The organism is Kribbella sp. NPDC004138, assembly GCF_053603655.1.
Genome location: NZ_JBSGFZ010000018.1, coordinates 1 through 115343 on the forward strand (window position 1 = coordinate 1; position 115343 = coordinate 115343).

Sequence of the window (115343 nt, forward strand, 5' to 3'; positions counted from 1 at the left end):
GCCGAAGACCCGTCGCTGGTCCGGCGGTACACGTGGAAGTCCAACGTCGTCGCGGTCGTCACCGACGGCACTGCCGTCCTCGGCCGCCGTCGTCACGCCGAAGCTGGCACCGCAACTGTCCGGCCAGCTGCTGCCCCGGTTCGCCGCGGGCAACCCGCCCGACGTGGTGCTCAGCACCGGCGACGACGAGCTGGAGCTCGGCCGGCTGGTCAAGGAAGGCCAGCTGACCGACCTGCAGCAGCTGCTGGACGCGCCGTCCTGGGACAACCCGAACGCGGCGGTCAAGGACCAACTGCTGCCCGACATGCTGAACTTCGGCCGGTACGACGGGACCCAGCGCACCGTCAACTACATCGCGAGCGTCTACGGCATCTGGTATTCGGCCAGCCTGTTCCAGCGCAACGGCTGGGAGGTGCCTCGCACCTGGACGGATCTGCTCGCCCTCGGCGCCGACATGAAGGCCGCCAAGCTCGGGCCGTTCATCTACGCCGGCACACATCCGTACTACCTGCTGGAGCTGGTGCTGACGCTGGCCGCCAAGACCGGCGGGCCGGACGTCGTGAAGCGGATCGACAACCTCGAGGACGGCGCCTGGAAGGACGAGAGCGTCACCAAGGCGATCCTCGCGGTCGGTGAGCTGGCCAAGCGCGGGCTGCTCGCGACCGGGACCGCGGCGTACGACCACATCGGTTCGCAGAAACGCTTCCTCGCCGGCAAGGCCGGGATGCTGCCGTGCGGCAACTGGCTCGAGAACGAGATGAAGGGCCTGGTCCCGCAGGATTTCGCGCTGACCATGTTCGCCGTACCGCCGCTGGACTCGTCGCCGGCGCTGGCCAGCGGTGTACACGTCGCGGCGACCGCGCCGTTCCTCGTACCGGACAAGGCACGGAACAAGGCCGGCGGGCTCGAGTACCTGCGGGCCCTGCTGTCGGCTGACGTCGCGGCGCAGGTCACCTCGGAGGCGAGCCAGCTCACCATCGTCCGGGGCGCGGCCGACGGGCTCGAGATGGGGTCGGCGCTCCGCTCGGCCCGGGACCTGCTCTCCGCGGCCGGCGACCAGCTGATCATCTGGTACTTCGACGACTGGTACCCGCAGTTCGCGGACGCGGCCGCGACGGCCACCGGGCAGTTCATGGCCGGCGGCCTGCAGCAGTCCGAGTGGACCGCGCGGATCCAGGCGGCGGCCGACAAGCTCAAACAGGACTCCGCGGTCACGAAGTACCACCGCGAGTGAGATCCAGGTCAGGGCAACCTGACCGCTTCTGATCATCGGGCTGTGAACCCGGCTACGAACGGATAAAACCCCATCGCCGTCAGGCGCTCCCCGCCGTACGCTCGGAGGAGGGGAGGGAGTGCGATGGAGTGGCTGGCGGTTGTGGTTCTGTTCTTGACGCTGTGCGTCCTGCTGAACCTGCTGCTGCCGCATCCGCCGCCGTCGCGGTGGCGGCGCGGTGTGGAGCGGCGGACGGCGCGCCTGACCGCGCGGCTGCACCGGCATCGGGAGCCCGAGCCGGACCCGTTCGACACGCTCCGCCTGCAGACCCGCCTGGGGCATCTGTCCACCAAGATCCGCAGCATCGAGTCCACGCCGCACGTGTACGCCCGCGCGCACAAGCTGATGGCGCTGGAGGCGGCGTACGACGACCTCCTCGACGAGGCCTGCCGACTGGCGGGCTGCCCGGGGGAGGCCGAGATGAAACGCTCCGAGGAGAAACGCTGGCAGGAGGAGCAGGAACTGGCCGCCCGCGGCTGGTCCTGGTGACCCATAGTCGTTGAGATATGACTGATAACCCGCCCGGGTGCAGGGTGAGTTGAGAACGCTGGCAGAATCGGTCCCATGTCCCATGCTGCGTCTGACCCCTCCGCAGCCGGTTCCCAGCGACGCCCGCGCGTGCTCTCCGGGATCCAGCCGACGGCGGACTCCTTCCACTTCGGCAACTACCTCGGCGCGTTGCGGCAGTGGGTGGCCCTGCAGGACGACCACGAGGCGTTCTACTGCGTCGTCGACCTGCACGCGATCACGGTGGAGTACGAGCCGAAGGCGCTCCGCGAGCGCACCCGCCGGTCCGCGGCGCAGCTGCTCGCCGCCGGGATCGACCCGGAGCGGTCCACCCTGTTCGTCCAGTCGCACGTGCCCGAGCACGCCCAGCTGTCCTGGGTGCTCGGCTGCCTGACCGGGTTCGGCGAGGCCAGCCGGATGACGCAGTTCAAGGACAAGTCGGCCAAGGGCGGCGCCGACCGCGCCACCGTCGGCCTGTTCACGTACCCGATCCTGCAGGCCGCGGACATCCTGATCTACCAGGCCGACCGGGTCCCGGTCGGCGAGGACCAGCGCCAGCACCTGGAGCTGACCCGCGACCTCGCGCAGCGCTTCAACCACCGGTTCGGCAAGACCTTCCGGCTGCCCGAGCCGTACATCGTCAAGGAGACCGCGAAGATCTCCGACCTGCAGGACCCGTCGGCGAAGATGAGCAAGTCGTCGTCCTCGCCGGCCGGCATCATCGACCTGCTCGACGACCCGAAGGTGAGCGCGAAGAAGATCCGGTCCGCGGTCACCGACTCCGGGCGGGACGTGATCTTCGACCCGGTCGAGAAGGCCGGGGTGGCCAACCTGCTGACGATCTACTCGGCGCTGACCGGCAAGAAGATCAGCGAGCTCGAGGACGAGTACGCCGGGCGCGGGTACGGCGACTTCAAGAAGGACCTCGCCGACGTCGTGGTCGAGTTCGTCACGCCGTTCCGGGAGCAGACGCTGACCTACCTCGACGACAAGGCGCAGCTGGACGCGATCCTGGCGGCCGGCGCCGAGCGGGCCCGGGCGGTCACCGAGCCGACGCTGGCCCGGGTCTACGACCGTCTCGGTTTCGTCGCCGGCCCGCCGCAGTCATGACTGTGCGCCCCATGACCACTATCGGTGTCGCGATCCCGATCGCGGAGCCGTACGGCTCGGAGCTGCAGAAGCACCGGGCCGACTTCGGCGATCCGATGGCCGCGTCGATCCCGACCCACATCACGCTGCTGCCGCCGACCGAGATCGGGGCCGGTGACCTGGAGCGGATCGACGAGCATCTGCTCGCGGTCGCGGCCCGGTTCCCGCGGTTCCGGATCCGGCTGCGCGGCACGGCGACCTTCCGGCCGATCTCGCCGGTGGTGTTCGTCCCGCTGGCGGAGGGCATCTCGTCGTGCGAGGTGCTGCAGTCGCAGGTCCGCTCCGGCCCGCTGAGCGTCGACCTGAAGTTCCCGTACCACCCGCACGTCACGGTCGCGCACGACCTGGACAAGGAAGCGCTCGACCGGGCGTACGACGCCCTGTCGGAGTACGACTGCACCTTCGACGTCGAGCATTTCAGCCGCTACGAACACGGCGCCGACGGCGTGTGGCGCCCACAGCGCGAGTTCCCGCTGGCAGGCTGAGACTCGTTCATCGGGGTACAGGAGTCACATGGGCAGCATCAAGCGTGTCTGGGCGCGGTTCACGAGGTCGCAGCTGTGGCGGGCCTGGAACCGGTACGGCGCCCGGCGCGGCAACCGGTTGGCCGGCGCGACGAGCTTCTTCGGGTTCCTGTCGATGTTCCCGCTGATCGTGCTGGCCGCGGCGATCATCGGCCCGCTGCTCGGCGACGAGGCGATCGACACGCTGAAGAAGTCCCTGGAGAAGAACCTGCCCGGGATCGGCGACAAGATCGACATCGACGCGCTGATCGCGCACGCCGGGACCATCGGCCTGATCTCCGCGATCGGGCTGTTGTTCACCGGCCTCGGCTGGATCGACTCGCTGCGCGCCTCGATCCGCTCGATGCACGAGCTGGACGACGAGCCTGGGAACATCGTCAAGCTGAAGGCAGTCGATCTCGGTGCCCTGATCGGTCTCGGCCTGATCGGGCTGATCGCCACCGGCGCGTCGTCGATCCTGACCGCGCTGTCGAAACGCATCGTCGACTGGGTCGACCTGGACGGCACCTGGCTGGCGGACTGGGGGCTCGGCCTGATCAGCCTGGTGATCGGGATCGGCGCCGGCGCCGTGCTGTTCCTGTACATGCAGACGGTCCTGCCGCGGATCGTGCTGCCCCCCAAGGTGGCGCTGATCGCGGCGCTCGCCGGCGGCGTCGTGTTCTACCTCGCCCAGCGGCTCGGCAACCTCTACGTGAACCACGTGATCGGCGCGAACGCGGCGTACGGCGCGGTGGCGGTGCCGCTGGCGCTGCTGGTGTGGATCTACCTGATGACCCGCGCGATCATGCTGATCGCGGCCTGGGCGAAGGAAGCCACCCTCGACGCCCGTGCCGCGGAAGAGAAGTCGGAGGGGAAGTCGGAGGCGGAGTCGGAGCAGGAGCCGCAGGCCGTCGAGCCCGAACCCCTGCTTCCCGGTCCGCCCGGCAAGCGTTACAAGGTCGTGCCGGTCCCGCAACGCAAGGCAGACTCGGTCGCTGTCGCCGCAGGGACGGTCCTCGGCGTCACGATCACCACCCTGGCACTCCAAGGCCTCCGAGCGGTCCGCTCCATCCGCCGCTCCTGAAAGGTGCTGGCACCTCGTCCGCGAGGACTTCGTCGACGAGTGGCACCTGTTGATCAGCCCGGTCGCCCACGGCGTCGGCGGCGGAGCGTCCGCGGGCGGCGGAGGAAGAGGCCCAGCAGGAGGACCGGCGGCGCGGCGTACGCCCAGTCGGGGACGCGGAAGGCGAGCGACTTGACCGCCTGGCCCGGGTTCAGCGCGGTGCGGGCCTGCGGTGCGCCCGTCGTACTCTTTGTGCCCGCCTCAGGCTTCTGCTGCGGCTGGGTCTTCGGCGGCGCGGCGGCCGGCTTGACCAGGTTGCCGACGGGCTTGAGCTTGCCGTAGTTCGTGAACGTCCAGGTCAGCAGGTTGCTGGCGTCCTCGGTGATGCCGTGCGGCGCGTTCATCAGCGTCACCACCAGCGTGTGCCCGTTGCGCCGGGCGGCGCCGACGAACGTGTTCCGGGCCAGCGTGGTGTACCCGGTCTTCACGCCGAGCGCGCCGTCGTAGTTGAACAGCAGCTTGTTCTGGTTCGCGACCTGGTAGGTGCCCTTGTTCCCGGCGTTCGGGAAGTTCGTGTACTTCGTCGACGCGTACTTCGCGAAGTCCGTGCGCTCGAGCCCCGCCTGGGCGAACAGGGCCAGGTCGTACGCGCTGGAGTACTGCCCGTCGGCGTCGAGGCCGGTCGGGTCGGTGACATGGGTGTCGAGCGCGCCGAGATCCTTGGCCTTCGCGTTCATCCGCTGGATGGTCGCCGGTACGCCGCCCTGGTCGTGGGCGCACAGCGCGTGCACGGCGTCGTTCCCGGAGGCCAGGAACATGCCCTGGAAGAGCAGGTCGACGGTGTACTGCAGGCCCGGGTACACCCCGACCTTGCTGCCGATGATGCCGGCGTCGGCGTCCGACCCGACGACCGGATCGGTCTTCTTCAGCCGGGGCAGCAGGACCAGAGCGGTGAGCGTCTTGAGAGTGCTGGCCGGGCGGAGCTGCGCATGCGGCGCCTTGGCCGCGAGCACCTGCCCGGTGTCGACGTCCGCCACGACGTATGCCGATGCCTGCACTACCGGCGGCGACGCCCCGTCGGCGACCACCGTCGGCTTCGCGGTCAGCAGCTCGCCGCCGACCGGGCTTTGTGGGCCCGAGCCGGCGGCAGTCGCTGTCAGAGGTCCGGCGGCCACCAGTGCGGTGGTCGCGCAGGCCGTCAGAAGCAAACGCATCGGCGGCACTCTAGTTGGCCGACGGTGCAGATGTCACAGTCGGGTCTCATGCCCGGTAGGCGGTCCACATGTCGCTGATCCGGGTCGACTGCCCCGGGGTGAACTGGTTGTAGCAGGAGTCGTAGGAGTAGTCCATGTAGTTGTGGATCGGGTCCAGACCGGGCAGCGAGCAGGAGTCCCGGCCCTCCGGGCAGCCGCTGGACGAGCTGCTCTGCGCGGGCGTGTCGGCCACCGAGTCGTTCGTGCTCGTGCAGCCGCCCTGGAACGTGTGGTACAGCCCGAACCAGTGACCGGCCTCGTGGGTCGCGGTCTTGCCGTCGTTGTAGTTGGTCGCCGAGCCGCCGGGCAGGGAGCTGTACTGCACCCGGATGCCGTCGATCGACGGGTTGCTCGCGTAGTCCCACGGGAAGGTCGCGATCCCGAGGTACGAGAAGTCGACCAGCCAGATGTTCAGGGCGTTCTTACCGCCCTGACGGGTCTGCGAGCGGTACGAGGTGCTCTGCCGGTCCTTGTGCCACTGGTCGTTGTAGTACCGGTTGACGCCGGCCAGCGTGAACGTGAAGCCGGTGTTCGCGGCCTGGGAAGACTCCTGACCTGCGAAGTCCTGGTTCAGCTCGGCGATCTGCTGGTTGATCTGGGTCGAGGTGACGTCACCGGCGCCGGACTTGCTCAGCATCACGTGGATGTACACCGGGACACTGGCCGACGCCAACGTGCCGACACGCGCCTTCTTGGCCTTCAAGATCTCCGCGGTCCGGACGTCGATGGCCTTCTGCTCGGCCGCCGACAACTCCCGGTGGTCGGCCCCGAAGCCACCACGCGCGGCAGGACCTTCCTCGGGCGTGAAACACGCCGCTCCGGCGGTCTGGTCGACAGGCGCCTTCGCGGTCGCCTGTCCACCGAGCGGACTGAACGCGAGCGCCGTACCGGCCAGAAGCACGGCCAGGGCGCGGGGACGGGTAACGAAAGATCGCATAGCGGTCCTCCACGAATCGGGCCGCTTTGGGCGGTGCGGCCGAATCCGGCGATTTTCCCCACCATCCCGCGGGGTGCCAACCCATTCCGTGTCTGACTGGTGCCACGGCACCACCGCGCCGGTCACCTGCAACTAGCTGCAACGTACTTGCGCAAGCCGCCTTCTGAACGATAAAACGTCTGCCTGTCTATACCGGTGCCGCGGGGGCCGCACTGGTTCTCACCCCCTCTCTTGCTGGAGTTCTGGATGCGCCGCGCCCGCATGCCGCTGACGTCTGCCCAGGTACTACGACTCGTACTCCCCGCCGCCCTGGTCGCCACCACCCTGGTGGCGGTCACCGGCTCCTCGGGAAGCGCCGCCGAGCCCCTCCCCTTCAAGGCGAAGCCCACCATCGGCAAACCCGCCGGACCGTCCTACGAAGCCAACTCGGTCCTCGTGAAGTTCAAATCAAAGGCCACCACCTCGGCCCGCAAGGCCGCCATGGCCAAGATCCACGGCAAGCCCGACGTGTCCGTGACCTCCTCCGAGGTGGTCACGGTGACGGGTGACGTGCCGGCGCCCGACGCGTTGAAGCGCTTGAAGACCGACCCGTCGGTCGAGCTCGCCTCGCTCAACTACATCCGGCACAAGCTCGCCACTCCGGCCGACCCGTTCTACGCCAACTACCAGAAGTACCTGCCGACCGTTCGGCTCAACCAGGCGTGGGACCTGACCAAGTCGGCCGGGTCGCAGACGATCGCCGTACTCGACACCGGTGTCGACGCCGGTCACCCGGATCTGGCCGGCCATCTCCTGCCGGGATACAACCTCTTCAACACCGCGACGCTGCCGAACGACGGCGACGGCCACGGCACCGCGGTGGCAGGCATCATCGCGGCTGGCACCGGCAACGGCATCGGGATCGCCGGCGTAGCCTGGGACGCCAAGATCCGTCCGGTCAAGGTGCTGGACGACAACGGCAACGGCTCCGACGGCAAACTGGTCATGGGTATCAACTGGGCCGTCAAGAACGGCGCCCGGATCATCAACATGTCGCTGGGCGGCGGGTACGCCAACGAGATCGTCCACGACGCGATCAAGAATGCGGTCGCGAACGGTGTGCTGGTGGTCGCGGCAGTCGGCGACAGCGGTACGGCGGAGTTCCAGACGTGGCCAGCCTCCTATCCGGAAGTACTAGGCGTCGGCGCGACGGACCGGAACGGCGTACTGACCAGCTTCAGCAGCCCCCGCGACGTCGATGTGGTCGCCCCCGGCTTCGGCATCGCCAGTACGGCACCCCGTGCTCTGACGCCCTCAGGTAGCGCGCCGTACTACACCGGTCTGTCGGGTACATCCTTCTCCACAGCGATCGTTTCCGGCGTCGCTGCGCTGGTCCGCAACAAATGGCCGTCGTTGACGCCGGACCAGGTGATCGCACGCCTGAAGGCGACCGCCCGCGACTCCGGTCCGCGAGGCCTCGACCCGTACTACGGGTCCGGCGTCGTCGACGCATATCACGCCCTCGGCGGCCCGTGGGCTCCGGATTTCGCTCCCGGTATCCCGGACGCCGACGACCAGCCAGTTCGCGCGACATCGATCGAGCTGCAGCAGAGGGCCAGTGGAAACATCGGGACCGAGGGCGATGTCGATTGGTACAAGATGACTTCTACCTACTGGGACATCTGCATCTCCGTCACCATGCCGGAGTACGACTCAGCGGCGTACGCACAGAATCTCGCTCCCGTGGTGTCGGTGTACGACGCCTCGCTCAAGCCGAAGGCGTTCGGCGAGGTGCGCCTGCCCGCATTCGGCCAGCCGGATCGCCCCGGGGTCATCGGTCTGGAAGTTGCAGTCAAACTGCCCGAGAACGGTCCGACCTATTTCTCGATCCGCAACCACAACGGGGCGCGCGACACGCGCGCATACACGGTCGACAGCTTCATCTGCCAGACCACGCCTACATCGGGCGGAGACGCATATCCGGCCCTCGACGCCTCGCCGGGCGATCAGACGTTCGGAGCGCCGCTCGACGTCAAGCCTTTCGTGACCTTCGCGCGTCCGGCCATGGCGGACAGCGTGAATACGACGACGGTCCGGTTGATCAATGCGAAGACCGATTCAACCGTTGCAGCGACGGTCGAGTACGACGCGGCTACCAACAGGGCGATCCTCAGCCCGACGACGCCGCTGCTCGACAACACGCCTTACCGAATCCTCGCGGTTGACGTGAAGGACACGACCTACAACTGGATGGGTGCCTTCAGCAGCCTCTTCACGACGGTCGACCTGACTCCAGGGAAACCGGACTTTGCCGCCGCGGGCGCCTATCTCGCGGCGAACCTCAGCTGGAAGATCGCGCCGATGTCGGACCTCGACCAGGTGATCGTGCGACGCAACCCGAGCAGTGTCGTACCTACGCTGACCACCGGATCGCTCGCGTACGCGGGGACCGGGACCGCGGTGAAGAACACCGGCCTCGCGCAAGGTACGACGTACACCTACGCGGCCTGGGTGAAGGACCGCAGCGGCAAGGTCAGCCCTGTCGCAACCAGACAACTGCTCGGGATGAAGTCCGGGATCAGCATGACATCGACCCTGATCGACTACGGCGGTTCGATCACCCTGCGGGGGAGCACCCTGCGGATCGACAACGTGGCCTATGCCGGGTTGCCGGTGAACGTGTACGTGCGGCCGAAGAACTCGTCGAAGTTCACCTTGCTGGCGGCGTTGAAGACGTCGTCGACGGGGACGTTGTCGGTGGTGCACAAGCCGCTGGTGTCGTCGGTGTACATGCTGACGTTCCCGGGCAACGAGAGCCTGATGGGTACCCGTACCGCGGACATCACGGTGCAGGTCCGCCCGACGATCTCGGCTGTGCTGTCGCCGTCGTCCATCCGTCTCGGTGGCGCCGCGGCGTTCAGTGGCTACGTCGCTCCGGCGCACGCCGGACAGACCGTGTATCTGCAGCAGTACGGCAGCAAGGTCTGGAAGTCGATCGCGTCGATGAAGCTCAGCACGTCCGGCAAGTACGCGTTCGGTATCAAGCCGGCCGTGCGCGGGCAGATCGCCTACCGGGTGTGGTTCCCGGGCGACGCTGATCACGCCCCGGCCTACACGGTCAACAAGATCCTCACCATCAGCTGAACCTCCGCTCCGTGCCCCGGCCGATTCATCGGCCGGGGCATTTCTATTCGAGGAAGGCGCGGAGGAGGGCCTCGGTGCCGGCCAGGTGTTCTTGCATGGCTGTGCGGGCGGTTGTGGGGTCTTGGGTGAGGATCGCGGTGACGATGGCCTGGTGCTGGGTGTTGGAGTGGTGGAGGTTGGGTTCCAGGAGGGGGATGGCGTCCAGGAGCTCGTTGAGGCGCATTCGGACGTCGGCCATGGCTGATGTGAGGGAGGGGGAGCCGGTTACCTCGGCTATGGCCAGGTGGAGGCGGGAGTCCAAGCGGCGGTAGTCGGTGAGGGTGGCGGCGGTCGTGTCGGCCAGGCAGCGTTCCAGGTGGTCGCGTTCGGCGGTGGTGAGGTCGCGGGTGGCGGCGGCTTCGGCGGCGCCGGTTTCCAGGACCTGGCGGAGGGTCAGGGCGTCGTCCAGGCCGGCTGCCAGGTCGCGGGCGAGGCGTTTGGCCGTCGTACGGCGGGGTTTGGGGAGGTGCTCGTTGACGAACGTGCCGCCGTACCGGCCGCGGCGGGACTCCACGTAGCCGGCTTCGGTGAGGGCGTGGATGGCCTCGCGGAGGGTGACGCGGCTGACGTTCAGGCGGGCGGCGAGCTCGCGCTCGGGCGGGAGGCGGTCGCCGGGGACGACGACGCCGAGCTTGATTGCCTGCAGCAACCGCTCGACCGTCTCCTCGAACGGGTTCCCGGCCCGCACGGGCCGGAACACCGCATCATCTGCCTGAACGACCATGCCCCCAGCCTAAGACTGCATCCGTCGAACGATCCGGAGCCCTGCGCCCGGCGGCCCCGCCCGCAGCAACTTCAGGGGATGGATATCCACCCGTGTTGGAGGTGCTCTGCTGGTCTACGAGTGGAGAACCCCAAGACGAGCGGACAACCCGGGGCTACATCGGGGTTACGTAGGCGCCGGAGATGCCGCCGTCTACCAGGAAGGTGTTGGCGGTGATGAAGGAGGAGTCGTCGCTGGCCAGGAAGGCTACGGCGGCGGCGATCTCCTCTGGCTCGCCGAAGCGGCCCATGGGGACGTGGACGAGGCGGCGTTGGGCTCGTTCGGGGTCTTTGGCGAAGAGTTCGGTGAGGAGGGGAGTGTTGACGGGGCCGGGGCAGAGGGCGTTGACGCGGATGCCCTGGCGGGCGAATTCGACGCCTAGTTCGCGGCTCATGGCGAGGACGCCGCCCTTGGAGGCCGAGTAGGAGATCTGGGAGGTTGCGGCGCCCATGATCGCGACGAAGGACGCTGTGTTGATGATCGAGCCCCGGCCCTGGCGTTGCATGTAGGGGATGGCGGCCTTGCAGCAGAGGTAAACCGAGGTCAGGTTGACCTCCTGGACCTTGCGCCACGCGTCCAGGCCGGTGTCCAGGATGGATGCGTCGTCGGGCGGCGAGATGCCCGCGTTGTTGAATGCGATGTCGACCGCGCCGTACGTGTCGAAGGCCTGCTTGAACAGGTTGTCGACCGCGGCCGGGTCGGTGACGTCGGTCGGTACGAACAGCCCGCCGACCTCGTCCGCCGCGTCCTTCCCCGCGGCCGGGTCGAGGTCGCCGATCACGACGTGCGCGCCCTCGGCCGCGAGCCGTCGGACCGTGGCCAGGCCGATCCCGCTCGCGCCACCCGTGACGACAGCGACTCTGCCTTCGAGCCGGTGTGCCTTGACGTCCATATCAATCCTCCGTGCTGATGAAGATGTTCTTGGTCTCGGTGAACGTGGCGAGCGCGTCCGGGCCGAGTTCCCGGCCGAGGCCGGATTGCTTGTATCCGCCGAACGGGGTCGAGTAGCGCACCGACGAGTTCGAGTTGATCGACAGGTTGCCGGCCTCGACACCGCGGCCCACCCGCAGCGCGCGGCCGACGTCGCGGGTCCAGATCGAGCCGGACAGCCCGTACTCGCTGTCGTTCGCGATCCGCAGCGCGTCGGCCTCGTCCTCGAACGGAACGACCGCTACCACCGGCCCGAAGATCTCCTCCCGCAGAGCTCGGTCAGGCGCCGGCGCGAGCACGGTCGGCGGGAACCAGAATCCTGGCCCGCTCGGCGCAGTACCTTGAAAAGCCGGGTTCTCGACGTACGACGCGACCTGCTCGAGCTGTGCGGCGGAGATCAGCGGGCCCATCTCGGTCGCCGGATCGCTCGGGTCGCCGACCTTGAAGTTCTTGACGGCTGGTTCGAGCAGTTCCAGGAAACGGTCGTACGCCGAGCGCTCGACGAGGATCCGGGAGCGTGCGCAGCAGTCTTGGCCGGCGTTGTCGAAAACACCGTACGGCGCCTGGGCTGCCGCCTTCTCGAGATCGGCGTCGGCGAAGACGATGTTCGCCGACTTGCCGCCCAGCTCGAGTGTCAGGCGCTTCACCTGGTCTGCGCAGCCGGCCATGATCTGCTTGCCGACCGTGGTGGAGCCGGTGAAGACGATTTTCCGGACGGCGGAATGCGTGACGAAACGGTTTCCGACAACGGTTCCCTTACCGGGCACGACTTCGAGGACGCCGGGCGGCAGGCCGGCCTCCAGTGCGAGTTCGCCGAGGCGCAGGGCGGTCAGTGGGGTGAGCTCGGCGGGTTTCAGCACAACGGTGTTTCCGGCCGCCAGCGCCGGCGCGAAGCCCCAGCCCGCGATCGGCATCGGAAAGTTCCACGGAACGATGACCCCGACCACGCCGAGCGGCTCCTGGAACGTCACGTCGACGCCGCCGGCCACCGGAATCTGCTTTCCGAAAAGGCGTTCCGGGGCCGCGGAGTAGTAGGTGAGGACTTCACGGACGTTTCCGGCTTCCCAGCGGGCGTTTCCGATCGTGTGCCCGGCGTTCTCGACCTCCAGCGCGGCCAGGTTCTCCAGATCAGCGTCGACCGCGTCCGCGAAGCGCCGCAGCAGTCGTCCGCGATCGGCGGGTGTCACATCGCGCCAGGTCTCGAAGGCGCGAGCGGCCCGGTCGATCGCCGCGTCGGCTTCGGCCTCGGAAGCCAGAGAGATCGTCCGGATCACCTTCTCGGTGGCCGGATTGATCACGTCGTACGTCATGTCGTGCTCCTGATCAGTGCGGTGAAGAGCCGCAGGTCTTCCGGGTTCTCCTCGGGATGCCACTGGACGCCGAGGGCGAAGTCGTGGCCTTCCACTTCGGCGGCCTCGACGGTGCCGTCACCCGCGCGGGCGGTGACCTTCAGGCCGGGTGCGACGACGTCGAGCGCCTGGTGGTGGTAGCAGCTGCCAACAGCGCTCTCGCCGAGGATGCGTGCGGTCAGCGTGCCGGGCTCGATCTTCGCCTCGACGGCGCCGAAGACCGCGGGCGACGGCCGGTGCTCGTCGTGGGCCACGACGTCGGGCAGGTGCTGGTGCAGCGTGCCGCCGAGGGTCACGTTGAGCATCTGCAGGCCGCGGCAGATTGCCAGCAGCGGCAGGTCACGGTCCAAGGCGGCCCGGACCAGGACTGCTTCGTGGTGGTCCCGGTCCACGCGGGTGTCCACGGTTTCCGGATGTGGCACGGCGGCGTACGAAGCCGGGTCGACATCGCAGCCACCGGCGATGACCAGGCCGTCCAGAACGTCGAGAACCGAAGGATCGGTCCCCACAGGCGGCAGCAGCAGCGGCACCCCTCCGGCCGCTACCACCGCGTCGAGATACACCTGTGGGACCAGCGCGGCCGGCCGCTGCCAGATGCCCCAGGTGGCCGGCTCCAGGTACGTCGTGATGCCGATACGCGGTTTAGAGGCGTTCGAAGCCACGGATTCGCTCCCAGTCGGTGACGGTGGCGTCGTAGGCGGCCAGTTCGACGCGGGCGGCGTTGGTGTAGTGGTCGACCATCTCGTCGCCGAAGGCGGTGCGGGCGAGTTTCGAGCCGGTGAAGAGGGCGGCGGCTTCGCGGAGGGTGGCCGGGACGTGTTCCTTGTCGGCGGACTCGTAGGCGTTGCCCTCCAGGAGTGGCTCGAGTTCCAGTTCCTGCTCGATGCCGTGGAGGCCGGAGGCGATGATCGCGGCGACGGCGAGGTACGGGTTCACGTCGCCGCCGGGCAGGCGGTTCTCGACCCGCAAGGAATCGCCGTGACCGACCACGCGCAGCGAGCAGGTGCGGTTGTCGAGGCCCCACGCGACGGCTGTCGGAGCGAAGCTGCCGTGGACGAAACGCTTGTAGGAGTTGATGTTCGGCGCGAGCAGATACGTGAACTCGGTCAGACAGGCGAGCTGGCCGGCGATGAAATGTTCCATCAGCCGCGAGAAGCCATGAGAGCCGTCACCAGCCAGCACCGGCGAGCCGTCGTCACCGCGGAAGCTCAGGTGGATGTGGCATGAGTTGCCCTCGCGTTCGTCGTACTTCGCCATGAACGTGAGGCTCTTGCCGTGCTTGGCCGCGATCTCCTTCGCGCCGGTCTTGTAGATCGAGTGGTTGTCGCACGTCACCAGCGCTTCGTCGTACCGGAAAGCGATTTCGTGCTGGCCGAGGTTGCACTCGCCCTTCGCGGACTCGACGTACAGACCGGCGCCGGTCATCCCGTTGCGGATGTCGCGCAGCAGCGGCTCGATCCGGGACGTGCCGACGAGCGAGTAGTCGACGTTGTACTGGTTGGACGGTGTCAGGTCGCGATACCGCTTGTTCCACGCGGTTTCGTAGGTGTCGTCGAAGACGATGAACTCGAGCTCGGTCCCGACGTACGCCTTCAGCCCGCGCTCGGACAGCCGGTCGAGTTGCGCGCGCAGCACCTGCCGCGGCGAGGCGATCACCGGCGTACCGTCCAGCCACTGCACGTCGCACAGCACCAGCGCGGTGCCCTCCAGCCACGGCACCAGGCGCAGCGTGTCGAGATCTGGCGCCATCACCATGTCGCCGTACCCGCGCTCCCACGACGACATCGCGTATCCGTCCACAGTGTTCATGTCGACGTCGACGGCGAGCAGGTAGTTGCAGCCCTCGGTGCCGTGTTTCAGCACCTCCTCCAGGAAATACCGTGCACCGCAACGCTTTCCTTGAAGGCGCCCCTGCATGTCCGTGATCGCCACGAGCACCGTGTCGACCTCACCGGCATCGACCAGCCTCCGCAATTCCTCGACACTCAGCACGGCCCACTCCCGGAGTCTATTGGTCTGTCCCTGAACCATTGACGCAAGTCCCGGCCGTGATGTCAATGCGCGCCGTTTCCCTTGACACGTCCGGAACCCGGTGCCTCAATGAGCTAAAGGTCTGGGGGGAGACCATTGAGCCGCAGTGCTGAGGAGGCCCAGTGAGCAACGACCGCACCGACTCCGCCCCGATGACCGACGACGAGAAACGCCTGCATCAGTTGGGATACGCGCAGGAACTGTCCCGGACGATGTCCGGCTTCTCGAACTTCGCGGTGTCCTTCACGATCATCTCGATCCTGTCCGGCTGCCTGACCCTGTACGGGTTCGGGATGAACACCGGCGGCCCGGTGATGATCGTCTGGGGCTGGCCGATCGTCGGCCTGATGACGCTGTTCGTGGGCCTCGCGATGGCGGAGGTCTGCTCGAGCTACCCGACCGCCGGCGGCCTGTACTACTGGGCGGCGAAACTCGCCCCGTCGAACGGCGCCGCCTGGTCCTGGTTCACCGGGTGGTTCAACTTCCTCGGCCAGGTCGCGGTGACGGCCGGCATCGACTTCGGCGCGGCGTTCTTCCTGAACGCGTTCCTCGACCTGCAGTTCGGCTTCAGCGCGACACCCGGTCACACCATCGTGCTGTTCGGGATCATCCTGCTGGTGCACGGGCTGCTGAACTCGTTCGGCGTGAAGCTGGTCGCCAGGCTCAACGACATCAGCGTCTGGTGGCACATCGTCGGCGTGCTGTTCATTGTCGGCGCGCTCGTGTTCGTCCCGGACAAGCACCAGTCGGCGTCGTTCGTGTTCGGTCACTTCGTCAACAACACCGGCTGGGGATCCACCTTCTACGTCGCACTGCTCGGCCTGCTGCTCGCGCAGTACACGTTCACCGGGTACGACGCCTCGGCGCACATGACCGAGGAGACGCACGACGCGGCCCGCTCGGGCCCGCGCGGGATCGTGATGTCGATCCTGGTGTCGCTGGCCGCCGGGTGGGTGCTGCTGATCGGGCTGACGTTCGCGATCCAGAGCTACGACGGCGCGCTCAGCGGCGACACGGGCGTACCGCCGGCGCAGATCTTCATCGACGCGGTCGGCATGGTCACCGGGAAGATCCTGCTGCTGGTCGTGATCGGCGCGCAGTTGTTCTGCGGCATGTCGTCGGTGACGGCGAACTCGCGGATGATCTACGCGTTCTCCCGCGACGGCGCGCTGCCCGGGTCGAAGTTCTGGCACAAGATCAATCACCGCACCCGGACACCCACGAACGCGATCTGGCTGGCCGCGGGCGGGGCGTTCGTCCTCGGCCTGCCGTACCTGTGGAACGCGACCGCGTACGCCGCCGTCACGTCGATCGCGGTCATCGGCCTCTACATCGCCTACGTCCTGCCCGCTTTGCTGCGGCTGCTGCAGGGCGACCGTTTCCAGCCGGGCCCGTGGAACCTCGGCCGCTGGAGCCGCCCGATCGGCATCGTCGCGATCGTCTGGGTCGCGTTCATCACGATCCTGTTCATGCTGCCGCAGGTCAGCCCGGTCACCGGTAGCACGTTCAACTACACGCCGGTCGCGGTCCTGGTCGTGCTCGGCTTCGCGGCGGCGTACTGGTTCTTGTCCGCCCGCCGCTGGTTCACCGGCCCCAAGGTCCAGGGCACCGAGGAGGAACTCGCCGCGATCGAACGCGACCTCGAATCCATCTGACGTCCACGCTCTTCGGGCACCCATCAACCGTTCTCGCAGGGGTGAAACGGTTGGTGGGGGCCCAAAGTCGTCGAAAGACCATCCGGTGCCCCGGCACGATCGTGCCGTGCTGACTGCTCGGAACCAGACAGGAATGGGTGTCAGGATGGTGGCCAGCACCTTTCCTCATGTGACACTCGCCGTGTCGAACACCGATCGACTGTGATAATCGGCGAAGGTAATCCTTCGAGGAGTTGTATTGACTGACGACGAGCTGGTCGGGCGAGCAGGACTGGTCGAGCGTGCCACCAAGCAGCTCGAGACCAGCGGCAGTGTGCTGCTCTACGGCCCGACCGGTATCGGCAAGTCGGCCCTCGCCCGGACATTGGTTGCGGAGCGTGTTCGTCAGGGCTGCCGGATCCTCAGCGCGGCACCGTCCAACGCCGAGGCCGGCCTGCCGTACGTCACGCTCCTCGACCTGCTCTCCCACCAGCTCGATTTCGCCTGGCAGGTGCTTCCCGACCACCTCCGGCAGCCGCTCGAGGTGGCGCTGCTGAAGGCGAGCGCCCCGGACACGGTCCGTGACGAGCTGGCCGTTCGGCTCGCCGTCCTGCACGTTCTGCGCCGGCTCGCCACGACCGGCCCGGTGCTGATCGTCGTCGACGACATCCAGTGGGTGGATCCGTCCAGCCTCGAGGTGCTGACGTTCTGCGCCCGCCGGCTGACCGAGGGGGTGCACCTGCTCGCCACCGAGCAGGTCGCCGACGGGGACCTGCCGGTGATGGCCGACGCGTGCCCGGAGCCCGTCCTCCAGCTCGAGGTCCCGCCGCTCACCGAGCCCGACGTCCTCGGCCTGCTCCGGCAGCGGCTGTCCAGCCCGCTCCCGGTCCGCACCGCCCGGCGGATCTTCACCGCGAGCGCCGGCAACCCGTTCATGGCCCTGGAGCTCGGGCGCGCCGTACTGCGGCATCCGAAGAGCGTCTCGCCCAACGACCCGCTGCCGGTGTCCAGCCGCCTGAAGACCCTGCTCGGGGAGCGTCTGGCCACGCTGTCCACCGGCACTCACGAGGTGCTCCTGCACGCTGCGTCGTCGCCGCGCCCGACCACGACGCAGCTCGCCGCGTCGCTCGGCCGCCCGATCGACGCGGACCTGGCCGAGGCGGAGACCCTCGGCCTGATCGACATCTCCGCCGAGCGACTCCGGTTCACCCATCCGCTGCTCCGCGAGTTCGTGTACGCCGAGGCCACCTCGGCCGCCCGCCGCCAGGCCCACGCCCAACTCGCCGCCGCGGTGGACGAACCGGTCGAGAACGCGACCCACCGCGCCCTCGCCACCCAGGAGGCCGACGCGGCGCTGGCCGCGGCCATCGAGGAAGCCGCCACCGTCGCCGCCGGACGAGGCGCGCCCGGTGCCGCCGCGACCCTGTGGCGCCTGAGCGCGGACCGTACGCCGTGCACGCAGCCGGATGAGCGCGCCCGGCGGCTCACCCGCGCGGCCGACGACGCGGCCGCCGCGGGTCACCTGGCGGAGTCGGCCGACATGGCGCGTCTCGCGGTACAGACCGCGACCCTGCCGGCGACCAAGGTGCCGGCGCTGCTGCTCTGCGCGGATGCCGTCTGGCCGGAGCGGGACCGTCGCGTCGAGCTGCTCGCGGAGGCCTTCAAGGCGGCCGCGGGGGACCAGCGGCTCGAGGCGCGGGTGCGGATCGAGCGCAGCCACAGCCACTACTTCGACCGCAGCCTCGACGATGCGCAGGAGGACGCCCGGATCGCCGAGGCGCTGGCACGTGAAGCCGGTGACACCGAGGCGGTCGTCGACGCGCTGAGCGCCGCCAGCTCGGTGCTGATCGCCCGCGACGCCGAGCAGTCCGCGGACGCCGTACTGTTGCAGGCCGCCGACCTCGCCAAGGGCCTGCCGCTCACCAAGGCCACGGTGAACGCGCGCCAGATGGCCGCGATGCAGGAGCTGTTCCGCGGCCGGACCGCCGAGGCGATCACCGGTATCACCGCACTGGCCGACGAGGTCCGCGACCACGGCGCGATGCGCTGGCTGGCGTCGGTCCTGATCTCGGCGACGGCGATCTACGAGCGCAGCGGCCGGGGCGCGGACGCGCTCGCCGCCGGGCACGAGTGCTACCAGCTGATGCGCGACATCGGCGACGAGGCCGAGGTCGGTCTGATCATCGCCAGCCGCGCGGAGTGGGCGGGCGGTACGGCGGCCATGGGCCGCGAGCTCGCCGACGCCGCGCTGGACGAGGTCCGCCGGATCGGGAACGACGAGTGGACCGGCCCCGCGCTGGCCAGTCTCGGGATGCTCGGTGTGCTGACGGGCGACCCGCAGCGGGCCGTGGAGGCGTTCGACGCGATCGCGGAGTCAGGGGAGGCGGCGATGCCGTGGGACCCCGCGGTCATCCCGTGGCACGCGGACTACGCCGAGGCCCTGGTCGCCGCCGGCCGGCTGGACGACGCGGCCGCCCTGATCGCCGAGATCCGCACCCGCGCCGAGAACCTGGACCGCGGCGTCGTCAAGCTCGGCCTGGATCGCGCCGAGGCGCTGCTGATCGCCAAGCAGGGCGACCCGGCCGCGGCGCTGGAGCTGCTGGAGAAGGCCGTCGGTACGGCGGGAGACCGGGTCTACCCACTCGATCTCGCGCGCTGCGAGCTGACCCGCGGCCGGATCGCGCGGCAGGCCCGGCGCCGCTCGGTGGCGCGCACCGCGTTCCTGGACGCGATCGAGCAGTTCGAGGCGTACGGCGCACCCGCCTGGCGCGAGGTCGCCGAGACCGAGCTCGCGCGCCTCGACGTACCGAGCCGCAGCCGGCTGCCGTCGGAGCTGACCGACAACGAGCAGCAGATCGTCTCGATGGTCCGCGACGGCTCCACGAACCGGGAGATCGCCGCGGCGCTGTACCTGTCGGTGAAGGCAGTCGAGTCGCAGCTGACCCGCCTGTACCGCCGCTTCGGCGTGGCCAACCGGACCCAGCTGCTCCGGATGGTCGACCGCCCGAGTCAGAATGGCTGAGTGAAACTCGAACGGAAACACGCCGTCGTCCTGCTCGCGATCGCGGCCTGGAACGTCATCACCTATGTGCGCTTCATCAAGGCGCTCGTCGACACCGAGGACCGCCCGACCGGGTACTACGTCGCGCACACGATCCTGATCGTCGTGAATCTGCTGATCGCGGCGCTGCTGGGCACCTGGGGTGTCCGCGCCTACAAGGCAGCTAAGGCCCCGCAAAGCTCGTCGGTGTGACCCCGAGCACTTTCTTGAAGTGCCGGTTCAGGTGTGACTGGTCGTAGAAGCCGGCCAACGTCGCCACCTCGGCCGCCGGGCGCCCGTCCAGCAGGTACCGCCGCGCGAGGTCGACCCGCCGCCCGGTCAGGTACCGGTGCGGCGGCATCCCGAACTCCCGGCTGAACGCCCGCACCAGGTGCGCCGGGTGCGCGTGCACGATCCGGGCGGCGTCCTCCAACGTGAGCCCGTCCGCGACATGCGCGTCCAGCAGGTCCCGCAGCCGGCCCGCCACACCGGCGTCCCGCAGCCGCTTGGCGACCTCGGCGCTGCCGCCCGGCTCTTCAACCTGGCGCGTGAGGTGCTGCTGGATGCGCTCCTCGATCAACGTCAGCCGGCTCTGGGCCTCCAGATCCTCGCGTCCGTCACTGAGCACCCGGTGCAACTGATGGATCCGGTGCCGCAGCAGCGCGTCGACGTACTCGGGCTGGTCGACCGCCGCGCCGATCAGGTCGGGGCCGCCGAGCCGGTCCGGCGCCAGGTACAGAACACGTTTTCGGAAACCGCCCGGAAACACCGAGCGCCCGTCGTGCGGAACGTGCGGCGGCAACAGCGAGACCTGTGCCTGCGCGAGCCCGTGCTCATGCCGATCGAGGTCGTACCGGACGGCGCCCTCGTCGACGATCAGCACCGTCCACGCGTCGTGCGTGTGGCTCGGGTACGCGTGCGACGGGAAATGGGCGTGCAGGACCTCGACGACGCCGGGCAGACCGGGCCGCCACGCCCGGACCTCGGCGCGACCGCTCATAGTCAGAACATACGCTGCTGCGTGTGAAGGTCTATGTGAGTGCGGACATGGAAGGCATCACCGGAGTCGTCGACGCGGAGGACGTCCAGCCGCCGGGCCGCGACTACGAGCGCGCCCGGGTGCTGATGACGGAGGACGTGAACGCCGCGGTCCGCGGTGCGTACGCCGCCGGCGCGACCGAGGTACTGGTCAACGACGCGCACGGCCCGATGCGCAACCTGCTGCCCGACCTCCTCGACCCGCGCGCCCGCCTGATCAAGGGCCGCCCGAAGCCGATGGGCATGATGGAGGGCCTGACCCCGGAGTACGACGCGGCGCTCTGCGTCGGGTACCACGCCCGCGCCGGCGTTCTGGGCGTGCTCAGCCACAGCTTCATGGGCCACGAGATCGAGGACATCTGGCTCGACGATGAGGTCACCGGCGAGATCGGCCTGTTCCACGCGGCCGCCGCGGCGTACGGCGTAGCGGTCGCCCTCCTGACCGGCGACGACACCGCCTGCGACGAGATGAAGGCGTGGGACCCCGCGGTGGCGACCGTCCCGGTCAAGTTCGCCAAGGACCGCTTCGCCGCCCAGTTGGTCCCGGTCGCCGAGGCCCGCGAGGCGATCGAGTCCACTACCGCCGACGCCCTGGCCAACCTCTCCCACCCCGCCCGCCCCACCGGTCCCCGGACAATGGCCGTCCGCTGGCAGTCCGCCTCGGTACCCTCCCACCTCACCGCCATCCCCGGCGTCACCCGCCGCGACGACCGCACGGTGACCCTCGAAGCAGACATGCTCCAGCTCTACCGGCTGTTCAACCTGTTCCTCCGCGTCTGCTCGGCAGTGACGTCGAACCCGCCGTACTGCTGAAACTGTCGGAGGTCGTCGGTAGCTTTCGGGGACTCGACGACCTGGGGGTGGGGATGACAACAACACTCGACGCGGACCTGCGCGCCGCGACGGAGCCGGTGGCACAGGGGGATGCCGGCCTGCACGACGACCTGGTTTCCTACGTGCTCGAAGGTTCGCCGCGGTCCGTGCTCGGCCGCCTCGGCGGGTACGAGGCGGCCTGGCATCTGAGGGTGATTGGGCACGCCTACGACACGTCCCCGTCGCATCTCGCCTTGCATCGCGTCGTGGAGAGCCTGTCCGAGATGCCGATCGACGTGCTGGGCCGCTGGGCCAAGGTGCTGGGGAGGGTGCTCTCCAGCACCCTGGAGTACTTTCCGCGCGACATGGCCGGGCAGCCGGCCTGGATCGGTGCGCTGCTGTTCCAGCTCGGCAATGTCTCGTCCAGTTACGCGAGCTTCAGCCACGAACGGTTCGAGGAACTACTGACGGCCGAGGGGTTCGACCCGGCCACGATGCTGCTGATCGCCTTCGAGATCCCGACCGGGCACACCGGCTACTTCCCGGAGTACCGGATCCACGCCGTCCGCGGCATGTCCGGGTACGACGACGCGGTACGGCGGAATGCCCCGGCGCTGCGGTCCGGCCTGACGCTCGACAAGGTCGCCCACCAGCAGTCGGCGCTCGCCCACCTGCCGCACCTGTCGGCGGAGACCCTGCGGGAGTTCCCCGCGCAGATCGCTTGCATCGCGGCCTCGTCGAACCGGGAGGTCCGGGCCGCGGCCCAGCCGTTCCTGGCCGTCGACGGCGTGATTGCCCAGCTCCGGGTGCTGGCCGAGAAGGGCAAGCCGGAGCAGCGCATCGAGGCGCTGAAGTTGCTTTGGGCAACAGATGATGAGGAGCAACGGCAGTGGGCCGAGAAAGTTGCCGGCGCCGATCGGGCGGCCAGTGTCCGCAAACTCCTGGACACCTGGGCCTTGTCCGCGCAGGAGGAAGCTCCGGCGCCGGGCATTCGTCCTGTCGACCTGCGGGTTCCCGTCACCGACGAGTTGCGGGCCGTGCTCGGAGCGGTGTGGGTCCGCATCATGCAGGGGAACCACACCTTTGCGGGCAGCGGTGACGAGCTGAACCTGACCGAGGACGATCTGCGGCAGGTGCTGACGACACTCGAGACCGGGGTGCCCTGCGAGATCGTCAGGCGGCGGGTGCCACAGAACTGGCTGGCCCTGGTGCTGGGGGAGCACGCGGCCGAGATGGGGCCGGTCGTCTCCACGGTGGTGCTGGCCCGGACCGGCGTACTGATGGCCGGCTGGAATCACCTGCTCACCGAGCAGGCGAGCGGGTTCTACAACAGCTTGTTCCAGGAGACGGGGCATCCGACGCTGCTCGAGCTCGCCCTGATCCTCGACGCGATGGGGCTCGACGGCAGCGCGCTCGTCGCCGACCGGTACAAGCGCAGCTACAACGGGCTCGCGACCCACTGGCCGGACGAGGCGGTGGCTCCGTTCGTGCGGCATGCGTTGCCGCACTTCCTGGAGATGCTGGAGATCAACGGCGACTACTACATGCACGACGACATGCCGTTCCGGGCGTTGGCGACGTTGCCGACGCTGCCCGGGGAGGCGGTCGAGGCGCTGACCAAGATCGCGCTGCGGCCGCAGAAGGGCAAACGCCGTGCTGCGCAGGACATGCTGGCTCGCATCGACGGGTTCGAGGAACGGCCCGTCACCGCGCTGAAGGACACCAAGGCGGAGGTCCGTGCCGTTGCGGCGCAGTGGCTTCAGCGGCTGCGCTACACGCCGGCCGTACCGGCTCTCGAAACGGCGATCGCCAAGGAGAGGAACGACGTCACCACCGGCGCGCTCCTGGACGCGCTCGAGAGCCTCGGCCGGCCGGTCGAGAAGTACGTCGATCGCGACGGCCTGCGGAAGGACGCCGAGAAGGGCCTGGCCAAGGGGCTGCCCAAGGGTCTCGAGTGGATGCGCTGGGACCTGCTGCCGAAGGTGCACTGGGCAGACTCGGGCGATGCAGTGCCGCCGGAGGTGCTCAAGTGGCTGATCGCCCAAGCGGTGAAGGCGAAATCGCCGGAGCCGAATGCGTTGCTGCGCAAGTACTGCGGGATGTTCGACCCGACGGAGCGGGAGGAGTTCGGGCAGCACCTGCTGGAGACGTGGCTGGCGCAGGACGTCGTACCGATCAGTCAGGAGGAGGCGCATCGGCTGGCGTCGGAGGCTGCGTCGTGGCAGCACAGCTACCTGACCAGATACCCGCAGCAGAACGCGAGCAGCCCGCTCGCGGGGATGAACCTGGCCCAGATCACCGCGTACCTCCTGCCCCGGTTCGCCTCGCGGCCGGCCGGGTCGGCGATCGCCTCCAAGGGCGTGCTCGCCGTCGCCGCGGCCTGTGCCGGTGAGCGCGCCGCCGCGCCGGTCGGGCGGTACCTCAAGGAGTGGTACGGCACGCGGGCCGCGCAGGGCAAGGCGCTGATCGCGATGCTTGCCTGGATCGAGGACCCGAGCGCGATTCAGCTGATGCTGTCGGTCGGCTCGCGGTTCCGGACGAAGAGCTTCCAGGACGAGGCGACCCGGCAGGCCGAGGCGCTCGCGGAGCGGAAGGGCTGGACGATCAACGAGCTCGCCGACCGCAGCGTTCCAGTGGCCGGCCTCGACGAGGACGGCCGGATCGACCTGTCGTACGGCGATCGCGTGTTCACCGCCGTACTGCAGCCGGACCTGACCGTCGCGTTGCTGTCGCCGGAGGGCAAGAAGCTCAAGGCCCTGCCCGCGGCGCGGCAGACCGACGACGCCGACGCGGTGAAGGCGGCGAAGAAGGCGTTCTCGGCCGCCAAACGTGAGCTGAAGGCCGTCGTCCAGTTGCAGGCCGACCGGTTGTACGAGGCGTTGTGCACCGAGCGGACCTGGCCGTTCGAGGACTGGCAGCGGTACTTGAACGGCCATCCGATCATGCGCCGGCTGCTCCAACGGCTGGCCTGGGTCGCCGACGGCAAGACCGTGTTCCGGCCTCTCGACGACGGCTCGCTGACCGACGTGGACGACAACGAGGTCGAGTTCGGGCCGGATGCCGTGGTGCGGATCGCGCACGACACGGTGCTCGACGAGGACACCGTGCGCGGCTGGCAGCAGCACTTCGACGACTACGAGATCGTGCCGCTGTTCCAGCAGTTCGGGAAGGGCATCTTCAGGCTGCCCGCCGAGCGCGCCGACACCCAGGTCCTGAACGACTTCGAGGGCCACCTGGTCGAGGCGTTCGCGTTGCGCGGGCGGACCGGGAAGCTCGGCTACACCCGCGGTACGGCGCAGGACGCCGGCTGGTTCTACGAGTACGAGAAGCGCTTCCCGACGCTCGGCCTGGTCGTCGAGGTCGGCTTCTCGGGGAACCCGTTGCCCGAGCAGAACCGGACGGTCGCCCTGGGCACGGTCCGGGTGCTGCGGTCGGCCGACGGTCCGGGCATCGGGACGGTCGTGCGGCTCGGCGACGTGCCGTCGGTGCTGCTCTCCGAGGTCTACAACGACGTCCGGCTGATGGCCTCCGACGGTTCCGGCTTCGATCCGGACTGGCAGCAGAAGACGGAGTACTGATGACCAACGCAACGATTCTGCGGGAGCCGGCCGAGGTCGTGCACGCCGCGGAACTGGAACGGCTCCGGGCGGCGGACACCGCCCCGCGCCCGGCCGGGTGGCAGCTGTCCCCCCGGGCGGTGCGGGCGTTCGTACTCGGCGACCGCGATCTCGACGTACGGCAGAAGTTCTACGGCGACGACGCGCTGGTGGACCGCTGCGTGGTCACGCTGATGAGCAACCGGGGCCTGCTCCTGGTCGGCGAGCCCGGGACCGCGAAGTCGATGCTGTCCGAACTCTTCGCGGCGGCGATCGGCGGCGACTCGACCTGCACGATCCAGGGCACGTCCGGCACCACCGAGGACCAGATCACCTATTCGTGGAACTACGCCCTGCTGCTCGCCGAAGGCCCGAGCCGGCGGGCGTTGGTGAAAGGCCCGATGTACGTCGCTGCGGAGCAGGGCAAGCCGTGCCGGTTCGAGGAGGTCACCCGCGTCCAGCCGGAGATCCAGGACGTGCTGATCGGCGTTCTGTCGGACAAGGTCATCCATGTCCCGGAGCTTTCCGGCGGCGAGGCCGCGGTGTTCGCCGAGCGCGGGTTCAACGTCCTGGCCACGGCGAACCTGCGCGACCGCGGCGTGCACGAGATGTCCAGCGCGCTCAAGCGCCGGTTCAACTTCGAGACCGTGCGGCCGATCGCGGACCGGCGGCTGGAGGAGGCGCTGGTCAAGCAGCAGACCGCGACGCTGCTCGCCCAGTCCGAGATCGAGACCCGGCTCACCGACGACGTGGTGAGTCTGCTGGTCACGGCCTTCCACGACCTGCGGGACGGTGTCACCGCGGAGGGCACGGTGATCGAGCGTCCGAGCGCCGTGCTGTCGTCGGCGGAGGCGGTCGCGGTCGGGTTCGCCGCCGGTCTCGACGCGCAGTACTTCGGTGACGGCACGGTCGGTGGTGAGCACGTGGCCCGGCAGCTGATCGGGACGGTGCTGAAGGACAACCCGGACGACGGGAAGAAGCTGCGGCACTACTTCGACGTGGTGGTCAAGCAGCGCGCGAAGTCCGACCGCCAGTGGCGCCGCGTCCTCGACGCCCGCCGGGAACTCGACCGCTGAGGGCTCCGATGGACGCGGGGGAGGTGCGGGACCTGGCGGCCGAGCTGGTCCGTGACGACCTGGTCGTCGTACCGGTCCGGCACCACAGTCCCGCGTGCGCGCTGCTGGTACGGCGCCTCATCGAGGAGCATCGCCCGTGTCAGGTGCTCGTCGAAGGACCGCGCGCCTTCACTGCGCTGATCCCGCTGTTGACTCATGCGGACGCCGAGATGCCGCTGGCCGTCTACACCTACGCGGCGCGTGACGCCGATCGCTGGGCGGCGTACTACCCGTTCTTGGACTACTCACCCGAGTTGGTCGCGCTGCGGGACGCTGCCGCCGCCGGCATCCCGAGCCGCTTCATCGACCTGGATCTGGCCGAGCAGCATCTCGTGGAGCAGGTGCCGCAGGAGATCGGCGAGGAAGGCGCGTCGCTTCTCGACGAGCGGCACTTCCGGCACAGCGAGAGTCTCCGGCTGCTGGCGAAGCGGCTCGGTTGCGCCGATGACGAGGACCTGTGGGAGCTGCTGTTCGAGTCGGACGCGCCGACGAGCGGCACGGCCGAGCAGATCGCCCGGATGGCGGCGTACTGCGTGATGGCTCGCGCGGATCGCAGCGAGCAGGACCTGGCCGCGGACGGTACGACGTCGCGCGAAGCCGAAATGGTGTGGCATGTCCGCGAGGCGCTGGCGACCCGGAACGCGGACGACGGGCCGGTGCTGGTGGTCGTCGGCGGATTCCATGCGGTCGCATTTCCTGCCCTGCTGGCGGATCCGCCCGCTCGACCGGCAATCGACGTCCCGAACGTCTCGGGTGACTCGGCGCTGATCCGCTACACGTTCGAGCGCCTGGAGCGGCTCAACGGGTACGGCGCCGGAATGACGTCGCCCGCGTGGCACCAACGGCTCTGGTCCAATCTCGTCGATCCACCGGCCGGTCAGGATCCGCGCGTCGCGGCGACGTTGACCGCGCTGCTGGACATCAGCGCCGAGCTGCGGGACCGGCATCGGCTGCCGTTGCCGCTGCCCTCAGTGGTGGCCGCGTTCGAGCAGTCGTTGCGGCTGGCCGCACTGCGCGAGCGCCCGGCGCCGTTGCGCAGCGATCTGCTCGACGCCGTGCTCAGCTGTTTCGTGAAGGGCGATGCCGACGTCGAAGGTGTGCTGGTCCGCGCAGCGAGCACGTACACGCTGACCGGCGACGCGACCGGCAGACTTCCACCGGGCGCCGGGCGGACACCGCTCGTCGAGGACGCCCGGCAGCGCCTTCGGCAGCAGCGGATCCGGGTCGACGACCTCGGCCGCCAGTCGACCTCGCTCGACCTGTACCGCAACGCCGCCCATCGCGAGACCTCACGGCTCCTGCACGGCCTGGCGATCCTCGGGGTGCCGTTCGCGACCCGGACCGCCGGCCCCGACTTCGTGCACGGCACCGGCCTTGGCCGCCTGCACGAGAAGTGGGACTACAGCTGGACGCCGCTCACCGAAGGCGCGCTGGTCGAGGCATCGATGTACGGTTCGACCGTGCCGACCGCGGTGACGACGCGGTTCGCCGAGCTCCTTGCGGAACGCCGTACGACGACCGTCGGCGCTCCGGAGGCGGTCGCGCTCCTCGCACAAGCCTGCGTGGTCGGCCTGCACGACCGGGTCGGCGAGACGCTGGAGCTGGTCGGGGCGAGCGTCGCGGCGGACGCGTCGTTCGCGGCGGTCGGAGTCGCGGTCACGCAACTCGCCCTCCTCTGGGAGGCCCGCGAACCACTCGAGGCGCGCAAGCTCGGCGAGGTCCCGGCCTTGGTGGGTACGGCGTACCAGCGGGCCGTCTATCTCGGCCGGCAACTCGTCGGCGATCCACGACCGACCGCGGACGCGCTGGTGCGGCTGCGCGATCTGCTCGTCGCCGAGACGGGTGGTGAGCTCGACGCCGACCTGTACTGGGACCTCGTGGACCGGAGCGCCGAGGGGCACGCCGAACCGTTCGTTCAGGGCGCGGCGGCCGGGATCGCCTATTCCGCGGGCCGTTCCGCCGCCGACGAGGTGGTCACCCGCGTCGCCGGGCACCTGGCCGGCGGGGTGTCGCCGGTGGCCGGAGTCGCGTTCGTGTCGGGGTTGCTCCTGACGGCCCGCGAGGCGGCCTGGCAGGAGCGCAGTCTGCTCGCCGAACTCGATCGCCGGTTGACGGGGTGGGATCAGGCGACGTTCGTCCGGCACTTGCCCCAGCTGCGGCTCGCGTTCGCCGATCTGACGCCGGTCGAGACAGATCGGGTCGCGAAGCTGGTCGCCTCGCTCAAGGGCCTGCCGGATCTGGGCTCGCTGACGATCGCGAGCGCCACCGCCGAAGAGGTGCAACGCCGCTTGCAGATCTCCGAACAGGCCCGGGCGCTGCTCGAACGTGACGGCCTGAGCGGTTGGTCGGCGTGAGCGCGGACGTCGAGCGGTGGCGCCTGGTGCTGGGCCGGTACGCGAACGGGCAGCTCGGGTCCGCGCCCGCCGGCAGTGCCCAGGCCCGGATGGAGGCCGCCCTGGATTTCCTGTACGGGCGTGAGTACGGCGGTCGCGGCGTCCGTGGCGGCGATGGTTCGCGGCCGGACCAGCTGCAGCCGGGCGGGAGCGGCGCGTCGGCGCCGGCGCTGGTCACCTGGCTGTCCGAGGTCCGCGAGTTGTTCCCGCGGGAGACTGTCGAGATCGTCGAGCGGCACGCCCTCGACCGGTACGGCCTGACCGAGCTGATCACCGATCCGGAGTTGCTCGAGCGGATGGAGCCGGACGAGGATCTGCTGAAGACCCTGCTGATGCTCAAGGGGCATCTCGGCGAGGAGACGCTCGCCGTCGCCCGCCGGATCATCCGCCAGGTCGTCGAGGAACTGCGCCGCCGGCTCGAGCTGGAGATCCGCGCCGCCCTCGCCGGGCGGCTCAACCAGCACCGACACTCCCCGCTGAAGGTCGCGGCCAACTTCGACCCGCACGGCACCATCCGCCGGAACCTGAAGAACTACGACCTCGAAGGCCGGCGGATCGTGCTGGCCGATGTGCTGTTCTTCGAGCGGAACGCGCGCCGGCTGCCGTGGGACATCATCGTCTGCGTCGACCAGAGCGGCAGCATGGCCGGCTCGGTCATCCACAGCGCGGTGATGGCCGGCATCCTCGCCGGACTGCCGGCGTTCCGGATCCGGCTGGTCGTGTTCGACACGTCGGTCGTCGATCTGTCGGCGTACGCCGACGACCCGGTCGATGTCCTGATGCGGGTGCAACTCGGCGGCGGCACCGACATCGCCAAGGCCGTCCGGTACTGCGCTCAGCTCGTCGAGAACCCGCACCGGACCGTGCTCGTCCTGGTCACCGACTTCTGCGAGGGCGGCGCACCGACCGATCTGATCCGGGCTGTCCGCGGCCTGGCCGAGGCCCGGGTGAGGTTGCTCGGGCTGGCGGCGCTCGACGGGGCCGCGGAACCCTTCTACGACAAGGCGATGGCGGGCCGGCTCGCCGACGAGGGCATGGAGATCGCCGCGTTGACACCGGGACAGCTGGCGTCCTGGCTGGTCGAGGTGACCGGATGAGCATCAAGCCCGGGCTGACCGCCGTGCTCCGGCGGTACGACGACGACGCCTGGGCCGCTCTGGCCTCCAAGGGCCTGCTGCGCCGAGCCCGCAAGGACCTCGAGCAGCAGTCGCCGTCGATCGTCGCCGACGGCCCGGACTCGCTCCAGGTGGCGCTGGGATCGGCGATGGTGACCTTCGACGCGACCGGGCCGACCGGCGCGACCTGCAGCTGCCCGAGCGGCTCGACCTGTCAGCACATCGTCGCCGCCGGACTGTGGCTGACCGACGACGGTCCCGAGGACGAGCAGGTCGGTGAGGACCTGCTGCGGATCACGACGGCCGAGCTGAGAGCGTTCGCCGGTGCGGCGGCGTACCGCTGGGCCCGTGAGTACGTCGAGGATCTGGACCCGGAGCACGGGATCCGGATCGAGCAGGGACAGCATCTGGTGCTGACGCTGTCGAGTCCACGGATCGGTTTCCGCTGGATGGGCGGCGGACTCGATGGACTGGTCGCGGACGGCAAGCTCGCGTCGCTGGAGAAGTACCGGATCGCGGTCGTCCTGGCCTACCAACGGGCGAGCGGTCTGGAGCTGGAGCCCGTCGAGCGCCGGGCAGTGGCGCCGAGGGCCGATGGCGAGGGCCGCGCCAGGCTCCGAGCGGCCGTCGAGCGATTGCTGTGCGACACCGTCCAGCTCGGGGTCGCCCATCTCTCGCCGTCCCTGTATCAGCGCTACGAGACGCTCACCGTCTCGGCACAAGGAGCCGAGTACTACCGGCTCGCGGGCCTGCTCCGCGGAACGGCTGGGCAGATCGAGCTGACGCTCGCCCGCTCGGCGCAGGCCGACGAACAGACGCTGCTCGAGCAGCTGGCGACCGCGTACGCGCTGGTCAGCGCCTTGGGAGAGCTCGGCGATGCGCCGCGGCTGGTCGGCTCCGCACGTGGCCGCTTCGAACAGGCCGGCAGGCTCGAGCTGGTCGGCCTCGGCGCGTTCCCCTGGCGGACCGCGTCCGGCTTCGCGGGGCTGACCGTGGTCTTCTGGTCGGTCGACGACAAGCGACCGGTGACCTGGACGGACAGCCGGCCGAGCAGCCTGCTCTTCGACCCGCGCGGCCGGTACACCGCACCCGGCCCGTGGGACGGCCTGCACAGCCCGTCGGACGCGACCGGCGCCCGCGTGAAGCTGACCGGCGCCCGGCTGACCTCGACCGGCCGGCTGTCCGGCGTCGAGAGCACGCACGCCTTCGCCGATCCGCTGACGGGCGTCGCGATCGCCGCCGCCGTACCCGTTGCCGACAGGTGGTCGGCGTTGCTCGGTGGGCGGCTGCTGAGCTTGCTCGAGCGGGACGGCCCGCAGCGCGAGTGGGCAGTACTGCGCCCCGCCGCGTTCGCTCCGGCGTACTTCGACGAGGCGATGCAGCGGCTCGAATGGCCGGTCACCGACGGCGAGGGTGACGTCCTGCCGCTGGGCGTGCCGTACTCGGCGGAGACCAGCCATGCGGTCGACGGGATCGAGTCACGTCCGGAGCCGGCGCCGGGCACGTTGGTGGTGGCCAGAATCAGGCGCACCGCGGGGGGACTGACCGGTGAACCGCTCAGCCTGATCCACCCCGATCGCCCCGCCGGGGATGCCGTCGAGGCGCTCCATTTCGGTGCCGGGGCGCCACGACGGCGTCGTACGGCCGGACAGCCCTCGATCGCGCCCGCCAGCGCGCAACCAGCCCAGTTGCTGGACCTGCGCGCTTGGCTCGTCCGGCAGGCCGAGCGCGGCACCGCGGCGGCCTCGGCCGGTGCGTTCAACCACGAGTTGGACAGACACCATCAGGCGCTCCGGGCGGCGGGGTTCAACGTGTACCCAACCGGCTGCGGGGCCGAGCCGCCGGTCGCGCTGTTGCGGTCCCTCTACCTGACCCTTCAGGTCACGGAACTGCTGACCGGTGGTTAAGAACGTACAAGACCGCTGCCCGTGGTCCGGGGACCATCTAGCTGTGGACAAGTTCGATACGAAGATTGCTGTGTTGTTGCGGGACGACCTGGCTGTGTGGCAGCGGTTGAACGTGACCGCGTTTCTGGTCAGTGGGATCGCCGGGACGCGTCCGGAGGTCGTGGGTGAGGCTTATGAGGACGCCGACGGCGTGCAGTACCTGCCGATGTTTCGGCAGCCGGTGATGGTGTTCGAGGGGTCCAAGGAGTTCATGGCGACGGCGCACGAGCGGGCGCTCGGGCGGGGGATCGAGCACTCGGTGTTCACCCAGGACCTGTTTGCGACCGGCAACGACCAGGACAACCGCGCCGCGGTGAAGGCGGTGCCGACCGGCGAGCTGGACCTGGTCGGGATCGCGCTCTACGGCCCGAAGAACGCCGTCGACAAGACCCTCAAGGGCGCCGCCAAACACCACTGAGCAGGCAGCCGTTCGAGAGGTTCACCTCTCACGTTGCCCCTTCGCCCATCGCATGCGGGAGGTGAAGGGGCGGTTTGCGAGGTGAACCCCTCAAACAGGTGGACGGGTGTAGGCCGTGGAGGCGGGCGGCGCTTGGGGGTGGAGACGCAGCAGCGGAGCGAGGGTCAGCGAGGGGCGAACTTTGTCCAGGTGGCGCCTCGGTCGGTGCTGAGCACGACCTCGGTGGTGCGGCGCTTCGGCACCTCGAAGCCGTACATCAGGTCGGAGTCGCCGGCCAGGTCGGCGAGGTCGCCGGGGTAGCCGCGGTCCAGCTTCGCGGCGCCGTCGCGGACCCGGTAGAGCCGCGGGCGGTCACCGGCGCGGCCGCCGAGCAGCAGGGCGGTGCCGTCGTCGAAGGCGAGCGGCGACGCGCTGAGGCTGGCAGGCGGGTCCTGGATCGTCGTCCAGTTCGCGCCGCGGTCGGTGGACAGCTCCATCTTCGAGACGCTCTGGCCGTTGGCGCCGACCGCCACCGCGGTGGTCAGCAGCGTGCGCCCGTCGGGGCTGACCGCGAGCCGGCCGAGCTGGTTGTGGCTGTCGAGTGCCCGCGAGCCCCACGTGCGACCGCCGTCGTCGGTCCAGAGCATGTCCGTCCGGCCGATCCCGCTCAGGATCCAGCAGCGGCCGCTGTCGTCGCAGACCGGCGACCGGGTGCCCCGGGTCTTGAGCAGCCGGACCGAGGACTCCTGGGGGTTCACCACGACGATCGACCCCGGCACGATCCGGTCGGTGAGGATCTCGTCCTCGTCGAACGTCGAGGTCGGCAACCGGTACCGGAGCCGGGTCAGCACCGGCCCGTCGTACGTCAGCCGGAACATCATCGTCGCGGCGCCGGTCAGCGTGCCCTCGAGCGGCGGTGCGACTGCGATCGCCTCCTTGCCGGCCCGGAGCGTCGCATACGGAACCGGCCACTCGGGGGCGACGGCGCGGGAGCCGTCGCGGTCGATGACGGCGGCGTACCGGCAGTTCGGGCCGCTGGTGCAGTCCGACCAGCCGGCCGCCCAGCGGTTCCGGGTGACCATCGTGACCGACAGCACCTGGGCCCGCTCGGAGTTCACCACCGAGCTGCCGGACCGCCCGGCGGCGGCCGGTGCAATCGCGATCGGCCCGTCGGACGCGGACCGGTGGGACGCCAGGTGCACGACCGCGAGAACGATCGAGGCCGTCGCCGCGAGCACCCCGAGGACGAGGAACGGCGGCATGCTGCGGGGTAGGCCACAGCGCTCCAGCACCTCCGCCAGGCGACGGTAGTAGCGGTCGGAAAGCTCCCGCAGGCGCGGCTCCACAGTCACCCCCCAAGGCAGAGATGTCCCCGGCGAGGCGGGTCAGGTCGGCGGAGGAATCTTACGCGAGGAGAGGCCCACCCTCACACTCGGCGGAAGATGAGCGCCCGCTTCACTTCCTGGATCGCCTTGGTGACCTCGATACCGCGCGGGCAGGCGTCGGTGCAGTTGAAGGTGGTCCGGCAGCGCCAGACGCCTTCCTTGTCGTTCAGGATCTCCAGCCGCTGCTCGGTGCCCTCGTCACGGCTGTCGAAGATGAACCGGTGCGCGCCGACGATCGCCTGCGGGCCGAAGTACTGCCCGTCGGACCAGAACACCGGGCAGGACGTCGTACACGCCGCGCAGAGGATGCACTTCGTGGTGTCGTCGAACCGGTCCCGGTCGGCCTGCGACTGGATCCGCTCCCGGGTCGGCTCGTGACCGCTGGTGACCAGGAACGGCATCACCGAGCGGTACGCCTCGAAGAACGGGTCCATGTCGACGACCAGGTCCTTGAGCACCGCGAGGCCCTTGATGGGCTCGACGGTGATCTCCTTCTCCGGGTTCAGGTCCTTGATCAGGGTCTTGCAGGCGAGCCGGTTGCGGCCGTTGATCCGCATCGCGTCCGAGCCGCAGACACCGTGCGCGCAGGACCGCCGGAACGTCAGCGTGCCGTCCTGCTCCCACTTGATCTTGTGCAGCGCATCCAGCACCCGGTCGGTCGGCTGCAGCGTGACGGAGTACGTCTTCCACTCGGCCTCGTCGACGACCTCGGGGTTGTACCGGAGGATCTTGACCTTGACGTCCATCAGTACTTGCGCTCCATCGGCTTGTAGCGGGTCTGCACGACCGGCTTGTAGTCGAGCCGGATGTTGACGTTGCCCTCGGCATCGACGTCGCGGTACGCCATCGTGTGCCGCATGAAGTTGACGTCGTCGCGCTTGTCGTAGTCCTCGCGGAAGTGCCCGCCGCGGGACTCCTTGCGGGCCAGCGCGGACACCACGAGCACCTCGGCCAGGTCGATCAGGAAGCCCAGCTCGACGGCCTCCAGCAGGTCGGTGTTGAACCGCTTGCCCTTGTCCTGGACGCCGACGCTCTTGAACCGCTCCTTGAGAGCCTCGATGTCGACCAGCGCCTGCTTCAGCGAGCCCTCGGTGCGGTACACCTGCGCGTTCAGGTCCATCGTGGCCTGCAGGTCAGCCCGGATCGCGGCGATCCGCTCCTCGCCGGCCGAGGTCCGCAGACCCTCGACCAGCTCCACGACGTACGCCGACGGGTCGTCCGGCAGCTCCTCGAAGGACGCGGTCTCGGCGTACTCCGCGGCGGCGATCCCGGCGCGGCGGCCGAAGACGTTGATGTCCAGCAGCGAGTTGGTGCCCAGGCGGTTCGCACCGTGCACGGACACGCAGGCGACCTCGCCCGCGGCGTACAGGCCGGGGATCACGTCGTCGTTGTTGGCCAGCGCCTCGCCCTTGATGTTGGTCGGGATGCCGCCCATCGCGTAGTGCGCGGTGGGGAACACCGGGATCTGCTCGGTGTACGGCTCCACACCCAGGTACGTGCGGGCGAACTCGGTGATGTCCGGCAGCTTCGCGTCGATGTGCGCGGGCTCCAGGTGGGTCAGGTCGAGCATCACGTACGCGCCGTCCGGGCCGCAGCCGCGGCCCTCGCGGACCTCGTTCGCCATCGCGCGGGCGACCATGTCCCGCGGCGCCAGGTCCTTCACGGTCGGCGCGTAGCGCTCCATGAACCGCTCGTTGTCCTTGTTCCGCAGGATGCCGCCCTCACCGCGGGCCGCCTCCGACAGCAGGACGCCGAGCCCCGCGAGACCGGTCGGGTGGAACTGGAAGAACTCCATGTCCTCCAGCGGCAGGCCCTTGCGCCACACGATGCCCATGCCGTCGCCGGTGAGCGTGTGCGCGTTGGACGTCGTACGGAAGACCTTGCCGAAACCGCCGGACGCGAAGATCACCGACTTGGCGGAGAACACGTGCAGCTCGCCGGTGGCCAGCTCGTACGCGACCACGCCGCTCGCCTTGCCGTCGGTCATCAGCAGGTCGAGGACGTAGTACTCGTTGAAGAACTCGACGTTCTGCTTGATGCACTGCTGATACAGCGTCTGCAGGATCATGTGGCCGGTCCGGTCCGCGGCGAAGCAGGATCGGCGGACGACGGCCTCACCGTGGTTACGGGTGTGTCCGCCGAAGAACCGCTGGTCGATCTTGCCCTCGGCCGTCCGGTTGAACGGCAGGCCCATCTTCTCGAGGTCGAGAACCGCGTCGACGGCCTCGCGGCACATCACCTCGGCCGCGTCCTGGTCGACCAGGAAGTCGCCGCCCTTGACCGTGTCGAAGGTGTGCCACTCCCAGTTGTCCTCCTCGACGTTGGCCAGCGCGGCGCACATGCCGCCCTGGGCCGCGCCGGTGTGCGACCGGGTCGGGTAGAGCTTGGTGAGTACGGCGGTGCGGGTGCGCTTGCTGGACTCGAGAGCCGCGCGCATTCCCGCGCCGCCCGCGCCGACGATGATGACGTCGTACTGATGGACCTGCATGACTTCCTTTACTTGCAGACCGACAACGTGCTGTTGGGGTCGAGGCAGGGGTCGAAGGTGAAGATCACCAGGGTGCCGAGGACCACGATCACGATCGCGGCCGTGACCAGCAGGGCCTTCAGCCAGAACCGGGTCTGGTCCTTCTCGGCGTAGTCGTTGACGATCGTGCGCAGCCCGTTCGTGCCGTGCAGCATGGCCAGCCACAGCATCAGCAGATCCCAGACCTGCCACAGCGGGTTGGCCCACTTGCCGGCCACGAAACCGAAGTCGAGCGCGGTGATGCCGCCGCCGAGCATCAGGTTCACGAACAGGTGGCCGAGCACCAGGATCACCAGCGCGAGCCCGGACAGCCGCATGAACAGCCAGCTGTACAGCTCGAAGTTGGTCTGGCCGGAGCGGTTCCGGCCGCCGCCCTTCAGGTTCCGCGAGCGGCTGCTGGACCGGGGAGCCGCGATGTCACTCATCTCAGCCTCCGAACACGTGGGTCAGATGGCGGATGACGAACGGGACGAACAGGACGACCCAGAGGACGCCGACGCCGATCATCAGCTGCCGCTGGTAGCGCGGGCCCTTGGCCCAGAAGTCCACCAGGATCAGCCGGATGCCGTTGAAGGCGTGGAACAGGATCGCCGCCACCAGGCCGACCTCGAGCAGGCCGACGACCGGGTTCTTGTAGGTGCCGATGACCTCGTTGTAGGCCTCCGGCGACACCCGGACCAGCGCGGTGTCCAGCACGTGCACCAGCAGGAAGAAGAAGATCCCGACACCGGTGATCCGGTGCGCGACCCATGACCACATGCCCTCCCGGCCGCGGTAGAGCGTGCCGGCTGGTTTGCTGGGCAAACCGTCCTCCGATCGGAGCTCCCGAGCCTGGCGGAATCCAGGCCGATTCGATGCTAGTCCCGCCGCTGACCCCGAAATGTCCTGACAGGTGTGAGATCGGTCGCGTCGGTGGCCCACCGACCCGGGCCCGGAGTGGCCCTCGACGGTGGCCCTTCGATGCCCTTGACTTCAACTGGGCTTGAACGAAAACACTGGCGGCTTCCGCTGAGAGGGGAGAGTTACGGTGAGTTTCTGGATCTGTGCGACGTGTGCGGTGGAGCACTCGGAGCAGGTCGAGGTGTGCGCGATCTGTGCCGACGAGCGGCAGTGGGTGCCCGCCGACGGCCAGCACTGGACCACGCTCGAAGAGCTGGCCGCGGCCGGCACCGAAGTCACCATCGAGGAGGTCGAGCCGGGCCTGTACGGCGTCCGCTCGAAGCCGCCGGTCGGGATCGGGCAGCAGTCGATGCTGGTGACAACCGCCGAGGGCAGCCTGCTCTGGGACCCGATCGGGTACCTGGACGACGACGCCGTCGGCCGGGTCCGCGCGCTCGGCGACGTGGTGGCGATCGTCGCCAGCCACCCGCACATGTACGGCGTCCAGGTGGAGTGGAGCCACCGCCTCGGCGACGTACCGGTGTACGTGGCGGAGGCGGACCAGGAGTGGGTCGCGCGGAAGGACCCGGTGATCAAGACCTGGTCCGGGGAGCTCACCCCGCTACCCGGAGTGACCTTGATCCAGCCCGGCGGCCACTTCCCCGGCAGCGCGGTCGTGCACTGGGCGAACGGTGCCGACGGCAAGGGAGTGATCCTGTCCGGCGACACCATCTTCGCCAACCCGGACCGCACCTCGGTCAGCTTCATGCGCAGCTACCCGAACCGCATCCCACTGTCCGGCGCCGTCGTCGACCGGGTCGCCCGCTCCCTGGACCCGTTCGAGTACGACCGCCTCTACAACAACTTCGGCTCGGTCATCCCGGTCGACGCCAAAAACGTCGTACGCCGCTCCGCGGATCGTCACGCCGCCTGGGTCCGCGGCGACTACGACCACCTCACCTGATACGTGCAAGCTCGACAGGACGTGTACGCCCGCTGGGTCGCGGGGCACGCTCAGTCCGGCACCTCTCGGTGTCGGACTGAGCGACACGTCCTGTCGAGCTGCACCGTCAGCTTCGGCCGACCGCGAGGCCGTCGATCTGGATCATCTTGCCGGTGGTGACCGTGCGGACGGTCAGCGTTCCGCTGAAGACGGTGCTCTGCACGGGCAGCCCGAGTAGGACCTGGTAGTGCGTGGTCGGGTAGGCGAGGTTGACCGTCGTCAGCAGCTTGTTCCCGGCGTAAACCGCCACCGCTCCACAGCTCGGGCACCGCGTCGCGACCAGGAAGAACCGCTTCCCCTGGACGGTTCGCGTCAGCGCCTTCCCGGACGCCGTGGTCTGGGTGTCGGTCCCGAAGTAGAACTTCGACGACGATCCCCGGCCCCAACCCGTCGTGGCCATCGTCATCGACCGGTCGTCCAGCGGCCGCGAGAAGCAGCGCTCCGCGCTCCAAACGCCGACGTTCCCGAGCTTGTCCTTCGCCCGCACCGAAACGCAGTACTCGTAACCGGCCGCCACCGCGAGACTCATCGAGGTCGCGGTCGTGTTCGTCCACGGCTGGACGTACGCGCTGTACGGCCCGGCGAACGAGGCCCGCCGGTAGCGCACGTCGTACGACGCCACGCCGGCCGCATCCGTCGCCGCGACCGCGATCTTGGCCGTCGCCGCGACGGACGACTGGTAGGCCGGTGCGGTGACCCGGGCGACCGGCCCCGTCGCGTCCACGGTCACGGTGCGGCGGACGGTGGTGACCCTGCCGTCCGGCTCTGTGGCGGTGACCGTCACCGTGTTCTCACCCTGGCGCAGGCTGGTCGCCTGGTACGGCGAGCTGCACGGCGCCGGCGCTGATCCGCCCGCGGAGCAGGTGAACGTAGTACCGGACAGCAACGCGGAACTGTCGAAGAGGATCGAGACGTTCGGTCCGACCACCCGCGGAGGTGCTGCGATCACCAGGCGGAGCTGTTGCCAGGCGATGTCGCGGCGCGGAGCAACCGTGTTGGTGTCCAGTTCGACCGATCGCAGCGTGCTCGGGTTGACGCTGTAGAGCTTGTTCCCGCTGGTCAGCGCCATCAGGGACGTGCCGTCGGGGTTCCAGGTGATCGATCGGACGGCCGAGTCCAGGGATCCGGCCACCTCGATCTTGTCCGAGGTGAGTGAGATCAGCTTGACGTCGGAGCCGGCGCCGAAGGCGACCCGCTGACCGTCGGGCGAGACCCTCACCGGCGCGCCGTCCGCGGCCGCCGTCGGCGCCGGCAGCGTGGCCACCCGGGCGCCGCCGGGCGCGGCCTGGATCCGGGCGAAGCGGTCGGCGCCGTCGAACCGGCGGTCCGACACGATCAGGGTCTGGGCGTCGGGCATCCAGCTCGGACCGGTCACGTCACAGGCGATCTTCACAGGCGTGCCACCGACCGCCGGGATGACGTACACACACGGTGTCTCGTTCTCGGGCGACTGGAAGGCGATGCGCGAGCCGTCCGGCGACCACGCCAGATGGGTCATGGGCGCCGCGGACGTCCACAGTTTGCCCGTTCCACCGCGCTGGCCGGGGCCGATCAGCTGGGTCCAGAGGATCTGCTCGCTGTCGGTCGTGGTGTACGCGAGGACCCGGCCGTCCGGCGCGGCGGCGAGGGAGTCCTTCGGCGTGACGGGCTCGGGATCGGTGGGAATGGGTACGACGTATCCGGACAGCGTCGACGAGGCGAGCTCGGTGTTCGGCTGGCCGATGGTGACAGCGATCTGCTCGGTCGGCCGTCCGGCCGCCGTCGGAGTACTGGCCGGACCCTCGCCGATCTCGTTGACGACCGACAGCGCGTACTTCGTCCCGGGCTTCGGGGCGGTCTCGATCAGGCTCATCCACGGCTTGGCTTCGGGTTCGACCCATTGCGTTGTCTCGACACCGTCCAGGAACCGGTGCACGAAGTAGCCGCGGACCGGCGTACCGCCGGCGGTCTTCGAGGTCTGCCAGGACAGTGCGACGCCCGTGTAGGTGGACGCGACGTTGAAGACGTTCGGGGCGCTCGGCAACGAGACGGACGTGCCGGTCAGCTTGACCTCGTGGTGCTGGAGGCCGGTCGAGTCGCCGATCGTCAGCCGGTCGCCCACTTCGCCGAGGGCCTGGGTCGGCTCGAACTTCAGGGTCACCGTGCACGATGCCCCCGTCGGCAGGTACTGCCCGCAGTCCCGAGCGGCCACCTTCCAGTCACGGCCGCCGGAGGAGAAGGAGTAGTTGCCGAGCTGCACGTAGTCGCTGCCGGTGTTCTGGATGGTGACCGGAATGCTCTTGGAGCTGCCGACCAGGACCCGGCCGGCGTCCAGCTTGTCCGGGGTGACGGACACGATCTGGTAGCCGGACTTGCTCCGGTACCGGATCTCGAGCAGACCGGTGCTTTCCGCACCCGGGCAGGAGGCACCCAGCGAGCTCGCGAACGTCTCGAGCTGCAGGTCCGGCGTGTAGGTCAGTGACTTGACCCGGAAGACGCCCGTGGTGGCACAGGTGCGGCCGCTCTGGGTCAGTTCGATCGGCACCTCGTAGTACCCCGCACCGGCCAGGAAGGCGGGCATCTTCAGGGAGATCGTGCCGGCCGACAGCGTCCGGGTGCCGTTGGCGGGTGCGGAGGCAGTGACCGGGCCCGCGACCTCGTCCTTGAGCCAGGTGAAGCCGGCGCCGCTGTTCGCATCCAGGGCGAGCGCGTCCACGGTGCCGACGGCTGGGTAGTCGGTGGGGCGCGTGGCTTTGAGTTCACCGCTGGTTGCGGACTCGGTATCGGTGGTGGCGACGACTCGGTAGTCGGCGGTGGCGCCGGCCGCGATCGACTCGTCGATCCAGCTGATCGTCGACGAGGGCAACATTCCGCTGATGGTCTGCCAGTCGAACATCGTCCGGCGTTCGACCTGGTAGCTGGTGGCGGTGACCGGTTCCCACGTGATGCCGACTCCGGTACGCGTCGGGAACAGTTGAGCGGCAGGGGCGGTCAGAGCCGTTGTCTCGCCGAAGGCAGCGTGGGCAAGGAACGGGACAGTGACGGCAGCCAATACGGCGGCCAGGGCTGTTCGGAACAGCGCGGACTTACGGGCGCGACGCATCGAATCTCCAGGTCAGGGGACTCCGGCGCACCCCGAGTGGCACCGGCGGAAGGTAATTAACTACCTGGCGATCGGGCCTTACGGCAACTCAGTTAGCTCTCAGGAGACGGGAGTTGCGAAAGTCACGCCGCGACACGAGATTTGGCCAATCGGCTGTGCAGGTTGAGCATGCGGTCGACGCAGGTTTGCCAGTTGTAGAGCTCCGCGCGGCGCCGGGCGGCTTGGCGGCGGTTGGGGAGTTGCGCCAGGGCCAGCGTGGCGTCGGCGAGAGCCGAGGGGTTGGCGGGGGCCCAGCGGCCGCAGGATTCGTCGACCAGTTCGCGGGCGCCGCCGGTGTTGGCGGTGACCACCGGGGTGCCGGCGGCGAGGGCTTCGAGGACTGCGAGGCCGAAGGTTTCGCCGGGGCAGACGGACAGGGCGATGTCGGCCTCGGCGAGATGCTTGGCGAGGGTACGGCGGCCGTCGACGTAGCCGTGGAACGTGACGGGGGCGTCGCCGGCGATCTCGATCAGCTCGTCGAGGTGCGGGCCGGTGCCGTAGACGTCCATCCGGACGTTCACGCCGCGGCGGTGCAGTTCGGCGGCGGTGGCGACCGCGAGCTGCGGGCTCTTCTCGCGGGACAGCCGCCCGGCGTGGACGAGTTTGAGGACGCCGTCGTCCGTCGGCGAACCCAGTGACGGGTGGAACGTGTCGAGGTCGACCCCGAGCGGGATCCGGACCAGCGGCGTCGTCACCTCGTCGAACTCGGCCGCGGCGTAGCGCGAGGTGACCACCACGGCGTCGTACGTGCGGCCGAGGATCTTGTACAGCGCGGCGACCGTGGCGACCATCCCGAGCTGGCTGTACTTCACGCCGTCCGCGCCCCACCACTGCGTCCCGACGCCGAGCATCCGGCCGGGCCGGAGTACGTCGTTGCCGCCGAGCTGACCGGGACGCGCCGCGCCGAGGGCGAGCATCGCGTCGAGGCGCTCGTGGCTGAACAGCACCGTGCCGATGTCGTTCTTGCGGGCCCAGCGCGCGACCGGGAGCAGCGTCGACTTGTCGGAGATCTCCACCGTGGTGGGCCCGAAGCGCTTCAGCACGTCGATCACGGTCCACGGCGTGGTGATCAGCCGGTACCCGCCGCTCACCTTCGGCGCCTTCACCCGGACGATCGTGCCGAGCTCGGTTTCGACCACGGAGTCCCGCTCGCCCGGCGTGATCACGATCCGCTCGGCGCCGGCCTCGGCGTACCCCCGGCCGATGTGCTCGATCGCGGTCCGCATCCCGCCGGACGTCGGCCCGACGAAGTTGGCCAGCTGGGCGATCCGCAGGCCGCTCATGCAACCCGCCGTACGGCGGCTGCGTCGCGGAGCACCTCGGCGTAGTGCCGGTCGACCAGGTCGTCGACGACCGCGGGCCAGGTGCGGGACTGCACGCGGTGCAGGCCGTTGGCCGCCATCCGGCTGCGGGCCGACGGGTGGTCGAGCAGGGTCTTCACCGCGGACCGGAGCGACCCGGGCTTGCCGGGCTCGAAGAGCAGGCCGTTCTCGCCGGGGTAGATGAGGTCGAGCGGACCGCCGGCGGCCGGGCCGACAGTCGCGACGCCGGAGGCCTGCGCCTCCTGGATCGTCTGGCAGAACGTCTCGTGCTCGCCGGTGTGCACGAACACGTCCAGGCCGGCGAAGATCGACGCCAGGTCGGCGCCCCGGCGCATCCCGAGGAAGGTTGCCGTCGGCAACGCGTGCTCGAGCGCGGCGCGGTCCGGCCCGTCGCCGACGACCACGATCCGGCAGTCCAGGCCGGTCAGCTCCGCGAGCCGCCGGACCTTCTTCTCGGCCGCCAGCCGGCCGACGTACCCGACGATCGGCTTGCCGTCCGGGGAGACCTCCCGGCGCCACTGCTCGTCGCGGTTGGACGGATCGAACAGGTCGAGGTTCACGCCGCGGCCCCAGCGGTGCACCCGCGGTACGCCGCGCTGGACCAACGCGTCGACGGCCGAGGTCGACGGCGCGAGGGTGCGGTCGGCGCGGGAGTGTGTGCGGCTCACCCAGCGCCAGATGCCGCGGTCGGCGGCGGCGTACCAGGGGTACTGGCGGGCGAAGCCGGCGATGTCGGTCTGGAAGATCGCGACCGTCGGTACGCCGAGCCTGCGGGCGGCGCGCAGCCCGTACGCGCCGATGATGAACGGCGAGGCGAGATGCACCAGGTCCGGCCGGAATTCGGCCATCGCCCGCTCGATCGACGGGTCCGGCAGACCGACCGGGTACTCCTTGTACCCCGGCGTCCGGAAGCTCCGGGCGCGCAGGACCGGGACGTCGCCGTAGCTGTCGGGGCCCGGCCCGGGGGCGATGATCAGCAGTTCGTGCCCGCGGGCACGCAGCCGGTCGGCGACGTGGCGAGCCGTGTTCGCCACGCCGTTGATCTGCGGCAGGAAGGTCTCGGCCACCATCACGATTCGCACATCTCGAAGGTTCCTCACCGACCATGAACCCTGGGCGACGCTCTCGTGACACCGCGTCGATGCCCTGGCGACGGCTGCAGGGCCTTGAAGTGTCCTTCAGGTTGCCAGCGGGATGTGCTGGGTTAGTCGCACGCGAACTCTGGGGATCCGTTCGTCGGCAGGGCGGCCGGTTTGACCGCCCTGCCGACGAATCCGGTTACGGCGTGCCGAACAGGTGTGCCATCGACCGCTGGACGAGGTCGGTGCGCATCGCCTGCGTGGTCAGGCCTTCGGCGCCGAAGCCGAGGTACACCGTGTCCGGTGTGGACACACCGGCACCCTCGACGAAGGCGGTCGTGGTACGGATCCAGTCGTTCGGGTTCGCCGCCGAGCCAGGTGGCGGACCGGCGACGGTCCAGCCGCCGAGGTCGGTCTCGAACGACGTCGTCACGGTCGTGCCGGCCGTGACCGTGGTGTCGTCGACGAAGGTGCCGAGGCCCTGGGTGCTCCAGTCACTGACGTAGCTGATCGAGAGTTCGACCTGATGCCCGGCGTACGGCGCGAGATCGACCTTCCAGTCCTGCCAACCCGCGCTGGACCCCGTTGCCGCGTTCCAGCTTCCGGTGGTGCCGGTCGGTGAGCAGTCCGAGCCCTGGTAATGCCCGAGCTGTGGATGCAGTGCCACCCAACCGGCCGGGCAGCTCTGGCCGGTGTCCTGCGACGTGTGGCCGTTCAGGTCCGGGAGCGTGGTCCAGTCGTCCTGTCCGACGGTGTGGGCCTCGACGAAGACGTAGTCCCAGTCCGCCTCGGTGTTGTAGGAGAACTTGAACGACAGGGACGGCTGGGTGCTGGCGGTCACGCTGGTCAGATCCACCGTCCGCGTCAGACGCTTGTAGCTGATGTCCGCGCGCTGGCTGTAGACGTAGTGCGTGCCCGTGAACGGCTCGAACGGCGCACCGCCGGGCCGCTGCCACTTCAGCGGCGCCGAGCTCGCGAACTGCGGGAACTGGGCCGCCGGCAACACACTCGACGTCAGGACGTACGCGTTGGTGTGGTCCTGGTTGTTGGCCGAGTCGCCGCCGTTGAGTGTCCCGGCGAACCCGTTGAAGGCGCCGGATGTCCCGGTGATCGGGAACGGGGTCCCGTTGCTGTCGCTGCCGCTGTTGTCGACCTGGGAGTACGCGCCGAGCCAGTACTGCTCGAAGTCGTTCAGCAACGGCAGACACGGGTACGCCTGCGGCGTGGTGCACTCGCCCTGCTGTTCCTCGAACGGGTTGTAGTAGTACGCGCCGTCCTGGTTGCTCGCGAAGCCGGCGTACTTGCCCGTGTACAGCAGCTTGCCGCCCTCGTTGAGGTAGTCGCGGACCGACAGCTCCAGGTCGAGCGCGAGCTCAGCCGCCGTACCGCCCGGCTGGCCGATCTTGCGCGTGATGATGTCGTTGCCGCTCTCCCACACCACGGCCTTGTAGTGCGACAGCACGCCCAGCGGATGCGGAGCGGTCCGGCTATTGGCGTCCACGTCGTACACGTCCGAGGTGACTCCGGCCGCGGTGAGCGCGGCGGCGTAGCTGGAGGCGTAGCGAGCTGTCGTCAGTCCTTGCGCCGGGCTGGCGCCGGTGACGTCCTCAGCGGCCAGGATCAGGACCTGTCCACCGATGTCACTGGCCACGTGGTACGTGAAGTGCTCGCTGGAGACGGCTCCGGTTCCCTGCTTGTTACCGGTGAACCACACCTCGACGGAATCGCCGGGCTTCGTACGCCGGACGGTACCGCGGAACTCGGCGTAGTAGCGGTCGCCGGTGTCGCCGTACCGCTCGCCGCCCTTCCACTCCGCGACCTTGTCGTCGATCGCGTCGCCGCCGTTGATCCGGTAGTTGATCCGCAGGTTCTTCAACGCCCGCTTGGCGATCACGGCGACCGGCTGGGTGGTGCCGTACGAGACCGTGAACGGGTCGGCCACCAGGTCGGCGGCCTTCTTGCCGACCACCGAGACCGGGTCGTCCGGGTCGTGCGCCGACTTCGCGACCGACAGCGCGAACGGGATGTTCTTGGTGAACTCGGCCTGGATCAGCGCCTCGTCGTCGGGGAAGCTGAAGACGCTGACACAGTCCTCGGGCAGCCACTGGTCGTTCGGGTTCGCGGCCGACACGGTCTGGCAGGTCGACATCTCCGGCGTGAACGCCATCGTCCCGTACGTGTCCGTCACGTGGCCGTCGGTCTCGCCATTGGTCGTGTACAGCTCGGCCGAGATGTCCGGGTCGTAGCCCGGTACGGCGGGATTCGCGTCGTCGCCGGCCATCGCCTCGGCGATGACGTCGTCCGGCGACGGCGTGCTCACCTGCCAGCCCACGCCGTACAGCAGGAGCTCGGCGGCGGAGTGGTAGTTGATCAGCTCCGTGAAGCGGACCCTTTGGAACAGCTGGTCGAGAGCTTTCGACTCCGGCTCGGAGCCCGGGGACGGACCGCGGTACGTGTCGCTGCTCGGGTCAGGTGACGATCCCTCGTTGTCGTAGCCCCACTTGGTGGCCAGGTTGCGGTTCAGGTCGACGCCGTCGCCGGGAGCGATCTGGCCGTCGTTGTTGTTGTCGCGCAGGTTCTTCCGCCACAGCCGGTCGCCGACGAACGTGTAGTCGTAGCCGTCCGGGTTCGCCACCGGCAGGAACCAGAGCTCGGTGGTGTCCAGCATCTTCGTGGTCTCGGCGTTCTGGCCGTACCCGTCGATGACGTAGTGCATCAACCGGCGCACCATCTCGGGCGTGATCCACTCCCGCGCGTGCTGGGTGCCGGAGTACAGCACCGAGGGCCGGGAGCCGTCGGTGACGAGGCGTGCGTCCTTGGTGACCTTGACGGCGACGATCGGCTTGCCCTGCACCGTCGTACCGATCGTGACGAGTTTGGCCAACCCGGGATTCGCGGCCGCCGTCTGGGTCAGCTCTTCGAGCAGTCCGCCGGCCCCGCTGTACGGGCGGAACACCGTCGGGCCGGCGGCCGCGAGCCGTGCGGCCTCCTCGCTGGCGGTGTGTCCCTTCACTTTCTTGACCTTCAGATCGACGCCGTTCGAACGGAGCTTCGCCGCTTGCCGCTCCGAGATGACGACCTCGACCCTCGTGGTGCCGCCGGCGCCCTTTCCGGTGGCGAGGTCGGCCCGGTCGACGCCGGCGTCCACGACCTTCTGCAGCTGCTGGGCGTTCAGGTCGCCGACGTACACCTCGAGCCCATCACCCCCTGGCGCCGGCGCTGCTGTCGCCGCCTGCCCCACGGCCAGTCCCCCCGCTACGACGGCCAGTACCGCGATGAAAACAGAAGTTCTCCGCATGTCGCCCCTCCCCGGTCGACGGTGCATATGGCGGCAGCCTGATGTGACCCACGTCACGAGTCAACAGCTCAGCGCGCGTGCTCGATCTCACCCGGTGGTGCATACCAGTGCGGTGCTGGTTCGGAATACCGTTGGGGGATGAGTCATCGCAGCGAGTCGGGGTTCGAGTTCGCGCCGGTGTACGGACCGCTGGACGGGTTCGACCCGGCGGCCAAGCTCGGCGAGCCGGGCCAGTTCCCGTACACCCGCGGCGTGTACCCGACGATGTACACCCAGCGGCCGTGGACGATGCGGCAGTACGCCGGGTTCGGCACCGCGGCCGAGTCGAACCAGCGGTACCACCAGCTGATCGACCACGGGACGATGGGCCTGTCGGTCGCGTTCGACCTGCCGACCCAGATGGGGTACGACTCCGACGCCCCGATCGCGCACGGCGAGGTCGGCAAGGTCGGGGTGGCGATCGACTCGATCGACGACATGCGGGTGCTGTTCGACAAGATCCCGCTGGACCAGGTGTCCACCTCGATGACGATCAACGCGCCGGGATCCGTGCTGCTCCTGCTGTACCAGTTGGTGGCCGAGGAGCAGGGCGTCTCCGGGGACAAGCTCACCGGGACGATCCAGAACGACGTACTGAAGGAGTACATCGCCCGCGGCACCTACATCTACCCGCCGAAGGAGTCGCTGCGGCTGATCAGCGACATCTTCGCGTACTGCCAGGCGGAGCTGCCGCGCTGGAACACGATCTCGATCTCCGGCTACCACATGGCCGAGGCCGGTGCGACGCCCGCGCAGGAGATCGCGTTCACGCTCGCGAACGGGATCGAGTACGTCCGGGCCGCGGTCGCGTCCGGGCTGGACGTCGACGAGTTCGCGCCGCGGCTGTCGTTCTTCTTCGTCGCGCGGACGACGTTCCTCGAGGAGGTCGCCAAGTTCCGTGCGGCGCGGCGGATCTGGGCGCGGGTGATGCAGGACGAGTTCGGCGCCCGGAATCCCAAGTCGCTGATGCTGCGGTTCCACACGCAGACGGCCGGCGTACAGCTGACCGCGCAGCAGCCCGAGGTGAACCTGGTGCGGGTCGCGATCCAGGGCCTGGCCGCGGTGCTCGGCGGGACCCAGTCGCTGCACACCAACTCGTACGACGAGGCGATCGCGCTGCCCACCGAAAAGGCCGCTCGGCTTGCGCTTCGCACGCAGCAGGTCCTCGCCTACGAGACCGACGTCACCGCGACGGTCGACCCGTTCGCCGGCTCGTACGTCGTCGAGTCGCTCACCGACGAGGTCGAGGCCGCCGCGGTCGAGCTGATGGACCAGGTCGAGGAGTACGGCGGCGCGGTCGCCGCGATCGAGAAGGGCTTCCAGAAACAGGAGATCGAGCGCTCGGCGTACCAGATCGCCCAGCAGATCGACTCCGTCGAACGCGTCGTCGTCGGCATGAACAAGTTCAAGATCGCCGAGGAGGAGCCGTACGAACCGCTCCGCGTCGACCCCGCCATCGAGGCCCAGCAGGTCGACCGCCTCGCCACCCTCCGCGCAACCCGCGACCAGTCCGCCGTCGATGAGGCGCTGGCCGCCCTGAAGAAAGCTGCCCAGGGCAACGACAACTGCCTCTACCCCATGAAACAAGCCCTGAAAGCCCGAGCCACCGTCGGCGAGGTCTGCAACACCCTCCGAGAGGTATGGGGCGTATACGTCCCCGCCGACACCTTCTGAACCAACACCTGAAAAGGCCACCGCCCAAAGGACACCGCGTCGCGGCGGCGCCCGGGAATGTGTGCGGCGGGTAATGGTCACCGCTTCGCGGTGGCTGCCTTCTGCCGCCTTCGGCGAGGTGCATATCGCGTGCTGTCGCTGGATGGCCGCGGCGCTCGGGAACGTGGTGGGACGGGCGCTGCCACCCCTTCGCCGACGCCAACTGTCGGCCGCCGTCACCGGTGTGCATGCGGGTGCCGAGGGGATCAGTGGTGGTGGTTCAGGAAGGCGGTGAGGGCTGCGAGGTACTGCGGGCGGTTGTCGCGGCGTACGGAGTGGCCGGTGCTGGGGATGTGTGTGGCGTTGAAGTTGCCGGCGGCTGCTTGGGCGCAGTGTTCGGCGTACTCGGTGGAGATCAAGGAGCCGCGTTCGGTGTCGCCGTGGATGAGGAGGACGGGGCAGGTGATCTCGGTGAGCAGGGCTGTCAGCGAGAGCGGGTCCTGGTACGGCAGGTCGAACATGTGCGGGTTGAGTTGGGCCTTCGAGATGGCCCAAGGCTCGAGTTCGTCGTTGGGCCAGTCGGGGTCGTTGGCGTGGCCTTGCGCGATCCGCACGGGCAGGTCTAGGGCTCGGATCTCGGTGAGCCAGGGTGGCTCCGACCAGGGTTCGTCCTGCTGGTGGGGATCCGCGCCGCCGGTCGGCGGGTCCTCCAGTACGACTGCGCGGACCAGGTCGGGCCTCGCTGCGGCCAGGTACGCGGCCGACATCGCGCCCATCGAGTGGCCGACGACGACCACTCCGCCGTCGCGTGGCTGGCTCGAGAGTACGAGGGCGGCGTCGTCTCGGAGGGCGGTGTAGCGGAAGGGTTCCTCCGGGAGCCCGGACTCACCATGCCCGCGCGCGTCGATCGCGAGCGCATGGATCCCGGGCATCTCGTTGAGTAACGGCTCCCAGCACTGCGCGGAGTCCGAGAAGCCGTGCAGGAACGCGACATCGGCGATCGCTTCATCGGTCCGGTACCACGCCAGATGCGCCGTCCTACCTCGCACGTCGAACATGCTTGCGGACATTAGCGCACTCGCGAGCCGGGGCTAGATGCGGCGCACATCGCACAGCAGATGCCGGAGTGGGCGGACATGCCGCGCTTTACCTCAGGAGCTGTGCTGCGCCATCCACCAGCGCTGTCGCGTTCCGAAGTGCGGCTTTGGCTTGCGGAGCGCCGACGTAGACCATTCCGTAGTGCGCGTTGTCCTTGATGTCGAGCAGTCGGCTGAGGGCACGCGACAAGGTCTTGCCGTCGGGACCGGCCTGGGAAACAAGCTGAATCGCCTGCCGATGGTCCTGGCCGCGCGAGCGCCTGCCGAGGGTCCCACAGCAGGCAGCGTCGGCCGCGGCAATGCCGGCGAGTACCGCGAGGGCAGCGACCACATTGTCGTTGGCCAGTTCGTCGTCTTCCCCACTGAGGAGTTCAGCCACGTCGAGGAAAGCCCGCGCCTGGCTGAGTCGGACGGCCGCTTGGGCGCGGTTGCAGTCTTGGGTTCTCGCGGAGGGCGTCATTGAGGCGCCGGCCCGTGGGTGATCCTGTTGCGGAGTTGGCGGAAATCTGGACCGAAAACGGTGACAGAGTCGCGCAGCCAGTCGTTGACGATCGGGTCGCCGGACGCGAAGTGTGCAAGCAATGCGGAATGACTCAACTCGTAGACCTGCAGATGGTTGCCGGTCCAGGAATGGACTTGCTCCGCAAGAGAACCGACTTGGTCATCCCACTCCGGAGGCAACTCTGCAGAGTTGTGGACGACCAACAGGTCGATGTCGCTGTGGAGGTCACCGTCTCCGCGTGCAGCCGATCCGAAGAGGCTTGCGTGGATCGGGGGCTTGGACCACTCCGTGTCGATCGCATCGTGGATTCGCTGGATGAGCTTCTGCCGCAGGTTGGTCAGCTCGAGCACTGCGGAGGCTGCCAGATGATCACGGTTGAGGGCGTACTGGACTGCGCTGCCCACCTCTGTCGCGGACACCAAGCCTGTACTGGCAAGGCGTCGCAGAACCTTACGCGTGCCTGATTCGCTCGCGGTGGACGCCAGTTGATGCACCTTGCGGCCGGTGAGCGGCTGTGTGGTCCGCGACAGCACCGTGAGCACCGGACCGTCGAGAGTCGGGATCACCGTACTGATCGGATGTGACAGGTCCATGTGGCTCACTATAGTGCCGATGCCGGTACTATAGTACTGATATCGGCACTATAGTGATAATCGCTGAGAGTGGCGCTCGGCCGCATCTGTGGGACTGCCGGTTCGGTACGCGGCTGCAGAGCCGGCGCGCCGTTCACCACAGCACCTGGCGCCGATCCCAGGTCGGTGCGGCCCATGGCGCGCGTCCGCCGAAGGCGGCAAGAGATAGCCGGCGCGGAGTGCGGGTGGTGTCAGTCCAGTAAGGCGGCGGCGGTGAGGACTGTGGTGCCTATGGTGATGGATTCTTCGGCGGGGGCGAAGCCGGGGGTGTGGAGGTCGGCGGCGGTTTGCTGGGTGGGTGGGCGGACGCCGAGGCGGGCCATGGCGCCGGGGACGTGTTCCAGGTACCAGGCGAAGTCCTCGCCGCCGAGGCTCTGGTCGGTGGGGACGCCGGCGCTGGTGCCCAGGGTCTGGTGGACGGCGTTCTGCAGGATGTTGATCGCGATCGCGTCGTTCATCACCGGCGGTACGCCGTGGGTGACCTCGGTGTCGACCTCGACGCCGTACGGCTCGACGATCTGCGCCGCGAGGGACGGGATGAGCTCGTCGGCCAGGCGCCAGGCGGCGACGTCGAGGCAGCGCAGGGTGCCTTCGGCCTCGCCGCGGGACGGGATCGCGTTGGCGGCGGAGCCGGAGGTGATGCGGCCCCAGACGAGTGACATGCCGGCGCGCGGGTCGACCCGGCGGGAGAGTGCGGCGGGCAGTTCGGTGACCAGGGTCGCGAGCGCGTAGACGAGGTCCGCGGTCAGGTGCGGCCGTGAGGTGTGGCCGCCGGGGCCGGTTAGCCGGACCAGGAGCTTGTCGGCGGCGGCGGTCAGGGCGCCGATGCGCAGGCCGACCTGACCGACCTCGAGTCGCGGATCGCAGTGCAGGCCGTAGATCCGGCGTACGCCGTCCAGCCCGCCGGCCGCGATCACCCCGAGCGCGCCGCCCGGCATGACCTCCTCGGCCGGCTGGAAGATCACCCGGACCCGCCGGTCCAGCTGCCCGTCGCGCGCCATCCCGGCCAGCACCAGCGCCGTACCGAGAAGGGCCGCGGTGTGAACATCGTGGCCGCAGGCATGGGCGACACCGTCGACGGTCGACCGCCACGGCGCGTCCACGCCGCCCGACACCGGCAGCGCGTCGATGTCGGCCCGCAGCGCGACGCAGGTGTCGCCGGAGCCGATGTCGCAGATCAGCCCGGTACCGGTCGGCAGCACCCGCGGCGACAGGCCGGCGTCGACGAGCCGCTTCTCGAGCAGTTCGGTCGTCCGCACCTCGTGCCACCCGAGCTCCGGGTGCGCGTGCAGGTCGCGCCGTACCTCGACCATGTCCTCGCGCACCGCTTCGACGCGCGCCAGGACGTCCGCGACCAGCAACTGATGACTCATCCCGCGATTGTTTCATCCCGCAACCACCGCCCGACGGGGCGCTCCCCGGTCGTCACCGTCCGTCACGGCCACGCACGGTGAACGCAACCACGGAGCGTGCGCACCGTGACGTCCAGGCAGCACCGGGTGAGCGCACCGGAGAAGTTGTCGAAATGTGACGCAAACGCCGGTCACTTTCCGGTATCGAGGCCTGCTTGACGTTCAAAGAAGGACGGCGGTCGCCCTATAGTCTGCGGATGCGGCACGTGGGGGAAGGCGTGCGGCAGCAAAAGAATCTGGTCGACGAAGGAGACGTCCGGTGAAGAAGTACGTGCGGGGAACGGCGATCGTGGGCGTGGTGACGCTTGCCGTCGCCGCTTGTGGCAGCAAGCCGACCGAGGACAACGCAGGCGGCAGCGCCAACAAGGACTTCAAGGCCTGCATGGTCTCCGACTCGGGGGGTTTCGACGACAAGTCGTTCAACCAGACCTCGTACAAGGGCCTGCAGGACGCGGTGAAGGAGAAGGGCCTGACCGAGGTCAAGGCCGAGTCGAAGTCTGACAACGACTACCCGACCAACATGACCGCGATGGTCAACGCCAAGTGCAACGTCATCGTCGCCGTCGGCTTCAAGCTCGAGGACGCCACCGAGAAGGCGGCCACGGCCAACCCGAACATCAAGTTCGCGATCGTCGACTCGGCCCCGGCCAAGCCGATCCCGAACCTGAAGCCGCTGCTGTTCAACACCGCGCAGTCCAGCTTCCAGGCCGGTTACCTGGCCGCCGCGATGTCGAAGTCCGGCAAGGTCGGCACCTTCGGCGGTCTGAAGATCCCGACCGTGACCATCTTCATGGACGGCTTCGCCGAGGGCGTGCGCTACTACAACCAGCAGAAGGGCAAGAACGTCCAGGTCCTGGGCTGGGACGACGCCAAGCAGGCGGGTCTGTTCACCGGTGACTTCGAGGACAAGGCCAAGGGCCAGAACAACGCGCAGAACCTGATCACCCAGGGCGCCGACGTGATCTTCCCGGTGGCCGGCCCGTCCGGTCTGGGCGGTCTGCAGGCGGCCAAGGCCAGCAACGGCAAGGTGAACGCGATCTGGGTCGACACCGACGGTTGCATCAGCGCCGCGGAGTACTGCTCGGTGCTGCTGAGCAGCGTCGAGAAGGGCATGGACGTGGCCGTGAAGGACGCGGTCGTCTCGGTCGTCGACAACAAGTTCGACAACACCCAGTTCACCGGCACGCTGCAGAACAACGGTACGGCGCTGGCGCCGTTCCACGAGTTCGACAGCAAGATCCCGGCCGACGTGAAGTCGGAGCTGGAGCAGATCAAGGCCGACATCATCAGCGGAAAGATCACCGTCCAGTCGAAGGTTCAGCCGAAGGCCTCCTGAACCACGACGCACTTGCGTAGTACGGTGCGAGCCAGGAAGGCAGCAGACCCACAGGTCGCGCCTTCCTGGCTCGCCGTCTGAAGGGGAGGCTGCCCGATGCACCTCGAGCTTTCCGGTCTGACCAAGAGCTTCGGCTCGCTGGTCGCCAACGACCACATCGACCTGGTGATCGAGCCGGGGGAGATCCACTGCCTGCTCGGTGAGAACGGCGCCGGCAAGAGCACGCTGATGAACATGCTGTACGGCCTGCTGCAGCCCGACTCGGGCGAGATCGTGATCGACGGCGCGAAGGTCAAGATCACCTCGCCGAGCGACGCGATCAAGCACGGGATCGGCATGGTGCACCAGCACTTCATGCTGGTCCCGGTGTTCACCGTCGCGGAGAACATCATGCTCGGCCGCGAGAACACCCGGGCGGGCGGCGTCCTGGACCGCAAGAAGGCTCACGCACTGGTCACCGAGCTGTCCGACCGGTACGGCTTCGAGGTCGACCCCGAGGCGCTGGTCGAGGACATCCCGGTCGGCGTGCAGCAGCGGGTGGAGATCATCAAGGCGCTCGTCAACGACGCCAGCGTGCTGATCCTGGACGAGCCGACCGCGGTGCTCACCCCGGCCGAGATCGACGAGCTGATTGGCGTGATGCGCCAGCTCAAGGAGAACGGCACCTCGATCGTCTTCATCACCCACAAGCTCAAAGAGGTCAAGGCGATCGCGGACAAGATCACCGTGATCCGCCGCGGCAAGGTGGTCGGCCAGGCCGAGCCGTCCGCGTCCGAGGAGGAACTCGCCGAGCTGATGGTCGGCCGCGCGGTCGACCTGGTGGTGGACAAGGAGCCCGCCGCGCCGAAGGACGCCGTCCTGCGGGTCGAGGGGCTGACCGTGATCGACGAGCGCGGGTTCACCGCCGTCGACGACGTCGACCTCGAGGTGCGGGCCGGCGAGATCCTCGCGGTGGCCGGTGTCCAGGGCAACGGTCAGACCGAGCTCGCCGAGGCGCTGCTCGGGCTGACTCCGATCGCGGCCGGGAAGATCTCGCTGGACGGGCAGGACCTGACCGGCCGGAGCACCCGGCATCGACTCGACGCGGGCATCGGGTACGTCCCCGAGGACCGTTGGCACGACGGCTTCGTGGACTCGTTCTCGGTGGCCGAGAACCTGGTCCTCGACCTGTTCCGCAAGCCGCCGTTCGGCAACGGGCTGGCGCTGCGCACCGACGAGATCGAGAAGAACGCGCAGGCCCGGGTGGAGGAGTTCGACATCCGCACCCAGGGCATCGACCTGCCGGTGTCGTCGCTGTCCGGCGGCAACCAGCAGAAGGTCGTGCTGGCCCGCGAGCTGTCCCGGCCGCTGCGGCTGCTGGTCGCCTCGCAGCCGACCCGCGGCGTGGACGTCGGCTCGATCGAGTTCCTGCACGGCCGGATCGTGGAGGAGCGGGACCGGGGGACGGCGGTGCTGATCGTGTCCACCGAGCTCGACGAGATCGCCGCGCTGGCGGACCGGATCGCGGTGATGTACCGCGGCAAGGTGGTCGGCGTCGTACCGTCCGACACGCCGCGCGACGAGCTGGGCCTGATGATGGCCGGCGCCTCGAAGACGCAGGCGCACGACGAGGCGATCGAACACCCGACGACCCTGGGAACCATCTGATGAGCACTGAGACAGAGGTTGCGCCGGCGCCCGCGCCCGCGAAGGAGCCGCGAGGGTCCGGCCTGCCGAACTGGGTGGTCCAGGGCCTGGTCTCGCTGAGCGCGATCGTGCTGGCCCTGCTGGTCGGGGCGATCCTGATCATCGTCGGCGACGACCAGGTGCAGGCGACGGTCAAGTACTTCGGGGCCGCGCCGATGGACACCGTCTCGGCCGCGCTGAGCGCGGTCGGCGAGGCGTACAAGGCGCTCGCGGTCGGCGCGTTCGGCAGCTGGACCGCGATCAGCGAGTCGTTGACCCAGGCAACGCCGCTGATCTGCGGCGGCCTCGCGGTCTCGCTGGCGTTCCGTACCGGGCTGTTCAACATCGGCGCTCAGGGCCAGCTGATCATGGGCGCGATCCTCGCGGCGTACGTCGGTTTCGCCTGGCACCTGCCGCCGGTGCTGCACCTGATCGTCGCGATCGTCGCCGGCCTGATCGGCGGTGCGCTTTGGGGCGGCGTGGTCGGCCTGCTGAAGGCCCGGACCGGCGCGCACGAGGTGATCGTGACGATCATGCTGAATTACGTCGCGATCTACCTGCTCGCCTGGCTGCTGACCACGTCGACGTTCCGGCGGCCGGGGCGGACCGACCCGATCTCCCCGATCGTCGACGCGAACGCGCAGTACCCGCAGCTCGGCGGCACCCGGCTGCACATCGGATTCTTCCTGGCGCTGCTCGCCGCGGTCTTCGTCTGGTGGCTGCTGAACCGGTCGACGATCGGCTTCGAACTGCGGGCGGTCGGCGCGAACGCGGAGGCCTCCCGGACGGCCGGTATGTCGGTCGGCCGCGCGTACGTGATCGCGATGGTCGTGGCCGGTGCGCTCGCCGGTCTGGCCGGGACCCAGCAGGTGCTCGGCACCGACCTGCCGCTGACCGACGGGGTCGCAGCCTCGGTCGGGTTCGACGCGATCACGGTTGCGCTGCTCGGCCGCGGTACGCCGCTCGGCACCGTGCTGGCCGGCCTGCTCTTCGGCGCGCTGAACGCGGGCGGCCTGCAGATGCAGCTGGTCACGCAGACACCGCTGACCCTGACCACTGTCCTGCAGGCCGTGATCGTGCTGTTCGTCGCGGCCCCGGCGCTGGTGCGCTCGATCTTCCGGTTCCTGCCGAAGGAACGCGGCGCCGGCGCAGTGCTCGCGAAAGGCTGGAACGGATGAGCGAGACCACCCCGGACGCGGTTCCTGCGGCCGCACCGAAGCCGCAGGCCATCGAGGCCCCGGCCGACCGGACCCGCCGGCTGCGGGTCGGCGGCGTGATGCTGGTGTTCGCGCTGATCGGGCTCGGCCTGGCGGTGTTCACCAAGGGCGGCAAGGCGACCTTCCAGCTGGTGTCCGGTGATCTGCAGAACAACCTGCTCGGCATCCCCGCCCAGTTCACCGCGCTGGTTCTCGGGATTCTCGGTGTGATCGCGGCGGGCGCCTACCTGCTGCGCCGGGTCCCGCAGTCGTACTCCGGTTACCTGGCGGCTCTGCTCGGGATCTGCTTCATCGGCGCCTTCCTGTGCTGGGCGGCGGCAGGCAAGACCTTCCCGCTGGCCAACCAGTTCCAGGGCACGCTGAACTTCGCGACGCCGCTGATTCTCGGCGCGCTCGCCGGGGTGATGTGTGAGCGGGCCGGTGTCATCAACATCGCGATCGAGGGCCAGTTCCTGGTCGGCGCCTTCACCGCGGCGCTGGTGTCGAGTACGACGAACAGCTCCGCCGCTGCGCTGATCGCGGCGGCGGCCAGCGGTGTGGTGATGGCGTGGCTGCTGGCCGTGTTCTCGATCAAGTACCTGGTCAACCAGGTCGTGCTCGGCGTCGTCCTGGTGGTGTTCGCGACCGGTATCACCGGCTTCCTGTTCGACCAGTTCATGCAGCCGCAGGCCGAGAAGCTGAACACGCCGGCCGTGCTGTCGGCGGTGAAGATCCCGGGGCTGGCCGACATTCCGTTCATCGGGCCGATCCTGTTCAACCAGACCATCCTGGTCTACCTGACCTATATCGCGGTCGCGGTCGTCACGTTCGTGCTCTTCCAGACCCGCTGGGGCCTGCGGATCCGGGCGGTCGGCGAGCATCCGAAGGCGGCCGACACGGTCGGCATCAAGGTCAAGCGGATCCGGTACTCCGCGGTGCTCGCGGCCGGCGTCCTGGCCGGGCTCGGCGGCGCGTTCTTCACCGTGGGGTACGCCGGTTCGTTCAGCAAGGAGATGACCGCGGGCAACGGGTTCATCGCGCTGGCGGCGCTGATCATGGGCCGCTGGCACCCGATCGGTGCGATGGTCGCGGCGCTGTTCTTCGGTTTCGCGACCCAGTTGCAGTCCCAGCTGCAGATCATCCAGACGCCGATCCCCGGCGAGCTGCTGCTGATGGCGCCGTACCTGGCGACGATCATCGCGGTGGCCGGGCTGGTGGGCCGAGTCAGAGCACCGAAGGCCGACGGTGAGCCCTACGTCACCGAGTGAGGTCGACTGGCCGGCGTTGCGCGCGGTTGCCGTCGACCTGATGCACCGCGCGTACGCGCCGTACTCGCACTTCCCGGTGGGCGCGGCGGCGTACGTCGACGACGGGCGGATCGTTGCCGGATGCAACGTGGAGAACGCCTCGTACGGATTGACGTTGTGCGCCGAGTGCGGGCTGGTGTCGGACCTGCACCGGACCGGGGGCGGCCGGCTGGTCGCCTTCACCTGTGTGGACCGGCACGAGCATCTGCTGACGCCGTGCGGACGATGCCGGCAGCTACTGCACGAGAACGGCGGCCCGGGGCTGCTGATCGAGACCGCGACCGGGGTCCGGCCGCTGCGCGAGCTGCTGCCGGACGCGTTCGGGCCCGAGTTTCTGGAGGAGTAATGAGTTTCGACGCGGTGGATGTCATCCGGGCCAAGCGGGACAAGGGCGAGCTGAGCGACGGGCAGATCGACTGGGTGATCGACGCCTACACCAAGGGCGACGTCGCCGATGAGCAGATGTCCGCGCTCGCGATGGCGATCCTGCTGAACGGGATGAACCGGCGCGAGATCGCCCGCTGGACCGCGGCGATGATCGCGTCCGGCGAGCGGATGAACTTCGGCACGCTGTCCCGGCCGACCGCGGACAAGCACTCGACCGGCGGCGTCGGCGACAAGATCACGTTGCCGCTGGCCCCGTTGGTGGCGGCCTGCGGCGTCGCCGTGCCGCAGCTGTCCGGCCGCGGCCTCGGGCACACCGGCGGCACGCTCGACAAGCTGGAGTCGATCCCCGGCTGGCGGGCTGCGCTGTCGAACGACGAGCTGATGCGGCAGCTCGAGGAGGTCGGCGCGGTGATCTGCGCGGCCGGTGACGGTCTGGCGCCCGCGGACAAGAAGCTGTACGCGCTGCGCGACGTGACCGGCACCGTCGAAGCGATCCCGCTGATCGCCAGCTCGATCATGAGCAAGAAGATCGCGGAGGGCACCGGTGCTCTGGTGCTGGACGTGAAGGTCGGCTCCGGCGCGTTCATGAAGGATCTGAAGGACGCCCGCGAGCTGGCCGAGACGATGGTTGCGCTGGGCACCGACGCGGGTGTGAAGACCGTTGCCCTGCTCACCGACATGTCCGTCCCGCTGGGACTGACCGCCGGAAACGCCCTGGAGGTTCGCGAATCGGTCGAGGTGCTCGCGGGCGGCGGTCCGGCTGACGTGGTCGAGCTCACCGTCGCGCTGGCCAACGAGATGCTGGCCGCGGCCGGTGTCACCGGTGTCGACCCGGCCGAGAAGCTGCGCGACGGTACGGCGATGGACGCCTGGCGCGCGATGATCTCGGCGCAGGGCGGTGACCCGTCGGCCGAGCTCCCGGTCGCTCCCGAGCAGCACGTCGTACCCGCGTCGGCGTCCGGCGTACTGTCCAAGCTCGACGCGCTCGCGGTCGGGGTCGCGGCGTGGCGCCTCGGTGCGGGGCGGGCGCGCAAGGAGGACCCGGTGTCGGCGGTGGCCGGCGTGGAGATGCACGCCAAGCCGGGGGACCAGGTCTCCGAGGGGCAGCCGCTCCTGACCCTGCACACCGACGACCCCAGCCGCATCGAGCGCGCGCTCGAGTCCCTGGCGGGCGCGGTGGAGGTCGCCGAGTCGTACGAACACGGTCCACTGATCCTGGACCGCATCACCGCCTGACCTGCAACTCCGGTCGCGCGTTGGGAGGCGGAAGAGCTAGCTGGTCGTTGCCGTCAGGCGGGTGTGCTGTTCTTTCGCCAGGGCGGTGATGAGGGCGGTGTCCGGGGTGAGGCTGGTGCCCAGGGCGCCGGATTCGCGGACGGTGAGCTCGACGACCACGGCCCCGACCGCGAGGCTGGCCTCGGCGATAGCGATCGACTGGTCCGTGCTGCCGTCGTACTCGATCCGGGCGTCGGAGAGCGCGTTCGGGATCGCGAACGGGTGGTCGTGGACGTCCTGGTTCCACAGGCCCTGCTGCAAGGCCTTCGCCTTGGCCGCCGAGCCGGTCTTGAACAGCTGCACGGTGTAGCGCTTCTTCTTGTCCGGGCTGAGCCGGCTCGCCCGGTAGCCCTCGACGAAGCTCGCGTTGAGCAGCAGCGCGCGGTCCAGCGCCGGGTCGGCCGACCAGGTGCTCAGGTACGCCGTGGCGGTGAATGGGCCGGGCGCGTTGCGGGCGTCGGCGACGTACCCACGGGGGAGCGCGGCCAGTGAGGCGAGCGTGCTCTTCGCGGTCTTGCCTGCCGATCCGGAAAGCGCCGAATGCTTCGCGGCCGGGGTCTGGGCAGCGCTGGCCGATGCGCCGTCCTCACTCCCGCAGGCGGTCACGCCCAGCAGGACGGCGGTCACTACCACGGCGACGCCTGACGCATTCCGTCTCACGGCACCGATACCAACAGAAGTTGGTGAACTTCAGGCGAACAGCCGCGTGCTAGCGGGAGGTCGCTTCGATGAGCAGCGTCTCGATCCGCGCCCTGGCAGCCTTCGGGTGCAGCGGATCGCATCCCGCGGCGACGCAGCGGCGGACCACCTGCGGGTCGTCGCGCAACAGCAGCAGGCCGCGCCGGAGCAGGGTCAGCGGCGGTTTGCGGTGCTCGCGGAGGTCCCGCTGGAACCGCCGGACGAACGTGACGACGCGGTGGTGGTAGACGCAGATCGCGGTGGCGAGCAGGTCGCGGTCGCGGAGCGCGCCGGTGATCCGGTCGGCGAAGATGCCTTCGGCAACCAGCAACGGAGAACCGCCGGTGGTGACCGGCCGGTGACCGACGGTGCCGTCCGCGGCGATGTCGTAGATCGGGAGGTCGGCGGTCCCCGTCGTACACAGCTGCTCCAGGGCCGCGACCGCGCGGTCGCCGTCCCAGGACCGCGGGTCGTCCCAGTCGACGATGCCGAGCGGCGACCGCGGCATCGCCTCGTCGTCGCCGTCGCGATAGAAGTCGTCCAGCCGGACGACGGGCAGGCCGACCTGCTCCGCCAGGCGCGACTTCCCCGCGCCGGACGGCCCCGCCAGCAGCACTACCCGTGAACGCACCGGCATATTGTCTTCCACTTCCTGCAGTAACAGCCAATCGCGCCCGGCGATAATCGGGTATGCCGAAGATGAAGCTGGGGGCCGCGTTCTACGCGCTGTTCGCGGTCGGGGGTGTTGGCGCCGCGGTGATGATTCTTCGCGGGGACAGCCGGTTCGCCGGTGCCGACCAGTGGTACCTGATCGCGCGGGCGACCGTGTTCGCGCTGATCGGGGTGATGTTCGGCATCGGAGCGATCACGCGGCGGGGGCTGATGTCCGACGAGGGGCCTCGAATCTGCCGCGAAGGCTGGATCGTCGTCATCGCACTGGTCGTTGCCGAGTTCGTGGTGTACGCAGTGGGCCAGGAGTGGGGCACCTTTCCGAGCATCGTGACGGCTCTCATCCCGCCGTGGGTGAAGCGGATGCAGGAGAAGTACTACGAGGGGCGGGACGAGGCGGAGCGCGAGCTCAACCCAGAAGAGCCTGACGGAGTGCGGCCTCCGACTGCTTGAACCATCGGTTGGTGCGGTCGGTCAGTTCGGCTTCTCCGGTGGTCCAGCGTTGGCGGAACCACGGGTGCCCGGCCTCGGAGCCGCGACGGACGTAGTCCATGCACCAGACGTGATTGTCGGCGGCCGCGTCGACCAGCCGGTGGCGGTCGCCGTCCGTGAGGCCGTACGTGTCGGCGAAGCGGCGCAGGCGGGTCAGCGAGCGACCCCGTCGTACGTCGTGGATGTCCGCGTCGGGGCGCAGCGGCGCCCACAGGCGGACCGCGGTGGCGACGTCCCACAGCGCCGAGCCGGGGCCGGCGAGGTCGAAGTCGATGAGCGCGACCGCGCGCCCGTCCCGGAACACGACGTTGTCGAGGTTCGGGTCGTTGTGGCTGATCAACCCGGTGACGTAGCTCGCCGGCACCGGCTCCGCCCACTCCGGACCGGTCGGCCGGAAGTCCGCGACGGCCTCGTGGTACGCCCGCAACAGCTGGGCCACGCTGTCGAGCGCCTCGTCCGTCATCGACCAGGAGGGGTACGGCGGTGTCACCGTCTCCCCGGGCAGGTACGAGAGCACCTCCCGCCCCTGCGCGTCGATGCCGAGGAACGCCGGCGCACCCTTGAAGCCGGCGCTCTCCAGATGCTGCAGCAGCGCGTGCGTCGCCGTACTGCTGGCGCGCAGCGGCCGCCGGACGGTATCCCCGACCCGCACCACCAACCCGCGGTTCGCCGTACCTCCGACCAGCTTGACCTCAGCAGCAGGCATCGCCGGTCAGTCTGACGGCTCCAGCAGGGCCTTCGCCAGGGGTGCGTGGGTAACGATCGCGTTCACCAGCCCGCTGCGGACGGCGGCCCGGACCGCCGCGACCTTGGCCAGGCCGTAAGGGATCGCGATCACCTCGTCGATCTTGTCCATCTGCTCGGCGTTGATGGCGATCACCCGGTCGGTCACCCGGCTCTGCACCGGTGCGCCGTCCGCGTCCACGAAGACGCCGGAGATGTCCGCCACGACGCCGCGGCGCTGCAACTGTTCACAGGCCTTCGCGTCCATCGCGTCGTACAGCGTCGACTGCCCGGCGGCCCACGACCCGAGCCCGACGACCGCCTTCGACACCGAGTCGAAATGGCTGATCGCCTCCGCGACCTCGGGCTGCTGCCGCAATGCCCGCGCCGTCGCGGCGTCGGGCACGACGAGCGGCGCGTAGAACAGGTACGCCGGTCCGCCCGACAGCCGGGCGGTGTGCCGGACGAGCTCGACCGAGTTCGCCTCGACGTCCGGGCGGGTCAGCGCCCCCGTCAGCTGGACGACGGGCACCGGCGCGAGCGATGTCAGCTGCTCGGTCATCGCGGTCACCGCCCGCGCCCACGCCAGCCCGAGCACGTCCTCGGGCGTCACGATCTCGGTGAGCAGGTCGGCCGCCGCCTTGCCCAGCTGGGTACGGAGTGCGGGCTCGTCGACCTCGGGGGTGTCCACGACGATCGCGCGGCGCAGCCCGAGGGCTTCCTGCAGCCGCGCCGACAGATCGAGGTCGATCGCGCCGGGGTGGCTGATCTCGATCCGCACCAGCCCACTGCTGCGCGCCTGGTCGAGCAAGCGCGCGACTTTGAACCGGCTGAGCCGGAACTCGTCCGCGATCTCCACCTTCGACCGCCCGTCGACGTAGTACCGCCGCGCGATCGACGCCGTCAGCACCAGCTGTGCCGGCCCGAACGTCTCCATCAACGCTCCCCCATCCCTAGCCCGCTCATATGAGCACACGTGTCCCCAAGTGTTGCACAGACCCTTGACAGGTCAAGCCCCTTCCCGGTTCACTCATTGTGTGAGCGGAGGCGTGCTCAAATGAGCGGAGGCAGATGTGCTGAGTAGGCGCAAACGCATCGGAGCGGCCGGGGTCGCGGTCCTGGTGACCGCGGTCAGCGGCTGTGCGGGCTGGGGAGGCGGAGCCGGCGGCGGTGGTGAGGACAGCATCAACGTCCTGATGGTGAACAACCCGCAGATGGTCGATCTGCAGAAGCTCACCGCCGACAACTTCACCAAGCAGACCGGCATCAAGGTGAACTTCACCGTGCTGCCGGAGAACGACGTCCGGGACAAGATCAGCCAGGAGTTCTCCAGCCAGGCCGGTCAGTACGACGTGGCGTCGGTCAGCAACTTCGAGATCCCGATCTACGCCAAGAGCAAGTGGATCGCGCCGTTGTCGGACTACATCGGCCAGGACGCGTCGTTCGACCAGGACGACGTGCTCAAGCCGATGACCCAGTCGATGACCGCGGAGGACGGCAAGATCTACGGCGAGCCGTTCTACGGCGAGTCGTCGTTCCTGATGTACCGCAGGGACGTCCTGGCGGCCAAGGGCGTGACGATGCCGGCGAAGCCGACCTGGCAGGAGGTCGCGGACATCGCGGCCAAGGTCGACAACGCGCAGCCGGGGATGCGCGGCATCTGCCTGCGCGGCCAGCCCGGCTGGGGCCAGCTGTTCGCCCCGCTCACCACGGTCGTGAACACCTTCGGCGGCACCTGGTTCACCCAGGACTGGCAGGCCAAGGTCGACGCGCCGGAGTTCACCGAGGCGACCAAGTTCTACGTCGACCTGGTCCGCGCGCACGGCGAGGCCGGCGCGCCGCAGGCCGGCTTCACCGAGTGCCTGAACAACACCATCCAGAGCAACGTCGCGATGTGGTACGACGCGACGTCGGCGGCCGGTTCGCTCGAGGCGCCGAACTCGCCGGTGAAGGGCAAGATGGGCTATGCGCCGGCGCCGGTCGTGAAAACCGACAGCTCCGGCTGGCTGTACGCGTGGGCCTGGGGCATCCAGGAGGCCTCGAAGAAGAAGGACAACGCCTGGAAGTTCATCTCCTGGGCGTCCGGCAAGGACTACGAGAAGCTCGTCGGCGAGAAGGTTGGCTGGTCCAACGTTCCGGCCGGCAAGCGCGCGTCGACGTACGAGATCCCGGAGTACGTCAAGGAGGCCGCGGCGTTCGCGGAGCCGACCAAGAGCGCGATCGAGAACGCGGACCCGACCGACCCGGGCGTCCAGCCGCGGCCGGCGCCGGGGATCCAGTTCGTCGACATCCCGGAGTTCCCGGACCTCGGCACCCAGGTCAGCCAGGACGTGAGCTCGGCGATCGCCGGGCGGATGAGCGTCGACGAGGCACTGAAACGCGGGCAGGAGCTCGCCGACGACGTCGCCGAGCGGTACCGCTCGCGGCAAGCGAAGTGAGGGGTGGGGCCAATGTCCGTCGACGCCAAGCCTGACACCGCGGTGAAGCCCGCGCGCCGCGCCGCGCCACCCGGCTCCGAGGGCACGATGCTGCGCAAGACCGGCGACTGGGCCCGGCGCGGCCCGTTGCTGCCCGCGCTGGTGTTCATGATCATCGTGACGCAGCTGCCGTTCGTGGTCACGATCGTCGTGTCCTTCATGGACTGGAACGCGTACTACCCCGACGAGCGCGGGTTCGCCGGGGTCGACAACTTCCGCCGGGTGCTGACCGACGCGAACACCCGGCACGCGATCTGGGTGACGATCGTGCTCACCGCGGGCGTGGTCCTGCTCAGTCTCGCGCTGGGCCTGGCGATCGCGCTGCTGCTGGACCGCAGGTTCCGCGGCCGGGGCGCGGTCCGGACGATGATGATCACGCCGTTCCTCGTCGTCCCGGTGGCCGCCGCGCTGCTGTGGAAGCACGCGCTCTACAACCCGACGTACGGCCTGTTCAACGGCGTGCTGAAGTGGTTGTTCGGCGAGAACGCGCCGCAGCCGGACTGGATCAGCAACCAGCCGCTGTGGTCGATCATCTTCGCGCTGGTCTGGCAGTGGACGCCGTTCATGATGCTGATCCTGCTGGCCGGGCTGCAGAGCCGGCCGCTGGACGTGATCGAGGCGGCCGGGATCGACGGCGCGAACCAGTGGGAGATCTTCCGCTACATGACGCTGCCGCACCTGCGGCAGTACCTGGAGCTGTCCGCGCTGCTCGGCTCGATCTACGTCGTGCAGAACTTCGACGCGGTCTTCACGATCACGTCCGGCGGTCTCGGTACGGCGAACCTGCCGTACACGATCTACCAGACGTTCTACACCGCGCACGACTACGGCCGCGCCTCGGCGGCGGGCGTCATCGTGGTGATCGGCACGATCGTGATCGCGACGCTCGCGCTCCGGTCGGTGTCCACGCTGTTCCGAGAGGAGACCGGTCGATGAGTAGTGGACAGATCACGATCGTGAAAGGGCATCAGCGCCGTGGCGGCGGCTGGGCCTTGAGCGGGCTGGCCTGGATCGTGGGCATCCTGTTCGTGCTGCCGGTGCTGTGGATGCTGCTGACGTCGTTCCACTCCGAGGAAGACGCGGCGAAGAACCCGCCGGACGTGGCGGCGCCGCTGACCCTGGACGGCTACCGGGCGTTCTTCGACACCGGGCCGTGGCCGTCGATCCTGAACTCGCTGACCGCGAGCATCCTGTCCACGGCGCTGGTCATCCTGCTCGCGTTCCCGGCGGCGTACGCGCTGTCGATCCGGCCGGTGAAGAAGTGGACCGACGTGCTGTTCTTCTTCCTGTCCACGAAGATGCTGCCGGTGGTGGCCGGCCTGCTGCCGATCTACTTGTTCGCGCAGTCGGTCCACTTCCTGGACAACATCTGGCTGCTGATCATCCTCTACACCTCGATGAACCTGCCGATCGCGGTCTGGATGCTGCGCAGCTTCCTGTCCGAGGTGCCGGTGGAGATCCTCGAGGCGGCCTCGGTCGACGGCGCGTCGCTGACCCGGACGCTGCGGTCCGTGGTGGCGCCGGTGGTCACGCCGGGAATCGCGTCGGCGGCGCTGATCTGCTTCATCTTCAGCTGGAACGAGCTGCTGTTCGCCCGCGTGCTGACCGGCACGGTGGCGCAGACGGCGCCAGTGTTCTTGACTGGGTTCGTGACCAGCCAAGGATTGTTCCTCGCCAAAGTCTGTGCCGCGTCCATCGTGGTGTCGCTGCCGGTGCTGATCGCCGGGTTCGCCGCCCAGGACAAGCTCGTCCAGGGTCTGTCGCTGGGGGCGGTCAAGTGACCGCACTGGCTGCTGCCGGTCTCGATGCCGTGGGCAACGACGTTCCGGTGCCCTGCTACGACCGTACGGCGGTGACGCCCGGGATCGTGCACTTCGGGGTCGGTGGATTCCATCGCGCGCACCAGGCGATGTACCTGGATCGGCTGATGACCGAAGGGAAGGCGCTGGACTGGGGGATCGTCGGCGTCGGGGTGCTGCCGAACGACCGGCGGATGGCCGAGGTGATGGCCGCCCAGGACTGTCTCTACACACTGGTCGTCAAGCATCCGGACGGGACCCTCGAGCCTCGGGTGGTCGGGTCGATCGTGGGGTACCTGTTCGCGCCGGACGATCCGGAAGCCGTGCTGGCGCGGATGGTGGATCCGGCGACCCGGATCGTGTCGCTGACGATCACCGAGGGCGGGTACCACGTCAACCAGGTGACCGGAGAGCTCGACACCGCGGGGCTGGAGGCCGACCTGGAGCCGGGGGCGACGCCCGGCAGCGCGTTCGGGTTCATCGTCGAGGCGCTGCGTCGGCGCCGGGAGGCCGGCGTACCGCCGTTCACCGTGATGTCGTGCGACAACATCCCCGGCAACGGGCACGTCGCGCGCAAGATGATCGCCGCGTTCGCGCGGCTGAAGGATCCGTCGACAGCGGACTTCCTGGAGAACGAGGTGCGGTTCCCGAACTGCATGGTCGACCGGATCACGCCGGTCACCGCCGACGCGGACCGGGCGGCGCTGGCCGAGCGGTTCGGGATCGAGGACGGCTGGCCGGTGGTGTGCGAGCCGTTCACGCAGTGGGTGCTCGAGGACGACTTCGGCGGCGTGCGGCCGCCGTACGAGGACGTCGGCGTCCAGATCGTCGAGGACGTCGAGCCGTACGAGTTCATGAAGCTGCGACTCCTGAACGCCTCGCATCAGGCGCTGTGCTACCTCGGCTACCTGGACGGCTACCGGTACGCGCACGAGGTGTGCCAGGACAAGCTGTACGTCGACTTCCTGCTCGGCTACATGGACCACGAAGGGACGCCGACGCTGCCGCCGGTGCCCGGGGTCGACCTCGACCGCTACAAGCACCAGCTGATCGAGCGCTTCGCGAACCCCGAGGTGCGCGACACCCTGGCGCGGCTGTGTGCGGAGAGCTCGGACCGGATCCCGAAGTGGCTGCTGCCGGTGGTGCGCGAGCAGCTGGCGGCGGGCCGGGAGATCAAACGGTCGGTGCTCGTGGTCGCGTCCTGGGCCCGGTACGCCGAGGGCGTCGACGAGCAGGGGCAGCCGATCGAGGTCGTCGACCGGCTGCGCGACAAGCTGGTCGACCGGGCGCAGCACAACCGGGAGGATCCGCTGGTGTTCATCGCGGATCCGGACCTGTTCGGCGACCTGGCGTCGGACGAGCGGTTCGTGACGCCGTACAAGGCCGCGCTGCGATCGCTGCACGAGATCGGTGCGCGGGCGACGGTGGAAGCGCTCTAGTCTGTGATCCATGACTGAGCTGAGGCTGGTGGCCGGGGTGGACTGCTCCACCCAGGCCACCAAGGTTCTGGTGTGCGACGCCGAGACCGGAGAGGTCGTCCGCGAGGGGCGGGCGCCGCACCCGGACGCCACCCAGGTCGACCCGGCCGAGTGGTGGAACGCGTGGGAGATCGCGTCCGACGGGCTGCTCGACGGGGTCGAGGCGATCGCGATCGGCGGCCAGCAGCACGGCATGGTCCTGCTCGACGAAGCCGGTGAGGTCGTCCACCCGGCCGTCCTGTGGAACGACACCAGCTCCGCCGACGCCACCACGGAACTGATCGCCGAGCTCGGCGGCGCCCAGGCGTGGGCCGAGGCCGTCGGCTCCGTCCCGGTCCCGTCTTTCACCGTCACCAAACTGCGCTGGCTCAGAGACGAAGCCGCCCGCGAGGCCGGCGCGGATGCTGCTCTGCGGCGCGAGGCCGTGCGGCGGGCTGCTGCGGTCGTGCTGCCGCACGACTGGATGACGCACCGGCTGGCGGCGGACCGGTCCGGGATCGACGGGATCACCACGGACCGTGGGGATGCTTCCGGGACCGGTTGGTGGTCGCCGACCACCAACAGTTACCGGACCGATCTGGTCGAGCTCGCCTTCGGTCGCCAACTGGCTCTTCCGCGCGTGGCGGGCCCGGCGGAGATCGTCGGGCAGACGGCCTTCGGTGCGGCGATCGCGGCCGGCACCGGTGACAACGCTGCGGCCGCGCTCGGCCTGGACCTCCAGCCCGGCGACGTCGCGGTCTCCCTCGGCACCAGCGGCACGGCGTTCGCGCGCTCCGCCCACCCGACCGCGGACCCGACCGGTCTCGTGGCCGGCTTCGCGGACGCTACCGGTGAGTACCTGCCGCTGGTCTGCACGCTCAACGCGGCCCGCGTGATGTCCGCGACCGCCCAGATGCTCGGCCTGGAGCTGCCGGCCTTCGACGAGGCCGCGATCAGCTCGCCGGGCAGCGACGGACTGGTCCTGCTGCCGTTCCTGGACGGCGAACGGACGCCGGACCTGCCGCACTCGACCGGCCTGATCTACGGCCTCACCCGGGCGACCATGCAGCCCGCGACGATGGCCCGCGCCGCGGTCGAGGGCCTGCTGTGCGGTCTCGCCGACGCCGTCGACGCGCTCCGCGACCAGGGCCTCCCGGTGCAGCGCGTCCTGCTCCTCGGCGGCGGCGCCCGCTCCCGCGCCGTACAGGCTCTCGCCCCGGCCCTGCTCGGCGCGGAGGTCGTCCTCCCGGAGCCGGCCGAGTACGTCGCCCTCGGCGCCGCCCGGCAGGCGGCGTGGGCCCTGTCCGGCGCGGCCACCCCGCCCACCTGGCAGGTTCCGGTCGGCAAACCCGAGCCCGCGATCACCGTCGACGCGCCCGCGATCCGAGCCAACTACGCCCAGGTCCTCGGCAACACCCGCCCGCTGCTCTCCCAGCCCTACAACCAGTAGTCCGTCACGCGCTGACGTCTACAGTGGGCTGATGGTGTACTTCGGTGCGGTGCTCGGGCTGATCGGGCTGCTGACGTTGCTGGTCCGCGACGATGACGTCGTCGGGCTGCCCGCCGTCGCGGTCGGGATCGGGCTGCTCGTCATCGGTGCCGTGGTCGGTGCGCTGGGCGTGCTGCGCCGGCGCGCTGTCCGGCGGCGGAAGATCGCGAACGGCGAGCCGGTCCCGGTCGGCACTGTGTTCGACCGGGCGAAGGCGCTGCCGCGGCTGCTCCGGGACGTCCGCCGGGGGACGTACGCCGATCTGCCGAAGAGCCGGACGTTCCTGTGGGTGCTCGCGCTCGTGTATCTGGTGTCGCCCATCGACATCCTGCCGGACCTGCTGCCGATCATTGGTGTCACCGACGACGCGGGGGTCGCGGTCTGGCTGCTCACCAGCGTGTCGACCGCAGCGGGCCTGTATCTGCGCAAGGAGCGCGAGCAACTCCCGCATCAGTCGCCGAGCGGTCGCCGGTCTACAGGCGGCGCCTGACCCAGTCGGCCACGTCCCCGGCGGCTTCCTCCGGGTGCTCGTAGGCGAAGCGTTGCAGCGGATCCGCGGGCGGCTCGCACGAGCCGAGCCGGTCCGCGGCGGCGACCAGCTGCCGAGCAGCCGCGAGGACCCGCGCCGCCTGGGCCGCCGCCTCCACCGGATCGTCCAGCCCGACCGCCGCGGCCGCCAGGTCCGCGACCTCGCAGGCCTGGTACGCCATGGCCAGCTGCGCACGATTCATCCGAACGCCCGGACGAAGAACAGACCGGTCATCAGGACCGCCGTACCGAGGACCAGCCCGCGGAGCATCGTCGGTGGCAGCCGCCGGACGACATGCGCTCCGCCGTACCGGCCGAGCACCGCACCCGCCAGCAGGGCGACCAGGTGCAGCGGCTGCGCGAGTACGTCGGCCGCGAACACGAAGCTCCCGCCGCCGCCGACGGCATTGAGCGCGCCGGCGGCGACACCGGCCAGGAGGATCAGCAGCACCCTTCGAGGATCCGGGTCCGGCGCGCACTCCACAATGCGCGATCCCCATAGCCAGCCTTAGCCTGAGACGTAGGCTAATGACATGCGGTACGACCTGGACGATCTCCGGCTGTTCACCCACGTCGCGGCGGAAGGCTCGATCACCGGCGGCGCGCGGCTGATGCACCTCAGTCTGCCTTCGGCCAGTGCGCGGGTCAGAGCACTCGAAGCGCAGGCCGGCGTACCGCTGCTGGTGCGCGAGCGACGCGGCGTCCGGCTCACGCCCGCCGGCGCCACGCTCGCCCGGCACGCCCGTGAGGTGCTCGCCGAGACGATCCGGCTGGACGGCGCGGTCGCGTCGTACGCCGGGTCGCGCGCGGCGCCGATCCGCCTGGTTGCGGGCGGGTCTGCGATGCACCAGCTGGTCCCGCTCGCACTGGCCACGTTCCTCCGCGACCATCCGGAGTACGACGTGAACGTGAGCGAGCGCCGGACGATCCGCAGCGTCCGGCTGCTCGCGGCCGGTGAGGCGGATCTCGGCGTGATCCTCGACGACGAGCCGACCCAGCTCCGGACCGAACCGCTGGCCGACGACTCGCTGGTGGTGATCGGGCAGGCCGGCGGCATCCTCGCCGGCCGGGCCTCGATCGCGTACGCCGAGGTGGCCGAGCATCCCCTCGTCGGTCTCGACCGGCACTCGCCGCTCAGCCAGTGGATGGACGACCGCCTCGGCCCGCACGCGCCGGCCCCGCGCTACCGCACGCTGGTGCCGACCCTGCACGCCTTGATCACGCTCGCCACCGCCGGCGCCGGCCTCGCCGTCGTACCGCGCCGAGCCGTGAACGCCACGGCCGCCGCGGAAGTCTGCCCGCTCCAGGATTCCTGGTCACGCCGGGCCCATCTGCTGTGCTACGCCGCCGACGCACCGGAAGCCACCCACCTGCTCGCGTCCCACCTGCACGCGGCGGCCGACGGCTAGCGCGACGCCATGCCTTCGACGAGGTAGTCCAGGCCGAGCTCGAACACCTCGGACGCGGTCAGGTGCCGGGCGCCGCGCACCGACTCGCCCAGCCGCGGATAGTGGCCGGTGGCAAGCATCCGCTGGAGGTACGGCCCGAACGTGTGCTGCCATTGCTCTTTGTCCAGCCCGCTCGCCCGCTCGGCGCGACGCTCCGCGACTTCCTTGCGGACGGCGCCGACCAGGTAGACGCTCAGCGTCTCCATCGCGCCGGCCCTGGCGTCGAGGTCGTCCACGCCGGATGCGTGCAGCGCGGCATGGCACGCCTCGGCGTGGGCCAGGGTTGCCGGACCGAGGTGTGGCCGGCCGCCGTGCAGGTCTGCGAACCACTCATGCCGTAGGGCGGCGTCGCGGACCCCGTGGGCGATCGAGCGCAGGACGTCGCCCGCTGTCGATCCGGTGGGCGCCGGGATCTCGGCGTACACCGCGTCGGCCATCAGCGCGAGCAGCTCGTCCTTGGTGTCGACGTACCGGTACAGGCGCATCGGGCCGGCGTCGAGCGCGGCGGCGACCTTCCGCAGCGATACGGCGTCCAGGCCGTCCGCGTCCGCGAGCGTGATGGCGGCGCGGACGATCCGCTCCCGGCTGAGCGGGCTCGGGGCCTGTCGCTCGGGAGGCTCCGGCCGTTCCCAGATCACGGATTCGTTCGGCACCCGGTGAACGATACACTGCCCCTGCCGATACAGTGTATCGACTCATACGGCGTATCGAGAGGAGAAGCATGATCGCGATCATCGGCGGGGGTCCTGGTGGGCTCACGCTCGCCCGGGTGCTGCACGTCCACGGCGTCGCAGCCGTGGTGTACGAGCGGGACGCCTCGCGCGACGCCCGCGACCAGGGCAGCATGCTCGACCTGCATACCGACACCGGCCAGGCCGCCCTGCGCGCGGCCGGTTTGGAGCAGGAGTTCTTGCGCCACGCCCGCCGCGAGGGGCAGGACATGCGCATGTTCGACTTCACGGGTGCCCTGCTGCTCCAGGAAGACACCCCCGACGACGCGCCGATGGCGCGGCCGGAGATCGACCGTGCCGACCTGCGGGATCTGCTGCTGCGATCGCTGCCGGCGGACACCGTCCGCTGGGGGAGCGCGTTCCAGTACGCCGACGGCCACACCCTGCACTTCGCCGACGGCAGTACGGCGACCTGCGACCTGCTCGTCGGTGCCGACGGCGCCAACTCGCGTGTCCGCCCGCTGCTGACCGACGTCCGGCCCGAGCACACCGGCAGCATCTCGATCCTGAGCGCGATCCACGACGCCGACCGCACCCAGCCCGAGCTGGCGGCCATGGTCGGCCGGGGCAACTTCTGGGCCTTCGGGCCGGATCGGCGGCTGGCCGCGCAACGCAACGGGAACGGCACCATCACGGTCGGGGTCTCGCTGCAGGGCCCGCCCGACTTCGATCCGCCCGCGGTCGGCGAACTGCTCGACGGTTGGGCGCCGCAGTTCCAGCGACTGCTCGCTGCGTGCGACGAGCCGTTCGTGGTGCGTCCGCTGTCCGTCCTGCCGATCGGTCTGACGTGGCCGCGCCGGCCAGGCGTCACGCTGCTCGGTGACGCCGCCCATCTGATGCCACCGGTCGGCGAGGGGGCGAATCACGCCATGCTCGACGGCGCCGAACTCGCCCGGGCCATCGCGGCGCACCCAGGTGACGTGGAGGCGGCGCTCGACGAGTACGAGCCGGCCATGTTCGCTCGCGCCGCCGAGACCGCCCGCCGCTCGGCGGCGGCCGCCGAGCTGCTGACCGGCCCGGACGCCGGCGAGAAGGTACTGCGGTTCTTCTCGCCCGAGCCCGCCGACTAGCCTTCAGGCATGAGCGCGGACGAGGTCGGCATCCCCCTGCAGGCGTTCGACGCGTTGCTGCACAGCCCCAACGTGCCGACCGTCTGCCGGGCGCTGAACATGTACCAGGTGGCCGCGGCGTACACGCGGTTGAGCGGCGGCAACCCGCTCGAACCGCTGGCCGGCGACGTCCGCCAGGTGGCGCTCGAGATCCTGTCCCGGCCGCCGGTGGAGGCGAGCGAGGACATCAAGGCCGGCTTCGACCACCTGAGCGCCCTGAATGTCCTGACGACGTTGGCCGAGCCCGACGACGCCGAACTGCTCTCGGGACTGCTGGAGCGGGCGACGGACGAGCAGATCCGCGCGGTCGCTTCGCTGGCAGCAGACACCGCGCGGCGGAAGGCGACCGGCGCGGCGGGATAGCGTGCTGTGCATGCGCGCGCTGACAGTTGAAGAGGCCCGGCAACGGGCGGCAGACCTTGCCCTACGGTCGTACGAGATCGCGTTCGACCTGACCGGTGCCGGGGACACGTTCGTGACGACCAGCCGGATCCGGTTCGGGGCGACGAGCGCCGGCAGCTGGGTGGACGTGAAACCCGAGCGGCTGCTCGGCGTCGAGCTCAACGGGCAGGTCCTGGACCCGCTGCTGCTGGACGGCGGCCGGTATCCGTTGAGCGATCTCCGGGCGGAGAACGAGCTCGTGGTCACCGCCGAGATGAAGTACTCCGCCGACGGCGAGGGCCTCGTCCGGTCCGTCGATGCCGCGGACGGCCGCGTCTACACGTACGGCATGTCCTCACTCGAGTCCGCGCCGCGGTACTTCCCGTGCTTCGACCAGCCCGACCTCAAAGCGCCGTACACCGTGACCGTGAAGTGCCCCGAGGACTGGGTGGTCCTCGGGAACGGCGCCGCCACCCGCACCGCGCCCGGCGAGTGGGCGCTCGCCGAGACCAAGCCGCTGTCGACGTACTTCGTCACGGTCGTGGCCGGGCCGTACCACCAGATCCGCTCCGAGCACGACGGGATCCCGCTCGGCCTCGCCTGCCGGCAGTCGTTGAAGGAGCACCTCGAGCGCGACGCGGAGGACCTGTTCCGGACGACGCGCGAGGCGTTCGACGAGTATCACCGGCTGTTCCGGCAGCGGTACCCGTTCGGCGAGTACTGGCAGGCGTTCGTGCCGGACTTCAACCTCGGCGCGATGGAGAACCCCGGGTGCGTGACGTTCGCGGACGGCCTGGTGTACCGCGGGCAGGCGACCGAGGCGGAGCGCAGTACCCGGGCCCGGATCGTCGTGCACGAGATGGCGCACATGTGGTTCGGCGACCTGGTCACGATGAAGTGGTGGAACGACATGTGGCTGAACGAGTCGTTCGCCGAGTACATGGCGCACCGGGTGTCGGAGGACGCGACCAGCTACGCCGGCAACTGGACCGACTTCGCGTTCGTGCGGAAGTGGTGGGGGCTGCACACGGACCAGACCAGCTCCACCCATCCCGTGGCGCCGGACAGTCTGAAGGATGCGCGGCAGTCGCTCGACGACTTCGACGGGATCTCCTACGCGAAGGGCGCGGCGGTGCTGAAGCAGCTCGCCAAATACCTGGGTGACGACGTGTTCCTCAAGGGGGTGAACGCGCATCTGGAGGCGCACGAGTACGGGAACGCGGATCTGGCCGAGTTCATCGACAAGCTCACCGAGGCGGGAGCGCGCGACCTGGATGCTTGGTCCGGCCAATGGTTGCGGACGTCCGGGCTGGACACGATTTCCGCCGAGCGGACGGCGGCCGGGGCCGTACTGCACCGTTCGAGCCCGGACGAGTCGCGGCGGTTGCACAAGCTGAGCGTCGGCGGGTACGCCGCGGACGGATCGGGGACCCCGGTCGACGTGGTTCTCGACCAGGACTCGGTCGAAGTTGCGATAGGCAACGATGCCGCCGTGGTCGTGCCGGACGCCGAGGACGACACCTGGGCGAAGATCCGGCTCGACGCGACCAGTCTGGCCAATCTGCCGGTGGTGCTGCCGACGATCGGCGACGGGACCACGCGGGCGGTGGTGTGGAACTCGGTGCGGGACTCGGTCGCGGATGCGGAGCTGGATCCGCGGCGGGCGCTCGAGTTGTTCGTGGCGGTGCTTCCGCAGGAGACGAGCGATATCGCGGTCGGATCTCTCGTGCAGTGGCTCGAGAACCGGCTGCTCGGGCGGTACCTGGACTACGACGAGTACCACGGCGTGGCGGCCGACGCGTTGCGCGACAAGCTGGCGCGGACCGCGCCGGGGAGCAGCCTGCAACTGGTGACCGTGCGGGGCCTGATCGCGAGCACGGACGACGCCGGCCTGCTGACCTCCTGGTTGCAGGGCACCGCCGGCCCGGACGGGTTGGAGATCGACGCGGACCTGCGCTGGGCGATCGTCCTGCGGCTGGTGCGGCTCGGGGCGTACGGCGCCGCGGAGATCGACGCCGAACTGGCACGCGACCGCTCCACCGAAGGCGTGAACCAGGCGGCCCGCTGCCGCGCCGCGCTGCCCGACGGCAAGGAGGCGGCCTGGACTCGGATCATGACCGACCCGACCGTCGGCGTGAAGGAACTCCTCGCCGCGGCGGAGGGTTTCTGGCACCCGATCCAGGCCGCCGCGACAGCGCCGTACGAGCGCCGCTACTTCACCGACATCGCGCACACCGGCGAGATCCGGTCCGGCATGGTCCTCGGGCTCACCGCTCACCGCGTCGCGCCGCGCTTCAGCGTCGACCCGGAGCTGATCGCGCCGGCCGAGGCCCTGATCGCGGACGAGGCCGTGGTGTCCGGCATCCGCCGTCAGACCGCGGACTTCCTCGACGACCTGCGCCGCGCCGTCGAGGTACGGCGTACCTTCGGCTGAGTCAGCGGACGGTGAGACGTTCCGCGACGGCCTTGCGGGCCTGGTGGATCCGGGCCTTCACGGTGCCGAGCGGAACGTCCAGCTCATCGGCGATCTCGGCGTACGACAGCGCGCCGAGGTCGCGCAGGACGAGCGGCTGGACGAGCTGCGGGTGACTCGACTCGAGGGCCTCCAGCGCCTCGAGGAGGTCGAGCCGCGAACCGGCGATGACGGAGGTGGTTCGCGGGTCGACCGATTCCGGCAGCACCTCGGCGGACTGCTCGACCGAGCGGCGCTTCAGCGACCGGTAGGTCTGCCGCGCCTGGTTGGTGGCCACGATCGTCACCCAGCCCGCGAAGCTGCCGGTGCCCTTGAAGGTGTGCACCTTGTTCGCGACCTGCAGCAGGGTGTCCTGGACCGCCTCCTCGGCGTCCTCCCGGTACGGCAGGAACTTGGCCACCCGGCGCTGCACCTGCGGCCGGATGGCCTGAAGAAGTTGTGGAAGCACCGTCTGGTCCCCGGCCGCAGCCCGAGCCGCGAGTTCTTCCAACTCCTCGGTCATGGGGCCTCCCGGTCTGGACTGAGGAGCGCAGGGAGCGAAGCGACCGGAGCGACGAGGGAAGACCGGGAGTTCCAGCCCCATGACCCGCCGCGCCGGAGGCGTGGCATTAATACCGTCATGCTCCCCCTCTTGAACTGGTTTGTAGCCGACAATAGCCGGGATGGATGTCATCGGGCGGTACCGGTTACGGGACAAGATCGGCGCGGGCGCGTTCGCCACCGTCTGGCGCGGTTACGACGACGACCTGGACGTCGACGTCGCCGTCAAGGTGCTCGCGGACAACTGGGCGTCGCGCGCCGACGTCCGCGAGCGCTTCCTGTCCGAGGCGCGGCTGATGCGGCGGATCTCCAGCGACCGCGTGGTCCGGGTGTTCGACCTCGGCAAGCTGCCGGACGGCCGTCCGTACTTCGTGATGGACTACGTCGGCGGCGGCACCATCGGGGATGTCCTGAAGCGCGGGCCGCTCGACGCGGTGGACGCGCTCTGGTGGGGCGCGGACCTGGCGCGCGCGGTGGCCGCATTGCACAGTGAGGGGGTCGTGCACCGCGACGTCACCCCGGCGAACCTGCTGCTCCGGCCGGGTGACGAGTCCGGCGGCGGCACGCACCGGATCGTGCTCGCCGACCTGGGCCTGGCGAAACGGGCCGCCGAGGCGTCCGGACTCACCCAGGCCGTCGGTACCCCGTCGTACATGGCGCCCGAGCAGGGCCGCGGTGACGGCGGATTCGACGAGCGCGCGGACATCTACGCGGTCGGCGCGGTCACGTACGCACTGGTCACCGGCCATCCGCCGTACTCCGCCGGCTCGATCGGCGACGTGCTGAACCGTGACCCGGACCTGCCGCCGCCGAGCCTGCGCCCGATGCTGCACGAGTCGGTCGGGCAGCTCGACGACATTTTCGCGCGGACGCTGGCCTACCGCGTGACGGACCGCTGGGAGCGCGCGGACACGCTGGCCGAGCGCCTGGAGGCGGAGGCGTACCGGCTGGAGCAGGAGGCGCCGTTGCGGGCCTCCGAGCGGACCACGATCACCGACGACGCCATCGACACGACCGATACGACCGTCGCGGCCGACCCGCCGGTCCGGCGACGGCGCCGGCGGCGCGCGTGGTTCCTCCTCGCGCTGCCCGTGGTGTTCGTCGCGGCAGGCGTCGGCGGATGGTTCCTCTTCGGGATGTGACTGCATAGAGTAGTCGTATGGCTACTTACTGCAGTATTGCGGTGACTCTTGCCTTGTTGACCCCGGCAGCGCCGCCTGTCGCCACTTATGCCTGTCGCGCCGATACCAAGTTCGGCCGGCACACCGTCTCGCTGCGGCAGGCCGTCGACGCACTGGCGCCGGCCGTCGTCCCTGCCAACTCGCGCTTCACCGTCGCCGTCCACCTGCAACCCGGCACGCTCCCGAGCGAGGTGAAGGGCTTCAAGCTGAAGGAGGTCCGCGACCTCGTGCTGCGCATCCCGGTGCCGGCGAACTCGTCCTACCTCAGCGCCCGCCTCACCGGCGGCTCCGGCCTCAACTCCACTCCCACTGTGCAGCTCGAGGGAAACACCGCGGTCGTCAAGGTCGCCGGTCCGATCCCGGGCGGCGCGAGCTACGAACTCCCGGCGCTGAGCGTCCGCCTGAAATCCGGCCGCGCCGGCACCACCATCGAGACCAAGCTCAAGGGAACCAGCTACGACGATCCCGGCCTCACCTTGCAGGCCAAGATCAAGTGGAAGTTCGTCACCACATCCGCACCGGTCGCCTGCTACCCGGACCCGAACCCGGCTCTGACCCGCACAGCAGTGCGGTAGTCAGTAGGTGACCGTGATCCGCTGCGCGGCCGGGTCGACGCGCACGGGTCCGCCGTACGGGAGGACGAGCATCGGGTCGGTGTGACCGATGTCGAGGCCCTTCACGACCACCGCGTCCGGGTTGTACTCCGCGAGTGCGCGGTCGACGGCGATGTACTGGTCGGCGACGTACGCGACCGACTGCTCCGGCGTCATCGTCCGATCCAGCGCCCGGGATTTCGGGCGCCCCCAGAGCACCGCGTCGAAGCGTTCCAGCAGGCCGCGCTCGCCGAGGTTGCGGAGCATCCAGTAGACGTGCTCCGACGACGGCAGCTCCTCGCTGGTCTCACCGAACAGCACCCCGCCGTACGACTCGGTGGGCAGCATCCAGCGGTTCGCGGCGAGTTGCCAGTCGAGAATCTCGATGCAGCCGCCCCAGAGCTTCCCGGTCACCTCGCGCGTGCCGCTCCAGGTCCAGCCGGTGCCGGGGAACAACGGCGGCTCGGTCTCGAGGTTCGCCGGGACACTCCAGTCGTGGTCGACGTCGGTCCAGCCCGCGGCAGGTGTCAGCTCGAACTCGCCGCCGCCGAAGATCGCCGCACGCAACGCCCGTTCGGTGTCCGGGTGCATCGCGCCGCCGCGGCCGAACTGCACCATGACGCTGCCGCCGTAGTAGCCCGGCAGGCCCAGCGAATACAGGAAGTTCAGCAGGTTGGTGTTGTCGCTGTAGCCGAAGAACGGCTTGGGATCGGCCGCGAAGACCGCCGGGTCCAGATGCTTCAGCACGGTGAGCTGGTCGGAGCCGCCGATCGATGCGAAGACCGCACGGATCGACGGGTCCGACCAGGCCGCGTGCAGGTCGGCGGCGCGCTCCGCGGGGGAGGTCCGCAGCTTCCGGGTGGTCGGGTACTCGACTGGGTCGAGCCCGAAGTCCTCCCGCATCCGGCGCAGACCGAGTTCGAACGGACCCGGGAAGATCTCCGGCAACCCTCCGGACGGCGAGACGATCGCGACCCGGTCACCACGCTTCAGCACTCAGACTCCGATCGGGTGCCAGACGGTCTTCAGCTCGAGGTACTGCGTGAGGCGCGACAGGCCCTGGTCCGCGGTCCAGTCCTCCTCGGCGGGACGGCGTACCCGCTTGAGGTTGCCGGCCGCGGCGATCTCCAGGTCGCGGGCCTCGTCCTCGGACTCGATGCCGCACAGGTCGATCGCGTTCACGTCCTGGTGCGACGCCAGCCACGGCCCGATCTCGGACGCCGACCCGGTGAGGATGTTGACCACGCCGCCCGGTACGTCGGAGGTCGCCATCACCTCGCCCAGCGTCACGGCCGGCAGCGGCCGCTCGAACGACGAGACCGCGACGACCGTGTTGCCGGACACGATCGCGGGCGCGATCACACTGGTCAGACCGAGCAGGCTGGAGTCCTGCGGCGCGAGCACCGCGACCACGCCGGTTGCCTCGGGCAACGAGAAGTCGAAGTACGGCCCGGCCACCGGGTTGCTGGAGCCGACCACCTGGGCGAGCTTGTCGGCCCAGCCCGCGTACCAGACCCAGCGGTCGATCGCCGCGTCCACGACCGCGCGGGCCTTGGAGATCGACAACCCTTCGGACGCGGAGACCTCGGCACTGAACTGCTGGTGCCGGCCCTCCATCACCTCGGCGATCCGGTACAGCACCTGACCGCGGTTGTACGCCGTCCGCGCGTGCCAGCCGCCGAACGCCTTGCGGGCCGCCACCACGGCGTCGCGAGCGTCCTTCCGGGAGGCCTGCGACGCGTTGGCGAGGAACTTGCCCTTGGCATTGGACACGACGTAGGACCGGCCGGATTCGCTGCGCGGGAAGCCGCCGCCGATGTACAGCTTGTAGGTCTTACGCACTTCGAGCCGCTGAGTCTCAGTGGGCAAGGTAGGCCTCCAGACCGTGGCGACCGCCCTCGCGGCCGTAGCCCGACTCCTTGTAGCCGCCGAACGGCGACGCCGGGTCGAAGCGGTTGAACGTGTTCGCCCAGACCACGCCGGCGCGCAGCTGGTTGGCCATCCAGAGGATCCGGGAGCCCTTCTCGGTCCAGATCCCGGCGGACAGCCCGAACGGGGTGTTGTTCGCCTTCTCGACCGCCTCGGCCGGGGTGCGGAAGGTCAGCACCGACAGCACCGGGCCGAAGATCTCCTCGCGGGCGATTCGGTGCGCCTGCGAGACGCCGGTGAACACCGTCGGCGGGAACCAGTAGCCGTTGGCCGGCAGCTCGCACTCCGGCGACCAGCGCTCGGCGCCCTCGTCCTCGCCGATCTGCGACAGTTCGCGGATCTTCGCCAGCTGGGCCGCCGAGTTGATCGCGCCGATGTCGGTGTTCTTGTCCAGCGGGTCGCCGACCCGCAGCGTCTCCATCCGGCACTTCAGCCGGCCGAGCACCTCGTCGTACACGCTCTCCTGGACCAGCAGCCGCGAACCCGCGCAGCAGACGTGGCCCTGGTTGAAGAAGATGCCGTTGACAATGCCCTCGATCGTCTGGTCGATCGGCGCGTCCTCGAAGACGATGTTCGCAGCCTTGCCGCCGAGCTCCAGAGTCACGGCCTTGTGCGTGCCGGCCACCGACTTGGCGATCGCCCGGCCGACCTCGGTGGAGCCGGTGAACGCGACCTTGTCGACATCCGGGTGCTCAACCAGGGCCTGACCGGTGCGGCCGGCGCCGGTGACGATGTTCACCACGCCCGGCGGCAGGTCGGCCTGCTGACAGATCTCCGCGAACGCCAGCGCGGTCAGCGGTGTGGTCTCGGCCGGCTTCAGCACGACGGTGTTGCCGGCCGCCAGCGCGGGCGCGATCTTCCAGGCCAGCATCAGCATCGGGAAGTTCCACGGGATCACCTGACCGGCAACGCCCCACGGCCGCGGGTCGTCGCCGACACCGGCGTACTCGAGCTTGTCGGCCCAGCCCGCGTAGTAGAAGAAGTGCGCGGCCACCAACGGGATGTCGACGTCGCGGGACTCGCGGATCGGCTTGCCGTTGTCCAGCGACTCCAGCACCGCGAGCTCGCGCGAGCGCTCCTGGATCAGCCGGGCGATCCGGAACAGGTACTTCGCCCGGTCCCTGCCGCTCATCGGGCCCCAGACCTTGTCGAACGCCTTGCGGGCGGCGCGAACCGCCTTGTCGACGTCGGCGGGACCGGCCTCGCTGACCTCGGCCAGGACCTCCTCGGAGGCCGGCGAAACGGTCTTGAACGGCTTGCCGTCGGTCGCCTCGACGAACTGGCCGTTGACGAACAGCCCGTACGACGACTTGATGTCCACGATCGCGCGCGACTCGGGCGCGGGTGCGTACTCGAATCTGCTCATGCCTGTCAGTCCAAGGTGAAGTAGTCGGGGCCCGGGTAGTGCCCGGTGGCCAGCTTGGTGCGTTGCATCAGCAGGTCGTTCAGCAGGCTGGAGGCGCCGAAGCGGAAGAGTTCCGGGTCCAGCCAGTCCGGTCCGGCCGTCTCGTTGACCGTGACCAGGTACTTGATCGCGTCCTTCGCGGTCCGGATCCCGCCGGCCGGCTTGACGCCGATGTGCAGGCCGGTGGTCTCGTGGTAGTCGCGGACCGCCTCCAGCATCACCAGGGTGACCGGCAACGTGGCCGCGGGGGACACCTTGCCGGTGGAGGTCTTGATGAAGTCCGCACCGGCCAGCATCGCCAGCCAGGACGCCCGCCGGACGTTGTCGTAGGTGACCAGCTCACCGGTCTCCAGGATCACCTTCAGGTGCGCGTCGCCGGCCGCCTCGCGGATCGCGGCGATCTCGTCGAACACCATGCCGTAGCGGCCCGACAGGAAGGCGCCGCGGTCGATCACCATGTCGACCTCGTCGGCGCCGGCCGCCACCGCGTCCTTGGTGTCCTGGATCTTGATCGCGAGGCTGGATCGCCCGCTGGGGAAGGCGGTGGCGACACTCGCGACGTTGATCCCGGAGCCGTTCAGCTCCCGCTTCGCGGTGGCGACCAGGTCCGGGTACACACAGACCGCGGCCACCTGCGGGGTCGACGGGTCGGACGGGTCGGGCCGCTTCGCCTTGGCGCACAGGGCCCGCACCTTGCCGGGGGTGTCCTGGCCTTCGAGCGTGGTCAGGTCGATCATCCGGATCGCCAGGTCCAGCGCGTACTGCTTCGCGGTGGTCTTGATCGACCGGGTGCTCAGGGTGGCGGCGCGGGCCTCCGCGCCGACCTGGTCGACGCCCGGCAGCCCGAGCAGGAACCGGCGCAGCCGGTCCTCGGACGAGGTCACGTCGGCCAGTGTGTCGACGCCGCTGTCGAGTGTGGTCACCCCTGGGAGTCTAGTGCCGATCCTAGTGCCGGTACCGCGGGCCGGTTACTTTGTGCGGGTGAAGTCGAAATCGCCCGAGAGCGAGCAGTACCTGTCCGCGTCGAACCGGATCACCGGGGCCATCGTGCTGGTGATCGGCGCGCTCGGCCTGCTCGACGTGCTGCTGGAGTGGCGGACCACGACCGGCCTGATGGTGTCCGCGATCATCGGGATGTTCATGGTGCTGGCCTACGTCGGCCTGATCCGCCCCTCGGTCACCCTCAGCCCGGAGAACGTGCTGCTGCGTAACCACCTGCGCGACCACCGGATCCCGTGGTCGAAGGTGACCGGCGTCGACGTGACCGACATCCTCCGGGTGCACGTCGACGGCGGCCGGTTCCGCGCCCCCGGCGTCCAGCTGGTCATGCGCGACCTCCGCAAGCAGCGGGTCGGCAGTCGGAAAGCCAACGCGGAGAGCTCGATCTCCAAGGCCGAGTTCGTCGTGAACCGCATCGAGACCCACCAGGAGCAGTACGCCGCGACATCCGGCGGCGAGATCCAGAACACCTGGGCGGTGCCGGAGCTGGCGCTCTTCGGAGTGCTGGCCGTGATCGCCGTCGTGGCGGCCGTGGTCCGCTGAGCGTGCTCACCCGTCGGGCGTTGCTGCGAACCGGAGTCGCGGCAGGGGTGGCGGGAGTCGCCGCGGTCGCCGCCCTGGAGACCGGGGTCGTCCCCGGCAGGGCACGGGTGCACGACCTGCTCGGCCTCACCGGTCCGGACGGCGTCGTCCCCGACGTCCCCGCGGGCCCGGCGGTGTCCGGCAGCTTCGACTCGTTCGGCCGCCGGACGAAGGTCGGCTACAGCATCCTCTATCCGCACGGGTACGACGCGGCGGCCGAGCTGCCCGTCGTCCTCGTCCTGCACGGCCGCGGCGGCGATCACACCTCCGCGGTCAACGACCTCGGCATCGACCGGTACCTGACCGCGGCGGTCCAGGCCGGGACGCCGCCGTTCGCGCTGGCGACGGTCGACGGCGGCCGGGACAGCTACTGGCACCGCCGCGCCGACGGCAACGATCCGGGGTTCATGCTCGACCAGGAATTCCTTCCCCTGCTGGCCAGGCGCGGCCTGCGGACCAGCAGGTTCGGCGTCCTCGGCTGGTCGATGGGCGGGTACGGCGCGTTGCTGTGGGTCGCTCTGCACTACTGGCAGCGGCGGGTCGGGCCGTCCGCGCGGGCGGTCGCGGTCGGCGCGCTCAGCCCGGCGCTGTGGCGGACGTACGCCGACGTACAGCCCGGCGCGTTCGACGACGCCGCGGACTTCGAGCGCAGTCAGGTGTTCGACCGGCCGAGCGGTTTCCGGGACGTTGCCGTCCGCATCGACTGCGGGCGTGACGACCCGTTCGCCGACGCCGCCCGGGAGCTCCGCGAACAACTGCAGGCGGCCGGCGGGCAACAGGCCGGCGTACACACTCCCGGCTACTGGCGGCGCATGCTGCCTGACCAGCTGCGATTTCTGGGCGAAAAAGTCGGCCGATGAGTGGAACTGTGGCGCGAATCGCCGCGTCCGAACCCGTGTCCAGCCCCGAGTGAACCCCTGTGCACCTCAGGATTGGTCCGACAGGTCCCCAGACACACATCGAGAGTGGAGCTCATGGTCAACCTCTCCCGCTACACCCTGCGTGGCGTGGCCACGGTCGGCGCCCTGGCCGGCTTCGCGGCCGCGGTGATGCCGAACGCCCAGGCTGCGCAGGACTCTGGCGCCACCAGCGCCGCGAACACCGCGAACACCGCCGCCACGGCGGTCGCCGCGACCCCGGCGCCGGTCGACGGCGTCGCGTACGCGATCGGCAACCCGCCGGCTGGTGACGGCCTCACCACGAAGTCGTCGCTGACGAACGTCGTGCGCTACAACCGTCTGTACAAGACCGGCGCGATCCCGTCGTCGGGCTGCAAGCAGCTGAACGTCTCGCTGCGCACCTTCAACGGCGTCGTGGCGTACGAGAACAACCTGTTCAAGTGCCTCTACGGGTCCTGGGCCCTGCCGCTGAAGCAGGCCGGCGCGGCGTACAAGGTCGCCCCGACGCTGGTCGTCCACAACAGCCGGACGGTCAACTCGTACTGCGGCGCCGTCACCGACACCGCGTTCTTCTGCGGTTACAACGGCAAGGCGTGGATCTACATCCCGGCCTACCAGATCATCAACTACTGGAACCAGAGCCCGACGTTCGCGCAGGCGTACGCCACCTTCACGCTGTCCCACGAGTACGGCCACCACGTCCAGTGGCTGACCGGCATCCTGGGCGCGTCCTGGCAGCGTCAGCGCGCCTTCAGCACCTACGCCGCGCAGCTCGAGGAGAGCCGCCGTCGTGAGCTGCAGGCGTCCTGCCTGGGCGGTGCCGTGGACGGCGCGAACAAGCGCAACTACCCGTTCAGCGGCGGCTTCATGACCCAGTACAACTGGATCGTCTCCAACAGCGGCGACCAGCCGGGCGGGGTCCGGGACCACGGTTCGCTGAAGAACCACGCGTTCTGGGTGACCGCCGGCTTCAACGCGAAGCACAGCTACACCGTCGCGGGCAACTGCAACACCTTCAACGCCTCGTCCGCCTACGTCGCCTGATTCGACGTGAGCTGACGACTCGCAGCACGTAACTCAGCCGCCCGGTACGCGTTGGCGTACCGGGCGGCTGTTTCGTTTTGGCGACACCTGCACGATCTGCGATTGTGTGGTTACTTGTTTCGGGTGCGCACGCCCTAGAGTTCTGAGTCGAGCGTCGAACGGCAGGAGTCAAGGACAGTGAACTACGACGAGTTCAACACCGAGTACGCGAAGGTGCTGGACAAGATCAAGAGCGGGCGGTCCACCTGGTCGGAGCTGTCCGGGCACGTCACCCGGCTGCGGCAGGCGACCGTGGGGATCACGGTGCCGGTGGAGCGCACCCAGGTCGATCACGACCTCGCCGCGCTGAGCCAGATGGTGGACATGTCCCGGCGGACCAACGACAAGGAGGACATCTGGACGGTCACGTCCGACGCGATCCGTAAGGCCAGCAGTCAGGAGGGTACGGTCGCTGACCGGATCGCCCGGATCGAGGCCGCCATCAACGACATCACCGCGCTGGCGAACCGGAACCCGGACGAGCGGGACGCGCTGATGCAGTCCACCAGCACGCTCCGCATCCTGCACTCCTCGCTGCAGAGCTCTCTGCGTGCCGAGCAGGCCGAAGCGGCCGCAGCAGCCCGCTGAGGCTCCCGGAACCACCCGCCAGGTGTTCCGGAGTCAGATACCTGCCGCGGCAGCCAGGTCCGTCTTGACGGCTGCCAACGCGGTTGCCGCCTGAGCGCGTGCCGAGGGGACGTCCGTCGTGACCGGGACGACCACCTCGAGGTAGCACTTCAGCTTGGGCTCCGTACCCGACGGGCGCACGACCACGCGTGCGCCGTCGGACAGCGTGTACCGCAGCCCGTCAGTCGGCGGCAGCGCCTCCGACCCCTGGCTCAGGTCGTCGATCCGCTCGACGGCGTACGACCCGAGCGTCGTGGGCGGTGTCGCGCGCAGCCGGTCCATCGCCTGCGCGATCAGCGACAGGTCGTCGACCCGCACCGACAGCTGGTCGGTCGCGTGCAGCCCGTGCTTGACCGCAAGGTCGTCCAGCAGGTCGACCAGCGTGCGTCCCGCTGCCTTCGCTTGCGCCGCCAGCTGCAGCACCCGGACCAGCGTCGACACGCCGTCCTTGTCCTTCACGGCCGCCGGGTCCACGCAGTACCCGAGGGCCTCCTCGTAGCCGAACACCAGGTCCGGCACCCGCCCGATCCACTTGAACCCGGTCAGCGTCTCGACGTACCGGACGCCGTACGACGCCGCGATCTTGCCGAGCAACGACGACGACACGATCGAGCACGCGGCGACGCCGGCTGAGCCCGGGAGCAGGAACTCGCCGAGGAGGCTGCCCAGCTCGTCGCCGCGAAGCATCCGCCAGCCCCCGTCCGCCGCAGCATCCGGGACCGCCACCGCGCAGCGGTCCGCGTCCGGGTCGTTCGCCACCGCGATGTCTGCGTTCATCTCGCGGGCCAGGTCCAGCGCCGCGTCGATCGCGCCCGGCTCCTCCGGGTTCGGGAACGAGACGGTCGGGAAGTCCGGGTCCGGGTCGGCCTGCGACGCGACCACCCGCGGTACGGCGAACCCCGCCCGGGCGACAGCTGCCTCGACCAGGGTCCGCCCGACGCCGTGCAGCGGCGTGTAGGCGACGTTCAGGTCCCGCGGCGCGTCGGCGGGCACCAGCTCGGCGATCCGGTCCAGGTACGCGTCCAGCAGGTCGTCACCGGCCAGCTGCCAGTCGTCGCCCCGCGGCACCTCGGCCAGCGGGCCGACCGCGGCGATGGCGGCCGCGATCTCGGCGTCGGCCGGCGGCACGATCTGCGAGCCGTCCCCCAGGTAGACCTTGTAGCCGTTGTCCTGCGGCGGATTGTGGGACGCGGTCACGACCACGCCGGCGACCGCGTGCAGATGCCTGATCCCGAAGGCGACCACCGGTGTCGGGGCCGGCCGGTCCAGCAGGACGGCGTCCAGGCCGGCGCCCCGGATCACCGCGGCGGTGTCCTGCGCGAAGACGTCGGACTTGTGGCGGGCGTCGTACCCGATCAGGACCGGGCCGTCGGTGAGGCCCTTCGCCTTCAGGTACGCCGCGAGTCCGGCGGCGGCGCGGATCACCACGACCCGGTTCATCCGGTTCGGCCCGGCGCCGACGGCGCCGCGCAGGCCCGCCGTACCGAACTCCAGGGTGCCGGCGAAGCGGTCGGCCAGCTCTGCGGCGCTGTTGGAATCTGGCAGAGCCCCGGCGTCCAGGAGCGTCCGCAGCTCGGCGCGCGTGTCGGGGTCGGGGTCCTCGCTCAGCCAAGCTTCGGCGGCGGCCTTCAGATCATCGCTCACATGGGCACTCTAGTGACCCGACGACTGGCACGGGCGGGTCCGCAGGTCTGCCACGTAGTCGTCGGGGGCGCCGGCCGCCTCGGCGGCCTCGGCCAGGATGCCCAGGTAGCGGGCCGACGGCAGGCCGCCCTCGTAGGCGTTCAGCACGTACATCCAGGCCAGCTGCTCGCCGTCCAGCGTCTGCACCCGGACCTGGATCTTGCGGTAGACGCCCTGGTCGATCCACTCCCACTCGTCGAGCCGCTCGACGTCCTTGGGGTGGATGTCGTACAGCGCCACGAAGACCTGGTTGGTGGGCTCGGCCGGGTCCTCGACCACGGTCGCCATCGCGCCCTCCCACCCGAGCTCCTCGCCGCCGAAGGTGAGGCGCCAGCCGGTGATCCAGCCGGTCCCGCGCAGGGGCGAGTACGGGCACCGCTCGGCCATCAGGTTCGGGTCCAGATTCGACGCAAACGCGGCGTACAGGGTCACGGAATCAGAGGATACGGAAGAATGGCCTCCCGTGGCGCGAGTTGTGATCATCGGAGGCGGTCCAGGCGGGTACGAAGCGGCCAGTGCGGCCGCCCAGTTAGGGGCGGAGGTGACGGTCGTCGATTCCGACGGGATCGGCGGTTCCGGCGTGCGCACGGACGCGGTGCCGAGCAAGACCCTGATCGCCACGGCGGAAGTGATGACCGAGGTCGAGGAGGCCGGCGAGCTCGGCGTCCGGCTGGACGACGGGGACGACGATCCGGCGAACTCCGTGCGTGTCGATCTCTCCGTCGTCAACAAACGGGTGAAGGCGCTGGCCGCCGCCCAGTCGGCGGGCATCAGCCGCCGGCTGGACCGGGACAAGGTCCGGGTGATCCAGGGCCGGGGCCGGCTGGACGGCCCGGAGAAGGTCGTGGCCGGAGACGAGCGGCTGGACGCCGATGTGGTGCTGATCGCCACTGGTGCAAGGCCTCGCGTGCTGAAGGGCTCCGAGCCGGACGGCGAGCGGATCCTGACCTGGGAGCAGGTCTACGAGCTCTCCGAGCTGCCCGAGCGGCTGATCGTGGTCGGGTCCGGTGTGACCGGCGCCGAGTTCGCCAGCGCGTACGACGCGCTCGGGAGCGACGTCGTCCTGGTGTCGTCGCGGGACCGGGTGCTGCCGGGCGAGGACGCCGACGCGGCGGCGGTGCTGGAGGACGTGTTCAAGCGGCGCGGTCTGACCGTGCTGAGCAAGTCGCGGGCCGAGTCGGTGAAGCGGCAGGGCGACGGGGTCGTGGTGACCCTCACCGACGGCCGGAAGGTCGAGGGGTCGCACGCGCTGCTCGCGGTCGGATCGCTGCCGAACACCGACGACATGAATCTCGTCGAGTCGGGCGTGTCGCTCACCGACGGCGGGTTCGTGCAGGTCGACCGGGTATCGCGCACCACCGCCCGCGGCGTCTACGCGGCCGGCGACTGCACCGGCGTCCTGATGCTGGCGTCGGTGGCCGCGATGCAAGGCCGGATCGCGATGGCGCACGCGCTCGGCGACGCCGTCGCACCGCTGGACCAGTCGACCGTCTCGGCGAACGTCTTCACCGCGCCCGAGATCGCCACCGTCGGCCTGACCCAGGCAGTCGTCGACGCCGGGGGAAGCACCGCCCTGGTCGTCAAGGTCCCGCTCGCCGACAACGCCCGCGCCAAGATGCAGGGCGTCCGCGACGGCTTCGTCAAACTCTTCTGCCTGCCCAACACCGGCATCGTCGTCGGCGGCGTCGTGGTGGCCCCCCGCGCCAGCGAACTCATCCACCCCATCTCCCTGGCCGTAGCCGCCCGCCTCACCGTCGACCAGGTGGCCCAGTCCTTCACCGTCTACCCCTCCATCTCCGGCTCAGTAGCCGAAGCAGCCCGAAGACTCCACCTCAGAAACTGAGGCGAGAACAAGGAAAGACGATGCAAAGAGTGGGAGTTGGCTGCGTGGCCGGGTTTGCCGGGCCAGCGACAGTCAGCGCATCAGACCTACCGGGGTAGGGAAGTGGTCGGGCGGGTTTTCAGGTGCTGGACAGCCGGCTGAAAGTGTCCGGACGACCCGCCGAGCTTGGGGTTGTAACGGCAGCTGACGCTGGTGCTGACGGAACGGCGTCTCGGCACCGGTCCCGGGTGGCCGCCAGGGCGATCACCGAATGCGGCTGGGAACGCATCCTGGACCAGCACACGCCGACGCCGCCTACGTCGGCACCACCGTCACGTCCCGTGCCAGCGCGGTCCGCGGTCGAACGCGAGGGCCACGCCTGACGGGTGGGTTCACGCTGTCTCAGTTCCTATGGGGCTGGATCGTCCTATGGGGCTGGATCGCGAGGAGGTCGGCGAGTTGGTTTCAGGTCCGTGCCGGCCGGGTGACGCGGGCCGAGCGGATGCAGTCGAGTGGCGCGGGGTGTTTGCTGCTGTGGGCCCCCGAATAGCCCACAAAATAAGGGGATTCCGGCTCGGAAACTGTCGGTGGCGCCGTCTAGAGTCGGTGCCATGGAACTTCTAGGCGAACGGCCGGCGTGGTCGATGAGTGGCAGCGAACTGCTGTCCACTCTCGACATGCTGGAAGCCGAGCTCGCTCGCCTGGAGGCGTACCGGTTGAGCGTGGTCGCGGCGATCGAGTCCACCGGGTACGCGCAGGAGCTCGGCGCCCGCGACACCGCCGAGCTGCTGCGCTTCCGGTACCGCCTGGACCCACCGGCCACCCGCCGGACCCTCCGCCTCGCCCAGACCGCCCCGCACTACCCGGCCGTAGCCACCGCCCTCGAGGACACTGCCTCCGGCGTGGCGTCCGGCGGCGCGGGTAGTGGGTGGCTGTTGCGACCGGCGCAAGCGGCCGCGATCGTGTTCGGACTCGAGCGGGTCCGGTCGCGGGTGCCGGTGGAGCACCTGGACGCGGCCGCGGAGCAGTTGGTCGGGCTGGCTGGTCACCTGTCGCCCAGTGAGCTGCGGACCGCCGCCAAGGAGATCGCCGACCTGCTGGACTCCGACGGCCCCGAACCGGAAGAGCTGAAGGCGTATGAACGGGAGTCGCTGACGCTGTCGGCTGCCGACAACGGCGTGAAGTTCAAGGGCTTCCTGGCCAACGAGAACGCCGAACTCCTGCGCGCGGTCGTGCACGCCGGTGCCCGCCCGCACAAGACCGTCGACGGCGAACACGACCCCCGCCCGCGCGACAAGCGCCAGGCCGACGCGCTGTCCACCGCCCTGAGCATCGCCGCTGCCGCGTGGGACACCATGGGACCCACCGCGCCCACTGGACCTGCAGCGGCGACCTCATCCGCCGCGAGCAGTGCGGGCAGTACAGACATTGCGGGCAGTGCGGGGAACGTAGGGAAGGATCGTCGGGTGGCCGGGTACGGCGCGAAGGCGAACATCACCGTCACGATCGACCTCGAAGACCTCAGGTCCGCCACCGCGGACGCGATCGGCCACACGGTCTACAGCGGCGGGCTGTCGGCCGCGACGATCCGGCGGCTGGCCTGTGACGCGAACATCATCCCGCTGGTGCTCGGCTCGAACTCGGAACCGCTGGATGTGGGGCGCCGCGTGCGGCTGGTCACCGGGGCGATGCGTCGCGCGCTGGACGCCCGCGACCGCGGCTGCGTGGTCTGCGGAGCCCCGCCGGTCATGTGCGACGCCCACCACCTGATCTCCTGGATCGACGGCGGCGACACCAAAGTCTCGAACCTGGCGTTGCTCTGCCGTCGTCACCACGTCGACCTGCACAGGGGCCGCTGGCACATCACCATCACCAACGGTGAAGTGCACGTCGCCCGCCCCAGCTGGGCCGAACCCGCACCCACCCCCGCCGTAGCCCGACGCACAGCACCCCCGCGCGCCCGACCACCCAGCGGCAAGACGGACCCGCGCGAGTCCGAGCCCACCCAGCCCACCCAGCCCACTCAGCCCACCCAGCCCACCGAGCCCACCGAGCCCACCGAGCCCACCGGGCCCAGCGGGTTCGCCGAGGCCGGCCTGCGGGCGGCCGAGGGCGTCGTGGTGGAGACCGTCGCCGACCGGTCGCGGTGGCGGGCCGACGAGGGTGTGCTCCAGCAAGCGGCCGACTTCGCAGCCACCGGCTGAGACCGGAGAACACAACAACCTCCTACCCGCAGGCAAGCGGGCAGGAGGCCGTTGTGCTGCGACGGGGTCAGGAGACGGCGGAATCCTTCCAGCCGCCTCCGCCAGCGGGTGGCTCGTGTCGTCGCCCACACCGAACCGCCGAGTTCCCGCTCGTCAACACCTCAGTTCCGCCTTCAGGCAGCTTCGTCCGACACCGCCGTGCAGGTGAATGCACGCGCAGGCCAGCCCGGACAGGCGTTAACAGCCAGGCTGCGGCCATATCCAGCATGCCCAGCCGGTGCGGACCGCCCCGGAACCAGGTTGTTCAACTGGCCGTGCAGACGCTGCTGAGCCGCCTTGCGGTCAGTGACCAACCAGCGTCGGTGCCGCACCACCGCCCGCAACACCTCCACCTCCAACTCATCCACCAGCACCCGCCCCGCGCCTCGGCGGGCCAGATAGCTCAACGCGGCACAGTCCCTGTCCAGCGGTCTTGAAGCTCCCCGACCCCGGCTGGATCCGCGCGGCCTTGGTCTCCGACGGCGCGAACAACCACACTCCGCCGGGATAGCGGCGCCCCAACTGATGCGCCCATGCCCGGTGCAGACTCCCGATCACCTCGATCGCCCCGACCGCGATCACTGGCCTCCCACCCGCATCACCAAATCCAGCCAACCGCGCCCAGCCAACCGCGCCTAGCCAGCTGCCCAGTCAGCTGCCCAGTTAGCCGCCCAGACAGGCGCCCAGACAGGCGCCCAGACAGCCGCCCAGACAGGAGTTGGTCCAGTCTCTCGACCCCAGCACGACAAACTGGCAGCGACATTGGATCTTCGAATGGACCTGAACCATCACCGACTCAGACCCGGTTCATCACCTTGCCAGGATCCGCAGCCACCACCAACGTCGACGGCTCGAGAGCCATCTGAAGTAACGACATCGGACAGCGTCCCTACCTCACGGTGTGAACCGCGCCCCAGCCCCGTGTGCGCAGCAGTTGTCCGCTCGGCGGCCCAAGCGTCAGCCTGCGCTGATCGGTGTCAACGTCGTACGTGCTCGTTGCACTGCGCGTGCGCCACGTTGACACCGATCACGCGCCGGCCGACTTCAGCGGCTATCGAGCGAATCGGCACACTTCACGGCCTATCAGCTGACTGAAGAGCCCGGTGACACAACTGCGCCCCGCAGACAAACCTACGGCCGACCGGCGAAGTCGGCCACGATCCCTGGATCTCTTCTCTGACAGAGCTGCTTGAGGTTGCCGGACATGGCGGCGCAACTTCTGTGTGGGTGGTTGCATCGTGTGAGGTGTGAAGAGCTATCTGAGACGAACCTTCGTCGTGGCGGCCACCACCCTGCTGCTCGGTGGGCTTGCCGTGGCGCCGGAGCGTGCCGCGGTCGCGGCGCCAGCCGAGGCCAGTGCCGCCTGCCAGATTCCCGTTGGATCCATCACCAGCGGTGGTGACCTCGCCGACACGACCGTCACCGCGACGACGCCGCCGACCGCCAAGCGCACGGTGGGCCGGCATCTGTTCACCCCCGGCATCGCCAAGATCAGCTCGACCTGGACCTACACGGTGCTCAACCCGGTCGGGTACCGCGACTCCGGGTACGTCGTCCTGAACTCGTCGCTGTACTACGCGGCGTACGGCGAGGACACCGACGGCTCGGCGATCAACACGTTGAGCAAGATCGGCGGCGGGTGGGGCAACTTCACCGCGGTCGAGGAGTCGTTCTACTGGGGCAAGACGTTCCGCGGCGCGGTGTACGGCCTGCGCAACGACGGCGTGCTGTTCCGCTGGACCGACGGTTTCCGCAAGGTCAGCTCGTACCCGGGTTTCTCGGCGGTGAAGACGATGACGCTGATCAGCGAGACCGCGACGTACGACACCTTCCTGGCGAACACCCGCGGTGGAGCGCTCTACACGATCCACATCCCGGTGGCGACGCCGATGAAGCCGGTGGTCAAGCAGGTACGCAGCCGCACCTGGCAAGGCTTCGAGCACCTGGTCGCCGACAAGTGCGGCAGCCAGAGCACGCTGCTGACCGCGATCGACAAGGACACGGGCTCGGCCTACCTGTACGCGGTCAGCCACGCGAACGGCGCCTCGACCGTCATCAACAGCCTGGGCAAGGTGCCCGGCACCTTCACCGACCCCACCTACTACCTCAGCACCTACGAAGGAAACGCGCCGCTGTTCGGCGAGTGACAACCCACGAAAGGCATGTCGATGAAATTCAACCGGGCTTCTGCTGTCACGGCCTCAGCCCTTCTGCTCGGCGGGCTGGCCGCGGCGCCGGCCGGTACCGCGAGCGCCGCCACCACCGCGACCACCGCCGCCACCGCGGCCTGCTCGATCAATCTCGGCTCGATCACGGCCGCCGGTGACATGGCCAACGCCTCCGTCACCGCCACGTCGCCGGCCACCGTCAAGCGCTCGACGGGACCGCACATGTTCTCGCCGGGGCTCGCGAAGCTCGCGTCCACCTGGAACGACTCGCTCGGCGTCGGCTCGGACTACACCGTGTACGGCGACGTGATCGTGAACTCGACGCTGTACTCCGGCGCGTACGGCCAGGATGTCAGCGGCAAGCCGTTCACCTCGCTGACGTCTCGGGGCGGCGGGTACAACGGCTACAAGGCGATCGAGACGTCCCAGTACTGGGGCAAGGTGTTCCGCGGTGCGGAGTACCGGCTGCGGGGCGACGGGGTGCTCTACCGGTACGTCCCGTCCACCCGGGTGATGTCGCGCTGGGCGGGGTACTCGTCGGTGAAGACGATGGCGCTGATCAGCGAGCAGCCGACGTACGACACCTTCCTGGCCACCACGAACGGCGGCGCGCTCTACACGATCCACATCCCGGTCAGCGGGCAGCCGGTCGTGAAGAAGGTCCGCACGTCGACGTGGCAGGGCTTCGAGTACCTGGTCGCGGAGAAGTGCGGTGCGCAGAGCACGCTGCTCGCGGCGGTCGACAAGGACAGCGGCTCGGCGTACCTGTATGCCGTTGGTCACGCCAACGGCGCGGCGACCGTGATCAAGGGGCTGGGCAAGGTGCCCGGCGACTTCAAGGACCCGGTCTACTTCCTGAACACCGCCGAGGGGAACGTCCCGCTGTTCGGCGAGTGAGGACACGACGAGGCCCCGGTGACCTGGTCACCGGGGCCTCGTCCTGGGTGTTTCAGAAGTCGCCGCCGAAGTCCCCGCCGCCGAAGTCGAAGCCGCCGCCGTCGCCACCGCCGTCGCCGCCGTCGAACGGGTTGAAGTCCCCGCCGCCGTCCCCGCCGTCGCCGCCGCCGTCGGCCATCCCGTCCTCGTAGCCGGCCGCGTAGTCGCCGTACCCGCCGCCGGCGAACATGCCGCCGAGGGCCGTGCCGATGAACATGCCGGTCAGCACGCCGCCGACGCCGCCGAACAGGCCCTGCGCGTACGGCGAGTAGGCCGGGCCGGCCTCCCAGTACGGAACGCGCTGCGGGCCGACCATGACCTTGCGGACGTCCGGCTCGGCGCCGGCGCGGACCCGCTCGGCGTCGGCCGCACAGGCCGGCACCTCCCGCGGGGCGCCGCCTGGCGGCGACCACATCACGTCGACCACCGACGGGCCGTGCTGCGGGTTGAAGAAGCAGGCCGGACGGCGCTGCGGCAGCGGCTCGCCGGCCACGCGGGCCTTCACGCAGGCCGCGGCGTACCGCCCGTCTTCGAGGATCTCGACCACGTGCTTGATCTGGTCGGCCTGGGTGACCTGACCGATCGCCTGCTTGGCGGACTCGTAGGAGTCGAGCGCGCGCTGGTAGTCCTGCCGCGCGCCGTCGCCGAGGTCCTTGCCGACCATCTCGAGGTCGAGGTCCTGCAGCTCTTCGCCGAAGCGGGTGATGTCCTCGTCCGCGGTCCGCTTGACCGCCTCGAGTTCAGCGGCGGTGATCTCGTGCTGCTTCTTGCTCTGCAGCTGGGTCCGGCGGTACGAGCGGTACGCCAGCACCGCGATCACCACGACAGCGATGAGCAGGATGAATTCCATGTCGGGCCTCTTCTCGGGGGCTCTTTGGGGAGAGCCTATCCAACCCCTCAAGACGCCACGCAGGGTGATCGAATCCCCGGAAAGCGGTCACCCGCGGCGCATAATCGAAGTCGCGCCGCCCAGCGTCTGTCCGACCCCGCCGGAAGGTCATAGATGGGCATCACCGCCATGGGCAAGACCACGCGACTGCTGCCGCTGGTGCTGACCGCGGCCGCACTGGTCCCGCTAGCGCACGAGAACCCGTCGCCTGATCCGTCGCGCCAGTCCTACCAGGAGATTCCGCTCGACGGCCTGTCCGTCCGCGCGCAGACCGAACCGTACGGAATGGTCGGCATCACCTGGCCCGACGGCGTGCGGGACGTGACCGCGAAGGTCCGCGTCGAACGGGACGGGAAGTGGACCGACTGGCAGCCCCTGCACGTCGAGGACGACCACGGCCCGGATCCATCGGCACCCGAAGGAATTGCGCGGTCCGGCACCGAACCGCTGTGGGTCGCGGACGCCACCGGGGTGCAGGCGAGCGCGGTGACCGATGCCGGCGCCGCGGTGGCCGGTGCGAAGGTGGTGCTGATCCAGCCCGGGGTGCTCGGGTCCGATTCCGAGGACGTCGGCGGCGTCGAGGCGCAGGCCGGCAAGGCGCCGTACCCGATGCCGTTGATGGTCAGCCGGAGGCGCTGGGGTGCCGATGAGCGGCTGCGTGCGTACAACGGAGCCTCTTGTGTACGGCCGAAGTACACGACGACCGTGCTGGCGGCATTCGTCCATCACACCGCCGATCGGAACGACTACACCCGCACGCAGGTCCCGGCGATGGTGCGCGCGATGTACGCGTACCACGTGAAGAGCCGCGGTTGGTGCGACCTCGGGTACAACTTCCTCGTCGACCGCTTCGGCCGGATCTTCGAGGGCCGGGCCGGCGGTGCGCAGCTGCCGGTGCTCGGCGCGCACACGGCGTCGTACAACGCGAACTCGTTCGGCGTCGCGGTGATCGGCAACTTCGAGCAGACCGCTCCGCCGGCGGCGATGCTGGAGTCCACGGCGCGCGTGATCGCCTGGAAGCTGGACGCCAACTACCGCTCGCCGCTGGCCACCGTGGTGCTCGACGGAAATCGTCTGCACACGGTTTCCGGGCACCGCGACACGAAGCCGACGGCGTGTCCGGGAACCCAGCTGTACAAGCAGCTCGGCTGGCTGAAGCGGCGCGTGAACACCTTGATGGGCGGGAGTTTCACGACACCGATCTATGTGTTCGCGCAGAAACTCGGTTTCCGAAACCTCGGACAGCCGTTCTGGGGCGAGCATCCGACACGGACCGGGCGGGCGGCGTACTTCGGCACTCGCGACGTCTTCTACTCCGTTGCTACCGGCCCGCATTCCACCGCGGGCGCCTTCCGGACGCGCTTCCGGCGGATCGGGGCCGGGAGTGCGCGGATCGGGCTGCCGATCACCGAGGCGTACCAGGTCGCGGGCGGGGCGCGGCAGAAGTTCCAGCGCGGGTGGCTCGTCTGGGACCGGCGTGACCGGCAGGTTCAGCTCGTCTACGGGAGAGTGTCGTGAGGAAACGTGCGATCGCGGCTGTCGTTCTGTCGTCCACGGTGATCAGCGCGACCGCGCAGGCGCGCGAGGTCGTGCCGGAGGCGGCGCCGGACACGACCATCATGGGTCGCGGCTTCGGGCACGGTCGAGGACTGTCGCAGTACGGCGCGCAGGGCGCCGCGCTGGCCGGGAAGTCGGCACGGCAGATCCTCGACTTCTACTACCCCGGAACGACCACCGGGAAGGCGACCGGCAGCATCCGGGTCCGGATCAGCGCCGACACCACCGACGGGGTCCGGGTCGGCGCGGTCAGCGGGCTGGCGGTCCGCTCGCTGGCCATCGGCAAGGTCTATCCGTTGCCGAGAGCATCGACACGGAACCAGTGGTCGATCGACCCGAACGGCGAGCACGGCACGAAGCTCAGCTCGTACGACGCGAAGACCCGGAAATGGACGCTCTACAAGACGTTTTCCGGGATGGCGCAGTTCGAGGGGGCAGCCGTGATCGGGCTGTTGCTGCCGAGTGGCGCCGTCCGCCGGTACCGTGGCGCGCTCCGGGCGATCGACGTGTCCGGGACACATCTGGACACGGTCAACGTGCTGCCGCTCGAGCACTACCTGCGCGGCGTCGTACCGCGGGAGTCGGTCTCGAGCTGGCGGCCGGCCGCGCTGCAGGCGCAATCGGTTGCCGCGCGCACCTATTCGGTCTTCCATCGTGCCCGGGCGGCGCGGAAAGCGTACGACCTGTGCGACACCACGTCCTGCCAGGTGTACGGCGGGTACGACTCGGAGGAGACGTCGACCAACACCGCGATCGCGGCGACCGCGGGCCAGGTCCGGCTGTACCAGGGCAAGCCGATCATCGCGGAGTTCTCCTCGTCGAACGGCGGGGCGACGGCGGCGGGCGACGCGCCGTACCAGGTGACGAAGGTGGACGGCTGGGACGCGTACCCGAAGAACGGGAACCCGAACGTCTCCTGGACCGTGACCCGGACGGCGGCCGAGATGCAGGCGGTGTTCGACGTCGGCGCGATCCGCTACGTCCGGGTCCTGAAACGGACCGGCGTCGGCCCGGGTGGCGGGCGGGCACTCACCGTCGAGGCCGCCGGATCGCGCGGAAAACGTGTTCTCACCGCCGACCAGGTCCGGATCCGGCTCCACCTGCGGTCCGCGTGGATCAGTTTCCCGGCTCGCACTTCTTGATATACCAACTGCCGACTCCGTTGCGAGGCGGCTGAGGCATTGACGAGGCAGCGATGCGCCGGTTAGAACATGACATCGCTGTCAATCCCCGCCCAAGAGGAGCAGGTCGATGCGCAGGAAAATTGGTATATCAACTCGTCTGGCCGCTGGAGTGCTCGCGGTCGCGGTCCTCGGATCGCTGAACATGACCACGGCCAGTGCCGGTGAGTCGGCCGGGACCGACCCGACCGCGGCCGCCCGGGCGCGCGCGTCGTACGACGCGATCAACACCTACTTCGACGCCGGGAAGGGGCTGCTGCTCGAGGACTACCCCCGGACCGGGTCGAACCCGTACTCGTACGTCTGGCCGTACTCGCAGGCGGCGATCGCGGCCGAGAACCTCGCGGGTGTGCCGGGTGCGGGCCGCGCGGGTGCCGCGGAGGCCGACCGCCGACTCGCGGCGTACGAGTTCTACTGGAACGCCGGCACGACGCCGACCGGCTACGACTCCTACGTCCGGCCGCCGAACGGTCAGGGCGGGGACAAGTTCTACGACGACAACGAGTGGATCGGGCTGAACCTGATCCAGCGGTTCAAGCGGACTGGTGACCGCGCTGCACTCGCTCGTGCCAAGGAGATCTTCGCGCTCGTCGTGCACGGCTGGGACACCGACCCGGCGCACCCGTGCGCGGGCGGCGTGTACTGGACCCAGGCGCCGTGGAGCCAGGACCGCAACACGGTGTCGAACGGTCCGGGCGCCGAGCTCGGGGCGCACCTGTACCTGCTGACCCGGGACAAGTCGTACCTGACCTGGGCGCAGCGGATGTACCAGTGGGCGCAGACCTGCATGCTCGCGCCGAACGGGCTGTACTGGGACCACATCGACCTGGCCGGCACCATCGAGAAGACGCAGTGGAGCTACAACCAGGGCGTGATGCTCGGCGCCGGCGTCCTGTTGTTCAAGGCAACGGGTGACGCGCGCTACCTGAGCGACGCGAAGTCGGTCGCGAACGCGTCACTGGCGTTCTACAACACGCCGGAGATCCTCGCCAAGAACGGCGCCGCGTTCAACTCGATCTGGTTCAAGAACCTGCTGATCCTGGACTCGGTCGCGCCGGATCCCCGCTACCGCGAGGCGATGCAGTCCTACGCCGACTACAACTGGAACACCACCCGGGACCCCGCCACGAACCTCTACAAGTTCCACGACGGCTCGGTGGAACTCCTGCAGCAGTCGGGCATCACACAGATCCACGCCCTGCTGGCCTGGCCCCGCTCGCAGTACCACCTGCTCGCCTGACCCCCGAGCTCTCGCACAAAGGCCGCGCCGCCCGTCCCCGGAACCGGGGACGGGCGGCGCGGTTGTCTCTTCTCAGGCTGCTGTCGTGGCCGACTTGATGTCGACCGGCGTGACCGGAGTGCCGTCCTGCGGGCCGTTCTGCGGGATGACACCGGCCTGGGCGACCTTGTCGATCAGCTTCAGGCTCGCCTCGTCGATCGTCCCGAACGCCGTGTACTGCGGGGTCAGGCCCGACGCGTCGCCGTACACGATGAAGAACTGGCTGCCGTTCGTGTTGGCGCCCGAGTTCGCCATCGCGAGGATGCCGCGACCGTACTTCAGCGTCGGGTAGACCTCGTCGGCGAAGCTGTACCCGGGGCCGCCCGAGCCGGTTCCGGTCGGGTCGCCGCACTGCAGCACCTGCAGGCCCTCGCCGACGGTGAGCCGATGACACTTGGTGTTGTCGAAGTACTTCTGCCCGACCAGGCTGAGGAAGTTCTTCACGGTGCACGGCGCCAGCGCGCTGTCCAGCGTCAGCTGCAGGTCGCCGATCGAGGTGTTCAGGCTGACCTTCGACGTACCCGAAGCCTTGGTCTTGCCGTCGGCCGGCGGATCGACCTTCTTCGCGGCGGCCTCGCCGGTCTTCTTGTACGCGCAGCTCACCTCGGCCGGGAGCGGAGTCTCCCGCTTGGGCGCCGCCGCCATCGCAGTCGGGATGCTGGCCGGCTTGTTCTCCGGGGCGACCGAGGGCGTCGCGGCCGGCTCGTCGTCACCGCTCACCCCGAACACCACGAAGACCCCCACGAGAACCACGACCACCACTGCGATCGCGGACACGGTGATCCCCAGATTCCGCCGCTGCCGCCGCCGCTCGGCCTCCCGCTCGGCCTGCCGCCGAGCCTTCCGCGCCGCCAGCTGCTGCTCATGGGTCTTCTTGGACATGCAGTAAGCCTCCTCACCGAAACGCCTGGAGGGAACCTACAGCGAAAACCTGAGAACTGTCTGTACGCGTCAGGCGCGGGTGGGGGAGCCGGCGCCCCAGACGAAGCAGAATTCGTTGCCCTCGGGGTCCCGCATGACTTGCCAGAGGTCGCCGTCATAGATGTCGTCGGCGAGGGTGGCGCCGAGGCGGAGGGCGTTGGCGACCGCCTGGTCCTTGCGGTCGGGTGGGACGTACAGGTCGAGGTGCACGCGGTTCTTGCGGACCTGCTTGCCTTCGGGGACCTGAGCGAAGTCCAGGCGCACCCGGCCGCCGTGCAGTTCGGTGACGCCGTGCTGGTCAGGGCGCAGCTCGCCGCCGAGCAACGCCTGCCAGAACTGCCCGAGCCCGTCCGGATCCTCGCAGTCGAACGCGACCGCGTCGATCACCGGCACCGGCTCGGGCGCCGCCCCCGCCTCCGGCACGGGTCAGTCCTTGATCTCGCAGATGGCCGCGCCGGCGGTGACGGTGGCGCCGACCTCGGCGGTGAGGCCGGTGACGGTGCCGGACTTGTGGGCGTTCAGCGGCTGCTCCATCTTCATCGCCTCGAGCACGACGATCAGGTCGCCCTCGGCGACCGTGGCGCCTTCCTCGACGGCGATCTTGACGATCGTGCCCTGCATCGGCGACGTCAGCGAGTCGCCGGAGGCGGCCGAGTTCTTCGTACCGCCCGCGCGTCGCGCCGGCTTCTTCTTCGACCCGGCAGCGGCCGTGGTCGCGCCGAGCGCACCGAGCCCGGCGGGAAGAACGACCTCGAGCCGCTTGCCGCCGACCTCGACGGTCACCTTCTCGCGCTCGGCGTCGGTCGGCGCCTCGGCGGTCGGGCCCTCGTACGGCGTGAGCTGGTTGTCGTACTCGGTCTCGATCCACCGGGTGTGGACCTTGAACCCGTCGGTGCCGACGAACGCCGGATCGGACACGACCGACGCGTGGAACGGGATGACGGTCGGCATGCCCTCGACGACGAACTCACGCAGCGCCCGCCGCGACCGCTCCAGCGCCTGCGTGCGGTCCCGCCCGGTGACGATCAGCTTCGCGACCAGCGAGTCGAACGCGCCCGGCACCGTCTCGCCCTGGTCGTACCCGCCGTCGAGGCGCACACCCGGACCGGACGGCGCGTGCCACCTGGTCAGCGTCCCGGGAGCGGGCAGGAAGCCGCGCCCGCCGTCCTCGGCGTTGATCCGGAACTCGATCGAGTGGCCGGAGACGACCGGGTCGTCGTACCCGAGCTCCTCGCCCTGGGCGATCCGGAACATCTCGCGGACCAGGTCCAGGCCGGTGACCTCCTCGGAGACCGGGTGCTCGACCTGCAGCCGGGTGTTCACCTCGAGGAACGAGATCATCCCGTCCTGCCCGACCAGGAACTCGCACGTCCCGGCGCCGACGTACCCGGCCTCGCGGAGGATCTTCTTCGACGACGAGTACAGGATCTCCAGCTGCTCGTCGGACAGGAACGGCGCCGGGGCCTCCTCGACGAGCTTCTGGTAGCGGCGCTGCAGCGAACAGTCCCGCGTCGACACCACGACAACGTTGCCGTGGGCATCGGCCAGGCACTGGGTCTCGACGTGCCGCGGCTTGTCCAGGTACCGCTCGACGAAGCACTCGCCGCGACCGAACGCGCTGACCGCCTCGCGCGTCGCCGACTCGAACAGCTCGGGGACCTCGTCCAGCGTCCGCGCGACCTTCATGCCGCGCCCGCCGCCGCCGTACGCCGCCTTGATCGCGATCGGCAGACCGTACTGCTCCGCGAACGCGACGACCTCGGACGCGTCCGCGACCGGATCCGGCGTCCCCGGGACCTGCGGCGCGCCGACCTTCTCCGCGATGTGCCGCGCCTTGACCTTGTCGCCCAGCGAGTCGATCGCCGACGGCGGCGGCCCGATCCAGATCAGGCCGGCGTCGATCACGGCCTGCGCGAACTCGGCGTTCTCGGCCAGGAACCCGTAGCCCGGGTGCACGGCGTCGGCGCCCGACCGGGCGGCCACGTCGAGGATCTTGGCGATGTTCAGGTAGGAGTCGGCCGGTGTCGACCCGTCCAGCGCGTACGCCTCGTCGGCGAGCCGGACGAACAGCGCGTCGCGGTCCTGGTCGGCGTACAGGGCGACACTGCTCAGCCCCGCGTCGGCGGCGGCCCGGACGACCCGGACGGCGATCTCGCCCCGGTTGGCGACCAGCACCTTGGTGATCTGCTTGCTGTCGGTCACAGCTGACTCCCTTCGGTGGCCCGAGTCTAGGGTCAAGCGGCCGTCCTGGGAGCAGGGTGTTGCTCACACCACGATCACAGTGCGGCGGGTTGTTTCTCGAAGAAGGTCTCCAGCACCACGATTGTCTGGGTGCTGGTCACCCCGTCCACTTGATGGAGGGCGCGCAGGGTCGCCTGGAGGTCCTCGGTGGTCGCCGTGCGGACCTTCACCAGCACCGACGCGGGACCGGCGATGATGTGCGCCTCCTCGACGGCGGGGATCGACCGCAACGCCTGCAGTGTCGGCTCGTCGCCCATCCAGGCGCCGGCGTCGAGGAGGACGAACGCCAGCACGCCGAGCCCGACCGCGGCCGGGTCGACGTCGACCGTCGTCCGCCGGATCACACCGGCCGCCTTGAGTTTCCGGACCCGTTCGTGGGCGGAGCCGGCCGAGAGCCCGACCGCCTGGCCGAGTGCGGCGTAGGACTGGCCGGCGTCGTCCTGCAACGCGGCGAGCAGACCGCGATCCACATCATCTATTGTCATGTCCGTCACAAACCAAATCTTGTTCTGTCTGAATTGTCGGCGACAGGATAGCGTTCTGTTCATGACGATCACGATCAACGCCGCGCCGCGGCGGCTGCGGGCCGACCTGGTGGTGCTCGACGACCGTTTCCGCGCGATCGCCGGCGACGAGTACCTCGAATGCCTGTACGACGGCGGCCGCTGGCTCGAGGGACCGGCGTACTCGCCGGCCTGGCGCTGCCTGGTGTTCAGCGACATCCCGAACGACCGGATGCTCCGCTGGGACGAGAGCTCCGGTCACGTCAGCGTGTTCCGCGAGCCGTCCGGCTACGTCAACGGCAACACGATCGACCGCGCCGGCCGCCTGATCAGCTGCTCGCAGGGCGACCGCCAGGTCGTACGGACCGAGCACGACGGCCGCCGTACCGTGCTCGCCGCACACTTCGAGGGCCGCAGACTCAACAGCCCGAACGACGTGGTCGAACGCAGCGACGGCTCGATCTGGTTCACCGACCCGCCGTACGGGATCACCTCGAGTTACGAGGGCCACGCCGCCGAGCAGGAGATCGACGGGTGCCACGTCTACCGGATCGGGCCGGACGGCGCGCTGACCGTCGTCGCCGACGACTTCGTCCGGCCGAACGGGCTGGCGTTCTCGAACGACGAGTCCCGGCTGTACGTCGTCGACACGCCCGCGAAGCACATCCGGCGGTTCGACGTCGACGGCGACAAGCTGATCGGCGGTGAGGTGTTCGCGCCGTGCGAGGCCGGCATGTTCGACGGGATCCGGCTGGACAACGCCGGCCGGGTCTGGGCGGCGACCCACGAAGGGGTGCACTGCTTCGACCCGGACGGCACGCTGATCGGCAAGCTGCTGCTGCCGGACGTGGTCTCCAACCTGACCTTCGGCGGCCCGAAAGGAAACCGCCTGTTCATCACCGCGACCACGTCCGTGTGGTCGTGGCTGTCGACGGCTCAGCGGTAGGACTTGGACACCGCGTCCAGCATTCTCTCCAGGGCGTCGTACGTCGGGGTGTCCGCGACGTCGATGACGTCCTTCACGACCGGGACGTCGTACTGGTTGACCACGTTCGCGAACTGCGCCTGGTCCGCGGTCCGGAATCCGTGCCGGGCCGCGAGCCGCTGCAGTTCGGTGTCCGTCGACAGCAGTTCGCCGAGCTTCTCACCGTTCGCGTTCAAGGCGATCAGCGTGTGCTTGGACTGCACGGTCGGCGACGGGTACATCAGCACCATGCCGGGCTTCAGCTTGCGCTGTACGGCGGCATCGACGAACTGCGCCTCGTAGATGTTCACCATCGGCGACTGGCCCATGCCGAGCGACAGGTAGTCGTCGAACGGGCCTTCACTGGAGTTGTCCGTGTGGCCCTGGTTGACGAACAGCGGTGCGACCAGCGGCAGCACCTTCCGCTCGTCCGCCGCGCTCTGCACGACGCTGTTGTGGTTGGCGACGTAGCTGACGATCGCCAGGAACATCGCCGCCGAGTTCGAGGTGCGCGGATCGGTGGTGGTGATCAGGATCCGCTTGTTCACCGGGTACGTCGTGTTGCCGCGGATGTTCGTCCACCGCCAGTTCGCCTTCGCGAGGTCGACGTACCTGCGGACGTCGAAGTACCAGGTGCCGTCGACCTGCTTCGCGATGCCGGTCGCGGACAGCAGGTCGACGATCGGCTGGTACGTCGCGATCGCCATCGGCGACGAGAAAACGCTGTACTTCTTTCCGCTCACCGCCGGCCGGCCGGCCGCCGGCTGCAGGATCCGCTCCGCCGCGGTGGTGCTGGACGGGAACGCGAAGTCGTAGCCGCCGAGGTCGACCGAGGTGGCGATCTCGCGGGACCCGGCGGTGTCGACCCGCACCTCGAGACCGTGCTCGGCGAGCGCGGCCTTGACGTCGGGATCCTCGAAGAACGCGCGCTTCTCGGAACCGATCACGCCGCGGAGGGTGACCTGTCCGGTCTGCGCCTGGACGTCGTCACCGGTCCGTACGACGAGCACGGTCGCGACCGTGGCGGCGACAAGCACGCCGGCGACAGCGGCCGGCAGGGCAATCGGAAAACGGTGGCGGAATCGGCCGGAAACCGCGGCTGTTCCGCCGCCGCCCGGGCCGCCGGCGGCGGTTGCCGCCGGCGCTGCGCCGGATCCGGCCTCCAGGGCGACGCCGGGTCTGGTCCACCTGGCCTTGCGGCCGGCGGACTCCGCCGGTGTCGCCGGCTCGGGTTTCGGGGTGAGTTCGTCGCGGACGATGCGTTCGACCAGGATCGGTACGTAGTCGCGGACCGGGTCGCCGGCGAAGGACTCGCGGGCGGTGCGGATCGCGGATTCGATGTCTTCGGGGGTATGGATGTCGGCGAAGGACTCGGTCAGCCTGCTGGTGAGGTTCTCGATGGCCCTGTCCTCGCGGACGGTGTCGAGCTTCAAGGGATGTCTCCGCATCACGATGACTGTCTCGATGGACAGGCACATCTTTTCGCCGGGGAGGGCCAACCGCTTAGGCTCGTCGGCGAGCGTTGCAGCCGAGTTCGCGAGGAGTCGTGATGACGGGAATTCTCGAGCCGTTGGCAGGGACCGCACCGGCCGTCTGGGAGAAGCTGGACGACCGGTTCGCCGGGATCCGCGGCGACAGCCGGCTCGAACGGCTGTGGACCGGCGGCCGCTGGGTCGAGGGCCCGGTGTACTCGGCCGCCGGCCGGTACCTGCTCTGGAGCGACATCCCGAACGACCGGATCCTGCGCTGGGACGAGACGTCGTACCAGGTTTCCGTTTTCCGGAATCCGGCCGGAAACACGAACGGGCACACCCGCGACACCGAGGGCCGGCTGGTGAGCTGCGAGCACGGCAACCGCCGCGTGACCAGGACCGAGCACCACGGCGGCATCACCGTGCTCGCCCACGAGTACGACGGAAAACGTTTGAACAGCCCGAACGACGTGGTGGTGAAGCGCGACGGATCGGTCTGGTTCACGGACCCGGCGTACGGCATCGACAGCGACTACGAGGGGTACCAGGGCCAGATCGAGACCGGCGGCTGCCACGTGTACCGGGTCTCGCCGGACGGTGTGCTGACCCGCGTCGCCGACGACTTCAACCGGCCGAACGGGCTCGCGTTCTCGGTCGACGAGTCGTTGCTCTACATCACCGATTCGGAGGAGGCGACGATCCGCGTCTTCACCGTCGACGGTGACAAGCTGAGCGGCGGCGAGCTGTTCGCCGAGTGCGGCAACGGCATCTTCGACGGCATCCGCCTCGACACCCAGGGCCGCATCTGGGCCTCGGCCGCGGACGGCGTCCACATCTATCACCCGGATGGCACCCTGCTCGGCAAGCTCCTGGTCCCGGAGACCGTCAGCAACCTGACCTGGGGCGGCCCCAAGCGCAACCGCCTGTTCCTCACCGCGACCACCTCGGTCTACTCGCTCTTCACCACCGCCAACGGAGCCCCGGAGGCCTACGGCCCGCGATGATAATTCGGTCGCTCACCGACCCGTGGCTGCGTGATGATGGCCTGCTGACCTGATCCAAGGAGGACTGGTGAGCATGATTCCGGAACATCTCCGGGTGGTGGCGGACAACGTGGTGGCCGAGGCGGAGCGGGACCCGCGGGTGCTGGCGGTGCTGGCCGGCGGATCGGTCGCCACCGGCACCAGTGACGAGTACTCCGATCTCGACCTGGTGCTGGTGTGTACAGCGGAAGGTCAGCCCTCGTGCCTCGCCGAGGCGAAGGAGTTCGCGGGCCGGGTCGGTCCGCTGCTGACGAGTTTCACCGGCGAGCACGTCGGCGAGCCGCGGCTGCTGATCGCGCTCTACGGGCCGCCGCTCCTGCACGTCGACCTCAAGTTCGTCACGCCGGACGGCCTGCGGACGCGGGTCGAGGACGGCGTCGTCCTGTGGCAGCGGGACGGGACCGTCGACCGGATCCGGCAGGAGAGCGCGCCGGCCTGGCCGCAACCGGATCCGCAGTGGATCGAGGACCGGTTCTGGTGCTGGGTGCACTACACGGCCGTCAAGATCGCGCGCGGGGAGCTGTTCGAGGCGATCGGGGCCCTCGACGCGCTCCGCTCGGCGGCGATCGCGCCACTGGCCACGCTCGGCCGGACGGCCAGACCGGCCGGCGTCCGGCGGTTCGAGACGCTCGCGCCCGACCTCGTGCCGCAGTTGCGTGCCACGCTCGCGGACGCGGATCCCGAGGACTGTCTGCGCGCGCTGCGGGCAGCCGTCGACGTCTATCGGAAGGTCCGCGAGGGCGTCGAGGTGGTCCGGCGGACCGCGGCCGAGGAAGCCGTGGTCGACTTCCTCGGCCACTGACGCGCGACTGAACCGGTCTGGTCAGTTCCTCCGGCCGGACCGGTTCGCCACTCGCGCGGAGATCCGCCCGAGCGCGGGCATGACGAGGTTCGTCATAGCGGTCACGAGGACACCGCTGATCAACAACGCCCGCACCGCCACCGGCAGAGATTCCAGCCAGTGGCCGGCGACCAGCAGCAGTACCGTCACGATCAAGTAGGCGGCCAGCCAGGCCAACAGCGTTACGGCGATCCGGCCTCCGACCCGCCGGACCGGTACGACCTCTGAAGTGTTCATGACTAAGACGCTACGAGTGACCAGTTCGATAAGTCCAAGACCTGTTGCTGCTGGTCGTCATAGGATCTGCTTATGGAACTTCGGCAGCTGGCCTACTTTCTCGCCGTCGCGGAGGAACGCAACTTCACCCGCGCGGCCGAGCGGGTGGCGATCGCCCAACCGGCGATCAGCCAGCAGATCCAGCGCCTCGAAGCAGAGCTGAAGGAACGGCTGTTCGTCCGGGACCGACGAGCCGTGACGTTGACCCCGGCCGGTGAGGCGTTGCTGCCACACGCCCGGTCGCTGCTCCTCGGCGCGGATCGCGCCCGGGAGGCGGTCGCGGAGTTGTCCGGTCTGATCACCGGCCGGCTCGCGATCGGTCTGGTGCAGCCGTTGCCGGATCGCCGGATCATCGGGCTGCTCGGTGCGTTCCACCGGGATCATCCGGCGATCGAGTTGTCCGTTGCCGAAGGCGAGACCGACGGGCTGCTCGACGGTGTGCGGGCCGGTCGGCTGGACGTCGCCCTGATCGGCCTCGGTCCGTACGACGATCCGCCGGGCGACCTGCGGGCCTTGGTGATGGACCGCGAACCCGTCGTGGTCGCGCTGCACCCGTCCAGCACCCTCGCGCGCCGTCGTACGGTCGAGTTGGCAGCCTTGCGTGACGAGCCGATGGTCACGCTCACTCACGCCAGCAAACTCCGCACGACCCTCGAGGCCGCCTGCCGGACGGCGGGGTTCGCGCCCCGGATTGTCGCCGAGAGCAGCGATCTCGGGGTTGTCGTCGCGCTGGCCGCCGAGCAGGTCGGCGTGGCCGTTCTGCCGCGATCGGCACTCGACGGCGCCACCGGTGTCGTCCGGCGGCGGCTCACCGCCCCGGCACTGGAGCGCCGGCTGCTGCTGATCTCGCCGGCTTCCGGCGCCTCGCCGGCGGGTCGCGCTTTCGACGCGCTGGCCCGCCGGCGGTTTCCGGCGATGTCTAGAGCTTCTTCACCTGGTCGATGATCGTGAAGACGGCCAGGAAGCCGAAGGCCAGGAACGAGAACCAGAGGACTGCCGCGCGCCAGCCGGGGATGCGGATGGCGTGCGGGAGGGCTCGGGAGTTCATCCACCACAGCAGGCCGGAGTAGACGAACATCATGGTGCCGGCGGTGCAGGCCGAGATCACCAGCAGGACCAGCGGCTGGGTGAGGCCGGCCAGCAGCACGATGATGCCGAAGGCAACAAGTCCCCAGACCAGCCAGAAGTACAGTTTGGACTCCGACACCTTCGACTCGCGCAGGTACCGGGCCTTGACCATGTCGGCCGCCAGTCGGGACGTGTAGTCGACGATGCCGGCCGCGGCGGCGAACAGCGCGAACGCGCCGATCGCCCAGAACAGGTACCCGAACCAGCCGCCGACGATCGTCTGCAATGTCGTGCCCTCGATCTTCAGGAAGCTGATGCTGTTCTTCACGTCGCTGTTCCCGAACAGCGTCGCGTGGGCGAGCATCGAGGTGAACACGATCGTCACCACGGTGATCGCCACGAAGGTCAGCGCCTGCTCGAGGTTCGCGAACTTCCACCAGCGCTTCCAGCGGGCCAGGTTCTCGTCGTTCGGCTCGAACGTGTACCCGTTGGCGGTCGGGTCGGCCTCGGTCTCGCCGGTCACCGGCGACGTCAGCCGCGGCACGTGCACGCCCATCCCGAAGCCCTTGTCGCGGATCCAGTTGCTCTGCACGAGGTTCTGCCCGCCGCCCGCGCCGGCGTACGCGATCGCGCCCATCACCAGCGCGAACCCGAGCTGCTCGGCCGGGAACTGCGGCTGCGTCACCGCGTCCCCGAGTGCGCTGTACGTCTTGCCGCGGATCGCGAACACCAGCGCCAGGACGACGAGCAGCGCGACGGCCGCGATCTTCACCGCGATCAGCCGCTCCAGCATCACGTACACGACCGGCGCCAGGGTCAGGATCGCCCCGATCACCACCAGCATGCCGATCGCGATCCAGCGCGGGTCGCCGCCGCCGAACAGGTAGGTCAGCATGCTCGCCGAGCTCGTCGCCCAGCCGGGCCAGAGGTTCGCGAAGTACGTCATGATCGCGAAGAACAGGCCCCAGTGCTTCCCGTACCGGTTGAAGCCGGTCAACGCTGTCTCACCAGTTGCCAGCGTGTACCGCTCGATCTCCATGTTCAGGAACCACTGGACCACCACACCGACCACGGCGCCCCAGAGGAATACCAGGCCGACCTGGCTGGAGATGTAGGGCCAGAGGATGAACTCGCCCGAGGCCAGTCCGACGCCGGCGCCGACCATGCCCGGGCCGATGATCTTCCAGGTCTTGCTGGGCGGCTCGGGAAGGTCGCGAACCTGCGGTGCGGGCAGGTTCTTGGTGGGCAGTGCGAATCGTCCGTGGTCAGTCGACTTGGTGTCTGCCATCAGGCTCCTCACAGTCTCGACCCCCTGCTTCGCGAGGGTAGCGAATACTGTCGACAAGGGCGACCCGACACAGCCGAATGGCAGACTGACGCGTATGGGTGGGGTGACAGTTCTCGTTGCGTCGTACGCCGGCGCCGCCAGCGCGCCCGCGTACGCACGGCTGGCCGGCCTGGCAGCGGAACTATCGGGGGAGCACCTGGTACGCCGGGACGCCGGGTGGCCCGTCCTGGCGTACGACGACGCGGCCGAAGCGATCGCTGCCGCCGAGGCGCTCCGTGAGGCGGCCTCGCTGGTACCAGCGGGCGAATTCCTGCGGATCGCCCTGCACACCGCACCGACCACCGGGCCGGCGGTTCGCCACGCCGAACACCTGCTGGCACTGGCCAACGCCGGGCAAACGTTGCTGACCGCAGCAACCGCGACGGCCGGCGAATCCGCCGCTGAGCACTTGCGTGATCTCGGCCTGCACCGGCTGCGGGACCTCGGCTCGCCCGAGCGGATCTTCGAGCTCACCACAACGACGGAGCCCCTGCGTTCTCTCGACCTGGTGCCGAACAACCTTCCGGTCATGCTCACCAGCTTCGTCGGCCGCGCGACCCAGGTCGCCGCCGTCCGCACGCAGCTCGCCGGCAGCCGGCTCGTCACGCTGACAGGCCCTGGCGGCAGTGGGAAGACCCGCCTGGCCGCGCAAACGGCTGCGCAGTTGGCCGAGCGCTGGCCGGACGGTGTCTGGTGGGTCGACCTGTCCGCGGTGACGGACAGTGCCCAGATTCCCGAGGCGGTCGCCGCCGCGAGCGGTCTGCTGGTGGAGTCCGGAGATCGCCTGCTGATCGGCCAACTGCGGACCAAGCGAGCCCTCATCTGCCTCGACAACTGCGAGCAGATCGTCGACGGTGCCGCGGAGTTCGTCACCGCGTTGCAGACCGGCTGTCCCGAACTCTCGATCCTCGCCACCAGCCGCGAGCCGCTGGACGTCCCCGGCGAGACGATCTGGCGCGTCCCGCCGTTGGCTCCCGAGGAGGCCCGAGCCCTGTTCCTCGAACGCTCCGCGACCACCGCGGCCGAGCCGGAGCCGGAGTCGGACGCTGTTCGGGGGATCTGCACGCGGCTCGACGGCATCCCGCTCGCCCTGGAGCTCGCCGCCGCGTGGACACGAACGCTGACACCGCCGCAGATCGAAGCAGGCCTGGACGACCGGTTCGGTCTGCTGACGAAGAACGTTCGCGGGGTCGCGGCCCGCCAGCGCACGCTCGCCGCATCGATCGACTGGAGCTACGACCTGCTCGCCGAGGACGAACGTCGCGTCTTCAGCCGCCTCGCGGTCTTCGCAGGCGGTTTCACCCTGGACGCCGCGTCGGCCGTGACGGGCGCCGTACTCGATACGCTCGCGCGTCTTGTCGACAAATCGCTCGTTGTTGCCGAGGGCGGGCGATACCGGCTGCTGGAGACGATCCGCGAGTACGCGGCGACTCGCCTGGCGGACGCCGACGACGTACGCGACCGGCACCTCGACCACTGCCTCCAGCTCGCGGAGACCGCGGAGCCCTTGCTGGACAAGGATCGCGACGCCTGGCGCGCCCTGATCGAGCCGGACCGGGAGAACTTCCGCGCCGCGCTGGAACACGGCCTCGCCGCAGACGATCCGGAACGCGCCCGGCGACTGGCCGCCGCGCTGAGATGGCTGTGGAACCTCCAGGCGACCGGCACCGAGGGCATCGGCTACCTGCGCCGCGCGATCGACCGTGCACCTGACGACCGGACGTTGCTCCAGGCTCGCTTGCTGTACGCGTACGCGACCGTCGCCGACACCGTCGACCCGTTCGGGTACGACGCCGCGGGCCGCGGGTTGGAGCTCGCGACCGAGTTGCGTGACGACCGGCTGCGTTCGCTGTTCCTGGCACTGGTCGCGGTTGGCGAATTCTTCACCGACTTCCGGAAGGCCTGGGACCTGACGACCGAGGGAGTACGCCTCGCGGACGGGATCGGCGACGAAGCAGCCCGGAACGCGAACGTCGCGCTGCAGTGCGTATTGCTTGCGCTGTGGGACCGCCACGACGAGCTCCGCCCGCTGCTCGACCGCGCCGCCGACGGCCTGATCACCAGCGGTGAGCGCGGTATCGCCTCCACCGTGCTGACCGTCTGGTCCGAGAGCCTGTTCTCCACCGGGGAGCCGTTGCGGGCGGTCGAAGTCGCCGAGCGTGCTCTCGCCGCGGCCGAGCCCCTCGCCGACTTCCATCGCGTCGGCACGGCTCGCGCGCATCTGGCGACGCTGCTGGTCAGAACGGGCCGCGCCGACGACGCGCGAGCGCTGATGCGGCCGTTGCTCGAGCTGGCCGAGACCGCGGGCGCCGTCGTACCGAATCTGGGGCAGGCGATGAGCCTGATCTCGTACTGGACCGGCGAGTACGACGCCGCGGTCGAGTGGCTGGCCCGCGACACCGCGCCGGACAGCCCGCTCGCCGGGACGTTCGCGCCCGCGATGCTGCTGCCGACGGTCGCCGCGGCGGAACGCGCTCGCGGCCACGATGCCACCGCGCTGCTCGAACGCGCCGCCGAGTTGGCGCGCCGGTACGACCTGCCGCGGATCCTGGCCGACGCGCTCGATCAGCTTGGCCGGATCGCGATCACCGACCACCCGGACCGGGCGGCAGACCTGCTGCAGCAGGCCCTCACGATCCGCGTCGACCACGGCCTGCGCACGTACGTCGTCGACAGCCTGGAATCCCTTGCCCTGCTGGCGAACCACACGAACCGTGCGGCGGACGCGGCCCGGCTCGCCGGCGCAGCCTCCGCGGCCCGTACCGAGCTCGGCCTCGCGACACCGGCAGACCGTCCCGACCTACCGTCGTCGGACGAGCCACCACTCGCGATGGACGACGCCGTCGCCTACGTCCGCCGTACGCGCGGAGCTCGCGGGCGGCCGTCGTCGGGCTGGGCCAGCCTGACGCCGACCGAGGAGCAGGTGGTTGCCCTCGCGGTCGAAGGCCTCAGCAATCCGGAGATCGGCGAGCGGCTGTTCATCAGCCGCGGCACGGTCAAGACCCACCTGGCCCACGTGTACGCGAAGCTGGGCGTCTCCAACCGCACCGAGCTGGCGTCCCTCAAGAAACCCTGAGCATCTCGTTCGCGAAAACCCGGCCGGTTACTTTTCTTTGGCGAGTTTGCTGGGCCACCAGATCTTCGGGCCGACGTCGTGGGCGAGGGAGGGGACCAGGAGGGAGCGGACGACGGTGGTGTCGAGGAGGACGCCGAAGGCGACCATGAAGGCGATCTGGACCAGGAACAGGATGGGCAGGACCGCGAGGGCCGAGAAGGTGGCGGCCAGGACGACGCCGGCCGACGTGATGACGCCGCCGGTGACGGCGAGGCCGACCAGGATGCCCGGTCTGGTGCCGTGTTCCTGCGACTCCTCGCGGACCCTGGTCATCAGGAAGATCGAGTAGTCGATGCCTAGGGCAACCAGGAACACGAAGGCGTAGAGCGGGATGCCCGGATCGGCTCCCGGGAACTTGAAGACGTGGTTGAACACCAGCGCGCTGACGCCGACGGTCGCGCCGAACGACAGCACGTTCGCGATCACCAGCAGGACCGCGGCGGTCAGCGACCGCAGCAGCAGCATCAGGACGACGAAGATCACCGCGAGGATGGTCGGGATGATCACCCGCAGATCGCGTTGCGCGGCGTCCAGCACGTCGAGGTTGATCGCGGTGTTGCCGCCGACCAGGATGTCGGGACTCACCTTGTCCAGCTCGGTCCGCAGGTGTTTCACCACCTTGGTGGCTTCGGGGGAGTCGGCCGGGACCTTCAGCGTGGCCTGGACCAGTACCTTGCCGTCGACCACCTTCGGCGGTACGCCGGGAGCGGCCGAGGCGGACGCCTCGCCGACACCGTCGACCTTCGTCGCGGTCTGGACCACCTGGTCGGCCTGGGCGACCGGGGTCAGGATCTCCACCGGCGTACCGGCGCCGGCGTCGAAGTGCTTGGCCAGCTCCTCCTGACCGGTGACCGACTCGACCTCGTTCAGGAACAGGTCCTCCTGGGACGTACCGCTGGCCTTGAACGTCGGCAGGAACGCTGCGCACGCGAGCAACGTCAGTGCCGTGACCACCCAGACCCGCCGGGCACGCCGGCCGACCAGCCCGGACACGCGGCCCCAGAGGCGGCGGCCGCCGACCTGGTCGCTGGAGTGCACGTGGTCGACGCGGGGGATCGACGGCCAGAAGATCCGCCGGCCGAACGCGAGCAGGATCGCCGGCAGGAAGGTCATCGACGCGATCAGCGCGCCGGCGATCCCGAAGGCGCCGACCGGCCCGAGGCCCTTGGTGCTGCCGAGCTTGGAGAGGAGCAGACAGAGCAGACCGAGGATGACGGTCGCCGCGCTGGCCGAGATCGGCTCGATCGAGGCCCGCCAGGCGACCCGCATCGCCTCGTACTTGCTCGTGTAGTCGTGCAACTCTTCCTTGTACCGGGAGACGAGTAGCAGCGAGTAGTCGGTCGCGGCGCCGACGACCAGGATGAACAGGATGCCCTGACTCTGCCCGTTCAGCTGCAGGACGCCGTTCTTCGCCAGCGGGTACACCACGAGCGCGGCGAGCGCGAGGCCGAAGACCGCGGTGAGCAGGACCGCGATCGGGAGGATCGGGCTGCGGTACACGATCAGCAGGATCACGAACACGACCGCCAGCGCGACCCCGAGCAGGATCCCGTCGATCCCGCTGAACGCGACCACGAAGTCGGCGAACACCCCACCGGGGCCGGTCACATAGACCGTGAGGCCCGTCGGTGTGAGGTCCTGCTTGATCGCGGTGCGCAGGCTGTCCGCGACCGCGAACAGGACGGTCTCGCCCCCCGCGACCACCTCGTCGGCGCGGTCGCCGTCGATCTGGACGGTGAGCAGCAGGGCCTTGCCGTCCTCCGACCTGATCGCCGGCGCGGCCGGGGAGGTCAGGTAGTCGCCGAGCTTCTTGCCGCCGCCCAGGTCCAGGGTGGCGATCTTCGCCTGGAACGCCTGGACGTTCTGCAGGTCGTCCGGCGTGATGCCGGAGTCACGCTCGACCAGCACGAAGTACGGCAGCGCCTTGGAGTCCACGAACTTCGCGGCCTCGTTGGCGACCACCGTGGACTCGGCATCTTTCGGAAGGAAGTTGGCGTTGTCGTTCTGCTGGACCTCGCTCAGCTTGCCGACCGCGGGGCCGCCCAGCGAGGCGAGCACCAGCCAGCCGATCAGTACGGCGGCGATCGCGGCCCGCCACGCCCAGCGCCGCGGCGGACGCTGCCTCCCACTCAGTTCGGCGGCGTTCTGGTCGTCGTCGTGCACGGTGCCGTCCCCTCGGTCTCCGATCCCGCCCTGAGACCGAACAGTACCCAGCGGCACCCGCAGATCTCTCACCACCCGGCCGCGGGTGTGCGGGAGCCGTTTCGGCGGCGTAACAACAAGATGACTACTCGGAAACACCCCGGTCATAACGTCCAGGCCTAATCAGTGAGGTCGGATGATCGGAGACTTGCGATGACGCTCGAGGCACGACAAGCGACCGTCGCCAACCGCGGCCAG

Annotated in this window: 99 protein-coding genes (1 of these 99 running past the window's edge); 54 read left to right on the forward strand and 45 right to left on the reverse strand. The window is 69.4% G+C overall.

What is annotated here, in order from left to right; translation table 11 throughout:
- The 5 genes from ngcE to ACWEOO_RS24575 form a co-directional block, all read left to right on the forward strand.
- On the forward strand, positions 1-1234 hold a 1234-nt coding region (ngcE, locus tag ACWEOO_RS24555; protein WP_452144984.1), incomplete at its 5' end, for an N-acetylglucosamine/diacetylchitobiose ABC transporter substrate-binding protein.
- Between the two features lie 123 nt (positions 1235-1357).
- On the forward strand, positions 1358-1762 hold the full coding sequence (locus tag ACWEOO_RS24560; RefSeq protein ID WP_452144985.1) for a hypothetical protein: 405 nt from the start codon (positions 1358-1360) through the stop codon (positions 1760-1762).
- 75 nt (positions 1763-1837) lie between these two features.
- Positions 1838-2890 carry a tryptophan--tRNA ligase gene (trpS, locus tag ACWEOO_RS24565; protein ID WP_452144986.1) on the forward strand — a complete coding sequence of 351 codons (1053 nt, stop codon included), beginning with the start codon at positions 1838-1840 and terminating at the stop codon, positions 2888-2890.
- Between the two features lie 11 nt (positions 2891-2901).
- A complete protein-coding gene (locus tag ACWEOO_RS24570; protein ID WP_359938713.1) occupies positions 2902-3414 on the forward strand; it encodes a 2'-5' RNA ligase family protein in 513 nt (170 codons plus the stop codon).
- A gap of 28 nt (positions 3415-3442) precedes the next feature.
- Positions 3443-4516 (forward strand): YihY/virulence factor BrkB family protein, encoded by a 1074-nt coding sequence (locus ACWEOO_RS24575; protein WP_452144987.1) that lies wholly within the window; start codon positions 3443-3445, stop codon positions 4514-4516.
- A gap of 53 nt (positions 4517-4569) precedes the next feature.
- Here ACWEOO_RS24575 and ACWEOO_RS24580 read toward each other — a convergent pair whose 3' ends face one another.
- Positions 4570-5709, reverse strand: a complete 1140-nt coding sequence (locus ACWEOO_RS24580; protein WP_452144988.1) for a D-alanyl-D-alanine carboxypeptidase family protein — start codon at positions 5707-5709, stop codon at positions 4570-4572.
- 46 nt (positions 5710-5755) lie between these two features.
- On the reverse strand, positions 5756-6685 hold the full coding sequence (locus ACWEOO_RS24585; RefSeq protein ID WP_452144989.1) for a zinc metalloprotease: 930 nt from the start codon (positions 6683-6685) through the stop codon (positions 5756-5758).
- 246 nt (positions 6686-6931) lie between these two features.
- Between ACWEOO_RS24585 and ACWEOO_RS24590 the strand changes: the two genes are divergently transcribed.
- Entirely contained in the window at positions 6932-9808 is a 2877-nt protein-coding gene (locus ACWEOO_RS24590) for a S8 family serine peptidase (RefSeq protein WP_452144990.1), read from the forward strand.
- A 43-nt stretch (positions 9809-9851) separates the two neighbouring features.
- Here the strand turns inward: ACWEOO_RS24590 and ACWEOO_RS24595 are convergent, their stop codons facing one another.
- The 5 genes from ACWEOO_RS24595 to ACWEOO_RS24615 form a co-directional block, all read right to left on the reverse strand.
- Positions 9852-10571 (reverse strand): FadR/GntR family transcriptional regulator, encoded by a 720-nt coding sequence (locus ACWEOO_RS24595; protein ID WP_452144991.1) that lies wholly within the window; start codon positions 10569-10571, stop codon positions 9852-9854.
- A gap of 154 nt (positions 10572-10725) precedes the next feature.
- Positions 10726-11502 (reverse strand): 3-oxoacyl-ACP reductase, encoded by a 777-nt coding sequence (locus tag ACWEOO_RS24600; RefSeq protein ID WP_452144992.1) that lies wholly within the window; start codon positions 11500-11502, stop codon positions 10726-10728.
- 1 nt (position 11503) lies between these two features.
- Positions 11504-12850, reverse strand: coding sequence for an aldehyde dehydrogenase family protein (locus tag ACWEOO_RS24605; protein ID WP_452144993.1), 1347 nt, complete (start codon positions 12848-12850; stop codon positions 11504-11506).
- The gene (locus ACWEOO_RS24610; RefSeq protein WP_452144994.1) at positions 12847-13551 is read right to left on the reverse strand and encodes a gamma-glutamyl-gamma-aminobutyrate hydrolase family protein; all 705 of its coding nucleotides are present in this window, start codon (positions 13549-13551) and stop codon (positions 12847-12849) included. Before ACWEOO_RS24610 ends, ACWEOO_RS24605 begins: the two co-directional genes overlap by 4 nt.
- Complete coding sequence (locus ACWEOO_RS24615) at positions 13532-14881, reverse strand: glutamine synthetase family protein (protein WP_452144995.1); 1350 nt, start codon at positions 14879-14881, stop codon at positions 13532-13534. Before ACWEOO_RS24615 ends, ACWEOO_RS24610 begins: the two co-directional genes overlap by 20 nt.
- Positions 14882-15042: 161 nt before the next feature.
- Here ACWEOO_RS24615 and ACWEOO_RS24620 point away from each other — a divergent pair, with 161 nt between their 5' ends.
- The 3 genes from ACWEOO_RS24620 to ACWEOO_RS24630 all read left to right on the forward strand — a co-directional run bounded on the left by ACWEOO_RS24620 (position 15043) and on the right by ACWEOO_RS24630 (position 19807).
- Positions 15043-16575 (forward strand): amino acid permease, encoded by a 1533-nt coding sequence (locus tag ACWEOO_RS24620; protein ID WP_452144996.1) that lies wholly within the window; start codon positions 15043-15045, stop codon positions 16573-16575.
- Positions 16576-16813: 238 nt separating this feature from the next.
- Positions 16814-19576, forward strand: a complete 2763-nt coding sequence (locus tag ACWEOO_RS24625) for an AAA family ATPase (RefSeq protein WP_452144997.1) — start codon at positions 16814-16816, stop codon at positions 19574-19576.
- On the forward strand, positions 19577-19807 hold the full coding sequence (locus tag ACWEOO_RS24630; RefSeq protein ID WP_355696278.1) for an SCO4848 family membrane protein: 231 nt from the start codon (positions 19577-19579) through the stop codon (positions 19805-19807).
- Here the strand turns inward: ACWEOO_RS24630 and ACWEOO_RS24635 are convergent.
- Positions 19779-20594 carry an AraC family transcriptional regulator gene (locus ACWEOO_RS24635; RefSeq protein ID WP_452144998.1) on the reverse strand — a complete coding sequence of 272 codons (816 nt, stop codon included), beginning with the start codon at positions 20592-20594 and terminating at the stop codon, positions 19779-19781. The two genes, ACWEOO_RS24630 and ACWEOO_RS24635, sit on opposite strands and share 29 nt — an antisense overlap.
- 23 nt (positions 20595-20617) lie before the next feature.
- Between ACWEOO_RS24635 and ACWEOO_RS24640 the strand changes: the two genes are divergently transcribed.
- Genes ACWEOO_RS24640 through ACWEOO_RS24670 form a run of 7 tightly spaced genes read left to right on the forward strand, consistent with a single transcriptional unit; the run spans position 20618 to position 32028 of the window.
- On the forward strand, positions 20618-21445 hold the full coding sequence (locus tag ACWEOO_RS24640; protein ID WP_452144999.1) for a M55 family metallopeptidase: 828 nt from the start codon (positions 20618-20620) through the stop codon (positions 21443-21445).
- A gap of 53 nt (positions 21446-21498) precedes the next feature.
- Entirely contained in the window at positions 21499-25023 is a 3525-nt protein-coding gene (locus tag ACWEOO_RS24645) for a DUF4132 domain-containing protein (RefSeq protein WP_452145000.1), read from the forward strand.
- Entirely contained in the window at positions 25023-26117 is a 1095-nt protein-coding gene (locus ACWEOO_RS24650) for an ATP-binding protein (RefSeq protein WP_452145001.1), read from the forward strand. The genes ACWEOO_RS24645 and ACWEOO_RS24650 overlap by 1 nt, the downstream gene beginning before the upstream one ends.
- Positions 26118-26125: 8 nt before the next feature.
- Positions 26126-28510, forward strand: coding sequence for a DUF5682 family protein (locus tag ACWEOO_RS24655; protein WP_452145002.1), 2385 nt, complete (start codon positions 26126-26128; stop codon positions 28508-28510).
- Complete coding sequence (locus ACWEOO_RS24660; protein ID WP_452145003.1) at positions 28507-29646, forward strand: VWA domain-containing protein; 1140 nt, start codon at positions 28507-28509, stop codon at positions 29644-29646. Before ACWEOO_RS24655 ends, ACWEOO_RS24660 begins: the two co-directional genes overlap by 4 nt.
- On the forward strand, positions 29643-31571 hold the full coding sequence (locus tag ACWEOO_RS24665) for an SWIM zinc finger family protein (RefSeq protein ID WP_452145004.1): 1929 nt from the start codon (positions 29643-29645) through the stop codon (positions 31569-31571). Before ACWEOO_RS24660 ends, ACWEOO_RS24665 begins: the two co-directional genes overlap by 4 nt.
- A 43-nt stretch (positions 31572-31614) precedes the next feature.
- Positions 31615-32028: a DUF2000 family protein gene (locus ACWEOO_RS24670; protein ID WP_452145005.1), complete on the forward strand. Its 414-nt coding sequence runs from the start codon at positions 31615-31617 to the stop codon at positions 32026-32028.
- A 164-nt stretch (positions 32029-32192) separates the two neighbouring features.
- Here ACWEOO_RS24670 and ACWEOO_RS24675 read toward each other — a convergent pair whose 3' ends face one another.
- The 5 genes from ACWEOO_RS24675 to sdhC all read right to left on the reverse strand — a co-directional run bounded on the left by ACWEOO_RS24675 (position 32193) and on the right by sdhC (position 36723).
- Entirely contained in the window at positions 32193-33359 is a 1167-nt protein-coding gene (locus ACWEOO_RS24675) for a WD40/YVTN/BNR-like repeat-containing protein (protein WP_452145006.1), read from the reverse strand.
- 74 nt (positions 33360-33433) lie between these two features.
- On the reverse strand, positions 33434-34138 hold the full coding sequence (locus ACWEOO_RS24680; RefSeq protein ID WP_359941808.1) for a succinate dehydrogenase iron-sulfur subunit: 705 nt from the start codon (positions 34136-34138) through the stop codon (positions 33434-33436).
- Positions 34138-35880: a succinate dehydrogenase flavoprotein subunit gene (sdhA, locus tag ACWEOO_RS24685; protein WP_359941805.1), complete on the reverse strand. Its 1743-nt coding sequence runs from the start codon at positions 35878-35880 to the stop codon at positions 34138-34140. Before sdhA ends, ACWEOO_RS24680 begins: the two co-directional genes overlap by 1 nt.
- Positions 35881-35888: 8 nt before the next feature.
- The gene (locus tag ACWEOO_RS24690) at positions 35889-36344 is read right to left on the reverse strand and encodes a succinate dehydrogenase hydrophobic membrane anchor subunit (RefSeq protein ID WP_363710338.1); all 456 of its coding nucleotides are present in this window, start codon (positions 36342-36344) and stop codon (positions 35889-35891) included.
- Between the two features lies 1 nt (position 36345).
- Positions 36346-36723: a succinate dehydrogenase, cytochrome b556 subunit gene (gene sdhC, locus ACWEOO_RS24695; RefSeq protein ID WP_363710339.1), complete on the reverse strand. Its 378-nt coding sequence runs from the start codon at positions 36721-36723 to the stop codon at positions 36346-36348.
- 223 nt (positions 36724-36946) lie between these two features.
- Here sdhC and ACWEOO_RS24700 point away from each other — a divergent pair, with 223 nt between their 5' ends.
- On the forward strand, positions 36947-37762 hold the full coding sequence (locus tag ACWEOO_RS24700; protein ID WP_452145007.1) for a hydrolase: 816 nt from the start codon (positions 36947-36949) through the stop codon (positions 37760-37762).
- 106 nt (positions 37763-37868) lie between these two features.
- Here the strand turns inward: ACWEOO_RS24700 and ACWEOO_RS24705 are convergent, their stop codons facing one another.
- From ACWEOO_RS24705 to ACWEOO_RS24720, 4 genes are all read right to left on the reverse strand, one after another.
- Positions 37869-40883: a hypothetical protein gene (locus ACWEOO_RS24705; protein WP_452145008.1), complete on the reverse strand. Its 3015-nt coding sequence runs from the start codon at positions 40881-40883 to the stop codon at positions 37869-37871.
- A gap of 122 nt (positions 40884-41005) precedes the next feature.
- The gene (locus tag ACWEOO_RS24710; protein WP_452145009.1) at positions 41006-42205 is read right to left on the reverse strand and encodes a glycosyltransferase; all 1200 of its coding nucleotides are present in this window, start codon (positions 42203-42205) and stop codon (positions 41006-41008) included.
- Entirely contained in the window at positions 42202-43326 is a 1125-nt protein-coding gene (locus ACWEOO_RS24715; protein ID WP_452145010.1) for a glycosyltransferase family 4 protein, read from the reverse strand. The genes ACWEOO_RS24710 and ACWEOO_RS24715 overlap by 4 nt, the downstream gene beginning before the upstream one ends.
- Positions 43327-43522: 196 nt before the next feature.
- Positions 43523-46621 carry a M14 family zinc carboxypeptidase gene (locus ACWEOO_RS24720; protein WP_452145011.1) on the reverse strand — a complete coding sequence of 1033 codons (3099 nt, stop codon included), beginning with the start codon at positions 46619-46621 and terminating at the stop codon, positions 43523-43525.
- Positions 46622-46759: 138 nt separating this feature from the next.
- Between ACWEOO_RS24720 and ACWEOO_RS24725 the strand changes: the two genes are divergently transcribed.
- Positions 46760-48334: an acyl-CoA mutase large subunit family protein gene (locus ACWEOO_RS24725; protein ID WP_452145012.1), complete on the forward strand. Its 1575-nt coding sequence runs from the start codon at positions 46760-46762 to the stop codon at positions 48332-48334.
- Between the two features lie 245 nt (positions 48335-48579).
- Here ACWEOO_RS24725 and ACWEOO_RS24730 read toward each other — a convergent pair whose 3' ends face one another.
- The 4 genes from ACWEOO_RS24730 to ACWEOO_RS24745 all read right to left on the reverse strand — a co-directional run bounded on the left by ACWEOO_RS24730 (position 48580) and on the right by ACWEOO_RS24745 (position 51917).
- Positions 48580-49371 carry an alpha/beta fold hydrolase gene (locus ACWEOO_RS24730; protein WP_452145013.1) on the reverse strand — a complete coding sequence of 264 codons (792 nt, stop codon included), beginning with the start codon at positions 49369-49371 and terminating at the stop codon, positions 48580-48582.
- Between the two features lie 88 nt (positions 49372-49459).
- Positions 49460-49789: a hypothetical protein gene (locus tag ACWEOO_RS24735; RefSeq protein ID WP_452145014.1), complete on the reverse strand. Its 330-nt coding sequence runs from the start codon at positions 49787-49789 to the stop codon at positions 49460-49462.
- Positions 49790-49866: 77 nt separating this feature from the next.
- Complete coding sequence (locus tag ACWEOO_RS24740) at positions 49867-50505, reverse strand: nucleotidyltransferase domain-containing protein (protein ID WP_452145015.1); 639 nt, start codon at positions 50503-50505, stop codon at positions 49867-49869.
- A 230-nt stretch (positions 50506-50735) separates the two neighbouring features.
- On the reverse strand, positions 50736-51917 hold the full coding sequence (locus tag ACWEOO_RS24745) for an amidohydrolase (protein WP_452145016.1): 1182 nt from the start codon (positions 51915-51917) through the stop codon (positions 50736-50738).
- A gap of 298 nt (positions 51918-52215) precedes the next feature.
- Here ACWEOO_RS24745 and ACWEOO_RS24750 point away from each other — a divergent pair, with 298 nt between their 5' ends.
- The 6 genes from ACWEOO_RS24750 to ACWEOO_RS24775 all read left to right on the forward strand — a co-directional run bounded on the left by ACWEOO_RS24750 (position 52216) and on the right by ACWEOO_RS24775 (position 59083).
- The gene (locus ACWEOO_RS24750; protein ID WP_355473744.1) at positions 52216-53292 is read left to right on the forward strand and encodes a BMP family lipoprotein; all 1077 of its coding nucleotides are present in this window, start codon (positions 52216-52218) and stop codon (positions 53290-53292) included.
- A gap of 96 nt (positions 53293-53388) precedes the next feature.
- Entirely contained in the window at positions 53389-54939 is a 1551-nt protein-coding gene (locus tag ACWEOO_RS24755; protein WP_359941773.1) for an ABC transporter ATP-binding protein, read from the forward strand.
- Positions 54939-56135 carry an ABC transporter permease gene (locus ACWEOO_RS24760; RefSeq protein WP_452145017.1) on the forward strand — a complete coding sequence of 399 codons (1197 nt, stop codon included), beginning with the start codon at positions 54939-54941 and terminating at the stop codon, positions 56133-56135. The genes ACWEOO_RS24755 and ACWEOO_RS24760 overlap by 1 nt, the downstream gene beginning before the upstream one ends.
- A complete protein-coding gene (locus ACWEOO_RS24765; RefSeq protein WP_452145018.1) occupies positions 56132-57421 on the forward strand; it encodes an ABC transporter permease in 1290 nt (429 codons plus the stop codon). Before ACWEOO_RS24760 ends, ACWEOO_RS24765 begins: the two co-directional genes overlap by 4 nt.
- Positions 57399-57806: a cytidine deaminase gene (locus tag ACWEOO_RS24770; protein ID WP_359941764.1), complete on the forward strand. Its 408-nt coding sequence runs from the start codon at positions 57399-57401 to the stop codon at positions 57804-57806. Before ACWEOO_RS24765 ends, ACWEOO_RS24770 begins: the two co-directional genes overlap by 23 nt.
- Positions 57806-59083, forward strand: coding sequence for a thymidine phosphorylase (locus tag ACWEOO_RS24775; protein ID WP_452145019.1), 1278 nt, complete (start codon positions 57806-57808; stop codon positions 59081-59083). Before ACWEOO_RS24770 ends, ACWEOO_RS24775 begins: the two co-directional genes overlap by 1 nt.
- Before the next feature lie 36 nt (positions 59084-59119).
- Here the strand turns inward: ACWEOO_RS24775 and ACWEOO_RS24780 are convergent, their stop codons facing one another.
- Entirely contained in the window at positions 59120-59782 is a 663-nt protein-coding gene (locus ACWEOO_RS24780; protein ID WP_452145020.1) for a hypothetical protein, read from the reverse strand.
- A gap of 49 nt (positions 59783-59831) precedes the next feature.
- Positions 59832-60431, reverse strand: a complete 600-nt coding sequence (locus ACWEOO_RS24785) for a uridine kinase family protein (protein WP_452145021.1) — start codon at positions 60429-60431, stop codon at positions 59832-59834.
- A 59-nt stretch (positions 60432-60490) separates the two neighbouring features.
- Between ACWEOO_RS24785 and ACWEOO_RS24790 the strand changes: the two genes are divergently transcribed.
- Positions 60491-60922, forward strand: a complete 432-nt coding sequence (locus tag ACWEOO_RS24790; protein WP_452145022.1) for a hypothetical protein — start codon at positions 60491-60493, stop codon at positions 60920-60922.
- On the opposite strand, the gene ACWEOO_RS24795 is transcribed toward ACWEOO_RS24790, so the two are convergent.
- Entirely contained in the window at positions 60879-61667 is a 789-nt protein-coding gene (locus ACWEOO_RS24795) for a phosphotransferase enzyme family protein (protein ID WP_452145023.1), read from the reverse strand. The genes ACWEOO_RS24790 and ACWEOO_RS24795 overlap by 44 nt on opposite strands.
- Before the next feature lie 6 nt (positions 61668-61673).
- Positions 61674-62621, reverse strand: a complete 948-nt coding sequence (locus tag ACWEOO_RS24800) for a sugar-binding transcriptional regulator (RefSeq protein ID WP_452145024.1) — start codon at positions 62619-62621, stop codon at positions 61674-61676.
- Positions 62622-62757: 136 nt separating this feature from the next.
- Here ACWEOO_RS24800 and ACWEOO_RS24805 point away from each other — a divergent pair, with 136 nt between their 5' ends.
- Genes ACWEOO_RS24805 through ACWEOO_RS24830 form a run of 6 tightly spaced genes read left to right on the forward strand, consistent with a single transcriptional unit; the run spans position 62758 to position 69396 of the window.
- Positions 62758-64122: an ABC transporter substrate-binding protein gene (locus tag ACWEOO_RS24805; RefSeq protein WP_452145025.1), complete on the forward strand. Its 1365-nt coding sequence runs from the start codon at positions 62758-62760 to the stop codon at positions 64120-64122.
- 12 nt (positions 64123-64134) lie between these two features.
- Positions 64135-65097, forward strand: coding sequence for a carbohydrate ABC transporter permease (locus tag ACWEOO_RS24810; protein ID WP_452145026.1), 963 nt, complete (start codon positions 64135-64137; stop codon positions 65095-65097).
- Positions 65094-65942, forward strand: coding sequence for a carbohydrate ABC transporter permease (locus ACWEOO_RS24815; protein ID WP_452145027.1), 849 nt, complete (start codon positions 65094-65096; stop codon positions 65940-65942). Before ACWEOO_RS24810 ends, ACWEOO_RS24815 begins: the two co-directional genes overlap by 4 nt.
- Positions 65939-67399 carry a mannitol dehydrogenase family protein gene (locus tag ACWEOO_RS24820; protein ID WP_452145028.1) on the forward strand — a complete coding sequence of 487 codons (1461 nt, stop codon included), beginning with the start codon at positions 65939-65941 and terminating at the stop codon, positions 67397-67399. Before ACWEOO_RS24815 ends, ACWEOO_RS24820 begins: the two co-directional genes overlap by 4 nt.
- A gap of 10 nt (positions 67400-67409) precedes the next feature.
- Positions 67410-68867 (forward strand): xylulokinase, encoded by a 1458-nt coding sequence (gene xylB, locus ACWEOO_RS24825; protein WP_452145029.1) that lies wholly within the window; start codon positions 67410-67412, stop codon positions 68865-68867.
- Positions 68868-68898: 31 nt separating this feature from the next.
- Positions 68899-69396 carry a YkvA family protein gene (locus ACWEOO_RS24830; protein WP_452145030.1) on the forward strand — a complete coding sequence of 166 codons (498 nt, stop codon included), beginning with the start codon at positions 68899-68901 and terminating at the stop codon, positions 69394-69396.
- Here the strand turns inward: ACWEOO_RS24830 and ACWEOO_RS24835 are convergent.
- The gene (locus ACWEOO_RS24835) at positions 69380-69637 is read right to left on the reverse strand and encodes a hypothetical protein (protein WP_452145031.1); all 258 of its coding nucleotides are present in this window, start codon (positions 69635-69637) and stop codon (positions 69380-69382) included. The two genes, ACWEOO_RS24830 and ACWEOO_RS24835, sit on opposite strands and share 17 nt — an antisense overlap.
- A complete protein-coding gene (locus tag ACWEOO_RS24840) occupies positions 69634-69885 on the reverse strand; it encodes a hypothetical protein (protein WP_452145032.1) in 252 nt (83 codons plus the stop codon). The genes ACWEOO_RS24835 and ACWEOO_RS24840 overlap by 4 nt, the downstream gene beginning before the upstream one ends.
- Positions 69886-69967: 82 nt before the next feature.
- Between ACWEOO_RS24840 and ACWEOO_RS24845 the strand changes: the two genes are divergently transcribed.
- Positions 69968-70843 (forward strand): LysR family transcriptional regulator, encoded by an 876-nt coding sequence (locus tag ACWEOO_RS24845; protein ID WP_452145033.1) that lies wholly within the window; start codon positions 69968-69970, stop codon positions 70841-70843.
- On the opposite strand, the gene ACWEOO_RS24850 is transcribed toward ACWEOO_RS24845, so the two are convergent.
- Positions 70840-71535, reverse strand: coding sequence for a TetR/AcrR family transcriptional regulator C-terminal domain-containing protein (locus ACWEOO_RS24850; RefSeq protein ID WP_452145034.1), 696 nt, complete (start codon positions 71533-71535; stop codon positions 70840-70842). The genes ACWEOO_RS24845 and ACWEOO_RS24850 overlap by 4 nt on opposite strands.
- A gap of 68 nt (positions 71536-71603) precedes the next feature.
- Here ACWEOO_RS24850 and ACWEOO_RS24855 point away from each other — a divergent pair, with 68 nt between their 5' ends.
- From ACWEOO_RS24855 to pepN, 3 genes are read left to right on the forward strand one after another with little or no spacing between them, the layout of a single operon-like run.
- Complete coding sequence (locus ACWEOO_RS24855; protein WP_452145035.1) at positions 71604-72683, forward strand: FAD-dependent oxidoreductase; 1080 nt, start codon at positions 71604-71606, stop codon at positions 72681-72683.
- Positions 72684-72692: 9 nt separating this feature from the next.
- Positions 72693-73085: a hypothetical protein gene (locus ACWEOO_RS24860; protein WP_452145036.1), complete on the forward strand. Its 393-nt coding sequence runs from the start codon at positions 72693-72695 to the stop codon at positions 73083-73085.
- Positions 73086-73095: 10 nt separating this feature from the next.
- Entirely contained in the window at positions 73096-75537 is a 2442-nt protein-coding gene (gene pepN / locus ACWEOO_RS24865) for an aminopeptidase N (protein ID WP_452145037.1), read from the forward strand.
- Position 75538: 1 nt separating this feature from the next.
- On the opposite strand, the gene ACWEOO_RS24870 is transcribed toward pepN, so the two are convergent.
- Positions 75539-76078: an RNA polymerase sigma factor gene (locus tag ACWEOO_RS24870; RefSeq protein ID WP_359941710.1), complete on the reverse strand. Its 540-nt coding sequence runs from the start codon at positions 76076-76078 to the stop codon at positions 75539-75541.
- A gap of 160 nt (positions 76079-76238) precedes the next feature.
- Here ACWEOO_RS24870 and ACWEOO_RS24875 point away from each other — a divergent pair, with 160 nt between their 5' ends.
- A complete protein-coding gene (locus tag ACWEOO_RS24875) occupies positions 76239-77258 on the forward strand; it encodes a serine/threonine-protein kinase (protein WP_452145038.1) in 1020 nt (339 codons plus the stop codon).
- 17 nt (positions 77259-77275) lie between these two features.
- Entirely contained in the window at positions 77276-77872 is a 597-nt protein-coding gene (locus tag ACWEOO_RS24880) for a hypothetical protein (RefSeq protein WP_452145039.1), read from the forward strand.
- Here the strand turns inward: ACWEOO_RS24880 and ACWEOO_RS24885 are convergent, their stop codons facing one another.
- From ACWEOO_RS24885 to deoC, 4 genes are read right to left on the reverse strand one after another with little or no spacing between them, the layout of a single operon-like run.
- Positions 77873-78886, reverse strand: coding sequence for a S66 family peptidase (locus tag ACWEOO_RS24885; protein ID WP_452145040.1), 1014 nt, complete (start codon positions 78884-78886; stop codon positions 77873-77875). It abuts the gene before it with no gap.
- Complete coding sequence (locus tag ACWEOO_RS24890; RefSeq protein WP_452145041.1) at positions 78887-79759, reverse strand: aldehyde dehydrogenase family protein; 873 nt, start codon at positions 79757-79759, stop codon at positions 78887-78889.
- Entirely contained in the window at positions 79749-81185 is a 1437-nt protein-coding gene (locus tag ACWEOO_RS24895; RefSeq protein ID WP_452145042.1) for an aldehyde dehydrogenase family protein, read from the reverse strand. Before ACWEOO_RS24895 ends, ACWEOO_RS24890 begins: the two co-directional genes overlap by 11 nt.
- A gap of 5 nt (positions 81186-81190) precedes the next feature.
- Complete coding sequence (deoC, locus tag ACWEOO_RS24900) at positions 81191-82147, reverse strand: deoxyribose-phosphate aldolase (RefSeq protein ID WP_355696380.1); 957 nt, start codon at positions 82145-82147, stop codon at positions 81191-81193.
- A gap of 58 nt (positions 82148-82205) precedes the next feature.
- On the opposite strand from deoC, the gene ACWEOO_RS24905 reads away from it, so the two are divergent.
- The 4 genes from ACWEOO_RS24905 (at position 82206) to ACWEOO_RS24920 (ending at position 85375) form a co-directional block, all read left to right on the forward strand.
- Positions 82206-82766: a PH domain-containing protein gene (locus ACWEOO_RS24905; protein ID WP_452145043.1), complete on the forward strand. Its 561-nt coding sequence runs from the start codon at positions 82206-82208 to the stop codon at positions 82764-82766.
- Positions 82767-82768: 2 nt separating this feature from the next.
- Positions 82769-83665, forward strand: coding sequence for an alpha/beta hydrolase (locus ACWEOO_RS24910; protein WP_452145044.1), 897 nt, complete (start codon positions 82769-82771; stop codon positions 83663-83665).
- A gap of 114 nt (positions 83666-83779) precedes the next feature.
- The gene (locus ACWEOO_RS24915; RefSeq protein ID WP_452145045.1) at positions 83780-84748 is read left to right on the forward strand and encodes a neutral zinc metallopeptidase; all 969 of its coding nucleotides are present in this window, start codon (positions 83780-83782) and stop codon (positions 84746-84748) included.
- Positions 84749-84925: 177 nt separating this feature from the next.
- Positions 84926-85375, forward strand: a complete 450-nt coding sequence (locus ACWEOO_RS24920) for a hypothetical protein (protein ID WP_355696387.1) — start codon at positions 84926-84928, stop codon at positions 85373-85375.
- A gap of 33 nt (positions 85376-85408) precedes the next feature.
- Here the strand turns inward: ACWEOO_RS24920 and ACWEOO_RS24925 are convergent, their stop codons facing one another.
- Positions 85409-87058, reverse strand: coding sequence for a phospho-sugar mutase (locus ACWEOO_RS24925; protein WP_452145046.1), 1650 nt, complete (start codon positions 87056-87058; stop codon positions 85409-85411).
- Positions 87059-87067: 9 nt separating this feature from the next.
- Positions 87068-87529: a gamma-glutamylcyclotransferase gene (locus tag ACWEOO_RS24930; protein ID WP_452145047.1), complete on the reverse strand. Its 462-nt coding sequence runs from the start codon at positions 87527-87529 to the stop codon at positions 87068-87070.
- 31 nt (positions 87530-87560) lie between these two features.
- On the opposite strand from ACWEOO_RS24930, the gene ACWEOO_RS24935 reads away from it, so the two are divergent.
- Positions 87561-88940: an NAD(P)H-quinone dehydrogenase gene (locus ACWEOO_RS24935; protein WP_363710380.1), complete on the forward strand. Its 1380-nt coding sequence runs from the start codon at positions 87561-87563 to the stop codon at positions 88938-88940.
- Between the two features lie 590 nt (positions 88941-89530).
- Positions 89531-91123, forward strand: coding sequence for a DUF222 domain-containing protein (locus tag ACWEOO_RS24940; RefSeq protein WP_452145048.1), 1593 nt, complete (start codon positions 89531-89533; stop codon positions 91121-91123).
- A gap of 173 nt (positions 91124-91296) precedes the next feature.
- Here ACWEOO_RS24940 and ACWEOO_RS24945 read toward each other — a convergent pair whose 3' ends face one another.
- On the reverse strand, positions 91297-91569 hold the full coding sequence (locus ACWEOO_RS24945) for a hypothetical protein (RefSeq protein WP_452145049.1): 273 nt from the start codon (positions 91567-91569) through the stop codon (positions 91297-91299).
- Positions 91570-92409: 840 nt separating this feature from the next.
- On the opposite strand from ACWEOO_RS24945, the gene ACWEOO_RS24950 reads away from it, so the two are divergent.
- Together ACWEOO_RS24950 and ACWEOO_RS24955 are read left to right on the forward strand one after the other, a co-directional pair.
- On the forward strand, positions 92410-93309 hold the full coding sequence (locus ACWEOO_RS24950; protein WP_452145050.1) for a hypothetical protein: 900 nt from the start codon (positions 92410-92412) through the stop codon (positions 93307-93309).
- Between the two features lie 21 nt (positions 93310-93330).
- A complete protein-coding gene (locus ACWEOO_RS24955) occupies positions 93331-94227 on the forward strand; it encodes a hypothetical protein (protein WP_452145051.1) in 897 nt (298 codons plus the stop codon).
- Between the two features lie 52 nt (positions 94228-94279).
- Here the strand turns inward: ACWEOO_RS24955 and ACWEOO_RS24960 are convergent, their stop codons facing one another.
- Positions 94280-95116: a hypothetical protein gene (locus ACWEOO_RS24960; RefSeq protein WP_452145052.1), complete on the reverse strand. Its 837-nt coding sequence runs from the start codon at positions 95114-95116 to the stop codon at positions 94280-94282.
- A gap of 153 nt (positions 95117-95269) precedes the next feature.
- Between ACWEOO_RS24960 and ACWEOO_RS24965 the strand changes: the two genes are divergently transcribed.
- The 3 genes from ACWEOO_RS24965 to ACWEOO_RS24975 all read left to right on the forward strand — a co-directional run bounded on the left by ACWEOO_RS24965 (position 95270) and on the right by ACWEOO_RS24975 (position 99133).
- Positions 95270-96673, forward strand: coding sequence for an N-acetylmuramoyl-L-alanine amidase (locus ACWEOO_RS24965; protein WP_452145053.1), 1404 nt, complete (start codon positions 95270-95272; stop codon positions 96671-96673).
- Positions 96670-97854, forward strand: coding sequence for a SpoIID/LytB domain-containing protein (locus ACWEOO_RS24970; RefSeq protein ID WP_452145054.1), 1185 nt, complete (start codon positions 96670-96672; stop codon positions 97852-97854). The genes ACWEOO_RS24965 and ACWEOO_RS24970 overlap by 4 nt, the downstream gene beginning before the upstream one ends.
- A 184-nt stretch (positions 97855-98038) precedes the next feature.
- Positions 98039-99133 (forward strand): glycoside hydrolase family 76 protein, encoded by a 1095-nt coding sequence (locus ACWEOO_RS24975; RefSeq protein WP_452145055.1) that lies wholly within the window; start codon positions 98039-98041, stop codon positions 99131-99133.
- A 72-nt stretch (positions 99134-99205) separates the two neighbouring features.
- Here ACWEOO_RS24975 and ACWEOO_RS24980 read toward each other — a convergent pair whose 3' ends face one another.
- The 4 genes from ACWEOO_RS24980 to ACWEOO_RS24995 form a co-directional block, all read right to left on the reverse strand.
- Complete coding sequence (locus tag ACWEOO_RS24980; RefSeq protein ID WP_452145056.1) at positions 99206-100054, reverse strand: peptidylprolyl isomerase; 849 nt, start codon at positions 100052-100054, stop codon at positions 99206-99208.
- 69 nt (positions 100055-100123) lie between these two features.
- Positions 100124-100516: a VOC family protein gene (locus ACWEOO_RS24985; RefSeq protein ID WP_452145057.1), complete on the reverse strand. Its 393-nt coding sequence runs from the start codon at positions 100514-100516 to the stop codon at positions 100124-100126.
- A gap of 3 nt (positions 100517-100519) precedes the next feature.
- Positions 100520-102295 carry an acetyl/propionyl/methylcrotonyl-CoA carboxylase subunit alpha gene (locus ACWEOO_RS24990; protein WP_452145058.1) on the reverse strand — a complete coding sequence of 592 codons (1776 nt, stop codon included), beginning with the start codon at positions 102293-102295 and terminating at the stop codon, positions 100520-100522.
- Positions 102296-102369: 74 nt separating this feature from the next.
- Complete coding sequence (locus ACWEOO_RS24995) at positions 102370-102804, reverse strand: Lrp/AsnC family transcriptional regulator (RefSeq protein WP_359935080.1); 435 nt, start codon at positions 102802-102804, stop codon at positions 102370-102372.
- Between the two features lie 76 nt (positions 102805-102880).
- Between ACWEOO_RS24995 and ACWEOO_RS25000 the strand changes: the two genes are divergently transcribed.
- Positions 102881-103783, forward strand: a complete 903-nt coding sequence (locus ACWEOO_RS25000) for an SMP-30/gluconolactonase/LRE family protein (RefSeq protein WP_359935082.1) — start codon at positions 102881-102883, stop codon at positions 103781-103783.
- Here the strand turns inward: ACWEOO_RS25000 and ACWEOO_RS25005 are convergent.
- Positions 103774-105249: a three-helix bundle dimerization domain-containing protein gene (locus ACWEOO_RS25005; protein ID WP_452145059.1), complete on the reverse strand. Its 1476-nt coding sequence runs from the start codon at positions 105247-105249 to the stop codon at positions 103774-103776. The two genes, ACWEOO_RS25000 and ACWEOO_RS25005, sit on opposite strands and share 10 nt — an antisense overlap.
- Before the next feature lie 101 nt (positions 105250-105350).
- Between ACWEOO_RS25005 and ACWEOO_RS25010 the strand changes: the two genes are divergently transcribed.
- Together ACWEOO_RS25010 and ACWEOO_RS25015 are read left to right on the forward strand one after the other, a co-directional pair.
- Positions 105351-106277, forward strand: a complete 927-nt coding sequence (locus tag ACWEOO_RS25010; RefSeq protein ID WP_452145060.1) for an SMP-30/gluconolactonase/LRE family protein — start codon at positions 105351-105353, stop codon at positions 106275-106277.
- 67 nt (positions 106278-106344) lie between these two features.
- A complete protein-coding gene (locus tag ACWEOO_RS25015; protein ID WP_452145061.1) occupies positions 106345-107118 on the forward strand; it encodes a hypothetical protein in 774 nt (257 codons plus the stop codon).
- Between the two features lie 21 nt (positions 107119-107139).
- Here the strand turns inward: ACWEOO_RS25015 and ACWEOO_RS25020 are convergent, their stop codons facing one another.
- Positions 107140-107394, reverse strand: a complete 255-nt coding sequence (locus ACWEOO_RS25020; RefSeq protein ID WP_452145062.1) for a hypothetical protein — start codon at positions 107392-107394, stop codon at positions 107140-107142.
- A 72-nt stretch (positions 107395-107466) separates the two neighbouring features.
- On the opposite strand from ACWEOO_RS25020, the gene ACWEOO_RS25025 reads away from it, so the two are divergent.
- Positions 107467-108378, forward strand: coding sequence for a LysR family transcriptional regulator (locus ACWEOO_RS25025; protein ID WP_452145063.1), 912 nt, complete (start codon positions 107467-107469; stop codon positions 108376-108378).
- On the opposite strand, the gene ACWEOO_RS25030 is transcribed toward ACWEOO_RS25025, so the two are convergent.
- Positions 108353-109789: an Nramp family divalent metal transporter gene (locus tag ACWEOO_RS25030; RefSeq protein WP_452145064.1), complete on the reverse strand. Its 1437-nt coding sequence runs from the start codon at positions 109787-109789 to the stop codon at positions 108353-108355. The two genes, ACWEOO_RS25025 and ACWEOO_RS25030, sit on opposite strands and share 26 nt — an antisense overlap.
- Before the next feature lie 94 nt (positions 109790-109883).
- Here ACWEOO_RS25030 and ACWEOO_RS25035 point away from each other — a divergent pair, with 94 nt between their 5' ends.
- Positions 109884-112904 (forward strand): helix-turn-helix transcriptional regulator, encoded by a 3021-nt coding sequence (locus ACWEOO_RS25035; RefSeq protein ID WP_452145065.1) that lies wholly within the window; start codon positions 109884-109886, stop codon positions 112902-112904.
- 27 nt (positions 112905-112931) lie between these two features.
- Here ACWEOO_RS25035 and ACWEOO_RS25040 read toward each other — a convergent pair whose 3' ends face one another.
- Complete coding sequence (locus ACWEOO_RS25040; protein ID WP_452145066.1) at positions 112932-115106, reverse strand: MMPL family transporter; 2175 nt, start codon at positions 115104-115106, stop codon at positions 112932-112934.
- A gap of 192 nt (positions 115107-115298) precedes the next feature.
- Here ACWEOO_RS25040 and ACWEOO_RS25045 point away from each other — a divergent pair, with 192 nt between their 5' ends.
- Positions 115299-115343: the 5' end (the start) of an MFS transporter gene (locus ACWEOO_RS25045; protein WP_452145067.1), read on the forward strand. It continues 1332 nt past the right edge of the window; the window shows 45 of its 1377 coding nt (coding positions 1-45); its start codon is at positions 115299-115301; the stop codon falls past the right edge of the window.

Coding starts and splice junctions, on each gene's coding strand:
- ACWEOO_RS24965 (WP_452145053.1), top strand. CDS start 95,270: ATGGGCATCACCGCCATGGGCAAGACCACGCGACTGCTGCCGCTGGTG.
- ACWEOO_RS24775 (WP_452145019.1), top strand. CDS start 57,806: ATGAGTTTCGACGCGGTGGATGTCATCCGGGCCAAGCGGGACAAGGGC.
- ACWEOO_RS24855 (WP_452145035.1), top strand. CDS start 71,604: ATGATCGCGATCATCGGCGGGGGTCCTGGTGGGCTCACGCTCGCCCGG.
- ACWEOO_RS24710 (WP_452145009.1), bottom strand. CDS start 42,205: ATGAGCGGCCTGCGGATCGCCCAGCTGGCCAACTTCGTCGGGCCGACG.
- ACWEOO_RS24760 (WP_452145017.1), top strand. CDS start 54,939: ATGAGCACTGAGACAGAGGTTGCGCCGGCGCCCGCGCCCGCGAAGGAG.
- ACWEOO_RS24830 (WP_452145030.1), top strand. CDS start 68,899: ATGGTGTACTTCGGTGCGGTGCTCGGGCTGATCGGGCTGCTGACGTTG.
- ACWEOO_RS24650 (WP_452145001.1), top strand. CDS start 25,023: ATGACCAACGCAACGATTCTGCGGGAGCCGGCCGAGGTCGTGCACGCC.
- ACWEOO_RS24665 (WP_452145004.1), top strand. CDS start 29,643: ATGAGCATCAAGCCCGGGCTGACCGCCGTGCTCCGGCGGTACGACGAC.
- ACWEOO_RS24655 (WP_452145002.1), top strand. CDS start 26,126: ATGGACGCGGGGGAGGTGCGGGACCTGGCGGCCGAGCTGGTCCGTGAC.
- ACWEOO_RS24875 (WP_452145038.1), top strand. CDS start 76,239: ATGGATGTCATCGGGCGGTACCGGTTACGGGACAAGATCGGCGCGGGC.
- ACWEOO_RS24560 (WP_452144985.1), top strand. CDS start 1,358: ATGGAGTGGCTGGCGGTTGTGGTTCTGTTCTTGACGCTGTGCGTCCTG.
- ACWEOO_RS24845 (WP_452145033.1), top strand. CDS start 69,968: ATGCGGTACGACCTGGACGATCTCCGGCTGTTCACCCACGTCGCGGCG.
- ACWEOO_RS24590 (WP_452144990.1), top strand. CDS start 6,932: ATGCGCCGCGCCCGCATGCCGCTGACGTCTGCCCAGGTACTACGACTC.
- ACWEOO_RS24975 (WP_452145055.1), top strand. CDS start 98,039: ATGACCACGGCCAGTGCCGGTGAGTCGGCCGGGACCGACCCGACCGCG.
- ACWEOO_RS24605 (WP_452144993.1), bottom strand. CDS start 12,850: ATGACGTACGACGTGATCAATCCGGCCACCGAGAAGGTGATCCGGACG.
- ACWEOO_RS25030 (WP_452145064.1), bottom strand. CDS start 109,789: ATGGCAGACACCAAGTCGACTGACCACGGACGATTCGCACTGCCCACC.
- pepN (WP_452145037.1), top strand. CDS start 73,096: ATGCGCGCGCTGACAGTTGAAGAGGCCCGGCAACGGGCGGCAGACCTT.
- ACWEOO_RS24705 (WP_452145008.1), bottom strand. CDS start 40,883: ATGCGTCGCGCCCGTAAGTCCGCGCTGTTCCGAACAGCCCTGGCCGCC.
- ACWEOO_RS24800 (WP_452145024.1), bottom strand. CDS start 62,621: ATGGAGACGTTCGGGCCGGCACAGCTGGTGCTGACGGCGTCGATCGCG.
- ACWEOO_RS24790 (WP_452145022.1), top strand. CDS start 60,491: ATGCCGAAGATGAAGCTGGGGGCCGCGTTCTACGCGCTGTTCGCGGTC.
- ACWEOO_RS24860 (WP_452145036.1), top strand. CDS start 72,693: ATGAGCGCGGACGAGGTCGGCATCCCCCTGCAGGCGTTCGACGCGTTG.
- ACWEOO_RS24745 (WP_452145016.1), bottom strand. CDS start 51,917: ATGAGTCATCAGTTGCTGGTCGCGGACGTCCTGGCGCGCGTCGAAGCG.
- ACWEOO_RS24940 (WP_452145048.1), top strand. CDS start 89,531: ATGGAACTTCTAGGCGAACGGCCGGCGTGGTCGATGAGTGGCAGCGAA.
- ACWEOO_RS24810 (WP_452145026.1), top strand. CDS start 64,135: ATGTCCGTCGACGCCAAGCCTGACACCGCGGTGAAGCCCGCGCGCCGC.
- ACWEOO_RS24915 (WP_452145045.1), top strand. CDS start 83,780: ATGGTCAACCTCTCCCGCTACACCCTGCGTGGCGTGGCCACGGTCGGC.
- xylB (WP_452145029.1), top strand. CDS start 67,410: ATGACTGAGCTGAGGCTGGTGGCCGGGGTGGACTGCTCCACCCAGGCC.
- ACWEOO_RS24690 (WP_363710338.1), bottom strand. CDS start 36,344: ATGAGTGACATCGCGGCTCCCCGGTCCAGCAGCCGCTCGCGGAACCTG.
- ACWEOO_RS24645 (WP_452145000.1), top strand. CDS start 21,499: ATGACAACAACACTCGACGCGGACCTGCGCGCCGCGACGGAGCCGGTG.
- ACWEOO_RS24570 (WP_359938713.1), top strand. CDS start 2,902: ATGACCACTATCGGTGTCGCGATCCCGATCGCGGAGCCGTACGGCTCG.
- ACWEOO_RS24740 (WP_452145015.1), bottom strand. CDS start 50,505: ATGGACCTGTCACATCCGATCAGTACGGTGATCCCGACTCTCGACGGT.
- ACWEOO_RS24575 (WP_452144987.1), top strand. CDS start 3,443: ATGGGCAGCATCAAGCGTGTCTGGGCGCGGTTCACGAGGTCGCAGCTG.
- ACWEOO_RS24835 (WP_452145031.1), bottom strand. CDS start 69,637: ATGAATCGTGCGCAGCTGGCCATGGCGTACCAGGCCTGCGAGGTCGCG.
- trpS (WP_452144986.1), top strand. CDS start 1,838: ATGTCCCATGCTGCGTCTGACCCCTCCGCAGCCGGTTCCCAGCGACGC.
- ACWEOO_RS25010 (WP_452145060.1), top strand. CDS start 105,351: ATGACGGGAATTCTCGAGCCGTTGGCAGGGACCGCACCGGCCGTCTGG.
- ACWEOO_RS24880 (WP_452145039.1), top strand. CDS start 77,276: ATGGCTACTTACTGCAGTATTGCGGTGACTCTTGCCTTGTTGACCCCG.
- ACWEOO_RS25020 (WP_452145062.1), bottom strand. CDS start 107,394: ATGAACACTTCAGAGGTCGTACCGGTCCGGCGGGTCGGAGGCCGGATC.
- ACWEOO_RS24720 (WP_452145011.1), bottom strand. CDS start 46,621: ATGCGGAGAACTTCTGTTTTCATCGCGGTACTGGCCGTCGTAGCGGGG.
- ACWEOO_RS24895 (WP_452145042.1), bottom strand. CDS start 81,185: ATGAGCAGATTCGAGTACGCACCCGCGCCCGAGTCGCGCGCGATCGTG.
- ACWEOO_RS24725 (WP_452145012.1), top strand. CDS start 46,760: ATGAGTCATCGCAGCGAGTCGGGGTTCGAGTTCGCGCCGGTGTACGGA.
- ACWEOO_RS25005 (WP_452145059.1), bottom strand. CDS start 105,249: ATGCGGAGACATCCCTTGAAGCTCGACACCGTCCGCGAGGACAGGGCC.
- sdhA (WP_359941805.1), bottom strand. CDS start 35,880: ATGCAGGTCCATCAGTACGACGTCATCATCGTCGGCGCGGGCGGCGCG.
- ACWEOO_RS25025 (WP_452145063.1), top strand. CDS start 107,467: ATGGAACTTCGGCAGCTGGCCTACTTTCTCGCCGTCGCGGAGGAACGC.
- ACWEOO_RS24600 (WP_452144992.1), bottom strand. CDS start 11,502: ATGGACGTCAAGGCACACCGGCTCGAAGGCAGAGTCGCTGTCGTCACG.
- ACWEOO_RS24815 (WP_452145027.1), top strand. CDS start 65,094: ATGAGTAGTGGACAGATCACGATCGTGAAAGGGCATCAGCGCCGTGGC.
- ACWEOO_RS24680 (WP_359941808.1), bottom strand. CDS start 34,138: ATGGACGTCAAGGTCAAGATCCTCCGGTACAACCCCGAGGTCGTCGAC.
- ACWEOO_RS25000 (WP_359935082.1), top strand. CDS start 102,881: ATGACGATCACGATCAACGCCGCGCCGCGGCGGCTGCGGGCCGACCTG.
- ACWEOO_RS24730 (WP_452145013.1), bottom strand. CDS start 49,371: ATGTTCGACGTGCGAGGTAGGACGGCGCATCTGGCGTGGTACCGGACC.
- ACWEOO_RS24765 (WP_452145018.1), top strand. CDS start 56,132: ATGAGCGAGACCACCCCGGACGCGGTTCCTGCGGCCGCACCGAAGCCG.
- ACWEOO_RS25035 (WP_452145065.1), top strand. CDS start 109,884: ATGGGTGGGGTGACAGTTCTCGTTGCGTCGTACGCCGGCGCCGCCAGC.
- ACWEOO_RS24755 (WP_359941773.1), top strand. CDS start 53,389: ATGCACCTCGAGCTTTCCGGTCTGACCAAGAGCTTCGGCTCGCTGGTC.
- ACWEOO_RS24960 (WP_452145052.1), bottom strand. CDS start 95,116: ATGGAATTCATCCTGCTCATCGCTGTCGTGGTGATCGCGGTGCTGGCG.
- ACWEOO_RS24585 (WP_452144989.1), bottom strand. CDS start 6,685: ATGCGATCTTTCGTTACCCGTCCCCGCGCCCTGGCCGTGCTTCTGGCC.
- ACWEOO_RS24870 (WP_359941710.1), bottom strand. CDS start 76,078: ATGACCGAGGAGTTGGAAGAACTCGCGGCTCGGGCTGCGGCCGGGGAC.
- ACWEOO_RS24980 (WP_452145056.1), bottom strand. CDS start 100,054: ATGTCCAAGAAGACCCATGAGCAGCAGCTGGCGGCGCGGAAGGCTCGG.
- ACWEOO_RS24635 (WP_452144998.1), bottom strand. CDS start 20,594: ATGAGCGGTCGCGCCGAGGTCCGGGCGTGGCGGCCCGGTCTGCCCGGC.
- ACWEOO_RS24580 (WP_452144988.1), bottom strand. CDS start 5,709: ATGCGTTTGCTTCTGACGGCCTGCGCGACCACCGCACTGGTGGCCGCC.
- ACWEOO_RS24955 (WP_452145051.1), top strand. CDS start 93,331: ATGAAATTCAACCGGGCTTCTGCTGTCACGGCCTCAGCCCTTCTGCTC.
- ACWEOO_RS24795 (WP_452145023.1), bottom strand. CDS start 61,667: ATGCCTGCTGCTGAGGTCAAGCTGGTCGGAGGTACGGCGAACCGCGGG.
- ACWEOO_RS24595 (WP_452144991.1), bottom strand. CDS start 10,571: ATGGTCGTTCAGGCAGATGATGCGGTGTTCCGGCCCGTGCGGGCCGGG.